Genomic DNA, 114330 nt, shown 5'->3' on the forward strand with positions numbered 1-114330 from the left:
GAGTTGCCTACGTGTCACACCCAGCGTCCTACCAGGTCCGGCCCCCGCACGGGACCAGAACCCGAGATTGATCACGACCGCACACAGGCCCTAGTGGGTCCGTGAGCGGAAGGTGCGGCGGTAGGTGTCCGGGGGGACGCCGAGGGTGCGGTTGAAGTGACGGCGCAGTGTCGTGGCGGTACCCATGCCGGTGGCCGCTGCGATGGTGTCGATGCTGTCGTCAGTTTTCTCCAGCAGTTCCTGTGCGTGACGGATCCGCTGGCCCAGCAGCCATTGCAGGGGAGTGGTGCCGGTTGCCGCGCGGAAGTGGCGGCCCAGGTGGCGTGAGCTCATCCGGGCCTGGCGGGCCAGGTCCTCCACGGTCAGGGGTTGGTCGAGCCGCTCGATGATCCAGGGGAACAGGGCGGTGAGCGGGTGGTCGTCCTGGGCGGGCACGGGGGCGGTGACGAACTGGGCCTGGCCGCCGGACCGGTGCGGTGGGACGACCAGGCGGCGGGCGACGGCGTTGGCGATCGACGAGCCGTGGTCGAGGCGGACCAGGTGCAGGCACAGGTCCAACGCGGCGGCCTTGCCGGCGGAGGTGAGCACGCTCCCGTTGTCCACGTACAGCACGTCCGGGTCAACCTCCGCCTCGGGGTAGCGGGCGGCCAGGACGTCGGTGTGCGCCCAGTGGGTGGTGGCGCGCTTCCCGTCCAGCAGGCCGGCTTCGGCCAGGACGAACGCGCCGGTGCACAGGGAGGCCACACGGGCGCCCGCGTCGTGGGCCGCGCGCACCGCGTCGACCAGTTCGGCGGGCGGGTTCACGTCGACGTCGGCCCAGCCGGGGACGATCACGGTGTCGGCGCTCTGGAGGTGGTCGAGGCCGTGGTCGGGCTCCAGATGGAACCGGCCGAGGGGCACGATGTCCGGCCCGCAGACCGTGAGGTCGTACCAGGGGACGGTGACCGCGGCCGGTGCGGAGCCGAAGACCTCGTGGGCCACGGACAGTTCGAAGTGCAGCATTCCGTCGGTGACAGCCAACGCGACAGCGCTCATGTCCGAAACTGTACGGCACATGTCGTTCCGGACACTCATGATTGACAGTTCAATCGCGACAGGATGGTCGCAGTTGATCAGTTCGGAGCACAGGGGAGAAGTCATGGCAGCGGGGCAGACGGTGACGGTGTATGGCGCATACGGGCACACGGGCCGGTTCGTCGTGACACACCTCCAGGAGCGCGGCTTCGTCCCGGTCCTGGCCGGGCGCGATGTCCACAAATTGAAGGCGTTGGCGGACGAGTACCCCGGACTCGGCGTCCGTGCTGCGTCGGTCGACGACTCGGTCTCGCTCGACCGCGCGCTGGACGGCGTGGCAGCCGTCATCAACTGTGCGGGGCCCTTCGCCACGACGGCGGCCCCCGTGGTCGAAGCAGCTCTGCGCGCCGGAATCCCGTACGTCGATGTGGCGGCCGAGATCGAGGCCAATGCCGACACCTTCGCGCACTTTGCGGACCGCGCCCACGACACGGGCACGGTGATCGTTCCCGCGATGGCCTTCTACGGAGGCCTCGGCGACCTGCTGGCCACTGCCGCGATGGGCGACTGGACCGAGGCCGACGAGGCGCACATCGCGTACGGCCTGAACAGCTGGGAGCCCACGGAGGGGACGCGCGCCGCGGGCAAGGTCTCCGTCGAGCGGCGTGGTGGCCGCCGCGTCCGCTTCACGAACGGGCAGTTGGAGTACCACAACGACGAACTGCCCACCCTGAAGTGGTCCTTCCCCGACCCGATGGGCCCCCGGGCTGTCATCGGCGAGTTCACGATGGCCGACGTCGTCACCATCCCCAGCCACCTGTCCATCCCCGAGGTGCGCACCTACATGACGACCGAAGCAGCCGGCGGTGTCGTGGCCCCGGACGCGCCGACCCCCACCGCGGTCGACGAACACGGGCGTTCCGCACAGACCTTCCTCGTCGACGTCGTCGTGCGCTCCGGCGACTCGGAACGGCGCGCCGTAGCCCGGGGCCAGGACATCTACGCCGTCACCGCACCGCTCGCGGTGGAAGCGGTCGCCCGCATCCTCACCGGCCGGACCAAGGCGGTCGGCGTGGCCTCCGCCGGAGAGATCTTCGACGCGCCCGACTTCCTGAGCGCACTGTCCCCGCACATCATCGTGGAACTGCGCCCGTAACGAGCGGCCCGCCCGCACGGTGCGCCTTACGTACCGATGACCGGGCCGATCCCCCGGATTCGGATCACCGCCGCGGAGAGGATCTTGTTACGCATCGTTGTCGCGTCTCCTCTTGGTGCTCAAGGCAGTTGGTGTGACCGGGGGTGGTCAGCGGGCGAAGACATCCGCGAACTTGCGGCCCTTGACCACCGGATAGCGGAAGTCCGTCGCGTTGAAGGCGTTTGCGTACGACGTCGTCAGGCCCGAGGTCGCGCCGCGCAGCACCCACGCCGCCCCGTCGTCGTACCCCCCGGACACCACGTCCTCGCCGAGCGCGCCGATCGCCAGGTCCGCCCTGCCGTTGCCGTCGATGTCGCGCAGCCGCAGCGAGGAGCCGAAGTGGTCGCCGGCCTCGGCGGCGCCCGGTACGCCCGGCGTGGCCTGGTGGAAGGACTGGGCCCCGCTTGTGGTCAGTCCGGCCGAACTGCCCTTGAGCAAAACAACGTTGCCGACGCTTCGGCGGCCGTCCACCTCCTCGTACGAGGCGCCGACCGCGATGTCCGCGTAGCCGTCGCCGGTCGCGTCGCCCACCGCGACGGCGGCGCCGAAGTTGTCGTAGCTCTCGTCGGTTCCCGGCACACCGGGGCTGGCCTGGGTGTACGTCTTACCCGTGACGGGCAGTCCGGCCGTCTTGCCGTACCGCACGGTGAACGAACCGCCGTTGGCGACAGCTGTGTTGCCGGTGACCAGGTCGTCGTATCCGTCGCCGTTGATGTCGCCCGCCGCGACGGCCCGATCCCAGGCGGCGCCGCCCGCGGCACTGCCCTCGGCCAGCACCGCATAGGAGGAGCCGATGTCGCCGGGACCGCCGCGGAGCAGACCCACGTAATTGCCGGTGATGGTGCCGGTGCTGTCCATGCGCCGTCCGTGCAGGACGAAGTCGCTGCCGTCTGTGCTGGAGAAGTGGCCGGCGACGACACCGTCGAGGCGTACGCTCTCGGGCAGGAACCGCACCTCCGGCGCCAGTGCGCCGTCCTGGGTGGGCTTCCCGTCGGCGTACCACCAAAAGGTGTTGGCACCGACGACGACCAGGTTGTCGGTGCCGTCGCCGTCGAGGTCGGCGAAGGCGGTGCCCGTCCCGAACCCGAAGGCCTCGGCGTTCGGGGCGGTGAGCAAGGTGCCGCCGGACGTGAACGGGTTCGCTCCGCCCCAGACGATGGTCACCGAGCCGCTCGGCTTGCCCGTGATCTGCTCGTAGGGTGCGCCGACGATCAGGTCGGCGTAGCCGTCGCCGTCGACGTCGCCGCTGGTGACGTTCTTGCCGAACTGGTCCGCGGACTCCGAGGTCCCGGGGACGCCCGGGGTGTTCTGGGTGATGTTCACCGACCGGGCGGGGCTGACGCCGGAAGACGAGCCGAAGAGGACGGTGACCGTGCCACCGCTCGCCTTGGGCGTGCCGATGGCCAGATCGCGATATCCGTCACCGTTGAAGTCGTCCCACAGCCCGGAGGGCGCCGCACCGGCACCGGGAGCACTCAGTCCTGCAACGGCAAGGGCAGCAGTCGCCACAACGGCGAGGGTACGTATGCGCAAGGTCATGCTCCTGTCAGCGAACCGAGGCTTCAGCGAGATACGACACGCGTGATGAACAGAGGGTTGTACACGACAAAGCACAAGGTGAACGCACGCCGCCGCCACTGCTATCGCTGTGGGCGGCGTTCCTCCCACAGCTACTGCTGGGAAGTGCGTCCATGCGATGGGGGCACTTGCCAGCGCTGGGCATCCCGGCGTGGAGAGCCGGGCATCTCGCTGTCAGTGCCGTCGAGTAGGTTCTGTCCGTTCGGCCCGAGAGGCGGGCTGCCGAACTCGAGGGCTCGTCGCTGTGAGCATCCACATGCACATGCGTGCCGTTGCGGAATCCGAGATCCGGGACGACCACACCTGGCTCGCGGCGTTCATGGGGGAGGCTTGGGAGAATCAACCCGCCGAGTACGCAGCGGGCGTCGCCGTGTCGATCGACAAGGTCTGGGATTCCGTCAATGACCTCTACGCCGCTGCCGAAGTCCTCGATGCGGATGCCGACGAGCTCTGGACGTTGCCGATTTACGGCGGGCGCCCCGTGGCACACAGCGTCGATGCCGACCCCTCCAACCCACCCCTGGGGATTCTGGAGCCGCCTGGGGTGTCACAGGCCGCAGGCTTCCTCGCGAGTGTCTCTTTCGACGAGCTGTGGAATGCCGCCAGTGCCAAGCTTGTCTGGCCCGGCTGGGACGACGCGCAGGTCAGGCAGGAATTCCTCGACTATCACACGCTCCTCGAAGGGTTCTACGGGCGGGCGGCTACAGCAGGCCATGCCGTGGTCAGGGCGGTGTGGGCTTGAGACGTGGTCGCATGCCGGTCACAGCCGTTCGTTGATGGCGGCGACCAGCAACGTCGCCTCGTAGCGGACAGCAAGTCTGTCGTATCGCGTGGCGACGGCCCGGTGCCGCTTCAGCCGGTCGATGCCGCATTCGCCGGCGTGCCGGGCCTTGTAGTCCTCCGGGTCCGTATCGCCGGCCGGCCCGGCTTCTTGCCCTTCGGCAACAGCGGCGCCAGCACCGTCCACTGCGCATCCGTCAGATCTCCTCGCCCCACGAATCGAGATCGTCACATACTCAAGATCCACTATTGATTCACGCCCTGGCTGGAGTTGAGCGTTTCCCGTTCGGTTGGTCTGACCACCTGTTAGCGTGCGCGGATGGAAGATCTGGGATCCGTGGCTTGGCCGCCTGAGCCGATCAGGACCGAGAGGCTCGTGCTCCGGGCGCCCGAGACCCGCGACCGTGCTGCGTTCATCGAGCTGCTCGCCTCGCCAGAGGTGCACACATACCTCGGCGGTCCCCGGCCGCGTGACGAGCTTGAGCGCGAGATGTCCGGGGTGCCCGAGCGGTGGCCCGGGAGCTTCGTCGTTGATCTCGACGGGTCGATGATCGGCCAGATCCTGCTCAGGAGAGCAACGGGGCACCGTCGCCCGGCTGCCACGGGGAAGGCCGATCTTGGCTACCTCTTCCTTCCGCGGGCGTGGGGACGCGGGTACGCCGCCGAGGCGTGCGCGGCGGCACTTGGGTGGCTCGCCGACGCGCTTCCCGGCGAGCCGGTGGTGCTCACCACCCAGACCGCAAACGTCGGCTCGATGCGTCTCGCGGCGAAGCTGGGGTTCACTGAGGTAGAGCGGTTCGAGGCCTGGGGCGCCGAGCAGTGGCTCGGCATGTGGTCCCCGGTCACGCCGTCCAGTTGAGTTTGCGACGGAACCACCAGGGAGTGCCCGCCCATCCACGCGCGAGTGGCCTGCAAGCGCGACTTGCCCGCGCGCATGCCGGCCGTCTGAAAAGGGGGGCTCCGCTCCCGCAACAGCCGCCGGTGCTGCGGGTGATCCGGCGGCGGCCTGTGCGCCTGCGTCCCGTGCACACGCGCCGCAGGGTCAGGAGCGGGCCGTACCTCACCGACGCCGCAGGGCCAGGACGCATGCCGGCCGGCTCGGCCGGTCAAGAGGCGGGCTGAGCAGCAAGATCCGTACCGCAGTCGACGCTGCCGGGCTACCCCTGTCGTTCGTGCTCGCCCCCGGACAAACCGCGGACTCGGTGTGCACTGCTCCTCTTCGCGGTCCGGGCCTGTCCATACGGCTGGCTCGCCTCCGCCATGCGTGTGTGGCGCACGCCCGCCGCGCGGTCAATGCCGCTCTCGTTAGGGTTGGTCAGTACATATGACCAAGCTCGTCGAGGAGATCAACGGGTGTCCGATCTGGACTTCTACGCTCACTTCGCCACGCATTGCGACGTCCTCGGGGCCGGAATCGGATCCGGCCTCGCCGCATGGGAAGCCACGGTGGGGCCGGACTATCTCGACGATGCCGGCAAGGGGCTGCTGCGCCGGGACTACGGGCTGGTGGAGCTCTCCTTCTCGGATGCCGACGGGCCCCTGTCCTGCTTCGGGGTCAGCGTGCAGGTCCACCGGTTGGTCCACGGGCCTTGCGTACCGCCAACCCTGGAACGGGAGTACGGGGAGTTCGCGTCCCGTGCCCGGTTCGAGGAGTTGCGGTCCGTGATCCTGTCCCTGGGATGCACGGTCGAGCCCGATGACCTTTCAGGGGACATCCACCGCTATCGCGTGCCGGAGTCCGGCGCGCGCATTTTCGTCATCGCCGATCCCGACCCGCATGGGGACGGCAATCACGATGTCAACGACCCGGAGATTCACCAAGCAGGCGACGTATGGGCGTTGAGCATTTCTCCGGCCTGGTGGGGGCCGCGCTAGGAGGCGTCTGGCGGGTCAGAGGCGGAGTCACAGGCGAATGGCTGTTGCGGTCACGGTGCCGCGAGAGGGCGGTATGTGAGGTGACGTCGTATCTGTCGTCACGGATACGTGTGGGATCGCTGCATCTCCGCTGCCCGGGAGGCATGGGGGTGCTGGAGTATCACCTGTGGGCGACCGCCAGTCCTGCAAAGGCCAAACAGGCATCACCTCAGGTGCCGCCCTCTGGGGCGCTCTGTCGCGCCGATGAGCGGACACGTCGTTCTGGCGCCCGCCGAGAAAACCCGTTGCGAGTGACCCGCATCGGATGTCTGATTGATCGGCCATCGATCAGGGGAGGGAAAATGAGGGCGTCGCTGCCCGCCCCCGCGTTGCACACCGCTCGCCTTCGACTGCGTGCCTTCGAAGACGCGGATGCGAACGACCTCTTCGCACTGCACAGCAGCGCCTACGTGCTGCGCTACTGGGACGCGCCACCGTGGAGCGAACGCGTGCGCGCCGAGAAGTTCATCACGGCTTGCCGGCAGATGGCACAGGAGGGCACCGGGGCGCGGCTGGCGGTAGATCGTGTCTCCGGCGGGGCGTTCATCGGCTGGTGCAGCCTGAACAGGTGGAATCCGGACTACCGCAGCGCGTCGCTCGGCTACTGCTTCGACGATGCAGCGTGGGGCCACGGCTACGCGACCGAGGCCGCGCGCGCTCTGCTGCGGTGGGCATTCGACACGCTGGACCTAAATCGCGTCCAAGCTGAGACCGATACACGCAACGTGGCTTCTGCCCGCGTGCTGGAGAAGCTCGGCTTCGTGCGTGAAGGGATGTTGCGGGAAGACTGCGTCGTCAACGGCGAGGTCTCCGACTCGTGGGTCTACGGGCTGATCAGGCGGGAGTGGCAGCCGTCGTCCGAGCCGGTTCCCGCCCACTGAGTTCCGTCGCTCGGCCCCCTTTCGAGGACCTGGCCGCCCTTCCTCGCAACCATTCGGGGGGGGGGCACACGGCAAAGCCCCGCCCATCCGCCACGGGGGAAGCGGACGAGCGGGGCCGTCAGGAGGACCGGTCAGGCAGACCAGGCCCGCACGAGCAGCGTGCCCAGAGACCCGGGGGCGCGGAGGAGCTGCGCGTCGAAGTCGATGAAGCCCTGCTGCGTGACTCTCTATTGCGGGGGTGCCCCTATGTCCTTCGCGAAGCGATCGTGATGATGGCCGGCATGACGGATGACGTTCAGGGCTTGGGCCGTGGGAGCCGCCAGGGATGGACGCCGCTGCATTTCGCGGCTGATGAGCAGGATGCCGTGGCTGCCGGCTCTCCACTGGCGGCCGGTGCGTGGGTGGATGCCCCGGATGCGCAGGGCAATACGCCCTTGTGGCAGGCGGTGTTCACGTATCGAGGTGATGGTGCGGTGTTGTCGTTGCTGGTGAATGCCGGTGCCGATCCGGACAGGGGCAACCTTCATGGTGTGAGCCCGCGGCGTCTTGCCGACTGGCGTGTTGGTTCAGATGTTGTGGTGCATCTCGGGGAACGTCATGCCTCGTAGTCCCGTTTCCGCAGGTCAGGTCCCTTTGGCGGGCTGCGGCTCATGGAACGTCCCGTCGCGGAGCATGACGAAGAGGACGTCGGCTCGGCGTCGGGCGAGATTGAACAGGGCACCGGCGTAGGCGGCGAGATGGCCGGCGGTCGGGAAGGGGCTGGTTGCGCCTTCAGCAGTTCCTCGATCCGCCCGGCCAGCAGTTGACGCTGGTCAAGCACGACCGTCAGCGACGCGGCGAGGCTCGGGTGATCAGAGTGGCCGCCTCGGTCCCTGGGACTGTCACGGTCTGCTCGTCCCACGCGGCGAAGATCTCATCAGCTAACCGCTCGGCCATCCTCAGCGCCTTAGGGCGCAGCAGCGTGACCGGCCCGAACATGACGTGACCTCAATGACGTACGGTGCCGACCACCGCCTGGTCGCCGGAGCAGCTGACAAAGCTTCTACGATCCGGTTGATCACCGAAAGCGGGAGGGACATGGCCGAGGGCCGGGAAATGGACGCGGTCGCCGAGAGACCGGTGGAGCTGGCCTACCGGCCGACCGTAGGCGATTTGGCGTCCGCGCTGCGGGCACGCGCGAGGAGCACCGGCGCGGGACGCTTTCAGCGCGGGGTGCTGGTCTGGACGGTGGCGGTCACGACCGTCGGCGCCCTGCTGTCGGCGGCTGGCTCCGGCCACCGGGCGAGATGCATTGACTCCTTTGGCAAGCCGTCGGTCTGCGCGTAGAGCGCGGTCGCGAGGGAGTCCAAGTCGGTCGTCACCACCGGATCTTGGGATCCTCGCACTCTGCGGGGAACACCGGGACGAGCCGAGCGTTGTCAGTGGCGACCTATAGCGTGCGCGGACCAATGGTGCGACGCGATGGGGGATGTACAGATGGAGTTCCGGATCGAACGAAGCGCTCTCGCTGAGGCCGTGGCCTGGGCGGCCAGGTCGTTGCCCGCACGTTCGCCTGCGCCCGTGCTGGGCGGCTTGATGCTGCACGCGGCGGAAGGGCGGCTGCGTATCTCGGGCTTCGACTACGAGGCGTCCGCGAGCATCGAGGTCCCGGCGGACACGCTGACAGCCGGTCGGGTGCTCGTGCTGGGGCGCAGACTGCTGGATATCTGCCGGGTGTTGCCCGACGCGATGGTGGTGTGCGCGCTGGAAGGCGCGCGTTTCACGCTGGAAGGGGGCGGTACGCTCTTTGGGCTGTCGACCTTGCCCACACAGGAGTATCCGGCCCTTCCCGAGCTTCCCCCCGTTCACGGAAAGGTGGATGCGGCAGAGTTCGCGGCGGCGGTCGCGCAGGTCGTGATAGCTGCCGACCGTGACGACTCCCTCCCGGTGCTTACGGGGATCCAGCTCCTGCTGGATGGCGAGTCGATGACAGTGGCCGCTACGGACCGGTACCGGTATGCCGTGCGCACGGTGCCGTGGAAGCCGGAGTTGGCAGGTTCTGAAGCGGTGCAGGTGGTGGTTCCAGGCCGCCGACTGACCGAGATCTCCCGTTCGCTGGCGAAGTCGGGACTGATCACCATCGGGCTGACCGGTTCAGGCGGCTCGGGTGGTGGCTTGATCGCCTTCGAGGGCACCGGGATGCGTACGACACTGCGGTTGCTGGAAGGGCGGCTGCCGCGCTACGACAAGTTGTTCACGCTGGACAGCCCGGCAGTCGCGGTCACGGAGCGGGAGGCGCTCGCCGACGCGGTCCGCCGTGTCGCGGTCGTCGCGGCGCCGAACAGCCCGATCCGGCTCGATTTTTCCGCCCAGGGAACCGTCCTCCTGCAAGCGGGGTACGAAGACGACATTGCTTCGCAGGAGCTCGCGGCCGCGTTGGCCGGCTCCGATGATCTGGCAGTTGCTTTCAATCACACGTACTTGCTGGAAGCCCTCAACTCCTTCAACGCCTCGCGCGTGCGCTTTGAAATTCTGGCTCCTGGCCAGCGGGCACTGCTCAGTGGCGTACCGGACGAGGACGACGCGACGTACGAGGACCACCGCCATCTACTCATGTCACTACGGCAACTGAGCTGACGAACATCAAGAGCAACCCCTTGCCATAGATCATCTAGGGCTCTGGGGAGGGTTCAGCTTGTCCTGCGGTAGTTGCGGACTCGGTGGATTGTTGCCTGTGCTGCCGGGGTGGTTGCGGAAAGGTCCCCCAGGTGGCGCAGGCCTGATCGATGCGTCCTAGGCGGAGCTGGATCTCGGCGAGAGGGGGCGAGGGTCATGGCGCGAGAGCGGCGTTTTCCCTCGTGGCGGTTGCGCAGGCTCGCGGTGTAACCCCGGCCGCCGGCTAGGAGGTCGCCGTGGACGCGAGGATCTGGCCGCGTTGGAGTCCGAGGGCGGCGCGGTGGTGGGTGCCGAACTCGACGGGCCCGGACAGGGAGCGTGCCAGCTGCCGTTCGGTCTCGGTGACCTGGCTGAGAGCGAGGTGTCGGTCGGCTCTCCGGCAGCCGCAGCGGCGATCTGGCCGAGGAAGAAGGCGCGGGTGCGGGGCTGGGCCTGGGCGCGTCCGGCGTCGTGGGCGGTCTCGGCGAAGGCGAGGGCGTTGTGGTGGTGGCCGAGGTGGAGGGCCTGGATGCTCAGGCCGCGCAGTGCGTGGCAGTACGTGAGCGGGTCGTCCGCGCGGGCGGCCCTGGGGGAGTGCTCGGGGGCGGACCAAGCGGAGGCTGACGGGACCTTGGAGCAGCAGGTAGTGGACCTGACTGACCGGATCGAAGAGCTGGACCAAGACCTCATCGCCGCTCGGGCAGCCGACCGCGAACTGATGGGGTGCCGAGTCACCGGCTGACGCGGCTGGGATCGGTTGGATAGTCGGGCAGGGCCACCGTGCTGCTGACTTTCTCCCCGAGCCTCAGCATCCCGTTCAGGAACAAGGGGCGGGAGAGCAGGGCGTTGCGGAACCGTATGCCGGCGGCGGTGCCGGGCGCGAAAAACTTTCCGGTGCGGTCACCGCCTGCCTGACAGCCCTTCGCGTACTTGCGGAGCCTGCTCTCGTACCGGGTGAAGGCCACTCGGTGGTCGCCCTGGGCTCGCGCGAGTTCACCGGCCAGCACATAGGCGGCGACCACTGCAGTTCCCGTGCCCATGCCGCCGATCGTGGCTCCACAGGCGGCGTCCCCGACGAGGCACACTCGCCCTGTGGACCAAGTATCCACGTCGGCCCGGCTTATCGAGTCGAAATACGGGTCCGGAGCCTGGTTCAGCGTGCCGAGAAGGTGGGGCACCTCCCAGCCGAGGCCGGAGAACGCGTTGCCGAGCAGACGCTTCTGCTGTTCAGGGTCGTGGCGGTCGTACGACAGCTCAGGCGAGGCGAATACGAAGAACGCCCTTGCCTGGGCCGGGTCCCGGTGGTCGGTGGCGGCGGAGGCGAACCGACCCGGGACGTTGTAGCCGATCGAACCCTTTCCCAGGCCCAGGTCGTTGGCCAACTGCCAGGTGGCGGCGTAATAGCCGAGGTGGCTCACATAATCCTTCTCTGGGCCGAAGGCGAGACGACGGACGTTGGAATGCAAACCGTCCGCCCCGATGACCAGGTCGAAGTCGCGCGAGGCTCCGCGTTGGAAGTCGACCCGCACGCAGGAGGACGTCTCGGCGAGGCTGGTGATCGAGTCGCCGAAGATGTACTCGGTGTAGGGGAGGCTGTGTTCGTACAGCACTCGGGCCAGGTCTCCGCGGAGTACCTCTATCTCGCCGCCGGCGAACTCGGCCGGCAGATGCAGCAGAGTGCGGCCGAGTTCGTCGACGAATCGCATTGGGGTGCCGCCGGTCTGGATACGTCGTAGTTCGGGGATCAGGCCCATGCGCTCCAGCACGGTCAGATGTGCTTCACCACGGAAGTCGACGGCCTGGCCGCCCTGGCGCAGGTGCGGGGCGAGTTCGACGACGGTGGGTCTGAAGCCATGGCGACCCAGCCAGTAAGCCAGCGCTGGGCCGGCGGTACTCGCACCGGAGATGAGCACTTTCCTGTTCACAGGTTCCTCCGCTCCAGAAACTGTGTCCCGCGGACACTTATGATTACTGTGTACCCTAGACACAGTTGGTAGGCCGGGGCAGGAGAGGCGGCAGACATGGGTGGCGAGCACGCCGAGGTGGTGCGGCTGCTGTGGGGTCCGCATCCCAAGCCCGCACGGGGTCCCCGACCGAAACTCGACCTCGACCGCATCGCGCAGGCCGGGACCGAGATCGCCGACTCGGAGGGGTTGGCCGAGGTGTCCATGCAGCGCGTCGCCATGCAACTCGGCGTGACCAAGATGGCGCTGTACCGGTACGTGCCGGGCAAGGCAGAACTGGTCGCTCTGATGGTGGACGCCGCGATCGGCCCGTACCCGGGAGCAGAGGCGCGGCGCGGTGGCTGGCGAGAGCAATTGGAGGAATGGGCCAGTCGGCTGATCACCGTATTTGGCCAGCACCCCTGGGCGCTGGACGCCACCGTCGGGCCGCGGATCCCGGGACCTGGAGAGCTGTCCTGGCTGGAGCACGCCATCTCGGCCCTGGACGGTACGGGGCTGAGCGGTGCCGAGCGGATGGACGCGGCTGTTCTGCTGGTGAGTCACGTACGCGGCATCACCCAACAGATCCGTGCAGCGGGACCGGCAGGCAACCCCGAGGCCCAACTGGGCGCCACACTTGCCGATCTGATGCAGGCGCACGGCGAGCAATTTCCCGCGCTCGCTGAGGCCCTCACGTCAGCAGCCCATTCCGACGGGCAGGATCAGGCATGGGAGTTCGGCCTGCAGCGCATTCTGGACGGCTTGGCCGCGCTCATCGACCAGCGCGCACGTTGACCGCGGCTCGGATGACCGTGCTCTGTCCCTTCTCTGCTGGGTGGAGTCCGAGATCGCGGAACGGATCGCTGCGCGAGGGCGTCACATCACGTCAACTTCTCAACGCTCAACGCCAGGACCCATACCGCCGTAGTAGTAGGTCGGCGAGGTGAACCACGACTCGGCGTAGTACTTCGTACCGTCGCAGGGCTGATTCACCGGCGGGCCCTGAACGAACCCGGACGGCCCCCAAACCGTGCTGCATTTCTTCCAGCCGCCACCTGGTGGGGGTTGGTCTGGCCCGTGTACCAGTTGATGCAGGTGTGCACGTAGAGGCCGTCGGCATACACGTCCGGGTTGCGGCACGCGTAGTCGGTAGTGGCTGCGTGGGCTCCGGCAACTGTCCCGATGAGGCCTGCGGCGGCCAGAGTCAGGGTGGCTGCGGTGGTTGCGGTCATTCGCCTGAGGCCGCGCAAGGTGTCACCTCCTTATGCTGGCGACTGGCGTCGGAACACCGAGGCCACGCACAGGAACCGTTCAGTGACGGACCAGGCAGAACGGATGACCTGCGGGGTCGCTGTATATCCGCCAACTCCGTCCGTCCGCACCGTCGTCCAGCACTCTGGCGCCCTGGGCCAACACCTGTTCTTGAGCGTGGTCCAGGTCGGCGACACCGAAATCCAGGTGGAACTGCTGCGGCCGGCTCGGGTCCGGCCACAGCGGCGGCTGGTACTCCGCTACCCGCTGGAAGGCCAGGACGAGGCCGGACGCCGTGTGCAACGTGGCCCAGTCCTCGCTGAGCGCCCATCGCCGATCCGGCTGGTTGACAGTGCCGCCAAGGAGCGACTGGTAGAACTCGGCGAGTTCACCGGGGTCGGAGCAGTCCAGTACCACGCACTGCAGATCAGCAATCACGGGGGTAGATCCTAGGAGGCTACCCGACGGCTCGACCACTCATAATGGAGATCGCCGAGACAGGCCCTAGTTGAGCTGTAGCGTGCCGAAGCAGGTGTGCAGGCCATCGCACCCGCGTGAACCAGCACCGACAACAGCGTCCGCCTTCACCGACTGCGAATCGATGATTCCCGCCGTCGACTGTGGTCGCCTGCCCTCTGTCTCCCGGACCCGCTCGCGCAGCCGGTCGTTGAACTCCCTGATCAATTCGTTGTCAGGCCAGCGCCGGAGGAAGGGCAGACCCGGTCCCAGGGCGGGAAGTCCGCAGGCGTGACCCGTCACTTGAACCCGTTGTCGACCAGGTAGCGCAAAGCATCGGCTTTCTGCCGGTGGCTGTAACTCTCCGGCTGCCCGCCAGTCACACCCGGGGGTTAACGGCCTGGACTGCACCGCTACGACCGCGTACGACTGCGACAGAGTGGCTCTTCCTTTGTCCTCCGGCTTCGACAACCGCGAGCTACTCGGGAGCAAGAGAACAGCTTCTCAGCTCGAACGAGCAACGACCTGTTCGACGACTGAGAGGCGCCTTTCGCACTGTGGGCAGGTTGCCTCGCCGAAGGCATAGGTCAGGGCGTGTGCCACATCCCCGTGGCCGTCTGCCAGGGCTAGTTCGTAGAGGCGGCGGCCAAGGCCGTAGAGGGTTCCAGGGGTGGCCGGATGGAGGGGGAGGGTTTCGACATCGTCGGAGAGGGCGTAGTCCTCCGACGTACTGAAGAAGCCCCGCTCACCAATGATCACCCATAGCGCCGCGCACCCGTCTGGATCGGGGCACTCAAGCTCGTACTCCTCACTGACGATGCCCCAGATCAGGTCCTCGGCCCAGTGAACATCACCTTCCAGGTTCAGAACCGTCTCAAGCAGGTGGCAGTAGTCGTTCCGGGCAGCAGTGGCCTGCCGCCACCGATTCGCGGCGGCCAGCAGGCGTGCAACTGCGGGCGCCTGCTGGTCTCGTAGTTTCCGGGTCTCGTATCGCTGATCGGCCTGAACAAGGAGGGCACCAGCCAGATGGAGGGCCGCAGCCGCCGTGTCGGCGTCGTCGCCCTCAGCCATGCTCATCAGCGCAGGCAGCACCAGTGGATGAGACGCTTCGAGGGAACCATTGTGATAGAGCTCCGTCCAGAGATCGCTCCAGACCTGACTGTCCCGACCGGTGGCGGCACGGTTCAGCAAGGTGGTCAGGCGGCAGGAATCGGCGTCGTCTGCACGGGGAGCCGGGGAACTCTCGTCCATGCCCGACATCCAAGCAGGCTCCAGAGGGTGTCGCTTCATGCCAGTCATGGCGGAAGCCCAACCGGCTCCCCCTACTCGTACCACTGTTCACCATGATCGATGGCGCAATGGCTTCCAAGGCCCGTTTGGCGTCAGCCCGGAGCGTAGTGACCTGCGGACGCCGGCAAAGGGCCCGCCGCGTACCGGATAACTCCCCGAAGATCGGTGGCGTTTAGTGTCGCGTCTCATCCAGTTGTTCAGTAGGTACCTGCTCTGAGCTGCCAACTGAACAATCGATGGATCAGAGCTGATCGCACGGGTGTCTCATGCAAAACTTCAGCTCGTGCGGCAGTCCGGTCGAACGACTGCGTCGACCGTGTCAGCCGCCCGTTGGAGGGCAGGGTCCTCAGCGCGTCAATTGATTGACGAGGGCCTCGTACCGAGTCGCGTCGAACCGCAGGACAGGGACATCGGCGAACTCGTCGTCCGCTTGGAGATCCGACGAGTCGTCGCTCTCCCAAGCGAAGTCGCTCCACGTCACCACGCGGTCGCCGGAAGGGGCGACCTCCCGCCCGACACGGACTGCGACGGTGCCACACCCCAGGTCAGCACATTGCGAGCACGCGTACAGCGGGACACGTCCCGAAGGGAGCTGACTCCCCGAGCGCCCGAGCAAGGCGAGCAGATCATCCGAGTTCTGCGTGCGCACCGAACCGTTCGCGCTCACCCTTGGCCCGGAAGGCGTCCACCGTGACATCCAGGCGCCCAGCGCTCGCCCATCGATGGTCCAATCCCCGAGGTGTCGTACACCGTCGAACTCCTCGACGACATCGAGCAAATTCACCATGCCTGTCCCCCCGACCACCCACACCATCCGGTGCCGCCCACAGCTGTTCCTCGGCGGCATCCACCGCAGCCAACAATCGGCTACCGTGACGAACTCACAGCGCAGGCTAGCACCCTGAAGATCGGAAGGTGTGAACGGCTGCCCTGGACCGGAGTCGTAGATCAACGCGCCCGCCACGTCGCCATTGGTCGGGGCGAAAGAGACAACCGCCGCCAGGCCGGGCCTTCAGGAGACAGGTCCCGAAGGTCCGCGCCAGCGGGCGGCTCTGCCTTCATTCCTGGCTCACACACATGGCGTCGGATCATGCCACCCGTCACCGACTGACCTACATCGGCGATGCGGCGCCCATCACACCCGGATGCCGAGTTACTGAACTACCTAATCGAATTTTTGGCGAGACGCTGAAGCACTGAATGAGAGCGGACATCTGGAGTGGAAATCAGGAAGGCTCGCGCGCGTGGTCTCGGTATTGCAGAACGCGGCGATTGACCGTGCGGATGCCTACGAGCTGGCCCGGTTCTGGAGCAGGGTGTCCGGCCGTCCGCTGCGTCCGGAGGGCAAACCGGGTGATCCGGAGGCTCAGGTGCTGCTGGCGGAGGGCCCAGTGCAACCAGGTGCCTTCTTTTCACCCCCGCTGGCGGCAGTGACGTAGGCGTCGTGGTCTTGGCAGGGTCCAGCGGGCGCATCGAACGCGAGCGAGCGCGCATCCTCGCTCAGCAAGGCTTCACAGCCTTGGCGATCCGCTGGTTCGGCGGGCCTGGGCAGTCCCCAGGAATCTGCGAGGTTCCCTTGGAGACCTTCACAGCCGCCGTCGCTTCCCTTTGCCGAGCAGCTGGCTCAGCGTCGGCGCTCGGCCAGGGCGAGCGTGCGTCTGTTCGTTCGCGACGACGCCGGCCACCGACCACGCCTTCCCGGCGAGAGCCCGGCATCGGCGTCCCCGCACTTCAAGTACGGGGGCACACCTGAAGCCGACGTGCTCCTGGGCAAGGCTGCGTGGCCCCACATCCTCGACGTGCTCGGCGGCGAAGGCTCCCAGGCCATGGCGGGCTGATCGCGAACCAGGCTGAATGACAGATTCGTTTCGGTGATCAAGAGGTCTCCTCTCGCTTCCTGATCTCCGGGATTCCGAGATCGGCGATCCGGGTGGTGCTCTGGTTCCGGATGCGGTCGTGGCAGTGAGCTGGGAGCGCCACGTGCCACCGTCTACAGGCTCTCGGTGTTCACCATCTGGGCTGGGGAGGGGGTGCGGCCGATCAGGTCGAGTGCGGCTTGCAGGCCGTGGTTGCGGCGGGTGGCGGCGACCCCGTCCAGGTCCCAGCCCGTTTCGCCGACGACGGTGTTGCGACTGGGTACGTCCGGGCTCTGGGAGATCAGGGCCCTGCGGCGTTGCGGCCCGCTTCGCGAACAGGCTGGCGGAACGTGGCGCGGTAGTCCCGCGGTCGCTGGCCCGTGTGCCGGGCGAAGATGGCGCTGAAGGTGCTCGTGTCCGCGTACCCGAGGTCGGCGGCGATGCGGAGGATGGTCCTGTCGGTCGTCTCCAGCAGATGACGAGCCCGGCGGACCCGTGCGGATTGCAGGTACGTCAGCGGGGTCTGGCCGGCCTCCTGACCGAAGCGGCGGAGCATGGTTCGCGTGCTCACGTGAAACGCTTCGGCGAGGGCCGACAGGTCGTAGCGAGTCCCGAGATTCTGGTCGAGCCACCGCTTCACACCGAGTGAGAAGTCGCGGCCGACGGCGGGCATCAGCTCCAGGTCGACGTAGGGAGCCTGGGTGGAGCGTGCGTCGTCGACGAGGGCGATGCGTGCGGTGCTGCGGGCGACGCGGGGGCCGTCGTGCTCACGGATCAACTGGAGTGCGAAGTCGTACATGGCGCTGAAGGCGGCCGTCGTCGTCACACCCCGGTCGGTGAGCACCAGGTGCTCGGGGCGCACCGTCACGTCGGCGTATCGGCGAGCGAACTGATCCGCGAACAGCCAGGACGTCGTCGCCTCGCGTCCGTCGAGCAGGCCGGCCTCGGCAACGAGGAAGGCGCCGACACAGATCGACACGACGACGGTTCCGGAGGCGGCCTGCGACCGAATCGACGCCACTTCGGGCCTCAGGTTCGCGAGCGTCGCGTCGAGGTCGAGCCTGGGCGAGAGCTCGAAACCCGGCACGATCAAGACATCGACGGGCCGCAACGCCGAGACCTCGATGGCCGAGCCGCCGGACGCCACCACCCGTCGCCGGGGCGAGACGACGGACACCTCGTACGGCGGTCGGTCCGATCCTTGCGCCGCGGCGACGTGATCGGCCATTGCCAGCAGGTCGGGGATCCCGAACACCTCCGAAGCGAAGCAGCCGGGATACGCCAGCACACCCAGGCGCAGCGGTTTCATGATTCCTCCGGCTCCCCACAGGCTGGCGATATCGCCGCACCATGTGGCGATATCGCCGGTTCCCGTGGGGCGAGTGTCTCACCACACTCTCGATCATGACAACGATGAGAACGCGGCGCGACGACCCCTTGGACGACTTCTCCCGGAGAGTCGTCACCGTCGATGACGTCGGCAAGACCGTGTACGTCGCCGGGTCAGGACCCGGCGTCATCCTGATGCCCGAGATGCCGGGCATCAGCCCCGACGTCGCGCGGTTGGCACGCTGGGTACGCGATGTCGGCTTCCGCGTGTACCTGCCCTCTCTCTTCGGCGTCGACGGCGCCTACCCAACCACCGAGGCAGGCGGCGCCGTTGCCCGGCGCGCATGCGTCAGCGCCGAGTTCCGTGCGTTCGCCGGGGGCGGCACCAGCCCCGTCGTGGCGTGGCTGCGCGGCCTCGCGCGGATCGCGCATACGGAGTGCGGTGGTCCGGGCGTCGGCACGGTCGGGCTGTGCTTCACCGGCAATTTCGCGCTGGCCATGGCACTCGAACCGGCCGTCATCGCCCCGGTCGTCAATCATCCCTCGCTGCCGCTCGACGACCCCGGGGGTCTGGAGATCGCAGACGAAGACGCTGTTGCCCTGGCCGAACGCATCGAACGAGACGGATTGACGGTACTCGCCTACCGCTTCGACAACGACAGGTGGTGCACGGGCCGGCGGTTCGCGGCCTACCAAGCACTCCTGGGCGAAGCGTTCGACGGCCGCGTGCTTCCGGCCGATGTGGCGAACACGAACCCTCCGCCCTTCTTCCGCGACGTCGTCGGGTGCGCCCACAGTGTCGTCACGGCACATCTCGTGGACGAGCAGGGCCACCCGACGGTGCGTGCCCGTGATGAGATCATCGCCTTCCTCACGGAGCGGCTCGGAGGGTGACGCGCGACCGCCTTCGACCAGGTCGGGCTACTGACCGGCAAGTATGGACCGACCGCATTCTGTACGAGGCACAGCAGGCCACCGACCCGGTCCACGTCGATCAAGTCATCCTTGCCAGACGGCATGCGCAGTCGCGTGGCCGGCGCCTACAGCACGGTCAACTACGGCATCCGCCCCATCGGCGCCCTCGTCGGAGGCATGCTCGCCACCGTCTTCGGGCTACGGACAACCCTGATCACGGCCGCCGTCGGAGGAGCGCTGTCGCTGCTCTGGCTACTCCCGTCACCGATCCCACGCATTCGCTCTCTGGCCCACATCGATCCACTCCCCGCCGACGACGGCACCGAGACGGACACTCAACCGGCGCCTCGATGACACGTAGCCCTAGATCGATGCCGGTCGCTCAGCAGATCCGCCCGGCCATGCGTACCGACACAGGGGACAAGGAACCCTGGCGTATGCGGGCAGTTGGCCGCCGCACGGGCGTGACAGCATGCGGCCATGCCCTTCCCGCACCCCAACGGCGATTACGCGATCACCACGATGTACTCCGTCCCCGATGACGCCTGGTACTTGGAGCTGGACCTCGTTGCCGAGCAGCGAAATCTTGTGACCGCGATCGTTCCCGATGAGGACCCGGAACGGGAGCCGACGGTGTGCTTCAACCCTCATGGGCGACACCTGGACGTGCCGTACGAGGTCATGCGCTGGTTCATGGACCAGGTCGAGCAGGAGATCCGCACGTCCCGCGCCTGGATGCGGCTGCGGCCCGAGCTTGTCGAGGTCATTTACCAACTGCGCCAGGAGCACCTGGGTGTCATCGACGATGACGACTTTCGTGATGTCCTGGCGGAGGTGAGCGCCGCAGTCCCCCAGGCAGACCTCCCCGCCGTACTTGAAGCCGCCTTCGGGCGGAAACCCGACGGCACCACCATTGACCAAGGACAAGCGCTCCGGCTGCCGGATGACCAAGGAGACAGAGCCTAGGCGGCAACCATGTCGGACACCAACAACGGCACTCCTCACTCAGGAGAGGGTCTGTGGCAACGCCGTGGCTGACGCATCCTGACGTCGTGACCCCGAGGGCCTGGTCTTCCCACGACCAGGCCCTCTGCCGTGGCGCGTACGGGCTCGTCACTGACAGCGTGTCGAACGTTCGCGCTCAACAGCCCTGTCCCGGTGGGGGACTGGCGTCCTCGTGGCCGCCACGGGACCGAGCAGGGCCACTCTGATGATCAAGGGTTGCCGGAGCGGAACCCACGTGAACAAGCCTCCGGGTGCGCGACAACGCCACCGAGCCGCACGGACCATCCATGAGCTCTCTGGCCCCCGGTGGGCGGGCGGATCAGCGCAGTCCGGCGAAGAGGTCGTTCTCGGGCACGGCCGCTCCGGTGGTGTCCTGGACACGTACGAAGGTCTCGACCCCCATCAACTCGGTGAACCTCTCCTGGCCCATCCTGAGAAAGAAGATGTTCTCGCCCTGGCTGGCGTGTGCGGCCAGTGCATCGAACTTCTGGCCGCCGAACGCGGTGGTGTCCACCCAGGTGGTGATCTCCTCGTCGGGGAGTCCGATCTCGGCCATCGCGGCGGCCTCAGCGGGATCCGGCTCCTGCACGTCCGCACCGAACTCGCGCATGACCTCCCCGAACCGCTGCATCATCGAGCGGGGCGCCGTCGTCCAGTACACCTTCGGTGTGAATGAGGTCATCGCCAGCGCCGCCATGGTGATGCGGTTGGCCTGGATGTGGTCGGGGTGGCCATAGAAGCCGTTCTCGTCGTAGGTGACGACCACATCGGGCTGGTAGCGTCGCAAGAGTTCCGCGAGCCGGGCAGCGCCCTCCTCCACGGGTGTCTGCCAGAAGGAGCCGGGCGCGTCATTGGTCGGCCAGCCCATCATCCCGGAGTCGGCGTAGTCCAGCATTTCCAGATGACTGACCTTCAGGATTTCGCAGCTTGCCTCGAGTTCTTGACGCCGCATCAAGGCGACGGCCGCGGGATCGTGCCCGGGATCGCCCGGCTTGACGCCCCCCGGTCCGTCACCGCAGCCGCCGTCGGTACACGTGACGAGGACCGTGCGAATGCCCTCCGCCGCATACCGCGCGAGGACACCTCCTGTACCAGTGGCCTCATCATCGGGGTGGGCGTGTACAGCCATGAGCGTCAAGGGCCGGTCATTCATGAAACAGTCCTCCTGTGTGAAAAGGCATTGGTCCGAGTCTGCGGCGGACGTATGAGCGGCCGCCCCTCGATATCGGATGTCGGATGACCGGGCGTACCGCGGACCCGAGGGCCCCGGATGACGTCGGGACGGCATGTTGGTTTCTGTGTTCCCCCGCCCGCGTGGTGCCGGTCTCTTGGTCGGTGCAACAGTGTTGGCCAGCCCGGGTGTTCCCGCCGCACGCCGGAACACCCGTGGGCCTTGGCCTTCGCGAGAGCGCCGGCTCGCTGCACCGGCCCGGGCGCGGCAGGCGGCGCCTGCTGCAGGACATCGCCGCGGAGCTGGGAGTCGGCCGGTGGACCATCTCCAGTCGGCTCCGTGATGTCGGGGTTCGCCGTTCGGACAGCATGCCGTAATCATGGGTGGCCGTACGTGGATGACCACCTGCCCCGGGGGCTCGCACGATCTGGCGCTCGTGCGAGCTCGGGTGTTCCTGCTGACGCTCCGATGACAGACCGCCGGGCCCGGACGTGGGGAACTGCTGTGCCGGGATGCAGTGGCGGGCGAGGCCGGCATCCCGGTCGTGGCTGCATCGGTGGGCTTCGGGGGAGCGAGCCTTCTGCCTGCTGTGACTATCGCGCCGCCGAAGGGCGACGGCCTTGAACGCAGAGGAATCCTGGTAGGGGCTGGTCACCGGGCCTCATTTGCGAGGCATCGTCCATGGAGTGCATCCACTGGTTCGGGCTCATGTCAATTTCCGACGCGGATCATCCAGTCTTGTGGCCCCACTGCGGGCCGACGAGTTCCCATTCCCTGTCCCACTGCTCGATGCGTTGCCGTTCGAGTGTCCACCGAGCGAGGCCTCCAACGCCGAGGACGAGGCCGCTGAAGGCCAATACGGCCCCAGCGGCCAGGAGATCGGCTTCTGCGGCCGCCTCTGAGGGACTCGGGGGCTGGGCGACGACCTGACCCCTGTCGTCCGTCCAGACCAGGATCCTGGATCCGGCCTTGATACCGGTGTTCACCAAGGCCTCGTCGGTGTGGACGGATCCGTTGGGCGCCGTCCACCGTACCCGCGTGGAGATCCTGTCGTGCGTGGTCCAGGTCCCCGACAACTTTCGAGGTACGTCGGTGAGGAGCACGGCGCGCACGGGATGGCGCTCCAGTCGCTGCCGGGTGAACACCTCACTGGCCGAGTGGGCTGTCAGCAGGCCGATGACGGTGCCTCCCACTGCGACAACCACCCATACGGCCAGTACCACCCAGGCCTCGACGACGTCGCCATGCCGCCGTAGGGGATTGCTCCGCCATCGCCAAAGCACCTTCTTGGTACGCCGGTTGCCGTTCATGAGCCTCCCTCTCCCCCTCATCGCACTGCCCATGAAGGTGACAGCCGGAAGCAAGCCGCGGCATGGGCCGATCAGGCAGTCGTGGAGGGGCTTTCGGACCTGCTCGCAGCTGCGCCTGGGTCCGTTCGTCCCAGCCCCCGCAAGTAGGGAGCCGGCGGCGCTCCCGGTTGCCTCGCACACCAGAGGCCGACCGCGTTCGGATCCCGTGGTAGGACAGCCGCCCCGGGTCGGCCGCTCTCGTCGGCCCCTCAGCGGGCGGGGGGAGACGGGTCGCTCTCCGGCACGGTCGGGACCCATGGGCCCTGATGCCCGGGCGTCATCCGGCTCAACGTGAAAGAAGCGAAGCACCGCTGAACCCTGTGGCTTAAGGACAGACTGATCGATGTTCCCCGATGACGGCTTCCGCGAGCTTGCGCGGCACGAGTGCCTGCGGCTGATGGCCAAGGCACCCGTCGGTCGCATCGTCTACACGCGCCAGGCCCTCCCCGCCGTGTCGCCGGTCAACTTCAGCCTCGAAGCCGATGGTGCTGTCGTACTGCGCGCTCCCGCAGCTTTGGACCTGGCCCGCGCTGTCGACGGGGCAGTGGTCGCCTTCGAGGCCGATGACGTCGACACGGCCAGGCAGTCAGGATGGAGCGTGGTCATCACAGGCTCGGCCACGGTGGTGACCGACCCCGCCGAGCACGACGGCCTGACCCGTACCGGCCCCGTCTCCTGGGCGCCGGCGTCGGAGGAGGTCTTCATCCGCATCGAGCCGGAACTGGTCACCGGCCGGGAGCTTCTTGGCGGACGGGCCGGGTACGGAGTGGATCACGGCCCCCGATGGTTTCCTGGGCCTCCCGGGAGCTGTGCCGCCTGCTGACCGACGCAGTCGACGTACCGCGAGAACGCGAGGACCGCCATGGCCCGACCGGGCATTCAGGGGCGAGCAGGGCGAAGCAGGTTTGCAGGGCTGCTGTGTCGACGCCACAGCGCCTGGTACAGACCGGGTGCTGTGGTCGTGCGGGCCGTTTCGGTGAGCCGGAGGGCATACAGGGCACGGGCACGGCAGCCGTGATCAGCTGCCGCACCATCAGGGCTTCAAGCGTCGCAGTGTGCATGAGAACCACAGCCGCGCGGGTGCGGAGGGCTGCTCGGCTGCGCCGGACGACGGCACGGATGGTGTCGTCCGCCGCTGAGCCCTGCCCGTAGCAGGAGCAGGCTGTCTTCCAGTAGGGCCGTTCGGGCATGCTGTCTCCCATGGTCAGGGAAGACGACGAGGGCACCGGCAGGGACGAGCGGTTTGGAACCGAGCGTTCCGGCGTGGTACCGCCGTTGCGGATGGATGCGCTCCTGAGCGAGCTGCAGGAGCATGTAGAGCGGGTCCGTGGTGGTCGGGACCGCATGCAGACCTTGCTGGATGCCGTGATGGCGATCGGCAGCGACCTCGATCTGGAGGATCTGCTGCGACGGATCGTGCAGTCCGCCGTCGATCTGGTGGACGCCACCTACGGCGCGCTGGGCGTGCTGGGCGAAGAGGGCACGATCCGGCAGTTCATCACGGTCGGCATGGACGAGGAGGCGATCGCGAAGATCGGTCACTACCCCGAGGGACGCGGCATTCTGGGCCTGCTGATCCGGGAACCCCAGCCCCTGCGACTGGACGATCTGGGAGAGCACCCGGCGTCGATGGGTTTCCCGCCGGGACATCCGCCCATGCGTACGTTCCTGGGCGCCCCCGTGCAGGTGCGCGGGAAGGTCTTCGGCAACCTCTATCTGACGGACAAGCGTGGCGGTCTGTCCTTCGACGCCGACGACGAGGTGGTGCTGCAGAGCCTGGCCGCCGCGGCGGGCGTGGCGATCGACAACGCCCGCCTGTACGAAGGCAGTCGCCACCGCGAGCGTCGCCTGTCCGCCAGCGCGGACATGACCCGTGCGCTGTTGTCGGGGACGCCGCCCGAGGACATCCTGCGGTCCCTGGCCGACACGGTTCGGCAGATGACCGAGAGCGACCTGGTCACCCTGGCCCGGCCCGTGGGGGACGGCCAGGATCTGATCGTGGAGGCCGCGGCCGGTGAGAGGGCCGACGAGGTGCTCGGTCTGGCTCTGCCGGCGACCACTCTGGCGGCGAAGGTGTTCACTACAGGAGAGCCGATCACGAGTGAGACCCTCACCGACGACCCCCGTGGGTCGGGTGGCAGCGCCTCCGTGGTGCGCCTGGGCCCTGCCTTCTTCGTACCCGTAGGGGACAGCGAGGGGGTACGTGGTGTGTTGCAGGTGGCCAACGCGCCCGGCAGACCCTCTTTCAGCGACGCGGCCTTCGACATGGTCCTCACCTTTGCCGATCAGGCGGCCCTGGTGCTGAAGATTGCCGAGCACCGTCGGGAGTCCGAACAGCTCACGCTGCTCGGTGACCGCGACCGAATCGCCCGCGACTTGCACGACCAGGTCATCCAGCGTCTCTTCGCGGACGGACTGACGCTCCAAACCGTGCTCGGCCACGTGCACGACCGGCCCACCGCTTCCGAGCGCATCCAGCGCGTCGTGGACGACCTGGACGACACGATCAAGATCATCCGCTCGACCATCTTCGGCCTGCAGCACCGCGATCGGCAGGGGCGATCCGGTGGACTGCGCGCCCAGTTGCTCACCCTGACGGACGAAGCCACTCGGGTCCTCGGCTTCGCCCCGGCCCTGCGCATGACCGGTCTTCTGGACACCGACGTGCCCACCACCCACGCGGGCCACCTCCTCGCCGTCCTGCGCGAAGCCCTGACCAACACGGCCCGGCATGCCGAGGCCACGACGGTGGAGGTCACCGCCGAAGCCTCCGACCGGACGCTGCGGCTGACTGTCGCCGACAACGGACGCGGCGTCGACCCGGCCGTCACTCGCCGCAGCGGGCTGGCGAACCTGCGTAGCCGTGCCGAGGAACTCGGCGGTACCTTCGACGTCGCTTGCCGTGACCCTTCCGGCACGCTTCTGGAGTGGACCGTACCCTTGCCGGCCGACAGCGAGCCTGCTCAGGCGGGCGGCTGATCTGGCCCAGAAGGCACTTCCTGACCCCGGTCACGAGCGTCGCCACCTGTGTGCCGGCGGCGGTTCGCCTCGCTGCCGTCACTCAGGGCTGCGGCGACCCCCTCCGGGCAGAGGAAAGCCGGATCCAGGTTTCGGTCGGAAGGGCCGTTCGCCCCCCGGTGATCGGCATGCTCCGTGGGCCACTCTCCGGTCGGGGCGGGACGGGTGGCACTCACCCACGGTGGCGGCCGGGCTCAGCATGGACGGAACCCGTGCACCGGTCGAGGGAGGCTGGCTCATGCACCCCAACGACGGATTCCGCGAACTCGGTCGCGCCGAGTGCCTGCGCCTGCTGGCGACAGCACCCGTGGGCCGGCTCGTCTATACGCGGCAGGCCCTGCCCGCGGTGGTGCCGGTCAACTTCGGCCTGGACACGGACGGAGCGGTACTGCTGCGCACGTCGGCGGCGTCCGAGCCGGCCCGCGCGGTCGACGGCGCGGTCGTCGCGTTCGAGGCGGACGCGGTCGACACGGCACGACAGGCCGGCTGGAGTGTCGTCGTCACCGGGAGGGCCGAGATCGTGACCGACGGGCCGGAACTGCGACGCCTTGAGCGGATGTCCCCGTGCTCCTGGGCGCCGTCGCCCGACGAGGTCTTCGTCCGTATCGACCCCGAACTGGTCACCGGGCGTGAACTCGTCGGCGGCCGGACCATGTACGGCGTGCCCCTGTCGGGCTGACGCCCACGCATCGCCTCTCACCACCGGGACCGAACGTCCCTACGACGGTGGGGCCGGACAGCACGGCGACGGGCTCCCGCAGGCCCTGCCTTCCGCGGTGACGGGCGAGGAGCATCGTCTGCGGAGCCGCCCACGGGACCTTCCCTGAGCGGTGTCGCGAACGATGCGGAGGCAGAGATGACCGTGGCACCCCACCCAGACGTGGCCGCACCCACGGAGGCCTGGCGGGGCTTCGCCGGACCGCGGTGGCGCGAGAACGTCGACGTGCGTGACTTCATCCAGGCCAACTACACGCCGTACGAGGGCGGTCCCGAGTTCCTGGCCGGCCCGACCGAGCGCACGCGCTCCGTATGGCACAAGGTCAGCGCCCTGTTCCCCGAGGAGCGCAGCAAGGGCATCCTCGACGTGGACGCCGCCACCCCTTCCACGATCACCGCGCACGCGCCCGGCTACATCGACCGGGAACGTGAGCTGATCGTCGGGCTGCAGACCGACGCCCCGCTGAAGCGGGCGATCATGCCGAACGGCGGCCTGCGGATGGTCGAGAACGGGCTGAAGGCGTACGGCTACGAACCCGACCCGTTCGTCACCAAGGTATTCGGCACCTACCGCAAGACCCACAACGACGGCGTCTTCGATGCCTACACCCCGCAGATGCGCGCCGCCCGCAAGGCCGGCATCATCACCGGGCTGCCCGACGCCTACGGCCGGGGCCGGATCATCGGCGACTACCGGCGCGTCGCGCTCTACGGCACCGACCGGCTGATCGCGGCCAAGCGGGCAGAGCGGGCCCTGCTGGACGCCCAGCCCTCCGCCCCGGACGTCATCCGCGACCGCGAGGAACTGGCCGAGCAGGTGCGCGCATTGGGTGAGCTGACGCGGATGGCGGCGTCGTACGGCTGTGACGTGTCCCGGCCGGCCGCCACCGCGCACGAGGCCGTGCAGTGGCTCTACCTCGGCTTCCTGGCCGCCGTGAAGGAGCAGAACGGCGCCGCGATGTCGCTGGGCCGCACCTCGACCTTCCTGGACGTCTACCTCCAGCGGGACCTGGACGAGGGCCGCATCGACGAGGTCCGGGCCCAGGAGCTGATCGACGACTTCGTGATCAAGCTGCGGATCGTCAGGTTCCTGCGTACCCCCGAGTACGACGCCCTCTTCTCCGGTGACCCCACCTGGGTGACGGAGTCCATCGGTGGCATCGGCGCCGACGGCCGACCGCTGGTCACCCGCACCTCCTTCCGCTTCCTGCAGACCCTCTACAACCTCGGGCCCGCACCGGAGCCGAACCTGACCGTGCTGTGGTCGCCGCGACTGCCGGAGGGGTTCAAGCGGTTCTGCGCCCAGGTCTCGATCGACACCAGCTCCATCCAGTACGAGTCCGACGACCTGATGCGCCCCCGCACCGGCGACGACACAGCCATCGCCTGCTGTGTGTCCGCCATGGCGGTGGGCAGGCAGATGCAGTTCTTCGGCGCCCGGGTCAACCTCGCCAAGGCCCTGCTGTACGCGATCAACGGCGGCCGGGACGAGATGACCGGCGAGCAGATCGCACCCGAGATGCCCCCGCTCACCGGCGAGTACCTGGACTACGACGAGCTGTCGGCGGCGTACGACCGGATGCTGGACTGGCTGGCCGAGACCTACGTCGACGTACTCAACGTCATCCACTACATGCACGACAAGTACGCCTACGAGCGCATCGAGATGGCGCTCCACGACCACCCGGTCCACCGCTTCATGGCCTGCGGCATCGCCGGCCTGTCGGTCGCCGTGGACAGCCTGTCCGCCGTCAAGTACGGCCGGGTGAAGGTCGTCCGGGACGAGACCGGGCTCGCCGTGGACTACGCGACCGAGGGCGAGTTCCCCGCGTACGGCAACAACGACGACCGCGCCGACGGGCTCGCCGTCGACCTGGTCGAGTCGTTCATGGCGAAGGTGCGCAAGCACCCCACCTACCGGGGCGCCGAGCACACCCAGTCCGTGCTGACCATCACCTCCAACGTGGTCTACGGCAAGCACACCGGCAACACTCCCGACGGTCGGCGCGCCGGACAGCCCTTCGCGCCCGGCGCCAACCCGATGAACGGCCGGGACCGTCACGGCGTCGTCGCCTCGGCGCTGTCGGTGGCGAAGCTGCCGTACGAGGAGGCCCGCGACGGGATCTCCCTGACCACGACGATCACGCCCGAGGGGCTCGGCCACGACCCCGCGGAACGCGCGGGCAATCTGGCCGGCGTCCTCGACGGCTACATGGCCGCGGGCGGCTTCCACATGAACGTCAACGTGCTGAACCGGTCCACCCTGGAAGACGCCATGGAACACCCCGAGAAGTACCCGGACCTGACCATCCGGGTCTCCGGATACGCCGTCAACTTCGTCCGCCTGAACCGTGAGCAGCAGCTCGACGTGATCAGCCGCACCTTCCACGGGTCGCTGTGAAGGGTACGACGGCGCCGGCGGTGACCGGCCGGATCCACTCCTGGGACCTGTCCACCGGCGTGGACGGTCCCGGGACCCGGTTCGTACTGTTCGTCAGCGGCTGCCCGTTGCGCTGCCTGTACTGCGCCAACCCCGACACCTGGCACATGCGGGACGGCCGGGAGACGTCGGTCGACGAGGTCACGGCCGAGATCGAGAAGTACCGGAGTTTCGTGACCACCGCCGGGGGAGGGGTGACGATCACCGGCGGGGAGCCGCTGCTCCAGCCCGCGTTCACCGGCTCCGTCCTGCACCGCTGCAAGGAGGCCGGACTGCACACCGCGCTGGACACCTCCGGCTTTCTCGGCGAGCGGGCCCCCGACCGACTGCTCGCCGACACGGACCTGGTGCTGCTGGACATCAAGTCGTTCGACGTCCCCACCTACCGCAGGCTCACCGGTGGCCGACTGGCCCCCACGCTCACCTTCGCCACCCGCTTGGACCGGCTCGGCGTCCCCGTGTACATCCGCTACGTCCTCGTCCCCGGCTGGACCGACGACCCGTCCGCGGTGGACGGCCTCGGTGCCTTCCTGGCCGGGCTCGGCAACGTGGACCGAGTGGACGTCCTGCCGTTCCACAAACTCGGCGCCCACAAGTACGACGCCCTCGGCATCGACTTCCCGCTGCGCGACACGCCTGTGCCCGACCTGAGGTTGGTGGAACGGGTGCGGGAGCAGTTCAGGGAGCACGGCCTGCGGGCGCTGTGAGCCGAGCGGTGGGTGACACCGGCGCCGTTCACCTGGTGATCCCCGGGCACAGATGCGTCCACCTCCGATGTCCGGGCCGCCCGGCCCCCACACCGGGACCAGTGGCCTCTGCGACCTCAACTCACTCGCGGCAAAACTGAGTTCACACCCGAGAAGGAGGTCAGCATGCCCCGCACCATCACCGTCGGCGTGGACGGTTCGCCCGGCGCCCTCGTCGCCGTCGACTGGGCAGCCCGGGAGGCCCGGCGCCGCGACGTTCCGCTGCGTCTGATCCATGCCGTACGGCAGTCTGCCGAGGTGGACCGGCCGCTGAGGGAAGCCGAGGCGAGGATCGCGCGCCGCCATCCGGACCTGCGGATCGACAGTGACGGCGTTGCTGCCGAGCCGGTCTCCGCGCTGCTCACGGCGGCTGAGGGTGCCGAGCTGGTGGTACTCGGCTCGCCCGGTCCGGCAGGCGGGGTCGCAGGCCTTCTGACCGGGTCCGTCGCCCTCGCCGTCGTGGCGCGCAGCCGACGGCCCGTCGTCCTGGTGCCGGGCGGACGCCACCAGGACGAGCACCGGACCGGCGCCCGCGGCACCGTGTCGCGGGCCACCGCCGTCCCCGACGTGGTCCTGGGCCTCGATCTGTCGGATCCGCACGACGCGGTGCTGGAGTTCGCGTTCGACGCGGCTTCACGCCGCGCGGCGAGGCTGCGCGTCGTCCACGGCTGGAGCGCGGAGCCGTACGCTCACGACGAGATCGGTGCTGCCGAGGCCGGACAGTCCGGGGCGACAGGCGGGCGCACCTTGTCCGAAGTGCTGGAAGCCTGGCGGGAGAAGTACCCCGGCGTCGAGGTGGCCGAGCAGGCCGTGATCGGCACGGCCGGACCACACCTGGCCGAGGCATCCGGCGACGCGTCCCTGGTCGTGGTCGGCCGCGCCGAGCGCCGGATGCCTGTCGGTACCGCGATCGGGCCGGTCACCCTGGCTGTGCTGCAGCGCGGGTCGGCACCGGTGGCGGTGGTCGCGCACGCCTGATCCCGTCCGTGAACCGCCCGTCGGCCGGTGAGCCGGCGGGCGGTTCCACGCATGGCCGACGCTGCCTGTGACAGGTGAACTGCGCTCAGGAGTCGCCGGCGGGACCGTCCGCCGCGGCCAGGCGCTCATCGGCCGTCAGGAGGACACCTGTGACCAGTTCGGGGCGGATGCGTACCGCGTAGTCCATGGTCTGCTGCACCCAGGGCACCAGCAGACCCCGGTAGCGCGCCAGTTCATCCGGGTCGGTCACCAGATGCGCGTAGCCGGTGACCACCACACTCCAGCCGACGTGGGTGTCCGGGTCGATGGTGTCGGCCTCATAGGCGACGACGACGCCGGTCCCGTCGGCCTCCTGGGCACGTGAGGTGAGGGCCGCGGTTTCGTGGGTGCGGATGACGATGCAGCCGTCGTCCAGGACGTGGTTCACCGGGCGCACGGTCGGCAGTGCGTGCCAAGTGAAGACGATCCGGCCGAAGGAGACGCTGCCCAGCAGCCGTAGCGCCTCGTCGCGGTCCAGCTCGATGCTCTGGCGCGGCCCGGCGGGAACGGCCTGCGTGCGGTCGACGGTCATGGCGGGCTTCCGTGCGGTCTCGTTGCTCACTGCCGTGTGTCTCTGCTCGACGTGCTGGGAGGTGAACGGACGCGCGTCCGCGGCGGAACGCCGAAGCGCACGCCGCGGACAGACGCATCAGATCAGTGGAACCGCGCCGGGACTCGTCACACCAGGGCCGTTCGGCCCTGGTGTGCGTCCGCTCGGCCCTTTACGCCGCCCAGTAGTAGGCGGTGCGCATGATCTTCTGCATGTCGTCGAGCATGGGCATCCGCGGATTGGCGGGTGCGCACTGGTCCTCGTAGGCGTTCAGCGCCTGCTGGGGCAGTGCGTCGAGGAAGGGCCGCTCGTCGACGCCCAGTTCCTGGAACGACCGCTCGATGCCGACGGTGTCGCGCAGTTGCTCGACCGCACGGGCGAAGGACTCCACGCCCTCGTCCGGAGTGGCGGCCGGCAGGCCGAGGGCGCGGGCTATCTCCTGGAAGCGTTCCGGGGCCCGGTAGTTCTCGTACTTCGGCCAGCCGGTCAGCTTCGTCGGCACGGTTCCGTTGTAGCGGATGACGTGCGGCAGCAGGACCGCGTTGGTACGGCCATGTGCGATGTGGAAGGTGGCACCGAGAGTGTGGGACATGGCGTGCACGATGCCGAGGAAGGCGTTGCCGAAGGCCATGCCGGCGATGGTGGCCGCATTGTGCATCTTCTCCCGCGCGTCCGGGCGGTCGGTGCGGTCGTTGACCGCCGCTTCGATGTTGTCGAAGATCAGCCGGATGGCGTGCAGGGCGAGGCCGTCGGTGAAGTCGTTGGCGTACACGGACACATACGCCTCGATGGCATGGGTGAGCGCGTCGAAGCCGCTGTCGGCGGCAAGCGCCGGGGGCAGGTCGGCGGTGAGCAGCGGGTCGACGATGGCCACGCTGGGGGTGAGCGCGTAGTCGGCGAGCGGGTACTTCTTGCCGGTCTCCGGGTCGGAGATGACGGCGAAGGGGGTGACCTCGGCTCCGGTGCCGGAGGTGGTGGGAATACAGACCAGGCGTGCGCGGGCACCGAGCGGCGGGAAGCGGAAGGCGCGCTTGCGGATGTCGGAGAACTTCTGCCGCATGTCGGCGAAGTCGATGTCCGGGTGCTCGTAGAGCAGCCACATCACCTTGGCCGCGTCCATCGGGGAGCCGCCGCCGAGCGCGATGATGGTGTCCGGGCGGAAGTCCCGCATGAGCTGGGCGCCGCGCTGGACGGAGTCGATGCTGGGCTCCGGTTCCACGTTGTCGATGATCTGCACGGTCACGGGCTCGTGGCGTCGCTGCAGGACGCGGCTGACGCGGTCGACGAAGCCGAGACGGGTCATGGTCGCGTCGGTGACGACCGTGACCCGGTGGACGTCCGGCATGGCGGTCAGATAGCGGATGGACTGCGGCTCGAAGTAGATCTTCGGCGGTACCTTGAACCACTGCAGGTTGTTGCGGCGGTTGGAGACCCGCTTGATGTTCAGCAGCTGAGCGGCGGAGACGTTGTTGGACACCGAGGTGCTGCCCCAGGAGCCGCAGCCGAGGGTCAGGGACGGCAGCAGACTGTTGTAGATGCCGCCGATCGCCCCTTGCGAGGAAGGGGAGTTGACGATGATCCGGACGGTCTTCATGCGCCTCCCGTACGCCTCCGCCAGCGCCGGGTCATCGGTATGGACGACGGCAGTGTGTCCCTGGCCGTGGAAGGCGACCATGTCGGCGGCCAGGTCGAAGCCCTGCTGCTCGGAGCCGGCCCGCAGTACGGCGAGCACCGGGCAGAGCTTCTCCCGAGTCAACGGCTCGTCCGGGCCGACCCGTTCGACCTCGACGAGGATCAACGAGGTGCCGTCGGGAACGGTGAAGCCGGCCTGCTCGGCGATCCAGACCGGGCTCTGGCCGACGGCCGCGGCGTTCACCTTGGGCTCGCAGCCCGAGTTCGCGCCGCCGTCCGGGAACAGGAACGCCTCCAGCTTCGCCTTCTCCTCGGCGGTCGCCAGATGGGCGTGCAGCGTGAGAAACTCGGCGAGAGCCGCGTCGTAGATCGCGGCGTCCAGAATGACGGCCTGTTCGGAGGCGCAGATCATGCCGTTGTCGAAGGACTTGGACAGCACGAGGTCGTTGACGGCGCGGCGCAGCCTGGCGCTCTTGTGCACGTACGCCGGCACGTTGCCCGCACCGACCCCGAGGGCGGGCTTGCCCGCCGAGTAGGCGGCCCTGACCATGGCGTTGCCGCCGGTGGCGAGGATCAGCGAGATGCCCGGGTGGCGCATCAGGAGGCCGGTCGCCTCGACGGACGGTGTCTCGATCCACTGCACGCAGTGCTCCGGCGCGCCGGCGGCGACGGCCGCGTCCCGGACGATCCGGGCCGCCTCCGCGCTGCACCGCTGTGCGGAGGGATGGAAGGCGAACACGACGGGATTGCGCGTCTTCAGCGCCATCAGGGCCTTGAAGACGGTGGTGGAGGTCGGGTTGGTGACGGGCGTGACGGCGCAGACGACACCGACCGGTTCGGCGACCTCGACCATGTCCTCGATGTCGTCCCGGGCGATGACGCCGACGGTCTTCATCGGGCCCATGCTGTGCGTGACGTGCTCACACGCGAACATGTTCTTGGCCGCCTTGTCCTCGAAGACCCCGCGCCCTGTTTCCTCGACTGCCAGCCGGGCCAGCGCGGTGTGGTGATCCAGGGCGGCGACCGAGGCCTTCTTGACGATGTGGTCGACCTGCTCCTGGGTGAGGGCGTCGTAGTCGGCGAGCGCCTTGAGTCCGTTGGTGACCAGTTGGTCCACCGCGACGGCGATGTCGGAGGGTGCGCCGGCACTGGTGGCTGCCTCGGTCCCGGCGTCGTGACGGGTCATGGGGGTGGGCCTCCCTTTGACGGGGCCGCCGTGCGTGGTCGGCGGCGGGCGGGTGTGACCGGCCCCTCGGGGATGCCGCTCACACCTCGACTCTCGTGCGGTGCGCCCTTCGTTCCCAGGTACCGATGGTCCCTGCCGGCGGGCCTGACCGGCACGGCTGCGAGTGGGACGTGCGGCGGTACGGAGTTGGGCGGCGGCCGGCCGGTAGACGTCCTCGGCCGGCCGCCGGCGGCCCTAACCGCGTCGGTCGACGGCCTGGCCGCTGCGCCACGGAGGCGGAGTGGCCGACCTGCGGGCCGCCTCCCGGCGGTGCAGCACCCTGGTCAGCTGACCGCGCAGCCGGTCCTGCAGCCGGTCCGTCAACTCGTGCGCCGTCGCCTCCTGGGCATGCACGACCACGCGTACGTCCCCGACGATCAACTCGGCCCCGGCCGACCAGGGTTGCTCGGTGTGGCGGGCAGCCGCCCTGGCGATCCTCACCTCGCCGCTGACGGCAGGCATCCCCGGCCGGCCGAGGACCGCGTCGATCTTCGTCCTGACGTATACCAGTGCCTCCTCGTCCACGTCCCCTTCCGTCCGCACATGTACCGCGACGGCGGAATCGGCGTGTGTCACGGTGTCCTTGGCAGTCATGCGATCTGCTCCTTCTTGATCGTCGGTGGCGGCTCCAGACTTCTGCGCGGTCCGTCCCGTGCCCAGGGCTGTCAGGTCCCCGCGAGCGGACCGAAGGTCCCTCCGCCCGGACGGCTCTTCCGCCGGCGCCGGGTGACAGCCGCGACCCTCCGGGTACGGGAGACTGGGCGGCAACACAGGGCCATCCGGCCCTGGTCCTTCCGCCGGGTTGGGAGCAAGATCTCGACGTGGACCGACACCGTCCATGAACGGACCTCGGTGAAGTACACCGGAACAGGGAGCGATTGATGGCAGACGGCGAGCAGTACAGCCCCGACAACCCGATCCGGGTCTTCCTGATGGACGACCACGAGGTGGTACGGCGTGGCGTGCGCGACCTGCTGAACGACGAGCCGGACATCGAGGTGATCGGCGAGGCCGGTTCGGCGGAGCAGGCCCTGGTACGCGTCCCCGCGCTGCGCCCGCAGGTTGCGGTGCTGGACGTCCGCCTGCCCGACGGCGACGGAGTGAGCGTCTGCCGGGAGCTGCGCTCGCGCCTGCCGGAGCTGTCCTGCCTGATGCTGACCTCCTTCGACGACGAGGAAGCACTGCTGGACGCGATCATGGCGGGCGCCTCCGGGTACGTCCTGAAGCAGATCCAGGGCTCCGATCTGGTCTCGGCCGTGCGAACGGTGGCCGCCGGGCAGTCGCTCCTCGACGCGAGCGCCACCACCAAACTGATGGCCCGGCTGCGCGGCGGTCAGCAGCAGGAGGAGGAGCCGGACGCGCTGCCCGGCTTGACCGACCGGGAGCGGGAGATCCTGGCTCTGATCGGCGAGGGCCTTACCAACCGGCAGATCGGTCAGCGCCTGTATCTGGCCGAGAAGACGGTGAAGAACCACATCTCCCGTCTGCTCGCCAAGCTCGGGGTGGAGCGCCGCGTCCAGGCGGCTGTGATCGCCGCGCAGGTGGGGGACCGGCAGAAGCAGGACGGCCACTGACCGTAGAGACGTATTCGGCATCATCTCCCCGCTGCGCTCCACACGCTCAGCCTTGATGCAGGAAAAGTGTGCCCGGCCGGTGGCATCGGCCGGGCACACTCGCGTCGCGCCGTAGGTCATGCCGACGGCAGGGCTCCCTCGCCCTTCGCGGGAGCGGCGGCGGGACCCTTCGCGGGGTCGGCTGCGGTCAGTTCGACATCCGGGCCGGGCGGGCCCCGGGGGCGGGACCATCGGGCCGGGAGCGGGGGCCTTGCGGCCACTGACCTTGTGCGGCGGGGCGCAGAAAGATCGTCAGCAGATCGACTCACCCTGACGAACTGCGCAAGGAGTACGCCATGTCCGGACCCAGACGAGACGGAAAGGGGACGGCGCCGACGGCCACGCTCGGGCTTCCCGCCGCATCCGCGCTCGTGATCGGCAGCATCATCGGCACCGGAGTCTTCGCACTGCCCTCCGCCCTCGCCCCCTACGGACCGATCTCCCTCGTCGCGTTCGTCGTCGTCACCCTCGGCGCGCTCGCACTGGCGCTGACCTTCGGTGCGCTGTCCAAGCGGGTTCCGGCCAGCGGCGGCCCGTACGTCTACGCCCGTGCGGCGTTCGGGGAGTTCGCCGGGTTCCTCAACGCCTGGTCGTACTGGATCACCGCGTGGGCCGGCAACGCCGCGATCGTCGTGGCCTGGGTCGGGTACGTGGAGGTCTTCGTCAACACCGGTCACAGCAAGTGGGTTTCGGTGCTCCTCGCGCTCGTCGGACTGTGGATCCCCGCCGCGATCAACCTCACCGGTGTGCGCAACATGGGCGCCTTCCAGGTCATCACGACCGTGCTGAAGTTCGTCCCGCTCGTCTTCATGGCCACCGTCGGACTGCTCTTCGTCGACTCCCACAACTTCGGCCCGTTCAACGCCAGCGGGCAGTCGGCCATCGGCGCCGTCTCGGCAGCGGGCGCCATCGCCCTGTTCAGCTACCTCGGTCTGGAGGCGGCCTCGGTGGTCGCCGGGCGGGTCCGGGAGCCGGGACGCAACGTTCCGCGCGCCACGGTCTACGGCACTCTTCTCTGCGCAGTCATCTACATCCTGGGCACCCTCGCCGTCTTCGGTACCGTCGCCCACGGCAAGCTCGGTGGTTCGACCGCGCCGTTCACGGATGCCGCGAACAACATCTTCGGCGGCACCTGGGCCGGTGACATCGTCGCCGTCGCCGCGATCATCTCCGGTATCGGCGCCCTCAACGGCTGGACCATGCTGTGCGCCGAGATGCCGTACGCCGCAGCCCGGGACGGTCTGTTCCCACGTGCCTTCGCCCGGCTGCGCGGCGAGAACGACGTGCCGGCCTTCGGCATCGTCGCCTCCACCGTGCTGGCCTCGCTCATCACGGTGTTCAGCTACACGCGCTTCGACGACGTCTTCACCAAGATCGTCCTGCTGAGCGTGCTGACCGCGGTGATCCCCTACCTGTTCTCCGCCGCCGCCCAGCTGTACTGGCTGCTCGTGCGCGATGGAGAGAAGCCGAGCCCCCGGCGGTTCGCCCGTGACGTCACGGTGGCCGTTCTCGCCCTCGCCTTCTCGTACTGGTCGATCCAGGGCAGCGGCTACCAGACCGTCTACTACGGCCTGTTCGTGCTGCTGCTGGGTGTGCCGGTGTACGTCTGGCTCAAGCGCGGTCAGGCCGCCGACGACCGAGCGGTCGGCGCTCAGGACGCGGCGATCCCGTCCCAGCAGGAGCGGGCGCCCGAGACGCCCGCGCCGGCCCGACGGCTCTCCCAAGGTCTGCGCACCGGCCGCATCGGCGGGCTCCGCAGGCGGGGCGACCTCCACCACCACGACTGACCACCCACACGCTCGAAGGAACTGCCGCGATGAACACCTTCCACGTCGACTCCGAGGTCGGCCGCCTGCGCCAGGTGATCCTGCACCGCCCCGGCCTCGAACTCTCCCGCCTCACCCCACGCAACGTCGACGCCCTGCTCTTCGACGACATCCTGTGGGCCAAGCGCGCCCGCGAGGAGCACGACGCCTTCGCCCAGGTCCTGCGCGACCACGGCGCCCGCGTCCACTACTTCGCCGAGCTGCTCGCCCGGACCCTCGACGTCCCCGAGGCCCGCGACTGGCTCCTCGACCGGGTCGTCACCCCGGCCGTCGTCGGGCCGGCCCTCATCGACCCGGTGCGCACTCTGTGCGCCGAGCTGGACGGCGAGACGCTCGCCGGCTACCTCATCGGCGGGCTGCTCAAGAGCGACCTGCCGCTGGCCGACCCGCACAGCCTGGTGTGGAGGGCGCTCGACGCCGACGACTTCGCACTCACCCCGCTGCCCAACCACCTGTTCCCGCGCGACAACTCGTGCTGGATGTACGACCGGTTGTCGGTGAACCCGATGGCCAAGCCGGCCCGGCGCCGTGAGAGCCTCCACGCGGAGGCGATCTACCGCTTCCACCCGATGTTCACGGGCGTCGCGCCCGAGCCGCTGCTGGACGGTGCCGTGGGCACGCTGGAGGGCGGCGACGTACACGTCCTCGGCAACGGCGCCGTCATGGTCGGCATGGGCGAGCGCACCACGGCCCAGGCCGTGGAGAACCTGGCCGCCCGGCTGTTCGCGGGCGGCACGGCGAGCCGGCTGATCGCGGTCCAACTGCCCGCCACCCGCGCCTACATGCACCTCGACACGGTACTGACCATGCTCGACCGCGACGCCTTCGCCGTCTACCCGGGCCTGGCCGACTCCCTGCGCTCCTGGACCCTGCGCCCCAGCGCCGCCCGCGAGACGGGCTTCGACGTCACTCCGAACTCCGATCTGGCCACCGCGCTCGCCGAGGCACTGGACCTGGACAAGGTCCGCATGCTCTCCGCGCCGCAGGACGTCCGGGGCGCCGAGCGCGAACAGTGGGACGACGGAAGCAACTTCCTCGCCGTCGCCCCCGGCGTCGTCGTCGGCTACGAGCGCAATGTCACCACCAACACCTACCTGCGCAAGCAGGGCATCGAGGTCGTCACCATCGCCGGCGCCGAACTCGGCCGCGGCCGAGGCGGTCCGCGCTGCATGAGCTGCCCCATCGAACGCGACCCGGCCGCCTGACCCGTAAGGACACCACCATGACCGTCGACCTGCGAGGCCGCTCCTACCTGAGCGAACTCGACTTCACCGCCAGGGAGATCCAGCACCTCCTCGACCTCGCCGCCGACCTGAAGGCGGCCCGTCGCGCCGGCACCGAACATCCCCGGCTCACCGGCAAGCACATCGCCCTGATCTTCGAGAAGACCTCCACCCGCACCCGCTGCGCCTTCGAGGTCGCCGCCGCCGACCAGGGCGCCGCCACCACCTACCTCGGCCCCGGCGACACCCACGTCGGCCACAAGGAGTCCGTCGCCGACACCGCACGCGTCCTCGGCCGGATGTTCGACGGTATCGAGTACCGGGGCTCCGCCCAGTCGATCGTCACCGAACTCGCCGCCCACTCCGGCGTCCCCGTCTACAACGGGCTGACCGACACGGCCCACCCCACGCAGAGCCTGTGCGACATGCTCACCATGCGCGAGCACAGCACCAAGCCGCTCACCGACATCAGCTACTGCTACCTCGGCGACGCCCGCAACAACATGGGCAACTCCCTGCTCTCCATGGGGGCGCTGCTGGGCATGGACGTGCGCATCGCCGCTCCTCGCGCGCTGTGGCCGGACAGCGGCCTGGTCGCCACCTGCCAGGCGCTCGCCGGGCGAAGCGGAGCCCGCATCACGCTCACCGAGGACGTCGAGACCGCCGTGCGCGGCGCCGACTTCCTGCACACCGACGTCTGGGTCTCCATGGGGGAGCCCGCCGACACCTGGCGCGAGCGGATCGATCTGCTCCTGCCGTACCAGGTCAACGGCAAGACGCTCGCGGCGACCGAGAACCCCGACGTCAAGTTCATGCACTGCCTGCCGTCCCTGCACGACGAGGGCACCCGGCTCGGCCGGGAACTGTTCGCCACCTACGGCCTGTCCGGGCTGGAAGTCACCGACGAGGTCTTCTCCTCGCCGGCCTCCCTCGTCTTCGAGCAGGCCGAGAACCGCCTGCACACCATCAAGGCCGTCCTCGTCGCCACCCTGGAGGACTGAACCATGCGCATCGTCGTCGCCCTCGGCGGCAACGCCCTGCTGCACCGCGGCGAACGCCCCGACGCGGCCGTCCAGCAGGCCAACATCGATGCCGTCGCCAGTGCCCTGGCCGCCCTCGCCCAGGAGCACGAGCTGGTCATCACGCACGGCAACGGTCCGCAGATCGGGCTGCTCGCCCTGGAGAGCGCGGCCGACCCCGCGCTCAGTGCCCCGTACCCGCTCGACCTGCTCGGCGCGCAGACCCAGGGCATGATCGGCTCCCTGCTGGTCCGCACCCTGCACGACACCCTGCCCGGGCACCGGATCGCCGCCCTCGTCACGCACACCCTCGTACAGGCCGACGATCCCGCGTTCGACCGGCCCACGAAGTTCGTCGGCCAGGTCTACTCCCGTGCCACGGCCGAGAAGCTGGCCCGCACGCGCGGCTGGCACATCGCCCGGGACACCACCGGCTGGCGCCGGGTCGTCCCCTCCCCGTCGCCCGAACGGATCCTGGAGACCGACACCATCCACGACCTGCTCGGTCTCGGCACCCTGGTGATCTGCGCCGGCGGGGGAGGCGTCCCCGTCACCGCCGACCGTGACTCCGGCGCCCTGACCGGCGTGGAGGCCGTCATCGACAAGGACCTCACCGCCGCCCTGCTCGCCGAGGACCTGAAGGCCGACTTCCTCCTCATCCTCACCGACGTGCCCTGCGTCTACGAGCAGTACGGCACACCGGACCAGCGGCCCGTCCCCGACGCCACACCCACCGACCTGCGCCACGGCGGCTTCCCGGACGGCTCCATGGGTCCCAAGACCGAGGCCGCCGCCCGTTTCGTGGAACGCACCGGAGGACTGGCCGCGATCGGCGCGCTGCACGCCGCGTACGAGATCGTCCACGGCCGTTCCGGCACCCTGGTCCGCCCGGATCTCACGGTCGGCTGAACGGCAGCGTCCCGGCCTCCTACGCCCCCTCCGCTCACCGCGAACCGGCCCGGAAGGCAGGGACGTTGGGCCCCACCGCCGGAGCCCTTCGGCATCCGGCGCCGGGCGACGCACGCCACGAGAGTAAGGGGCGTCAAGGAAAGACCTGAACATGCTGGAAGGGACCACCGTCATGGCCGCACACGAGCACTCCCACCGCAGCCCGGGCTTCCGTCTGTCGTTCCGCAGCAACCGGACCGGCTCCGCGCTCGCCGTGTCGGCAGGCATCGACGCGCACACCGCCCAGGCCCGCGCCCTCGCATCCCTGCGCATCCTGACCGGGTTCGTCTTCCTGTGGGCGTTCCTGGACAAGACCTTCGGCCTCGGCTACGCCACGGCGTCCGGCAAGGGCTGGACCGACGGCGGGTCCCCGACGAAGGGCTTCCTCAGCTCCGTCGCCGCCGGGCCCATGCGGTCCACGTTCCACGCGTGGGCCGGTGACACCTGGGCCGACTGGCTGTTCATGCTCGGCCTGCTGGGCATCGGAGTGGCCGTCATGGCCGGTGTGGCGCTGCGGCCGGCAGCGGTCGCGGGCACCGCGATGATGGCGCTGATGTGGATGGCCGAGTGGCCGCCGGCCAGGCACCTGGCCAACGGCTCGCCGAGCAGGTCGACGAACCCGTTCGCCGACTACCACCTGATCTACGCGATGGCGCTGATCGCCGTCGCGGCCGTCGGCGCAGGCACCACGTGGGGACTGGGCCGGTGGTGGGCGGGACTGCCCGTCGTCCGCGACCACGCCTGGCTGCGCTGACCCCCACGCCGGGACGGGTCCTCCGGGCCGCCCCGGCGAGCGGTGATCAGAACCCATCGGTCCACCCGGAGGACCGGCGGCACCTGCCGCGAAGACCCCCAACACGACGCTGGAATCGGGATTCCCCGATTCAGGAGGTGGAGATCATGCCCCGCACCATCACCGTCGGCCTCGACGGTTCCGCCGAGAGCCGGGCCGCCGCCGAGTGGGCGGCCCGCGAGGCGGACTCACGCGGACTGCCCGTCCGGCTCGTCCACGTCTGGGAACCGGTACCGGAACCCATGGCACAGGCCCCGCTCCTCGGCGCCGAGACGCACCAGCACTGGACCGAGCGCGTTCCGCGGGAGTCCGCCGAGGACCTGCGGCTGCGCCACCCCGGCATCGAGGTGACCACCGAACAGCTCACCGGACGGCCCGCCGAGGCCCTCGTCCGCGCCGCCCAGGACGCCGAACTGCTCGTCCTCGGCTCGCGCGGCCTCAGCGGGATCGGCGGCTTCCTGGTCGGCTCGGTCGGCCTCGCGGTCGTCGCGTCCACAGAACGTCCCGTCGTGCTGGTCCGTGCCGGACAACAGGCCGCCGACGAGCAGGAGAAGGACCGCGCAGCCAGGCCTACCACGGCCGCACCGTCAGGCCCCGTCGTGCTCGGACTGGACACCCGCAACCCGGACGCGGCACCGATCGAGTTCGCGTTCGAGACCGCCGCGCGCCAGGGCGTGCCACTGCGGGTGCTGCACGGCTGGAACGAGCCCTACTACTACCCCTACGGCATGGCCCCCGACCCCCAGGTCATCCAGATGGTGGCGCAGAGCGACGCCGCCGCCCTGACCGAGGTGCTCCAGCCCTGGCGACAGAAGTACCCCCACGTGGACGTCGTCACGCAGTCCCGTTCAGGCAGCCCCTCGGTCCTGCTGATCGACGCCTCCCACGAGGCCTCCCTGGTCGTCGTCGGCCGGCGCGTCCGCCGCTCCGCCCTCGGGGCCCACATCGGCCCGGTCGCCCACGCCGTCCTCCACCACGCCACCGCACCCGTCGCCGTCGTCGCCCACGACTGAACGCACCGACACCCGAGGAGAGAACACGTCATGAAGGCAGCGGTCGTACGAGTCCTCGGCGAGCCCCTGGTCATCGAGGAGCGCCCGGACCCCGAGCCCAGCCCCGGCCAGATCCGCATCCGCCTGGAAGCTACAGGGCTCTGTCACACCGACATCCACGCAGCGCACGGCGACTGGCCGGTCAGGCCGAACCCGCCGTTCGTCCCCGGCCACGAGGGCGTCGGCCTGGTCGAGAAGCTGGGCGAGGGCGTCACCCGTCCGGCCGTCGGACAGCGGGTGGCCGTGCCGTGGCTGGGCAAGGCGTGCGGGCGGTGCGAGCACTGCCTGTCCGGCTGGGAGACGCTGTGCGAGCAGCAGGTCAACACCGGCTACGGCTGCGACGGCGGGTACGCCGAAAAGATGCTGGCCTGGGCCGACTTCGCCCAGCCGGTGCCCGAGGGGGTCTCCGCTTTCGAGGCCGCCCCGCTGACCTGCGCGGGCGTCACCACGTACAAGGCTCTCAAGGTGGCAGACGTCCGGCCGGCTCAACTGGTGGCGGTCTCCGGGGTCGGCGGCCTCGGCCACCTCGCCGTGCAGTACGCGAAGATCGCCGGTGCGACGGTGGCCGCGATCGACGTCACCGACGACAAGCTCGCACTCGCCGCCGAACTCGGCGCCGACATCCTCATCGACGCCCGCAAGCAGGACGTCGGGGCGGAGCTGAAGAAGCACGGCGGCGCCCATGCGGCGATCGCCCTGGCGGTGAACCCGGCCGCCTTCGAGGCTGTCAACTCGGGCCTGCGGCGCGGCGGAAAGCTCGTCATGGTGGCGCTGCCCGCCCACGGCGCCATCCAGGTCCCGATCTTCGACACCGTCCTCAACGGCACTTCGGTGATCGGCTCCATCGTCGGCACGCGGCAGGACCTGGCCGAAGTGTTCCAGCTGCACGCCGCCGGCCGCACGAAGGTCAGCTACGAGACGCGTCCGCTCAGCACGGTCAACGAGTCCATCGACGACGTGCTGCGCGGTGACGTGAAGGCCCGGATCGTCTTCGACCTGGGCTCGGGACGGTGAGGACGATGGAACTGCCCCTGGTCGTAGGCGTCGACGGTTCGGAGCCGAGCCTGCGCGCCGTCGACTGGGCGGCCGACGAGGCCGCCCTGCGCGGGGTGACGCTGCGCGTCGTGTACGCATCCCTGTGGGAGCGCTACGAGGGCATCGCGCCCTCGCAGGCCCTGAGCAAGCCGTCCGACCAGGTGATGGCCGAGGACATCGCCGCCGGCGCGGCCCGGCGCGCACAGGACCGTCACGCCGACCTGAAGGTCGTCACGGACGTGCTGCCGGAGGAGCCGGAGTACGCCCTCGTCCGGGAGAGCCGCACCGCCTGCGCCCTGGTCGTGGGCACCCGGGGCCGCAGCGGCATCGTCGACAGGCTGCTCGGCTCGGTCAGCCTGACCGTGGCGGCCCACGCCGACTGCCCGGTGATCGTGCTGCGCGGCAGCCCCGACGACCAGGCCGTCCCGGGCACCCACGGTCGCATCGTCGTCGGGGTCGGCGAGCACCCGGAGCACTCCGCAGCCGTGCGCTTCGCCCTGGAGGAGGCACGACGGCGCCGCGTTCCGCTGGAGGCCGTACGCGCCTGGCGACGCCCTGCTCCGGCGACCACCGATCAGCCTTCGCCGGCCGCCGAGTCGGCCCGGCTGCCCGAGCGGCAGGCTGCCAAGGCACTGGACGAGGCGCTCGGCGACGCTCCCACCGACGTCGAGATTCACCCGCGTACGGCCGAGGGCCACGCCCGCAAGGTGCTCCTGGACGCCTCCCACGGCGCGGACCTGCTGGTCGTCGGCGCCCAGCGCCGCGGGGACCGCTTCGGCCTCCAGCTCGGCCGGGTGGCTCACACGGTCCTGCACCACTCCGCCTGCCCCGTGGCGGTCGTCCCCCAGCGGTGGTGAGTGACGCGACCGGACGGCTGCCGAGAGGCCCAACCGCTGAAGCGCTTCAACGAGAAGGAGTTCACCACCATGACCGTACGTGTCGGCATCAACGGCTTCGGCCGCATCGGCCGCACCTGTCTCCGCGCGGCCCTCGACCGCGCGGAGGCGGGCACCCAGGACGTCCACGTCGTCGCGATCAACGACATCGCGCCGCCCGCCACCCTCGCCCATCTCCTGGAGTACGACTCGACGTTCGGGCACATCGGACGCGAGGTCGCGCACGACGACAGCTCCCTCACCGTCGACGGCCGGCGCATCGCCGTCACCGCCGAACGGGACCCGTCGGCCCTGCACTGGTCCGACTACGGAGCCGATATCGTCATCGAGTCCACCGGCCGCTTCCGCGACCGCGACTCGGCCGCGCTGCACCTGAAGGCCGGCGCGCACACCGTGCTGCTGTCGGCACCGGGCAAGGGCGTCGACGCCACCATCGTGATGGGCGTCAACGACGACACCTACGACAGGCACCGCGACCGCATCATCTCGGCCGCCTCCTGCACCACCAACTGCCTCGCGCCGATGGTCAAGGTGCTCGACGACGCCTTCGGCATCGACCGCGGTCTGCTGACCACGGTCCACGGGTACACCAACGACCAGTCGCTGCTCGACGGCCCGCACAAGGACCTGCGGCGCGCCCGCTCGGCGGCACTGAGCATCATCCCGACCAGCACCGGTGCCGCCCGGGCGGTGGGCCTGGTGGTGCCCGAACTGGCCGGAGCCCTGGACGGTGTCGCCGTCCGGGTCCCCGTGGAGGACGGCTCGCTCACCGATCTGACGGTGCTGCTGAAGCACGAGGTCGGCCCCGACGAGATCAACTCCGCTTTCGCGGAGGCCGCCGACGGCCCGCTGAACGGCATCCTGCGCGTCTCGACGGCACCCATCGTCTCCCGCGACGTCATCGGCGACCCCGCGTCCTGCGTCTTCGACGCCGCCCTGACCCAGACCAACGGCACCTTGGCCAAGGTCTTCGGCTGGTACGACAACGAGTGGGGCTACACCAACCGGCTGCTGGACCTCACCGCACTGGTCGCCGACGACTGACGATCGCCCATAGAGAGGCCTGAAGGAGCTTTGTGATGTCGGACGACGTGCTCAACCGCCCTCCGGTCCACGCCCTGCTGACGGACGGCGCCACCGTGTGCATCCGTCCCGTGACCCCGGCCGACCACGACCAACTGCAAGGACTCTACGAGGAGATGTCCTCGGAGAATCTGCGTCTCCGTTTCTTCTCCCTGAGCCCGTTGTCCGCCGGACGGGCCGCCGACCGGGCTTGTGCCCCGGCGCACCCGGGCCACCGGGCCCTGCTGGCGGAGCGTCACGCGCAGGTGATCGGTCTCGCCGAGTACGACACCGGGGGCACCGGCGACGTGGCCGAGATGTCCATCGCCGTCTGCGACGGCCTGCACCACCGCGGGGTCGGCACCCTGCTCGTCGAGCACCTGGTCTCCGCGGCCCGGGCCGAGGGCATCACCGCCTTCACCGCCGACGCACTCGGCGAGAACCACGAGGTTCTGCGGCTCTTCGCCGATCTCGGCCTGCGTATCGCCCGTCGGTTCGAGGGCCCGGAAGTGCGCTGCACGATCCGGCTGGACGAGGACGACACCTACCTGTCAGCCGTGGAAGCCCGGGGCTGTGCCGCCGATGTGGCCAGCCTGGAGCCGCTGCTCCGTCCGCAGACCGTTGCCGTCGTCGGCGCCGGACGCAAGCCCGGGTCCGTGGGCCGGGCGATCCTGCACCACCTCAAGACGGGCGGCTACAGCCACCGTCTGTTCGCCGTGAACCCGGGCGCCGACCACATCCTCGGCATACCCGCCTACCCGTCCGTCAGCGCCCTGCCCAGGACACCCGACCTGGTGGTCGTGGCGGTGCCCGCCGCAGCGGTCCCGGCGACCGCCGAGGAATGCGGCAAAGCGGGAGCCCGGGCGCTGCTCGTCGTCACTGCCGGCCTCGACCCCGATCAGGCGCACGCCCTGCTGGCCACGTGCCGCACCCACGGCATGCGCCTCGTCGGGCCCAACTGCCTCGGCATCTCCAACACCGAACCCGGCGTGAGCCTGGACGCCACGTTCGCCGCCGATCACCCGCGACCCGGCACCGCGGGCGTCGCCGTACAGTCCGGTGGGGTCGGCATAGCCCTGCTCGACGGCCTGTCCCGGCTCGGCATCGGTGTCTCGTCCTTCGCGTCCCTCGGCGACAAGTACGACGTCAGCGGCAACGACATGCTCCAGTGGTGGGAGAGCGACGGCCGCACCGAACTGGCGCTGCTGCACCTGGAGTCCTTCGGCAGCCCCCGGGCTTTCTCCCGCACGGCCCGCCGCGTCACCCGCCGGATGCCGATCCTCACCGTGGACGCGGGCCGCACCGACGCCGGCCGGCGCGCCGCCGCCTCCCACACCGCGGCCGCCGCCACCCGCACCATGACCCGGCAGGCCCTGTTCACCCAGGCGGGCATCACCGCGACCCGCTCGATCGGCGAACTCCTCGAAACCGCCGCTCTGATGCACTCACAGCCGCTCCCGGCCGACGACCGCGTCGCGATCGTCACGAACGCGGGCGGTGTCGGGGTCCTGGCGGCCGACGCCTGCACGGAGGCCGGACTCACCCTGCCGCCGCTCACCCCGCAGCTGATCGACGACCTGCTCGCCGTGCTGCCCGAAGGCGCCGCGGCCGGCAACCCCGTCGACGCCACCGCCGCCGTCACCGAGGCACAGCTCGCGGACGTCGTGGACCGCCTGCTGCGCCACCCCGGCGTCGATGCCGTCCTGGTGGCCCTGGTTCCCACCGCGGTCGCCGCCGCGACCGGCGACGACCTCGTCCGGGCGGTGACCCAGGCACCCGCGCACCGGGGCAAGCCCGTCGCCGTCGTACGACTCGAACAGGAACTGCCGGTCAAGCTGCTGCCGGCCGCCGAGGGCGGCACGATCCCGTCGTACGCCGAACCGCACGCGGCGGCCCGTGCGCTGGCCCACGCCGCCCGCCGCGCGGCCTGGCTCGCCCGGCCCGCCGGCACGGTCCCGGACCTCGAAGGCATCGACACGGCCCGCGCCCATGACCTCACCGAGACCTTCCTGGCCGCGCACGAGGACGGCGGCTGGCTCGACCCGCGCACCTGCGCCGACCTGCTGGCCTGCTACGACATCCCGCAGCTGCCGTGGGCCTGGGCGGATACCGAGGACGATGCGGTCAGCGCGGCCCGGCGGCTGCGCGGTCCGGACGGCCGGGTGGTGATGAAGGCGCACTGGCCTGGACTGCTGCACAAGAGCCAACAGCACGCCGTCCACCTGGACTTGGAGGGCGACTCCCAAGTACGGGCGGCCTTCAGGGACTTCGAGACCCGCTTCGCCGGACTGCTGACGGGCGTGGTGATCCAGCCGCTCGCCGCGCGCGGCACCGAACTGTTCGCCGGGGTCGTCCAGGACGAGGTCTTCGGCCTCCTGGTGCTGTTCGGACTCGGCGGCACCGCGACCGAAGTGCTCGGCGACCACGCCGCCCGGCTGGCCCCGCTCACCGACCACGACGTCCACGACCTGATCACGGCCCCGCGCTGCGCTCCGCTGCTGTTCGGCGCCGACGGCGCCGGGCCGGTCGACCTCGCCGACCTCGAACAACTGCTGCTGCGGCTCTCCCGGATGGCAGGCGACCTGCCACAGCTCGCGGAGGTCGACTTCAACCCAGTACTGGCGGCGCCGGGCGGCATCACCCTGCTCGACGCGCGCGTGCGCCTGCTGCCCCGCAGGCCCCAGGACCCGTATCTGCGCCGACTGCGCTGAGGGAGGGAAACACGATGCGACACGACAAGGTCGGCTCCGTGATGACCACGGAGGTCGTCCGAGCCGGATACGGCACCCCGTTCAAGGAAGTGGCACGACTGCTCGCCGTGCACCGGATCAGCGGACTGCCGGTCGTCGACGAGGACGAGAAGGTCATCGGCGTCCTGTCCGAGACGGACCTGATCACCCGTCAGGCGCAGGCCCCCGACCCCTACCGGACGCGGCGCCGCATCCCCGCCGTGGCACTGACGAAGGCCGCCAGGCGACGCGCCGCGAAGGCCCGGGCCCGCACCGCCGGCCAGCTCATGACCGAGCCGCCCCTCACCGTGCACGCCGAGGACACCGTCGCCGAGGCCGCCCGAACCATGGCCGAACGGGGTGTGGAACGGCTGCCCGTCGTGGACGAGGAGGACCGGCTCGTCGGCATCGTCACCCGCCGCGACCTGCTCCAGGTCTTCCTGCGGCCCGACCCGGAGATCCGCGACGAGGTGCTCGAAGAGGTGCTGGAACGCACACTGTGGCTGGCGCCCCGGAGCATCGACGTATCCGTGGTGCAGGGCGTCGTGACCCTCACCGGTCAGCTCGAGCGCAAGAGCGACACGGAGATCGCCGTCTCGATGACCCGTCAGATCGACGGCGTGGTAGCCGTCGTCGACCAACTCACCCACCGGCTGGACGATTCCCACCTGCAGCCCGCGCGACAAGGGCCGCACGGCGTCACCGAGGACTGGCTGCGCAGCCTGTGAAAGGAGGCGGACGGCAATGCCCACCAGGGTGCTGGTCGCCTACGGCACGACGAACGGCTCGACCGCACAGATCGCCGAGACCGTGACCGAGGCACTGCTCAAGGAAGGGGTGACGGCGGAGGCACGGCCCGCCCGGTCCGTCACGAGCGTCGCCCCGTACCACGCGGTGATCGTCGGCGGCGCCCTGTACGCCGGGCGCTGGCACCGCGACGCACGCCGCTTCCTGCGCCGTCACCGCCGGGACCTGGCCGAGCGCCCGCTCTGGCTCTTCAGCAGCGGGCCGCTCGACGCCTCCGCCTCCGAGCGGGACATCCCGCCCGTGCCCGGCGTACGGCGCGCCATGCACCGTCTGACGGTCATGGAACACGCCACCTTCGGCGGCCGCCTGGAAGAGGGGGCGAAGGGCAGGATCGCACGCATGCTCCTGCGCAGCGGCAAGGGCGGTGACTTCCGCGACGTCCCCGCGATCGAGGAGTGGGCGAGGCACATTGCAGCCGGCCTGCCTCCCGGCTGAGCGGATGGCCCGGTGCGGCGGCACGGCGCAGCCCCCCGCCGCACCGCCGTGCGCACCGGCCTCGGAACGCAGGGCCGAACGGGCCCGGAGGAGACCGTGCGGCCCCTGCCCGCCAGGGCTGCGGCCGCACGATCCTGGCACCAACCAGCAGACCCCACACAGGAGGTGGGCACCATGCCCGCACCCGTCATCGCCGGAGTCGACGGATCACCCGAAAGCCTCACCGCCGCCGAATGGGCCGCCCGCGAGGCGGAGCGCCGCGACCGGCCACTGCGACTCATCCACGCCTGGGACTGGCACCCGCGCCCGCATGACGGCGAGCCTGCGAACGCCGCACAGCGGTATCTGGCGTTGCGGGCCCTGCGCCAGGCGGAGGACCGGATCCGCGGCGCGGTTCCCGACGTGCGCCTCACCGACGAGCAGGTCGAGGGCCCGGCGACCGCCGCTTTGCTGAAGGCCGCCGAACAGGCGGACCTGCTCGTCCTGGGCTCGCGCGGCCTGACCGGTCTCGCCGGGTTCCTGGTGGGCTCCGTCGCCCTGGGCGTGGTCGCACACGCCACCGGTCCCGTCGTCCTGGTCAGGGCGGAGGAGACGGCCGAGGACGAGCACCTCCCGGCCGACGACGGCAGCGCCTCCGCGCGAACCGGCTACCGGGACGTGGTGCTCGGTCTCGACGTCGACGACCCGTGCGACGAGGTGATCGAGTTCGCCTTCGAGGCGGCCACGCTGCGGCGGGCCCGGCTGCGCGTGGTGCACGCCTGGCAGCCGCCGTCCGCCTTCGGCCTGGGCCCCGGTGACATCGCCCTGGTGGACGACCCCTACCGGGCGGAGGAATGGCGGGGCTTCGTGTCCGCCGTGCTCCAGGTCTGGCGGGACAAGTACCCCGGCGTCGAGGTCCTGGAGACGGTCGTACGCGAGAAGGCCACGACCGCACTGGTGCGGGCCGCCTCCGGCGCGAGCCTGCTCGTCGTGGGTCGGCACCTCACCGACCGGCCGGCGCTCGCGCGCACCGGCCCGGTCACCCACGCCGTGCTCCATCACGTCGACTGCCCCGTGGCCGTCGTCCCCCACCACTGAGAGGAGTCGGCGCAGATGGGCACGCCGACGAAGTACGTGTACGCGTTCGCCGAGGGCTGCCGGGAGATGGCCGACGTGCTCGGCGGCAAGGGAGCCGGGCTGGCCGAGATGACCCGGCTGGGGCTCCCCGTGCCGCCGGGCTTCACCGTCACGACCGAGGCATGCAGGATCTTCCTGACCACAGGTCAGGAACCACCCGGACTCGGCGGGGAGGAAGCCCGCGCCCTGGCCGCCCTGGAGCAGGCCATGGGTCGCACGCTCGGCGCGCCGGACGACCCGCTACTGGTGTCCGTCCGGTCGGGGGCCCGGTTCTCGATGCCCGGCATGATGGAGACCATCCTCGACATCGGCCTGAACGACCAGTCGGTCAGCGGCCTGGCCAAGGCGTCCGGGCAGGAGCGGTTCGCGTGGGACTCCTACCGGCGGCTTGTGCAGATGTTCGGCCGCACGGTGATGGGCGTGGACGGCGGCCTGTTCGAACAGGCCATCGCCGCGCACAAGGCGCAGCGCGGGACACGCGACGACCACGACCTCGATGTCGGCGAACTCGCCCTCCTCACCGAGGAGTTCAAGGCAATCATCCGCCGGGAGACGGGCGAGGAATTCCCCCAGGACCCCGCCGAGCAGCTGCGTCGTGCCGTCCGCGCGGTCTTCGACTCCTGGAACGGCGAACGCGCCCGCGTCTACCGGCGCCGCGAGCACATCCCCGACGACCTCGGCACCGCCGTCAACGTGCAGGCGATGGTCTTCGGCAACCTCCGTCCCGACTCCGGGACCGGAGTCGCCTTCACCCGCGACCCGGCCACCGGCGCCCGTGGCGTGTACGGCGACTATCTGCCCGACGCCCAGGGCGAGGACGTCGTCTCCGGGGTCCGCGACGCCGTACCCCTGGACGAGCTGAAGATCCTCGACCCGCGCGCCTACGTCGAACTCGGCGACCACCTGCGCACCCTGGAGAGCCACTACCGGGACCTGTGCGACGTCGAGTTCACCATCGAGCGCGGCCGGCTGTGGATCCTGCAGACCCGGGTCGGCAAGCGCACCGCCGAGGCCGCCTTCCGTATCGCCCACGACCTGCGCGAGGAGGAGACGATCACGCCGGACGAGGCACTGGCCCGCGTGGACGGCGCCGAGCTGACCCGGCTGATGTTCCCCCGCTTCGACACCACCCCCTCCGACGTGCCCCTGGCCCGCGGTGTGCCCGCCTCGCCCGGCGCGGCGGTCGGCGTGGTCGTCTTCGACTCCGCCGAGGCGCGCCGCCGGACCGCCGACGGTCAGCACACCATCCTCGTCCGCCGGGAAACGACCCCCGACGACCTGCCAGGGATGATCGCCGCGCAGGCCGTCCTCACCAGCCGCGGCGGCAAGACCAGCCATGCCGCCGTCGTCGCGCGCGGCATGGGCAAGGTGTGCGTGTGCGGTGCCGAGTCGCTCACCGTCGACCCGGCCGCCCGCCGGTTCACCACGGACACGGGCGTCGTCGTACGCGAGGGCGACACCGTCTCCGTGGACGGATCTGCGGGCACTGTGCACCTCGGTGCGCTGCCGCTCACCGCGTCCGACGTCGGCCGCGCGCTGGAAACCGGCGAGAGCACCGGCCCGCTGACCGAGGCTGTTCTGACCACCCTCGCCCACGCGGACTCCGTGCGCCGGCTCGAGGTGCGGGCCAACGCCGATACTCCCGAGGACGCCGCACGCGCCCGTGCGCTCGGCGCCCAGGGCATCGGCCTGTGCCGCACCGAGCACATGTTCCTCGGCGAGCGCAGGCAACTGGTCGAGGCGATGATCCTGGCCCGTGACGACACCGCTCGGGAGCAATCCCTGGCCGCGTTGCTGCCGCTCCAGCGAGCGGACTTCACCGGCATCCTCAAGGCGATGGACGGGCTGCCGGTGACCATTCGGCTCATCGACCCGCCGCTGCACGAGTTCCTGCCCGACCGCACCGGGCTGGCCGTCCGGCTCGCGGGTACAGCCGACCCAGATGTCCACGACCGCGAGCTGCTCGACGCAGTCGAGCGCCTGCACGAGCAGAACCCGATGCTGGGCCTGCGCGGCGTCCGGCTCGGCCTGGCGGTCCCCGGGCTCATGGCCATGCAGGTCCGGGCGATCGCCGAGGCCGTCACCGACCGCCTGGACGCGGGCGGCCGGCCCAGGGCCGAGATCATGATTCCGCTCGTCGCCACCGCCGAGGAACTGCGGCAGGCCAGGGCGGAGGCGGAGCGCGTGCTCGCCCAGGTAGCGGCCGAGACGGGCCGGCCCTTGGATCTCCCCATCGGCACGATGATCGAACTGCCCCGCGCGGCCCTGACCGCCGGACGCATCGCCGAGGCCGCAGACTTCTTCTCCTTCGGCACCAACGACCTGACCCAGACCACCTGGGGCCTGTCCCGCGACGACGCCGAGGCGTCCTTCTTCCCGCTCTACCTGGAGAAGGGGATCTTCAGCGTCTCGCCCTTCGAGACGATCGACCCGGAGGGCGTCGGCCGGCTCGTGGAGCTGGCCGTCGAGGCGGGCCGCGCGGTCAGGCCGTCCCTGCAGACAGGGGTGTGCGGTGAGCACGGCGGCGACCCGGAATCCATTCACTTCTTCCACCGGGCCGGCCTCGACTACGTCTCCTGCTCGCCCTTCCGTATCCCGGCGGCCCGCCTGGAAGCCGGGCGAGCGGCTCTCTCCGGCGCCGAGACCAGCGACAGCAGGTGAGGGACGGAGCACAGGGCAGCCGCCGTACACGGCGCCGCCCTCTGCCCGGTTCACGACCCCGCGCCGAGGTCCGCCCCGGCCATCGGGACGATGGGGCACCTCCCGAGCCTCATCCCGGCCGATGGAAGCACCTGACGCCGTCCTGCGCTCGCAGGGGCAGGACTTCGACCGTCCAGGGCAGAGCCGCCGTCCCCGACCACCTGGCGGAGCCCGCCACCGAACCATGGCCGCGTGACGTAATCCGTCGCGCGGCCGACCCGCGCAAACGTGCTGGGGCCCGACACGGTCGTCCCGGGCTGTGGGCGCACCGTTCACGAAGGGTGGCCCGGCACAGGGCCCGTCGGCACCCGCCCAGGGACATCCGGCCCTGCCCGCACCGGCCTCCCCACGAGTTGACTGACGACTACAGGCGCCTGGTCCGGAGACCACCGGCGCCGTGCCGTGCGCACACCCGGCCGCAGAACGGCCGATGCCCCGCCGCACGGAACCTGATCACTGTCGGCAGCCCTGAAGGGCGGCCGGAACGGAGAGACGTCATGACCGATGCTCCGCAGCAGTCCCGTGCCTACCTCGTCGGCGGCGGCATCGCCTCGTTGGCAGCCGCCGTCTTCTTGATCCGCGACGGAGGCTTCGCCGGAGAGGACATTCACGTCCTGGAGGAGCTGCCGCTCGCCGGTGGCTCCATGGACGGCCGCGGCGAGCCTGCCGGATACGTCTCGCGCGGCGGACGCATGCTGGAGGACGAGGCCTACACCTGCCTGTGGAACCTCCTGGAAACCATCCCCACCCTCACCGACGACACGGTGTCGGTGCGTGAGGAGATCCGCGCCTTCAGCGCTCAGTGGCCCACGCACGCCAAAGCCCGGCTGATCGGCAAGGGCGCGGAGATCCTGGATGCGTCCGACTACGGCCTCGGCGCCCAGGACCGCCTGGAGCTGACCCGGCTGCTCGTGCTCCCGGAGCCGGTCATCGGGGCCCGCCGGATCGAGGACTTCTTCTCCCCGCACTTCTTCGCGACCAACTTCTGGGCGATGTGGCGCACCACGTTCGCCTTTCAGAACTGGCACAGCGCCATCGAACTCAGACGCTACTTCCTGCGCTTCATGCAGGAGTTTCCGCGCATGCACACCCTGGCGGGCGTGCGCCGCACCCGGCTCAACCAGTACGACTCGATCATCCGCCCCGTGCGGGCCTGGCTCGAAGAGCGCGGCGTACGTTTCGAGCACGGAGTGCGGGTCACCGACGTCGACTTCACCACCGAGGACGACGGCACCCGCCGGGTACGGCGCCTGCACCTCGACCGCGCCGGACGGCAGGACGCCTACGACCTCACCGACACCGACTACGCCTTCCTCACCCTCGGCTCGATGACCGCCGACGCCGCCTACGGCAGTGACGGCCGCGCACCCGAGCTGATCCGCGACAAGCGGGACGGCGCCTGGAGGCTGTGGGAGACCATCGCGGCCAAGGCCGACGACTTCGGCCGGCCGGCCGCCTTTTACGGGAACGTCGACGAGGCCAAGTGGGAGTCCTTCACGCTCACCATGCGCAGCCCACTGCTGCTGCACCGCATCGAGGAACTGTCCGGCAACCTCCCCGGCACCGGCGCCCTCATGACCTTCAAGGACTCCAACTGGCTGATGTCCGTCGTGGTTCCCCACGCCCCGCACTTCGAGGGCCAGCCGAAGGACGTCTACACCCTGTGGGGCTACGGCCTCTTCGTCGACAACGAGGGGGACTTCACAGGCAAGCCGATGGCCGAGGCCACCGGCCGGGAGATCCTCACCGAACTCCTCGGCCACCTGGGCCTGTCGGACATCGAGGAACGGATTGCGGCCACCACGACCGTCATCCCGGTGATGATGCCGTACATCACCAGCCAGTTCGCCCCTCGAACCACCCATGACCGGCCCCTCGTCATCCCCCGCGGCTCGGTGAACTTCGCCTTCCTCGGTCAGTTCACGGAGATCCCCGAGGACGTGGTCTTCACCGTCGAGTACTCCGTCCGCGGCGCCATGCGCGCCGTCTACGGCCTCCTCGGCCTCGAGCGCGAGATCCCCGGCATCTATCACGCCCTGGCCGACCCGAAGACGGCGTTCGGCGCACTCAAGGCCGCTCTGGCCTGATCGTTCCGACTGGAATCATCTGGTGTGCCCTGTGACATGGCCGAGGGGCTCCCGGCGGCAGCGTGCGAATGACATGGAATTCACCGTCCGGCCCGGCCAACTGGAACCCGATCGGACCGCGGCCCGGCCGCAGTCGGTCGGTGACCTCCCCTGACTGTCGGTGATGCTTCAGTGGTTGTCTGCCCCGACAAGGAGGACAAGCGCGGTGAGGGCGGCGGCGAGAGTCATCGCCGCCGCGGCCGGGACTGCGAGCACTCGCCGGTCCGCGGGGCGCTGCCGATGGGCGAGTACGAGCGCCACCCAGGCCGCCTGTGCGAGTACGCCGCCGATGAGGGCGAGCAGCAGTGGCATGAGGCCGCCCGGGATGGGCACGGCGCTCGTCACGAAGGCTCCCGCGACCGGACTCAGGCAGGCCAGCCCGATCCATGGAGCCACGCGCCGCTTCGGGTGGACTCCCAGCAGGGCGGCCAGCGCCAGCCCCTCGCCGGCCGCGTGAACCAGGAGCGCCACCATCACGGCGACTGACGGGGCCAGTGCCAGGGTCGCCCCCTCCAGAAAGCGATGCAGAGCGAGCCCCGATGCTGAGCCGATACCGCCCGCACGACCCCGCTCGCACGGGCAGCCGATACGGGCCACGGCGCCCGTCACCCCGTACGAGGCGAGCGCGGCGAGCGGCACTGCCCACTGCGGCACGCCGACCTCCTTCGCTTCATCCCACGCGTCGGGCAGAAGGTGGAGGACCGCGATGATCAGCAGAATGCCTGACGCCGCGGCAAGCAGGAGCTCAGACCGGCCGGATCCGCGCCGTGCCGACCAGGCACCGGCCGTGGTGGCCACAGCCACCAGGACCACGGCCACCAGCGTTTCGGCGGAGGGCAGCTACCGTCCCTTCGTCGGTCTGCGCGCCTGCCGCGCAGAGCACGGAGAGCAGCATGTCATCGGCGGTAGCAGTACGAATCCGAGGAGGCGTCGCCGCCTTGCAGGTGCGTCTGGTGCACGCGCAACCCGGAGAACTCCGTGCCGTGCGGGAAGAAGCCGCTGTCGACCACGAGCCCGCCGTGCGCGGTGTCGGCGTCGAGTTTGACCATCCACGGATCGATGCCCGCGGGATAGAACTGCTCGTCCCAGGCGGCATACAAGGAGTTCGTCAGGTACACCCGCCGCCCGTCCCGGCTGAGCTCGACCATCTGTGCTCCGCCGGTCAGTGGGACGTCCGGCTCGGCGGGGTGCGGCTGTCGGGTGACGATGCCGCCGAGACGCACGGCCGCGGTCTGCCTGGGACGGAACGGGTCGCTCACGTCGTACTGCAGCAGGTCACCGGTTCCCCAGGCGGATACGTACAGCCACTGGTCGTCCACCGACAGGTCGATGTCCGTGATCAATGGCGGCACGGCGCCGAACGGCTGCAGCGCCGGGGGCAGGTCCTCCGTCTGCGCGGGCTCGGCCGGGACGGTGATCTCCTTGTGGATCACGAAGTCCTCGCCCTCCCGGTTCCACAACCAGACCGATGCCGACAGGTCCCCCACATTGACCACGGTGTTGGTGAACCCCCACGTAGCCTCGGGGTCGTGCGCCGGGCGCAGTTCCAGGACCATCTGGTTCTCGTCCCCGAGGTCGAGGCTCTGCAGATGCCGGCCGGAGTCCAGCTCCCAGAAGTGCAGTGTGTGGCCGTACTGGCGACCCAGCAGCAGTTCGGGGACAACGCCGTTCTCGATCATCGAGGGGGACCCCCACTCGCTGGTCACGGCGATGTTCCGGCGCAGATGCCACCAGACGTCGTAGGCGAGCCGCTGCGGTCCGCGGTCGCTCTCCCAGGCGCGCAGCACTTCGAAGCTTTCGTGGTCCAGCAGCGCGACGCCGCCAGGCCCGTCCGCACCGTCCGCGCCGCCCAGGCAGGACAGGAACATTCCGTCGGGGCCGCAGTGGAGCGTGTGCGGGCGGGAGTATCCGGCCTTGGCGGCCAGTTCCTCGGGCTGGACCACCTTCACCAGGTGGGGGCGATCGGGATCGGGGCTGGTGTCGAAGACGTGCAGCCGGGACGAGCGCAGTCCCGGGACGATGAGGTAACGCCGTTCCGCGTTCTGGTGACCGGCGTGGGCCAGCGCGCTCGAGCAGGCGTTCCAGCCGAAGTGGTGCAGTTCGTTGCCCGGGTCGGGCAGCTCGGCGTGGGAGGTCACGCGGCCGTATGCGGAGGATTCGGGGTCGGTCGGTACCCACAGTGAACAATGCGTCGGCGCGCTGTGCGGTCGGGTCGAAACCGACTACATAGGCGAGTTTCTCAGGGGGTGCGGCGACGGCGTCCGCCGGAGAGCGGTACAAGGTGGGGTCGCTGTGATCGTCGCTGTGGTGAGCGTGCTCGGTCGTCGTCATGGCTGTTCCTCACTCCCCGAACGGGAGCCTGGACCCAGGTGGACTCCCGACAGAGCAGCCGGTCTCACTCGTTCGAGATCGACGTGCAGGCGGGGGATGGATATGTCCTGGATCAAGCGTTTCACACCCCTGGAGCCCTGCCAAGGCGACAGCGGACCACTCCCGTGCCCCTCCGTGGAGCCGAGGTCTCGGTGAGGGAGCCAGCTCTCGATGGGCTGACCAGGGCCTGTTGTGAAAGTAGATCAAGGCTGTAGATGATCACGGTCCGTGAGGCGTGCTGGTCCGTGGGACCGGGCGTACGACCTGTGCCGGCGCTGGCAGCGCACCGGCACCTGGAAACGGATCGCGGCCGTCAATGGCAAGCCTGTCGTCTGAGCGTCGACGCATCCGCGATGCATTCGCCCAGGAGCAGTGCAGCGACCGACTCCGGGGCCTCGTGCATTGCGTCGTGGCCGGTCGGGAGGTCGTGGACCCGCCATTCGGGATCGGCTTGGAGTCGGGTGCGGAGTTCAGCGAACGGCGTCCGGTCCTCCCATCCCGAGCAGTAGATGAACTCACGACGGGGGACCTGGGCGAGCGTGCCTGTGAGCCGGATCGTCTGCAGGAACGAGGCGAGGGGATGGGGACGGCGGCGGGGATCGCCGCCGCCCGGCGGTCGGACGGCATAGCCGGTGGCCGCAGCGCCGGCAGCGAACGCTTCCCGGTAGCGCTCGGTCGTTGACGACCAGCACGACTCGCCATCGCGTGGTACGTAGGCGTCGAGATGCACCAGTCGCGAGATCCGGCCGTCAGCGCGATCGGCGGCGGCGGCGATCACCATCCCGCCGTAGCTGTGGCCGACCAGCGTCGCGCTGGTGGTGTGGGTGCGATCGAGGAGCTGCAAGACGTCGTCGGCGTGCGTGTCGAGGTTGGCGGTCGCGACCGTCGCGTTGTCGTCGTCCGGCCGCAGACCGGTCAGGGTCAGGGCGTGAACGGCATGACCGGCACGCTCCAACAGCGGAACCACCGCCTCGAACGACCAGGAGCCGTGCCAACCGCCGGGCACGAGGACGAACGTCGCCATGCGTTTCTCCTCCTTCTCGAGCCGCGGCATCGAGGCACGCTGCCTCGATGCCATGTGGTTCGGTCGGGCGCTTTGCGCGACTGAAGACCACTCCGCATGGAGGCAGTGTCACGAGATCGAGGTGTGGCCGGCTAGCGATAGGATGCCAACTGATGCCTGTTCGCCGCCAACCTCCCCGGATCGCCGGTGTGACGTCACATGTGTGGCCGTCTGGCGGGCGCCACCTCTGGCCATCCGGCGAAGCAAGCGCAGTGCAGTCGCACGCACGAGGACACCTGGTCTACGCAGCCAGCGGCGTCTTGACCGTTCACACCGAGCGCGGCACGTCGATCGTTCCCGCCAACCGGGTCGCCTGGACCCCTGCCGAGTTCACGCACCATCACCGCGCCCACGGCGACACCGACATGCGCATCGTCTTTCTCACGCCATCCCTCGCCCGGCTCATACCGGACCATCCCGCCGTGTTCCTCGCCTCCGGCCTCGCCCGCGAGGTCCTGCTCGCCCTGACCGGCCCCCGCAACTACGACGACGCCGCCGCGCCTGACTACAGCCGCTCCGCGCGCCATCGCCTCCTTCGAGTCCTCGTCGATGAACTCCGCGAAGCACACGAACAGCCACTGCACCTGCCGGAGCCACGGGACGACCGACTGCAAGCCATTGCCCGGATGCTGTACGAGACGCCGGCAGACAACGCCACGCTGGCCGAACTCGGGAAGACGATCGGAGCCAGCACCCGCACCCTCAGCCGACTGCTCCGCAACGAACTCGGCATGACCTTCTATGAGTGGCGCACACAGCTACGCGTCTACCACGCGCTCGTACTCCTCGCCGACGGCCACGACACCACCCAAACCGCCTACGCCTGCGGATGGGCCAACCCCAGCAGCTTCATCTCAGCGTTCACCAACATCATCGGAACGACCCCGGGCCGCTACCGAACCAGTCGCCAGACCACCGCCCACGCATCCCAACTCCCGACGGTGGCCAAGTCCTCGGGGTGATTCGTACGCGTCACGCCGGCCGGTGCGCGCACGGTGGCTCGGTAGTTGCCGGTCTGGCGCAGTACTGCAGCAGGCTGGAGGTCAGAGCAGCGTGTGGAAGCACAGCCCCGGCTGGAACGAGCTGGATACACTGGTGACCCTGAATCAGGACGGGGGCGGAATGGGCGCAGGCATCAGCGTGGACCTCTTGGTGACCGGAGAGTCGGGAGTCGACGCCGAAGAACTCGACGCACTCGGAAGGCAGTTACGGCGACAGCTGCTCGAACTCGACGTGGATGACGTCCGGGCGGCCCGCTCCGGCACGGACATCCCGTTCGGCGCCAAGCCTGGGGAGCTGATCGCCGCAGGCGCCCTCGTCGTCTCCCTCGCGCCTGTTGTCCTGCCCGCGGTCCTCCAACTCCTCGACACCTGGATGCAGAACCGGCCGGTGCACAGCATCAAGGTGGAACGGGACGGCCGCAGCATCGAACTCGGCGACGCCACACCCGAGGAGCGGCAACGGCTGATCGATGACTTCCTGAACGGTTCGGGAACCCACTCCGACGGAGAGTGACACCAGTGAGCGGCGCCGAGGGAAGCAGAGACGCGCTGCTGATCGCCACCGGCCTCTACGACGACCCTTCGCTCCGGACCCTTCGTTCACCGGGCCAGGACTGCGCGGGCCTCGCCGAAGTGCTGAGCGACCCCCTCATCGGCGGGTTCCGCACCGAGCAAATGGTCGACATGCCCGCGCACCAAGTGACCCGCGCACTGGAGAGGTTCTTCCGTGACCGGAGCCGCAACGACCTGTTGCTGCTTCACTTGTCCTGTCACGGTCTCAAGGACGACGACGGTCACCTGCACTTCGCCGCCCGGGACACGGACAAGAGTCTGCCGGCCTCGACCGCCATCCCCGCCGCGTTCCTGCATGACCGGATGGCACGCTGCCGAGCCCGAACCATCGTGGTCCTGCTGGATTGCTGCTACAGCGGGGCGTTCCTACCGGGTGCCAAAGGCGACGACCAGGTCCACCTGCGCGATGAGCTGTCCGGGCACGGCCGCGCGATCCTGACGGCGACCAACCGCACCGAGTACGCCTGGGAGGGTGACCGGCTGGAGACGATGGCTCCGCAGCCCTCACGGTTCACGGGCGCCCTGATCAAAGGGCTGCGCAGCGGCGCGGCGGACCTGAACGGCGACGGGCGGATCACTGTCACGGAGCTGTACGACTACGTTTACGAGGAGTTGCACCGCAGCGCGGCCAGGCAGTCACCCAGAATGTGGGCCGAGCTCGAGTACCAGGTCACCATCGCCCGGGTGGCGCCGGCTAGTCCGGAGACCGGCGTTCCCACAGGTACGGCGGCGAACGCTCGCGCTGTCGGGCCCGAGGTGCACCCGATGGAGATCGCAGGCGCCCTGCAGCGCGAGTGCGACATGAACGCGACAGTCCGGGACGGTGAGCGTACGGTCGCCCCGAACGACTTTGTCGTGGAGATGAGTGCCCGCGACCACGAGCACCTCAGCCCGCGCTCGGGTCAGCTGGGAGACGAGCTCTGCGCTCTGGTACGTGATTACGCCCAGCAGCAGCGGTACACGTTCATGGGCCCGATCAGGGTCCACCTGGAGAAGGCCGTCGACCTCGACGCCGGTATGTTCCGGGTCCGCACTCGCACGCTGGCATCGAGCACTTCGCAGGGCGTCCCCGGCGTTCAGGACGGTCCGCTGACCGCAGAGCGCCCCCAGGGCGGACATGGTTACCCTCCGGCTGCGGCCCCGCCCATGCCCGATGCCGCCGACCGGCCGCCAGTGGCGCCGCCCGATCAACAGCCCGAGCCTGTCGCCGCTCCGGCCAGTGGCCGCGCACCCGAGACGGGTGGGAAAGCCCGGGCCGAGGCTCCGGCTACCGACTCCGCCACCGGATCCTTCAGCGACATCATGGACGCGTTCTTCGGAAGCAAACCGTCCCAGCCGCCGCCCCAGGTTCCGCGGACGCGATCGCCTCGGGGCCAGGACGCCCTGATCAGCCTGGACGTCACGCTCGAGGAGGCGGCCTTGGGCGCCCTGAAGGAGATCCAGGTCGACACGGCGGTCGTCTGTTCCGCCTGCACGGGTCTCGGAGCGGCTCCCGGTTCGGTGCCCGTCGTCTGCACCACGTGCTCGGGGACCGGCCAGAGCACGGCCAAGCGATCACTTCTGGGCAAGGCGGTGAAGGGGCAGGACTGCTCGCGGTGCAACGGTTTCGGCACCCTCCTGCCCAGGCTCTGCCGCGACTGCAGGGGCGACGGGCGGCTGAGAAGCCGACGTACGCTCACCGTCCAGGTCCCGGCGGGCGTCGACAGCGGCATCCGTATCCAGCTCGCGGGCGAAGGCGAGGCGGGCCCGCGCGGAGGTGCGGCGGGCGATCTGTATGCAGAGATCAGGATGCTGCCGGACGCGCGATTTCAGCGCCGCGGCGACGATCTGCACACCACCGTCAGGATCCCGCGCGAACTGGCCCAGTCCGGCGGCACGACGCAGGTCGACACCCTGAACGGTCGAAAGACCATCAAGGTGCCCCCGGGAACCCCGACAGGCCGGACCCTGAAGCTGCACAACTTCGGTATGACCCAGCTCGGGGGCGGTGGGCGCGGGGACCTTCTCGTACGGCTGGAGGTGATCTAGCCTCGCGCTTTCACCAGACGGGTGGTCCGCCCCTTGATCAGAAACGCGAGAAGCGCTTCTGACCTGCAGCGATAGGACTTGTCGAGGGTCCTTTTGGCTGCGAGGAGGCGTCTCCCCGGCACCGGCGGGCAACTCCTCCTCGGGCACCCCCATGCCCGCCCAATGCTCCCGCAACGTGGAGTGCCCGCCTTGCGACGGCTCTGGAACGTACCCCAGAGCCCCGGCCCAGCAGCGGCCCTCGTCCTGATCACCGCCGCAGAACGTGAGTGTGGTTCTCGTAACGGGGCGTGGGGCCGTCCAGGCGCTTAGGGTATTAGTGCTGATCTCATGATTTATCCATAAAGGCACGTATTCGGTGGCGAAAGAGCAGCAGGCGCCCGAGTTGCCTGGCGCGCCTGGAGTGGTGCAGGCCGCGGACCTGCCGTACCAGCAGTCCGCCTTGGCCGCTGCTCGGGCTGTGGCTCAGGGTGCTGCCCTGGTGGCCGCAGTGCTGGGCGCGGTGGGTCTGTCCGGCTGGATCCTCGGCATCGACGTCCTGAGGCGGGTGCCCGGCACCGACGCCGTCATGAGCGCGAACACCGCCATGGCGCTACTGGCACTCGGCGTCTCCCTGTTCCTGGTGGCTCACGGATGGGTCACCCCCTGGGCGATCGCCGTGGCCCGGGCGGCCGCAGCTCTGGCCGCCTTGATCGGCGGGCTCACCCTCGTGGAGTACGCGACCGGGACGGGCCTGGGCATCGACCAACTGCTCTTCAAGGACGACACGGCGCGGCTGGCGGCGGAGGTGCCCGGACGGATGGCACCGAATACGGCTGCGGCACTGGTAGTTGGGGGCGTGGCGGCACTGTGCGCGAGCACGTCCCGACTTCCCGCCTGGACGAGTCAGGTCCCGGGGCTGGCCGTCCTCGTGCTGGGGATGCTGCGCCTGTACGGGTTCGCGTACGCCGTGCCTGAACTGGAACGGTTCGGCGCTTACAAGGGCATGGCCCTGTACACCGGGCTGGCCCTGGTGCTGCTGGGCATCGCCGCCTTCCTGGCCCGGCCGGACCTGGGTCCTGCGGCGCTGCTGATGAACGCGGGCGCCACAGGGGTGCTGGGGCGCCGGCTGTTCGTCACCGTCCTGGTGGTACCACCGCTGCTGGGCTGGCTCGTCCTGGCCGGTGAGGACGCGGGACTGTTCGGAACGCGTCTGGGCATCGCGCTGCTGGTGGGCGGGCACGTGACCGTGTTCACCGCTGTCGTCTTCGCGACCTTGGCCGTGGGCCGCCGTATCGAGGTGGCCCACGCCCGTGCCGAGTGGCAGGTACGGCAGAACGAACTGCTGCAGGCGTTCATGGACCACACGCCCGCGGTGATGTTCATCAAGGACCTGGAGGGTCGCTTCCTCGCGGTCAACACGACGTTCGAGGAGAGCCTGGGCGTGTCCCGCGAACGGATACTGGGCCGCCGGGACCGGGATGTCCTGCCGCCCGACCTCACGCATCAGGCACGGGTCGCCGACCTCACCATGCTCGCCCGGGGTGCCCCCGTGCAGCGGGAGGAACTGCTCGCCCTGCCGGGAGGCTCACGGGACTTCCTCACCAGTCTGTTCCCGCTCAACACTCCGTCCGGCAAGCCCTATGCCGTCTGCGGTGTGGTCACCGACATCACCGAGCGAGTCGCGGCCGAGCGCGAGGTCGGACGGGCCAACCGGCGTTTCCTCGCGCTGCTGGAATCGGCACCCGACGCCCTGCTGATCACGGACGGCCGAGGCGTCGTCGTCATGGCCAATGCGCAGGTGCGCCGATTGTTCGGCCATGCGCCGGCCGACCTGCTGGGCACCGGGGTCGTCGATCTGGTGCCCGCCCCCCGACGTCGACGCCACAGCGCCCTCCTCCGCGCCTACCTGCGACAGGCGGCCCCGAAGCCGATCGTTCTGGACCGGGGCCTGTACGGGATGCACAGCGGCGGCGGTGAGTTCCCCGTCGAGGTGAGTGTCAGCAGCCTCCAGGCCGAAGAGGAGACACTGGTCTTCCTGACCGTACGGGACATCACCGAACGCAGGCAGGCCGAGGCCGAACGCGCCGAGCGCTACGAGGAGCACCGACGCATCGCCAACACCCTGCAGCACAGCCTCATGGGCGAGCCGCCCCGTGTGCCCCACCTGCCCAGCGCCCACCGGTACCTGGCGTCCGTCCAGGACCCCGGAGTCGGCGGCGACTGGTTCGACATCGTTCCCCTGGACCAGGACCGTACCGGCATCGTCGTCGGCGACGTGATGGGCCGGGGGCTGGAGGCGGCGGCCGTCATGGGCCAGTTGCGCGCCGCCTCCCACGCGCTGGCCCGCGCGGGCATACCGCCCAGCCGGCTCATGACCGGGCTGGACGCGTTCGTCAACGACTTGGCGGACCAGCTCGTCACCTGTGTCTACCTGGTGACAGACCGGAGCGCCCACGAGGTCACCCTGTGCTCGGCGGGCCACCTCCCGGTCATCGTCCGGCCCCCGGACGGGCCTGCCCGCCAGCTGAAGGCACCGGTCGGTGTGCCGCTGGGCGTCAACGATTCGTGCGGCGGCGGGGTGCCGTTCCGGCAGACGACCCAGCCGCTGCGCCCGGGCAGCACCCTCGCGCTCTACACCGACGGACTGGTCGAGAGGCCCGGCACCGACATCGAGGCCCAGATCGACCTTCTCGCCCAGACCCTCGACGTCGCGCTGAAGGGCGCTCCCGCGGATCCGCAGAGCCTGGACCAGGCCGCGGACCGGCTGATCAGAACTCTCATTCCGGACATCTCCGTGCATGACGACGACGTGACCCTGCTGCTGGTCGGGCTGCCCGAGTGTGAGGGGAAAGGCTCCCGGAGTGCGCGTGCCCACACCGGCGTGAACGGCGATGTCGAACGGAAATGACAGAAATCTGTAAATTTGTACAGTAGGGCTTACGGCTGTCAGGCGTGCGACGGTCGCGCGCGTGCGCATGAACCTCGCAAGCGAGGGCAAGTATGTTCGACTTGAGTGCGCCGATCGTGGCCACATTCATCGTGTATGTGGCCGTCATGATCGGAACAGGTGTCTGGGCCCACAGCCGCACTCGCACCTTCGCCGACTTCGCCCTGGGGGGCCGCAGGCTCAGCGCGTTCGTCGCCGCCCTGTCCGCAGGGGCCAGCGACATGTCCGGCTGGCTGTTCCTCGCCTTCCCCGGAGCGGTGTACGCGGCCGGCGTCGGCGCCAGTTGGATCGCGGTCGGTCTGGTGGTCGGTACCTACCTCAACTGGCTGTTCGTCGCGCCGAGGCTGCGCACCTACACCGAGCGCGCCGGGAACGCCGTGAGCCTGTCGGCCTATCTGGAGGAGCGGTTCGAGGACCGCACCCGGACGCTTCGGATGGTCTCGGCGGCGGTCACTCTTGTGTTCTTCACCGTCTATGTCGCCAGTGGGCTGGTGGCCGGCGGACTACTGTTCACACATATCTTCGATGTCAGGTTCGGGCTCGGAGTGGCCCTGACCGCCTTGGTGATCGTCGTCTATTCGTGCCTGGGCGGCTTCCTCGCCGTGAGCCTGACGCACGTGATGCAGGGCACGCTGATGTTCGTCGCCCTGCTCGTGCTCCCCGTCGTCGGCATCGGGGCGCTCGGCGGCTTCGGGGCACTGCGCGACGCCCTCAACAGCAGGACACCCGACCTCCTGGACATGGGCGCCAAGGTCGACTACGGGAACGGAGGGTGGTCGGCAGGCGGGTCGCTCGGCGCCGTCGCGATCACCTCGCTGCTCGCCTGGGGTCTCGGCTATTTCGGGCAGCCGCACATCCTGGCCCGCTTCATGGGCATCCGCAGCACCACCGCCATCCCCGCGGCCCGCCGTATCGAAACCGTGTGGGTCATCGTCGTGCTCGGCGGCGCCACACTCGTCGGCCTGGTGGGCATCGCGCGGTTCGGCACGAAGCTCCACGACCCGCAGACGGTGTACCTCGGTCTCAGCCGGACACTGCTGAATCCCTGGGGCGCCGGACTGATGCTGATCGCCGTGCTGGCCGCGATCATCTCGACCGCGGACAGCCAGCTTCTCGTGTCGTCCGTCGCCCTCACGGAGGACTTCTACCGCGCGTTCCTCAACCGGCGCGCCTCGGAGAGGGCACTGGTGTGGGTCGGCCGTGTCGCCGTTGTCGCCGTGACCCTGGTGGCCTTCGTGATCGCGCTCAGAGGCGGCGGGCTGCTGGGCATCGTCGCCTACGCCTGGGCGGGCTTCGGGGCCGCCTTCGGACCGGTCGTCCTGCTCTCGCTGTACTGGCCGCGCATGACCTGGGCCGGAGCCATGGCCGGCATCGTGTCGGGCGCGACCACGGTGCTGCTGTGGAAGCAGATCAATCCGCTGCTCGGTCCCTTCGAGTCGGGCATCTACGAGATGGTCCCGGGCGTCCTGGTCGCCACGGCCGCCGCACTGGTCTTCGGCAGGTTCGTCGGCAGACCCCCGAAACGGGCCTTCTGGCGGATGCCAGGCGGCGGGGTGAGCCGACTGATGCTCACTCCCTTCCTCACCCACGCGCCGGTCGGCATCGCCGTTCTCGACACGGATCTTCGGTACGTCTGGGTGAATGAGTCGCTGGAGCGCCAGATCCCGCTCGAGCGACGGCTGGGGCGGCGGATGGCGGAACTGCTGCCGAAGGCGCAGGCCGAGGCCTTCGAGGAGAAGATGCGCGAGGTCCTGAAGAGCGGGGCCCCGGTGATGGACTACGAATACCGCGGCTCCGGTCACCCGGACCCCGACGGCGGCCGCGCGATCTCCGCCTCCTTCTTCGCCATGAAGGACCGCCACGGCCGGAGCGTGGGTGTTTGGTACATGGTCATCGATGTCACCGAGCGCCGGCGGGCCCAGGAACGCCTGGCCCTGCTCAACGACGCCGCCGCCCGCATCGGCAGCACCCTGGACGTGAGGCAGACCGCGCAGGAACTGGCCGACGACGCCGTGCCGTCCGTCGCCGATTTCGTCGCCGTGGACCTGTTGGACTCGGTCATGAGGGGCGAGGAACCGGCACCCGGGCCCGTCGGGATGTCGCCCGTCGTCCGGCGCGCGGCGCAGCAGTCGGTGCGAGAGGGCTGCCCCGAGGCGAGTCTGGCCGTGGGGGAGACGGTTCGACGTGCCGCCTCGTCGCCCGTGACCCGCTGTCTGCTGGAGAGCAGGACCCTGGTGGAACGGATCCTGGACCGCACCGCCAGCCCGTGGGTGACCGAGGACGAGTCGCTGGGCGCCTCCTTCCTCGACTACGACTTCCACTCGGTGATGGTGATCCCGGTACAGGCGCGCGGCGTCACCCTGGGCGTGGCGACGCTCGCCCGGTCCCAGCGGCTGGGCCCCTTCGAGGAGGACGACGTACGTCTCGCGGAGGAACTCGTCTCCCGTGCGGCGGTGTGCATCGACAACGCTCGCCGTTACACCCGCGAGCGCACCGCGGCCCGTTCCATGCAGCGTTACCTGCTGCCGCAGGACCTGACGGGAGGATCCGCTCTGGAGGTGGCGTCGTGGTATCTCCCGGCGGATGTCCCCACTGGGGTGGGCGGCGACTGGTTCGACGTGATTCCCCTCTCCGGAGCACAGGTCGCGCTGGTCGTCGGGGACGTGGCCGGGCACGGCATCAACGCGGCGGCGACCATGGGGCGCCTGCGCATCGCCGTACGCACGCTCGCCAACCTCGATCTCTCCCCGGACGAACTGCTGGCCCATCTGGACGACCTGGTCATCGGCCTCATGGGGGCGCACGACAGCGATGCCTCGGCGGCGGCCGAGGCCGATGCCGCGGGCACCGCGTTCATGGGCGCCACCTGCCTGTACGCCGTCTACGACCCGGTCGACAGGCGGTGCACGCTGGCCCGGGCCGGTCACCTCCCTCCGGTGATCGTCGGTCCCGACGGCGGCGCCGACATCCTGGACCTGCCCGCCGGACCGCCACTCGGGCTCGGGTATCTCCCCTTCGAGTCCGTCGAACTCGAGCTGGCCGAGGGCAGCCTCATCGCGCTCTACACCGACGGCCTCGTCGAGTCCGTCGACCGGGACATCGACGTCGGGCTCTCCCGGCTCGGCGACGTCCTCGCGGCGCCCCGGCCGACCCTGGAGGAGACCGGCCGCCGGGTGATCGACGATCTCCTGGTCGGTCCGCCGTCCGACGATGCGGCCCTGCTCCTTGCTCGAACCCGTGTCCTGGCCCGCGACCGGGTCGTCTCCTGGGACCTGCCCAGCGATCCGGCCATCGTCGCGCACGCCCGCACACTCGCCGCCCGGCAGCTGACGGAGTGGGGTATGCCCGAACTGACGTTCACCACGGAACTCATCGTCAGTGAGCTGGTCACCAACGCCATCCGCCATGCGACCGGACCGGTCGGTCTCCGCCTGATCCGGGACCGCGGCCTGATCTGCGAGGTCTCCGACAGCAGCAGCACCTCGCCACGCCTGCGCCATGCTCGCACCACCGACGAGGGAGGACGGGGCCTGCTGATCGTGGCCCAGCTCGCCCACCGGTGGGGCACCCGCTACACGAGGACCGGCAAGATCATCTGGACCGAGCAGGCTGTTCCGGCGGCACCGGCGCCTAGTGCCCCGGCAGGCAATGTCTGCCCGTGAAGGAGCGGCGTCGGATTGACCGGACAAGCCTCGCCGGCAGCCCACAGCCCGACACGTCAACGGGCGTGCGACCCCGACGAAGCAAGCCAACGTCGGCCAGTCCTCGTGGCGGTGGTTCGGGCGGCCCTCCGCGTAAATTCTTGGGCGATGACGTGAGCAATGCCCAGCATCGGCGTCGACGAGGACCACGACTCCTCATTGTTTTCGTTCCGGTGCGTAGTTGAACGTATGCGCAGTGCTATCGACGTGGCGCGAAGTCCTCTTGAGACGGCCCGGAGGCGGCAAAAGACTGCTGCGGTAGCAAGGCTGCGCCTGCGTCCCCGGAGCCGCGGCACAGCAGTCACGATCGCAAGGTGAGGAGAACGCCGATGCCCGATGCCGGCCATCGAGACGCCGCACACTCGATCACGCTGACCGACGGCACCGCCACAGGGACCCGTGAGGCGGTCCCCGTCGACCTGGTGCCGGTCCAGGAACTGCACCGCCGCTGCTCGCTGGGCAGCCGAGCCCTGCGATACCACGCAGGCAAGTCCGGGCTCTCACCCGCCGAATGGCGTCAGTTGTCCAGCCCGGACCGCGGCACCACGCTGGTGACCACTCCGGCCGAGCGGACGGACCACATCATCGCCATGACCAACGTCATGCGCACCGATCAGCAAGGGGTGGGCGAACTCGCGATCCTGGTCGAGGACGCGTGGCAGGCCAGGGGGCTCGGCACCGCGCTGGCCGAACATGCGGCGATCGTGGCCCGCCGCGAGGGACACCACACGCTGGCCGCCGCGGTGGCGGCGAGCAACAAGCCGATGCTCCATGTCCTGGGGAAACTGGACGCGACGCCCGTCGACGCCACCGGGCCCGTGCTCGACCTCCGCATCCTGCTCTAGGTCCGGCAATGCGTCGCCATGAACTCACCGATCACCAGGGGGAGCGCAACAGTCCGCGTGTCACACCCCGTCGGACCACCCATGTCACTTGGTGCTGGCTGAAGTTGGGGGTGCCGTGACTCATCGGTGAGCGGCAATGGATCATGAAACATATGTCTCATACATCTCGACGAAGGCTCCTCGCCACCTTCGCGGCCTCTGCCGCCGCTGCCCCGCTCACCAGTCTGGCCGCCGCCCCGGCGCGTGCCGCCGCAGCGGCAGACGTGCCGGCCTTCCCGGGGTCGGCCGGCCTGTCCTCGGCCCGTTCGTGGGTGACCATGGCACCGCTGGGCGCCCCGTACTTCACCCCGGTGGCCCTCACCACCCCACTCACCACCACCGTGCTCTCCGGCACCCCGGCCCGCACCGAGGTCACCTCCGGCGGCAAGCGCGTCGCGCTGCTGACGCACGGCGCGCAAACCGTCGTACTGCCCGGCCCGCAGCGGACGTTCGCGGAGAACAAGCGGCCCTTCGTGGACGACTTCCAGCGGACACTGCCGGACGTTGCGCTGGACGTGGAGGACCGGGTGTACTGGGGAACCTCGCCGGGCGGCGGCAAGTGGGTCACGTCCGAAACCTTCAAGACCGACTTCTCGGTGGTGCCGGGCACCGGCATCATCGACCTCACGACCGCCGGGTACAGCCGGCACGCCAGCCTGCGCGACGGCGAGATCACCGACGTCGACGTGCGCTGCACGGCCAGGTTCGACAAGGTCCCGACGGGTCAGGCCTGTTCATTCGCGCTGACCTTCGGCTACGGCAGCGCCCAGAACCACTATCGGGCGCGGCTGTCCTTCCTCACCTCCGGGGCGGTCGAGATGCGGTTGGAGAAGGAGGTCACCAACGACGTGACCCCGTTGGAAACGGCGGTCACCCTGGCCACGGGTGTTCCGGCGGGGACCGACTGGACGATCCGGGTGCGGCGGGAGGGCGCCCGCATCCAGGCGAAAGTCTGGCCGTTCGCGTCGGCGGAACCGTCTTCGTGGGCCTTCGACGTCACCGACTCCACGCCCACGTTGACCAAGGGTCGGGTGGGCCTGCGCGCCTTGGCCAACGAGGGCTGCACCAACCTGCCGGTCCGACTGTCTGTGAGCCGCCTCGAGGTGGACGCCGCAAACTGGGCGGTCCTGCCGACCGTCACGCACGGCGACTGGGTGCGTCTGCTGCCCGAACCGTTCGACGGCACCTGGACGGCCGAGCTGGAAGAGACGATCCGGGGCTGGGCCGGATCCACCGTCCCGGACGTACTCGCGTACGCTGCGATGTTCCTCGGCGGCGCCCCGGCGGTCACGGCCGGCGCCGGACCGGCCCAGGGCAGGCAGGTGCTGGGCGAGGCCGGGTACGGCTATCTCGACGCGCAGGGATACCGGCTCGAGGGCGCCGACTTCCACGAGTACATGAAGGTGGGCTGGACCTTCCCGGACGGCACGTACAAGGGGCCGTCCGGCAAGCAGGTCGGCAACCTCGACTGCTCGGGCTACACGCGCATGGTCTACGGCTACCACCTGGGCGTTCCCCTGGCAGCCGAGGAGGACACCTCGGGCACCCGGATCCCGCGCAAGTCCCGGCACATCGCCGACTACGCGCCGGGCGTGGTCGTCGACCGTGCTACCGGGACCACCCCGCCCGCCGCGGCCCTGCTCCAGCCCGGCGACCTGGTGCTGTTCAACGCCGACTCCAGTGACGACACGGTCAGCCTGACCGTCGATCACGTCGGCATCTACCTGGGTCTCGACGGCGGCGGCAAACGCCGCTTCTTCTCCAGCCGCAAGACGGTCAACGGGCCCACCATGTCCGACCTGGGCGGCGCGTCCCTGCTCGACGGCTCGGGGACGTACGCCAAGACACTGCACACCGTGCGCCGAATCTGAGGCGGGTCAGCAGCCACTCAGCCGACGTCCCCCAGGAACCGGTGGGTGCGGATCCCGAAGGTCCGGCCGCCCGGCAAAAAGGCTGTGTTGCGATGCAACCTGCCCTCGAGCCCGTGCGTATTAGAGGCGATACCGCACCTGACTCGGGGGATTACATGTACTTGGACCGTTCGGCCGGTGGGACCGTCGGCCGTTTCGGCGCTGTTGTCGTGGCCTGCGCGGCCCTGTTCTCGGCCGCCGGCTGTTCGACGGACGCGGGGTCCGGCATCAGGGTGGCCGCTGACGCGCCGGATGCCCGGGCCTCCACCGCGGCGGCCGACAAGGCCGCAGGAAGGCACAACGACGGCGCGGGCAAGGAGCCCGGTGCACGCCCGGTTCCGTCGGTGCCGGAGCCCGCCGTGCTCGCGCAGGCGCGGGTGAACATATCCGACGGCCAGACGGTCGGAGTGGGCATGCCGATATCCGTCACCTTCTCGCATCCGGTCCCAGCCGCCGACCGCAAGGGGGTGGAGAGTTGGCTGCGCGTACAGACCTCGTCCGGCACGAAGGGCGCGTGGAGCTGGGTGAAGGACCACAACCTCCTGGACGGTCAGCGCGTCGACTTCCGACCCAGCACCACCTACTGGCAGTCCGGCACCCGGATCTCCCTCCGTCTCGGCTCGCACGGCGCCCGGCACTTCACCATCGGCCGGTCGCTGGTCGCCACGGTCGACGCGAAGACGCACATGATGACCGTCCGCACCGGTGGTACGTCACAGCGCATCCCGGTCACCACCGGGGCGCCGGGGACGGACACCTGGAACGGGACGATGGTCGTCATGGACAAACAGGCCAAGGTGTACATGGACTCCCGCACCGTGGGCCTCGGCGACACCTACCATGACTACTACTACTGGGCCGTACACCTGACGACGTCGGGGACGTACGTGCACCAGAACCCGCGGGCCAACACCGAGGCCGGACACCGTAACGTCACCCACGGCTGTGTCGGCCTCGCCTCCAACGGCACTGCCCAGCGCTTCTACGACGAGGTACGGGTCGGCGACGTCGTCACGGTCACCGGGGCGGACAAGGCCCCCGTCGCCGCCGGCAACGGCTACGGCGACTGGAACCTGACCTGGAAGCAGTGGCTCGCGCACAGCGAGGCCGGCGCCACCACGACTGCATGACCCCCATCGCACCGGCCCTGCGCCGCACGCGCTCCGCGCCGCAAGAAGAGAGCACGACAAGGTGACCGAGGACGACTTCGACCTCTTCTACACGGCTGCCTGCCCGCGTCTGGTGGGTCAGCTGTACGCCCTGACGGGCGACTACGCCGAAGCTCAGGACGTGGTCCAGGAGGCGTTCGCACGCGCCTGGGAGCGGCGTTCGTCCGTCCTGAACGGAGACCAGGACCCGGAGGCGTGGATCCGCACGGTGGCACACCGTCTGGCGATGAGCCGCTGGCGGCGGGCGCGCCGCTGGTGGGAGCTGGTGCGGAGCGAGTCCGTGCCGCGGCCGGTGCCCGAACCGAACCCGGACCATGTGGCGTTGGTCGCCGCCCTGCGGCGCCTGCCGGATGCCCAGCGGACCGCGATCGTGCTGCATCACCTGTGCGATCTGAGCGTGGAGCAGATAGCCGCTGAGACCGGTGCGGCCGTCGGCACCATCAAGGCACGTCTGTCACGCGGCCGTTCGGCACTCGCCGCTCACCTGGTGAGCGAGGAAAACCATTCCACGGAGGAAGCCTGTGTCTGACCAGCCACCACCGCAACCCCTGACCGAGACGGAGTTGTCGGCGCGGCTCCGTGGCCTGGCCGCGCAGGGCGCGGCACCGGCCACAGGGGCACAGGCGAGGAATCGGGCACAAAGCCGTCGCCGCACCCAGCGCGTTGTGCTCTCCACCACCGTGCTGGCGGCGGCGGCCCTGACCGCCGTCATCTCCGGCGCCCTCGGCTCGGCCACCCAGGCGGCCGCACCCCCTGCGGCGTCCGTGTCCCACACCCCCACACCCGCCCCGTCCCCGACACCCGTCCAGCGGGTGACGATCGACCTGGACGCCCACACACTGACCATCAAGGGCAGGAGGTTCCCCATCAGCGGGGTGCAGGACAACTGCCCGATCGGCGAGAGGGCGGTCACGGTCACCGCCAAGTACCCCACCCTGACCATGCCCCCCGACCAGTACACCAAGCTGACCAAGTATGTGGACGTCAGGCAGTGGGCCGTCACCTTCACCGACGGCCGTTACCACGAGCGGCTGCTGATGTGGGCGCTGGACCCCTCCGCCGGTCTCAACAGCATCGGTCACAACGCCGGTGCCGGCTCCATCGCCCTCGCGCCCCAGGCCGGGAAGTGGGTGTACGACGCCATCAAGCCCGGCGCGCGTGTGGAGATCAAGGGCCGGCAGGCCGCGAGCGCGGATGCGGACTCCGTGTGCTACGACCGCCAGCCGGTCACCGGCGACCACTGATGCCCACACCCTGCGTCATGCGCAGCCGACGACCGGCCGGAGTCCAGGTCAATTGGCCATACAGGCAGACATGTTGATCTCCGGCTGAGTACATGTGCGATGGCTGATGCAGCGCATTTGGCTTCCTTTACCCAAGACCCCCACTCCTGAGAGCGTCGAACCCCGATGACTGAATTCGCTGCCGAGACACCCGAGAACGCCTACCTTCCGGGTGGCCGGCGCCGGCACCGCAAGCCCAGACAGAACGGCACGGGAACCGGTCGGCGCCGGGCCCTCGTCCTCGCCATGGCCGTGCCCGTGGCGTCCGCCGCCCTGGCGGGTCCGTCCGCCTTCGCCGCCCCAATGGGTGTCGGTACGACGGCCAAGACCCACGACGTGGACACGGGCGACCAGCAGATGGCCAAGAACCTGAAGACCCGGGTACTCGATCAGCGACTGGGCTCCAACGTGAGCGGCGTGGTCCTCAACGCGGATTCGAACACCACCGTCTGGGGCCACCACGCCTCCACCGCGCTGATGCCGGCGTCCAACGCCAAGCTCGCCACGTCGACCGCCGCCCTGACCGTGCTCGGCCCGCAGCACCGGTTCACCACGAAGGTCGTCTACGGCCACGGCACCCTGACCCTCGTCGGGGGCGGCGACCGCACGCTGACCACCGCCGACATCGCAGAGTTGGCGAAGACCGCGATCGCCGGACTCAAGGCCGCGGGCCGGACCACCGTGAAGGTCACCGTCGATGACAGCCTGTTCCCTGCGCCGACCCTGGCCCAGGGCTGGAACGACGGCTACTACCCCGACACCGTCGCCCCGGTCCGCGCGCTGGTCGTCGACGGGCACGGCGTCCAGGACACCTCCATCGACGCCGGGCAGGTCTTCGCCAAGCAGCTCGCCGCGCACGGCATCACGGTCACCGGCGACATCACCCGCGCCACCGCACGCCCGACGGACGTTCCGGTGGCCCAGCACAAGTCGGCCCCGCTGTCGAACATCGTCCACATGATGCTCAAGCACAGCGACAACAACATCGCCGAGACCCTGCTGCGGATGACGGCCGTGGGCGCCGGCCGCCCGGCCACCTTCGAGGGCGGTACCGAGGTCGTGCGCCAGGTGCTGAGCCGGGTGTACGGCGTTTCGCTCGCCAACTTCGAGCTCTACGACGGCAGCGGCCTGTCCCGGGCCGACCGCATCCCGGCCGCGACTCTCGCGCAGATCCTCGAACTGCTGACGCAGCCCCGCTACGCGCACACCCTCGGCGCCGTCCTCGACGGCCTGCCCGTCTCCGGCGAGGCCGGCAGCACGCTCGGCCCGGAGTACGGCCGCTTCGACGACGCCAACTCCAAGTGCGCGGTGGGCAAGGTGCACGCGAAGACCGGCACCCTCACCGGCGCCATCGCGCTGAGCGGTCTGACTCAGGGCAAGGACGGCAAATGGAAGGTGTTCTCCTTCGTCGAAAACGGTGCCACGGCCGACCCGAACGCCATCAAGGACGCCATGGACGGCCTCGCGGCGACCGTCAACGGCTGCTACGCGTAAGGGATTCAGCCTCAGTACTGTGGGGTCTGACATCCGCTCTGCTGCCACTTTCCTCCACCGGCTGAGCGGGAGGAACAGGGGCGGGGCGGGTGTGCGCGACGGCCTCGCGGCGCAGGTGTCGGCTCGATGATCTCGACGCGTCGACGTGGCAAGCACCGGAACCTGTTCACCGGCAAGCAGGCGATCAACGTCGCCCACGCGAAGATGGGCGGCGCGGGCGAGCAGGCCATGGCCAGGCTCAAGGGCTGGCGCGCCTACTGCGCAAGCTGCGCTGCAGCACCACCCGGACCACCGGCATCGTCACGGCCGTCCTCACCCTCCACCTCGCGTCAGCGTGAGGCAGGCACGGCTCATCAATCACCGTGGGGGTGTACAGCCGACAGCGCATCCGGTCGAGTCCGGAACGGCCGCAGCACTGCCATCCCTTCCTCGAGTCCGACCTTCATGGCGAAGTCGAACCGGTCCACCTCCAAACACAACCCCACATCGGCAAGGTGAGCACCGCGGCGTCGCCCGCCGCGCAGGTCGTCCGCGGCTGAGGTGGTGCGGGCGTGGTCCAGATAGGGGCCGGGGTCGAGACGCCCCCCCCGGCCAGGAGCCGGTCCAGGTACTCGGCGCAGGCCGCATCCTGGGTGGCACGGCCGCTCCCAGTTGCTGCGCGAACGCCCGGATCTCGCAGCGACCTCGGGTACGGTGGCCACTCGCTTGCCGTTGGGCTTCGCCGCGGGCGCGAGCCGTGCGCGGTGGCCGTCGGGCGGCTTCACGGCGGCCCGGCGGGTGGCCTCGCGCAGGGCCTCGGGCCGCATGACCACACCGTTGCCGCCGGCCTGCAGGACCAGCGGCATGTCCCGGGTGCACGGGAGAGGGGTCCTGGCGCGGTAGGAGGCGTCGACGTCGACCGCGGCGCCGACCACGAGTTCTTCCAGACGCCGTTTGCCGAGCACGTTCCCGCAGCGACGCGCCACTGCGTCCCGCGCCTGGTCGAACGAGCCGCGCACCGCTTCAGCGACCGCGATCTTGCGCAGGCCCGTCGAGTGCCGGCCTGCGAGCAGGGAAGCGGGGCGTCAGCGGGGCGGAGTGGTCCTGCAGCAGCAGCCGTAACAGGTCCCGCCCTGCCGTCTCCAGGTGTTTCTCCAGCTCGGGCAATCCCTGATCTCGTCCAGGCAGGCCGTCGGCCGGGTGGTCACGCTGGCGCGATGCAGAGCTGGTGAGTACCGTGCCGAGTGGTGCGCAGGTTCCGTTGGGCCGCCGGCTGGTGAGGCGCACGTCGAGGGTGCCGGGAAGTGTGTCGTCGCCCCATAGGCCCGTGGGGAACCGGGAGGCGTTTCGCCGTGAGTTCGGAAGTCACGTGCACCGTCGGTGACCGATCAATGTCGCTGCCAAGTGATGGCACTGACGGTCCGAATACTGGTTCGTGGACGCACGGTGTGGGCGCCGTCGGTAGCCCTGTTCGGCCGTCCCGAGCAGCTGGTGGCCTGGCGGGAGAACCGCCCCTACGTCGCCGACGTCACCGCGTGAGCAAGCCGAAGGAGAGCCGCCCATGATCCCACTCCCCACCCTGCAAGCCGTGCGGACCACCCCCGAAGGCCTCCTGTGGGAGCCCAGCGAACGCTGGGTGCGCGGCCGCAAGGGCGACGTCACGGTTGTCGACAGCCGCCATCCTGTCCTGGTCTGGGAGCCGGATGTCCCCGTTCCCCTGTACGTGTTTCCCCGCGCGGAGGTGCGCGAGGACCTGCTGCGCCCCGCGAAGAACCCGCCGACCGGCACTCACACCGGCTCGCAGATCTTCTACGACCTCGACGTCGACGGCGAGCTGCTGGAGAACGCAGCCTGGACCTTCCCGGCCACAGACCTGGCCGACCACATCGCCTTCGAGTGGTTCCGGCGAGTGGGCAGAGGGCTGGACCACTGGTACGAGGAGGAGGAAGAGATCTTCATCCACCCCCGCGACCCGCACAAGCGGGTGGATGCCATCCCGAGCAGCCGCCACGTCCAGGTCTCGGTCGACGGCACGGTCGTCGCCGACACCCACCGCCCGGTCCTGCTGTTCGAGACCGGCCTGCCCACCCGCTACTACGTTCCGCGCGAGGACGTCCGCCTCGACCTGTTCGAACCCACCGACCACCGCACCGGCTGCCCCTACAAGGGCACCGCCGAGTACTGGTCGTGGCGCGGCGAGGCCGACGTGCCGTCGAACCTGGTCTGGAGCTACCCGGACCCACTGCCCGCGGCAGGACCGATCAAGGGGCTGATCGCCTTCTACAACGAGGCGGTCGACATCACCGTGGACGGCGAGCGAGTGGAGCGCCCCGTCACCCACTTCACCAAGACGCTCTCGGTGCAATCACGCACATGACGAGCAACGACCGCCACATCCGCCGCAACGGACCGCGTCGGTCCACGGTCGGGCAGACCGCGCCGGGCCTGCGACGTCATCCCTACAGCCACGCCCACCGCCACCGCGCAGCGGACCGCTGGATCGAGACGGCCCACACCCTCGAACGCGGCCGTCTCGATGCCCTTCCGGAAGGACCGGCACTTCACTGGCCGCAGCAACTCCGGCCCGCCTGTGCAGCAGCAGCCGGACGCAGACCCGGAACGTGAGCTCCTGGAATCGGGTGCGGGCGTTGGGCGATGACGATACCCGGCGCGTGCTGGAGCTCTGCCAGGACATCGCCTGGTACAACTCCCTCGCCCGGCTGGAGGAGTCGGTCGCACGCGCACATCCGGCACGCACATCCGGTGGGGGAGCGGCGGCAGCCATCGTGCCTCAGTGAAGGTCGGGCTGATCGTCGCCATGTTCTGTGCTCGCGCGACCGATGTCCTGTACCGGGGCCGGCGCTGTCACCGTCACTCGTTTGGCCGCCATCTGTCGCTGGGTCTGCTGGTGCATACGAACCGGCCAAGGGCCAAGAATGACCGTCCGCTCCGCTACGGCGACCGCCGACCGAAGAGGGCCCCACCTGCTTCTGTTCGGATTGACAGTGGGCTACCGGGGCCTCGTACTGAACACGAGGGACCCTTGATCAAAAGTTTCCCTGTGGTGGATACCACCATCCGCACTCTCCCCCCACTCAGCGAGGCGCCATGACGGTGCAGCAACAGCACGCCACGATTCCGACGGTTCTGGTGTACGAAGACGACCCCGGATTCCCTCCGCAGGTCAACATGCCCGTACCGCATCCCGTTCCCCAGCTCGACACACAACCCTTCCCGACGGCCATCGCGGAAGCCGCGCCGCAGCCGGACGGTGCCGGTCCGGGCACTGAGGCCTTCCGCTACTGGGTGGCGGCCGATGCGCTCAGCAGGGCCAGCCAGACCTGGGGTCCGCTGGTTCCGACCGGAACGCACTGGCATCCGATGGTCGGCCGGGCCCTCACCGCGCACCTCGACGCAGGAAACGACCTCAACGCCTTCTACGACCGTAAGGGCCTGTGGTTCTTCCGCAGTACGGTGGCAGGTGTCACCGTCGCCGCGTGCGAGAGCCCCGAGGTCGTCGCGCACGAGACGGGCCACGCGATCCTCGACGCTCTGCGCCCTCGGCTGTTCAACGCCGCGAGCGCAGAGACGGCCGCCCTGCACGAAGCCTTCGGGGACATCAGCGCGCTGCTGACCTCGCTCCAGCTGGAACCTCTGCGGATCGCGGTACTGGCCGAGACGCAGAGCGACCTCGAACTGTCCTCGCGGGTGTCGAGGACGGCCGAGCAACTGGGCGCTGCGATCCGCCAGGGTCACCCGAACGCGGTAGACCCGGACTGCCTGCGCAACCTCTCGAACAGCTTCTTCTACCACGACCCGGTTGAGCTGCCGCCGAACGGACCGGCGACCATGCTCTCCAGCGAGCCGCACTCGTTCTCCCGCGTGTTCAGCGGTGCGTTCCTGAAGGTGGTCGCCGGGATCTTCCGGCAGCAGGACCTGCAGGACCAGGCCGGTCTGGGCCTCGCAGCCGAGATTGCGGGACAGCTGCTGGTCGATGCCGTCGTGGCCGCGCCCGTGGTGTCCGCCTACTACGCGCAGGTCGCGGGTCACATGATCGCCGCGGACCAGCGCCGCAACGGCGGCAAGTACGGCCCCTCTCTGCGCTCGGCGTTCATCCGTCACGGCATCCTCTCCCTGGAGGCCGCCGCGTCCATCACCGAGCCGGAGGTGGCACGCAAAGGCGCCGGAATCGCCGAGGCCACGCCGGGTGGTGCTGACGACGAGGGACTCACGGCCGTAACGATCCACGGGGCGGTCTATGGACTCACCCAGCCCCTCACTCTCTCCGCCCCCGCACAGGAACGACGGTTCGGTATCGCGGGCTCCGACCCCGCCGGCGGCTCGGTGCGACCAGCCGACCCCGAGCGGGTCGCCACGTCGTACCTCGAGGACCTCTTCCGTCGAGGTCGCGTCGCCGTAGCCGAGGAGTACCGCTCCGCTACGGCGTTCGTCGACGACAGCCCCTCCCGGCTCAAGACGCACGAGGTCAGGCGAAGCACAACCGGCGAGGGCCTCGCTCTGGTGAGGCGGTGCTTCGACTGAGCAGTCGCGGCGCAGTCAGTGGAAAAAGCGCAGACGACGGACGGTGAGCCGTCCGTCGTCTCCGCGCTCGACGACGTGCGTCGTACGCGGCGTCGGCTCCTCACCCTCGAACACCGCCTCGCCCCGCGCCAGCAGGTCGCTGATGAACTTCTCGGTCGCCCGGCGCTCGGCGTCATCGCTCTGCCCGCCTTCGCCGGCGCTCTTCCGGTCCTCATCACCATGTGCACTCACGTAACGCACTCTATGTCGTGGATATCCGGATCCTGCCGAGAGCAGATCACGCGGCCGTCGGGTCCGGCGTGAGCCCAGCCGCTAGGGGCTCGGCGAGGGGCGTCCGCAAGCGTTTCGGCTGCCGAGACCGGCTTGTCGTCCCTGATCGGGAAGGCCGCCGTGTCATCCACCGTGAAACCGGCGCGCGCGAGCGTTTCGGCGCCTTGCGTGGTCACCATGACGAGCGCGAGTCGCTCGGAGACGACCTGCAGGACAACGGCCTCGGTGTCGTCCACGGCCGCGGTCAACTCCGGCAGTCCCAGGCCGTCCGCCAGCTCCGTCCGCGCCCGGAACACGGGACGGTTCCCCATCACGGCGAGAGCGAACACCGGGTGGGCCGCCGTACGCATCCGCACCTGCACCGTCGCGGGGTTCCGGGTTGGAGGTGATGCCCGAGCTCCCCCCCTCCCGCGGGGAGGATGGTCGGCTGATCCCTCGCTCTCTGGGTCGCTGATCACTTGTATATGAAGGCTGCGGCGCAGGAGTGGCTGTCTGTTGTCGAGTGGTCGCCGTACCGAGCCCGGCGTTGCCGTGCCCTGGCCGCGCCTCTGACGCGGCGCATAGTACGTCGGCCATGGGGTCGGCCAGCACGAGACACTCTGACCCAGTACAGCGGCTGGTGCGGGGATCATCTGTCACGGAACGTGGGACTAACTCCTGTCGTCAGCGCGGCCGCAGCCCCTCGAAGACCACTTCGAAGATCCGCTCCTGGGCAGCTGGGTTCGCTCCAAGCTGCTCCATCGCCTTGCTGGTTCCGGCCAGCAGGGCGAGCAGCTCCGATAGGCCCAGCTCCGGGCGGACCGCCCCGGCCCGTTGCGCCCCGGCCAGCAGTTCGCCCAGCTGGGCCCGGATTTCGGTACTCGACTGCCGCAGGGTCGAGTGCACGTCGACCCCGACTGCGGCCAGTGCCTGGGCGAAATCGTTCTTGCCTGCGGACTGGTCGATCAGCAGGCGGAAGCAGTCGAAGAAGGCATCGGCGGGCTCGGACTCGGCAATCAACTGTGCGGTCTGGGCTGCCATCGACTCCACCCTGCGCACCATCACCGCCTCCAGCAGAGCCTCCTTGGTCGGGAAGTGCCGGAAGAGCGTGCCGACCCCGACCCCGGCGGCCCGGGCGATCTCCTCGGTCGACACGCCGACGCCGCGGGTGGTGAACACTTCCGTGGCAACGTCCAGCAGCCGAGCCCGGTTGCGGGCCGCGTCCGCGCGTAGCGGGCGCTTCTGGGCGTCGCTCATCCCTCTCACCTTTCCCGCCGACGGCAGAGCCGTACTGGACAACCGGAGTTGGCAGTCCGTATCGTCGAAACCGGAGTTACTAGTCCGATTCTAACGACGGTTTCTTTCCGGAGGTTGGTCGTGTCCGAAACGCGGTCACCGCGCGAAGTGTTCCAAAAACTACTCGAAGGCATCACCGCCGGGCGGTTCTCGGAGCTTGCCGGGCTCTACGCCGAGGACGCAGTGGTGGAGACGGTCTTCGAGCCGGTCGGGCCACGCCGGTTCGAGGGGCGAGCCGTGCTGAGGCAGCGGTTCGCGGAGGTCGCAGCGCACTCACCCATAGAGCTGACCTCGACGAACGTGGTAATCCGGGAAACCGACGACCCGGAGGTGATCATCGCCGAGTGGGACTACCAGGTGCACCACCGGGTGACCGGGCGATCCTTCAAGGCCGCCAACATCCAGGTGTTGCGGGTCCGCGACGGTCTGATCGTCAGCAGCCGGGACTTCCACGACCACTTGGCCCTCATCGTGGGCGGCGGGAACCTGCCGCAGCTGATGGTGGCACTGGAAGGCAAGTAGCGCGAGCACGGGGAGCGACCCCACGAGCCGGCAGTCCGTCACCGCGACACACTTTCTCGCGGACTCGCGGCGGTTCTAAGGGTGTTGCACAACGACGAGGCTGATGCCGACCTTGGCTTCCGCCTGTTCCTTGGCGTGGCCGAGCATTTGGGGTACCCGCTGGCCGTCGTGCACGACGGCCAGCTCATCAGCTGGCCGCCGGTCGACACCCGACGGCGGGACGCGAAGGGCGACTTCGGTATGTCCGGGCCGGCCGCGAGGCTTGCCGGTCCGTGGTATCCGTGCACGACCCGCGAGACCGTCGACAGGCACATCGCCTCGGACGGGTACCAGCGCATTCCGGGATCCGAGGCGGCCTTGCTGCCGGTACCGGGCACCGCCGTCCTGGCGGCACTCGAACAGGTCATCGCCGGGATCGACTGCGACCTGGGGTTCCGGCTGCTTCTGCGGACCCTGGAGACAATGGACGTTCCCCTCGCCAAGGAGCAGTACGCCGAGTGCGAAGCCCTCGCCCGACGGCTCGGATACAGCGAATTCCACCTCCTCGGGATCGAGCAACGGATCCGGAGGGACTGACCGCAGGTACTGCGGGCGTGACAGGACCGCCGCACCCATGTGGTGCGGCGGTCCCGCGCGTTCCAGCACGCCGTGTACCCGATGCGGCTGTGGCCGGGCTGCCGGCTGTACGGCCGCCGCCGTCGCGCGCGTGGACGTCGCGATCCTCACCGACCCTCGAACTGTTCCCGCAGCCGCTCGGGGTACGGGCCGAACCCGCCGATCGACAGGGTGGTCTCAGTCAACTTCCATCGCTGGTCTGCGAGTTGCCTGCGCGTCACGCCAATCGACCTACCGGATCCAGCTTCCGTACCGGAACAGAACCCGAAGAGTGATCTCAGCAGCACCCAGGCCTAGAACCGGTCCATCAGCCAGGTGCACAGCTCCTCGGTCGGGAGGGTGTGCGGGGTCGTCGTGGACGAGCAGTGGAACTCGTCCAAGCCGCTCTGGGAGGGGTCCAGTCCGTCGACCCTCGCGTACAGGTCCTCCTGCCGCGCGAAGTCCCGGATGTCGACCGCGCTGACCGAGGGGACGAAGCACACGTGCGGATGCCGCAGGTCGGCCTCGCCGCCGGCCTCGATCATCGAGTTGGCGAGGATCTCGTACGTCGCGAGTGTGCCGCCCGGTGCGCCGTCCAGCTCCGGGAAGCCGCTGGTCGTGATGGTCCGCTCGGTCGGCGGGAACTTCCGGTTCAGGTAGGCGACCGTTACGTCGTCGCCCTGCGCCTGGGCGTAGAAGGTGGTGCCGGGGTAGCGGACGTCGAGCCGCAGTGTGACCTCGCCGGGCTCGACGTCGGGCAGCCCGATGCCGTCGCCACGGCCGTTGGCGACGGCCAGCTTGCGCGGGATCCGCGGCCACTGGCCGACCCGGTCCAGCTCGTTGAGCAACGCGGTGCGTTCGGGAGCCACCCCGATCTTCTGCGTGGTCTTGTCATAGTGCTGCCACAGCATCTGCCGCGCGGCCGGGCTGTTCATCTGCTGCTCGAAGGGATGGGGCTTGAGGTTCAGGCCGTACGGAAGCAGGTACGCGAACGCCTGGACGCCGACGGGGATGGAGGCACCGCGGTGCGGGGTGTCGAACGAGAAGTACACGCCTGTCTGGTGCTCGTCCTCGTGGAAGTCGGCCTCCATCCTGGCCAGGGTGTAGCGCGCGATGAGGCCGCCCATGCTGAAGCCGCCGACGATCAGCCGCTCGTTGCCCGTACGGCGAGCGATGGCCTCACGGATGGTTCCCTCGACCGCCTTCGAGTTGGTCAGGATGGAGTCGGTGCGGTTGTCGAAGCCGAGCAGGATCACGTCCTTGCCGCGCCGGCGGAGTTCGCTGATGAAGGGGTAGTCCTCGCCCTCGAGGAACTCGTAGAGCTCCTTGAGCTTGCTCTTGCCGTGGTTGAAACCGTCGGCGATGATCACCGGCCGGGTGAGGGTGTCGTTGTCCTTGCCGTAGAAGACCCAGGTGAATCCCTTGTCGACGGTCCACTCCTCGTCGAAGTCCGGTACCTCGACCGGGTGAGAGGGGGAGTCGAGCGGGTCGCCGATGGTGAACGGCGTGACGGGGGCCTCGGTCGTTTCGGACATGGTCGTACTCCTCGTGGGAGGGGGAGAGGGGGACGACAACATCATGTGGCATATTTCGGGCAAATTGCCTGTCGGAAACTTTCTGGAAGCCGTGGAACCCTGCCCGGCCCTCGCGCGCCGTACATGGCGTCAGGGCCTTTGGAGGGGGATCTGGGGGGATCGCCGGGGTTAGAACAGTCGGAGGGGGTAAACCGAGGGGCCCGGTCGAGGGACCGGGCCCCTCGAAGCATTTCGCAGCATTTCCGCAGCTCAGCGGTTCAGAAGAAGAGCCCACACCGCAGCAGCACATTCGCGTACGGCCGCGCCACGCCCGTCCGCACCACCAGCCGAGCGCCCGCCGACAGCTCCTTCAGTTCCTCGTGCGAGACATACGCCAGTCGGGTGAAGCCTCCAGTTCACCAGAAGAAGCGGCCGATGAGAGGTTGCCTACGGGGTTGTTCACGGAGGCACTCACTGCGAGGGCCATCACGGCGTCCTGGGTGGCCTGGTCGGCCGCCAGTTCGCCGGCGATCCGGCCCTGCGCCATCATCCGCCCCCGGTCGCTGATGCCGAGCATCTCCGGCAGATCGCTGGAGACCGTCAGGACCGCAGCACTCAGACCGACCGCGAGGAGAAGATGCGGATGGTGCAGGTGATGCCCTGGGTGATCTGACCAGAGGCGCGCAGCTAGGTGCCGAGGTGGTCCGCCAGGGCGAGCAGCGCCCGCCGGTGCTGGGCCGGGTCGAGCTCGTCACGATCGAGGTGGTGCGCGGTGCTGATGCTGGCCGACGTTCGACCGGGGTCGACGATGATGGTGTCGTGGCCGTGAGCCCGCTCGTGCAGGGTGATTCCGGCGCGGGCGCCGAGCAGCCGCTGCAGGGTGAGCCGGGGGACGTCGGCGACGGTGTGCAGCCTGCACTCGGCCAGTACGGCAGCCGCCTTCCCGCCTACGCCGGGCAGTTCCCGGACCGGGCGCGCCCGCAGCTCCGGGGCCGCCGCCGACCACGGAGCCGATGCCAGGCCAACAGCTCCAGCAGTCGACCTGCCTGCCTTTCCGCAGTGCCGGGGGGATTCCGAGGATGGTTCGGGTCCTCGCCTGCCAGCAGGAACAGCCAGACAATTGCCCACCCTCGCGGTCGCAGCTCCCACGGGGACGGCGTATGTGAGCGGTGCTGGTCTCAGTCCCCGGCATGGTGGGGTCGTGCGGCATCGCGAACAGCCGGAGAAGGCTACCCGTGATGCCTTCTGGTGCGGGCGTGCTGCAGTTTGCGGGTGAAGCGGTGCATGTGGGGGTCGAGCAGTTCGGTCGGCTCCTCGAGTACCTGCTCGTCGGTCAGCCACCGGATTGCGGTGAACTCGTTTTGGTCGTAAGAGGTGATGGTGTGGGCGTCGGCATCGAGGAGGTACCAGAGCGATACGTCGGAGTGCGGGCTCTGCCCCCGCGTTCGGGTGACGGTGAGGAAGAGGGGACGCTCGCCGGTGATCGACGATGCCACGGCCTCGATGCCCAGCTCCTCATGGCATTCGCGGACCACCGCGGCCCACGGGTCCTCACCCGGCTCGACGTGTCCTCCGGCCGGCAGCCACAGGCCCGCCTTGCGGTGCGCGACGAGCAGCAGTTGCTCGCGCCTGTTGTCGAGGACGACGAAGTAGCTCACCAAGTGCATCGCCGGGACATCCGGCTTGCGCACCCGGTAGAGCGGGGCTCCGCCGGCGATCCACTGCGTGGCAGTCTCCAGATGGGTGCGCTCCAGGTCGTCCCACGGTTCGATGGCACCGACCAGCTCGAGAAGGCGGGCACGCGGCTGCTCGTCGGGGGTGATGAGCAGGGGGTCTGGTGAGGTCATCTGCGCATGCTGGCAGGAGCCACTGACAACAGTGATCGACGGACACCATCCACCGCACAGGGCGGCGCGGGTCTTGTCGCTGTCGTAGCCGCAGTCCAGGTTCACGTTGACCTGCTCGGGTAGCTCGCCGGCCTGCTCCTTTGCGGCTTGGAGGGTGGGCACGAGCAGCGCGGAGTCGTGGCGTTTGGCTCCGGCGGTCACGATGCCGAGCGGGACTCCGCGCGCCTCGGTGGCCACCGAGCGGCTCAGGCCCTGCTTGCCTCGGTTCACCCGCGAGCGGCCGGTAGCCTCTCCGTCGCAGGGGCTTTGGTGATGCAGCCGTCCACGGACAGCTCACCCAGCTCCAGGCCGATCATGCGGTCGTACGCTTCCAGGGCGAGCGCGTGGATCTTCTCGGCAACGCCCAGCTGAGACCAGTAGTTGACCCGGCGTCGGATGGTGGCAGCCCAGCGGCTGGGTGTCGACGTGCTCGGGCAGCAGCGCTGTGAACTGGTCCCACAGGGGTTCAAGCAGGCTGGACGGCAGGACGGGCACGCGATCTCCGGGAGAGGACGTCCACGGTCGTGTAGTGGCCCTCCTGGGCTTTCCCTGTCGACCGTCCGATGGGATCCGCTGTCGCAGCCGGTGCTGCAGGGCACGGGGTCAGCGCGGGTGAAGCTGTCCTGTGGTGGGGATGTCGAGGACGAAGATGTGGTCGAGGTCCGCGTCCGGGTAGCCGTAGTCGATGTTCTTCACCCGAAGTTGCTGCGGGGTGGCCTCGACGATCTGAACGGCGATGGGATCCGGGCGGCCGGGCAGGGACAGCAGCCAGTCCTGGGCCAGGTAGTCCAGTCCGGCGCGGTCCAGGCACTGGCGGGCGTGGTCCTCGCCACCCGGTCCGCTCAGTGGGTGGCCGAAGAGGGTGACCGGGACAAATTGGCCCAGGGTGTCTTCAACAGGGCGCAGGTAGCCGAGGAGTTCGTTGTCCTCACTGCGGTGGTGGCGGGGCCAGTGGGCGGGGATCACAGAGGGCACTCCAGGGGCGGGGCGGTGCCGCACCGTACGCGAGGCGCCGCCAGGGGATGGAAGCGGGTGGCAGGAGGGGAGCGGGGTGGAAGGCGCCAGGTTGCTGGGGTCTGCAGCCCCCAGCAACCGGTGACAGATCAGCTCAGCCGGGCGTCGGCGTAGGCGACCATGGCGTCCCGTTGGTATGCGGCCAGCCCGGCAGCGGCCTGGTCGTAGGCCGCGCGCCACTGCGCGTCGTCGACGTACTTCTGCCCCAGGGCCTTGAACGCGGCTGCGTCCGGGGTCCACATCCGGCAGATGCCCTGGTAATGGGCGTCGACCTCGGCCTGCACGGCGGGGTCGGTCACCGGCGTGGCGGCCTGCATGAACTCGGCCATACGGACCATGGCGGCGGTCGCCTCACTCTGCAGCCGTGCCATCTCCGCCTCGGTGAGCGTGGCGGCGAACTGCACTGACTGCTGTGCCTGGTGGGGCCACTGTGTGCGGGCGGGCGACTCGTATCGGGCGGTGTCGAAGCCGGTGAACAGGTTTTCCGGCCTGCTGGTCTTTCCCATGTCGGGTGTCTCCTCGTCCTCCTCCAGTGCGGCGATGGTGCGGGCGACCGTGCGGGCGAGCAGGTCGAGGCGGTCCCGCTCGGCCAGCAGCCTGCGCTGGTGCTCGCGCAGCGCGGCCACCTGGTCGACCTGGTGCTCCAGGACCGCCGCGATCTCCCGCAGCCCCAGGCCCAGTTCCCGCATCAGCAGGATCTGCTGCAGCCGCAACAGTCCGGCCTGCTCGTAGTAGCGGTGGCCGTTGCTGCCGACGTACGCGGGAGCAAGCAATCCGATCTCGTCGTAGTGACGCAGGGTCCGGGACGTCACCCCGGACATCCGGGCCACGTCCGCAATCGACCAGGCCATGGCCGCACCTTCCTCGCCGGGCCGGTCTGTCCGGCCACACGAGCGACCGTAGGAGTTGACGCAACGGAAAGCGCAAGCCGCACTGGACATGCCCTTATCCGTTACGGTCGGCAACAGGATCCGTCGGCGTACCCGCCGCTCACACATACCAGACGATCACCGGCAGGTCACCGCCACGAACCACCTACTGCCGGGCGCTCCTAGCCGGCCGTTGGCTGACCTCGGCTTCGTAGGCGCTCCGGTCTCCGGCGGCGGCTCGCTGCCAATTGACGGCGACGGCGACGGTGATGTCGATGCCGAGGGTGCGGAGGAGGACCGTGGCGGGCAGCTCGGTGGCGGCCTGGAACGGCGGTCGAGCGGGTCTGCGCGAGCCCGATGCCGAGTTTGCGGAGCCGTTCGCTCATGGCCCAGGCACTGATCGGGCGGCCAGGCCGGCCTCCGGGGAGGAGCCAGCGTCAGTCTGTCCGGCCGAGGAAGGTATGACTGCGGCGAACCTCGACCTGTTGGAGGGCCCGTCCAGCAACGAATGCGGGAAGCTCGACCGGGACGGCGCCGAGGAGGATGCGGACGGCTCCGGCCGTCTCCTCGAAATGGTCGACGGTCACTCGGGAGATCGCTGCGGGCCATTGGGCACAAGTAGCCCGCGAACCTGCATGCGCCTGCTCGCCCGAGAGCAGCAGAGGGCCTCGAGCGGCGAGCAACGTCCCGCCGAACCTCCAGTAGCCTGCACGACCGGCCTGGCGGCCCCCGGCCCCCCGCTGCAGCTGCGACGGATCAGGAGTGCGGGTTCCGGCGCAGGGCCGCCGCAGTAAGCACGACCAGCTAGCAGCAGCGGAGTACGTGGACATGCCGTCGTCACGGCGACGGTCGGTGTAGATGGTTTCACTCGACGGTGGCGACCATCCACTGAACGCCCCATCAGGCAGGTGATACGGCTAGATTGTCGTCCGGCTCCGGGGCCGGTGTCACCGCGGATCCGGGCGGATCCGGATGCGCGATGCCCCGGATGACACCGGCTGCGCGCCCGCCTCACCGGCTCCAGCACCGTCAGCGCGTACGCAGGCTACCGCTGTACACGTCCGTGCGGTTCTGAGGTGCCCCGGAGTTGGCCTCCGTCAGTACTGCCCGTACCCCGTCGCCGGCGGCGGTCAGACCCTGGTAGTCGCCGAGGAAGTAGCCCCCGGCGTTGGGCGCCTGCAGCCAGTCGAAGATCCGGGAGATGCGTCGCTCGGATCGGAAGCCCGGGTCACCGCGCGGAAGAGTGGCCAGATGGTAGGCGGTGGGCAGTGTGGTTGTGTCGCCGGGCTTGAGGAAGCGCAGGTCGTAGTAGGTGAGCGCGACCGTGCCCCGCTTGTCGACGGCGATCGACGGTGAAAAGGCCGGCACACCCTTGGGACTGATGAGTGCCGGAGTCCGGCTCCAGGTGTGCCCGCCGTTGGTGGAGCGCACCAATTGGACGGAGTTGTAGGCGCCGCCGGAGAAGTCCGAGCCCTCGTAGGCCATGTACAGCGCGCCGGTCCTCGGATCGATGGCCGGGCTGGGCAGGGTGGCCGCCGCGCGCAGCGTCTTGGCGGGGTCGTTCGGATCGACCTCCGGCACAGAGGTGTCCCGGGCCACGGTGGTCGGAGCGCTCCAGGTCTCGCCGCCGTCGGTCGAGGTCACCACGGCGTAATGGGCCTCGGTGACGGTGCTCAGGTCGTCGGAGGAGGTGATCCAGTCGAAGAAGTCGTACAGGGTGCCGGTGCGCGGGTCGACGACGATCACATGGCCGATCGTCTGCGTGTTGGGCACGGCACTGGTGTCGACGAACGGGCGTGCCTCGCTCCAGGTACGGCCCCCGTCCCGAGTGAGAGAGATGTAGCCCGGACCGTCGATCGAGCTCGGGCCCGGAGGATTGTTGTTGAGGCGGTCCCAGACCTGGTAGGCCGTGCCCCTGCGGATCGGGTCGGCGGTGATCGAGGGCTTGTCGTTGAAGAACGGCTCCTCGTCGACGTGCGTGGTGGTGAGGTTCTCCCAGGTGCGGCCGCCGTTACGGGAGGTGACGGTCAGGAGGGCGCTGCGCGTGCTCTTCGTGAAGTCGACGCCCTCCCCACTGGCATAGACGGTGCCGTCCGGCCCGGTGCTTACCCAGGGGTCGGAAGCCCGCTCGTAGTCCGCGCCACCCGGGGCGCACGCGCTGAAGGGCAGCGTGCTTTCGTGGAAGGTGCGGCCGTCCTTGGTCCAGCCGGCCGCCAGTCCGCGCGCGGCGCCGTCAGACCAACGGTCCTGCTGGAACACGGTGACCACACGTTTCGGATCATGCGGATCGACGGAGAGGTAGGGCTCGACCTCGGTGCCGGGGTATACGACGCTGTCGGCGGACCTCGCGCCGATGGTGCAGTTGGCGTACGGGTCACCGAAGGTCACCCTGTCCAGCAGTCCGCCGCCGCGAGCGTTGTCGGCCGCGGCAGGAGTCGCGCCGGTGATCGCAGTGAGCACGAGCGCGGCGGTAGCGGCAGCGATGGTGGTCAGGGGCAGGCGTACAGGCATGCAGGGCCTCCTGTGGGCCTCGGCCGCCGAGTGACGGCACCGCAGGCATCGGGGCTGCGTGAGCGCAGAGTCATGCCGGAACGCCCGGAAGGTGACTCCGCTCCGTCTCTTTCGGCGTCATGATCGGTGATCTTGATGGGCCGGATGGCGGAGTCCTGGGTGGGGCGCCGTCGTCGGATGGCTGTGGCGCCACGCATGTCGGGTCGGCGTCCGTTCAGGACACGAGGGTCTGTTCTTCCGGATCGGTCAGCCTTACGGTGCACGGGCCACCGGGCTCCGGAACGGGATCCCGTTGATGACCTTCCGGTGTACGGTCCAGAGCCCGCGCCGGTGACCGGACTTCGGCAGATGCGGTGCCAGCCATGCCCCGGCTCTCGCGGGGCTGGACGGGGCTGGAGGCAGCGGCCCCATCAAAATGGGTCGCTGCAAGCGCCGCTTCGCTGAAATGATGCGCGGGTCTGGTCCTCGCCATTGTGGCCTCCTGTGCCTGGGCGGAGAACCGTGCATCTACCACGAGGAAATATTGAACAGCGAACAATGGGCCGCGATGGCCGCCGAACTCCGTGCCCAACGGGAAGCGGCACGGGAAGTGGCACGCAGTCAGGGTCTGCCGTATGCGAGCGTGCTGGACCTCGGGATCCGCTGGAGCGCAGGCGCTCCGATGCCGCACCTCTTCAACTCCAGTAACCAAACCATGGTCTTGTTCTATCGCCATGTGCCCAGACCCGACTGGGACGGATCCTGGGCCACGATGGTCGACTCTCGTGATCCGGCTCCGGCAGCCCTGGGCTTGATCGAGTTCATCCGACCCTACTCGGTCAGGTTCGGGGGGCCCAATGACGAAGCCCTCCACGGTCACCCGTTGTCCGACCACGGTCTGGAAGCCTACGAGGCCCACGAAGTCCACAACTCCCAATGGATCGCCGAGGCGGAGCGCATCAACTCGGTGCACCCCGCGCACCTGGGCGGCTGGCACGACAGGATGCGTCACTACATCCTGACCTTCCATGACGACACACTCGAATGCCTCGCCCGTGATGTGCGCGTCGAACATTTCGAGTGCCCGTTCCCCGAGGCGGTCGCGCTGGTGGCTCAGCGGCTGCTGGAGTAACTGGTCGTGCCTCAGGCAACGTTCGTCCTGTCCACCAGGCCGCGGATGGTGAACTGGGCCTCGATCCGGTTGAGGCAGGAGTTGTTGGTGGGTGCGTAGGCGCAGGTAACGACAGAACTGCAAGCACTTGGAGCGGTTCTTGGTCTTCTTGATGTGCCCGTAGAGCTGGTCCTTGCCCGAACTGGCCCCTGGGGGGCGGTTGTTGTCGCGACCGGGCCTCGGCATGATGAGTGCCCTATGCCGTGACTGGACGCTGACCATTGCCTCTTGGCGATGGGCTCAGCCGGATCCATGTCGCGATATAGCGTTAGGCTTCTGCTCGCGCCGCTGCCTGCGTCGCGCGGAGACGTTCGACAGGACCAGGACGGAAGCATGTCGGGAGAGATTTCGCCCACCGGGAAGCGCTCCGGCCTCGGCTCGTCGCCTGAGCTGCGAGCCTCTCATGCGGACCGGGACCGGGTGGTGGATGTGCTGCGTATCGCGGCGGGGGACGGCCTGCTGACCGCAGACGAGTTGGACGAGCGCCTGGAAGCTGCCCTGTCGGCGCGGACTCTGAATGAACTGGCCGCGCTCACCGCTGATCTGCCGCCCGTCGGTGTGACTGGAGCAGAGGTCAAGGACGTGGTCCGGATCGAACAGGTCCACAGCGGCCCGGTCGAGCGCGTCGGGCGCTGGGTGGTGCCGCGGGGGCTGGAGCTCGCCGTCACGTACTGCGAGGTGAAGCTCGACTTCACTGACGCCGTGATCACGCACGACACCTTGCGGATCGACGTGGGCATGACGGGGAAGAGTCTGACGCTGGTCACGAGGCCGGGCGTCGTGGTCGATACTGACGGTCTGCAGCTGGTACACAGCAGGGTCAAGCACCTCAAGACTCCGACGAATCCTGATACGCCGGTCACTTTGCGAGTGGAGCTGGTCGGTCAGAAGGCTCACGGCCGCGTGGTGGTGCGACCCCCGCGTCGGACGTTCGGGCAGTGGCTGCTGCGCAGGCCCACGTCCCACTCTGCAGGTGAATGACACCATCGTTGTGAACTGCCGACGGGGCGTTCGCTGAGGTTTCCCAACCTGGGCGACGCCCGGGTATTGCAGGTGCGGCCGCTGCCGCAGGGGCCTGGTCAGCTCAACTGGTTGGTTCGGTTGGCTGCTGCGGGCGAGCCCCTAGAACTCGGTGAAGGTGCGGCTCCAGCCTGTGAAAGCCTCGTTGGATGCGACCGTGATGCTGTTCTTTTCCTGACGCTCAGTGAGGTCCAGCACGAGATGTTCGGCGCCACGGCCGGTCGGGCGGGGACGCTGGGCGATTTCCTGGCGCCCGTCACGGACATCGAGTTCGCCGCAGGTGGCTGACGCGGTCTAGTGTTTGCGCAGCGAGTGACTCACGAGGAGCGAAGACATGGTCGGTCGTCCGAGCGCGCGTTGACGTCTGAGGCCGTGAGCGGCCTGTCATCGCGTGCTGCCCTTGATGCGCGGCAGAGCGAGCCTTCATTTCCCGCTGCCTGAAATGGTCGGGCACCTGTCGTGCGCCGGTTGGCGGGTCTCGTCTTCCGTCATTCGAGGGGTCCCTGTGTCGTCCTCTTCCTCCGCTGTATCCGATTCCGGCCGACCTGTTCCGTCAAGCCTGTGGCGGGACGGCGACTTCCGCATGCTCTGGGTGGGCCAGACGGCCTCCCAACTGGGCGAACATTCAAGTCTGGTGGTTCTGCCGCTCTTCGCCGTCCTGACGCTCAATGCCGGTGCCGGCCAGTTGGGCGCCCTGCGCGCGGTGGGGCAGGCGCCGATCCTGCTGCTGTCGCTCTTCGTCGGCGCGTGGGTGGACAGATGGCGGGTCCGCACGCTGATGGTGCTGGCGGACGCCGGTCGGGCCCTGGCACTGGGCGCCGCCGCGCTGGTCGGCCTCCTCGGTGGGCTCGGCCTGCCGGCGCTGTTCGTGGTTGCCTTCGCCGTCGGGGCTCTGTCCGTGTTCTTCGACGTGGCCTACCAGGCGTCTTTGGTACGGCTGGTGAAACGCGATCAGTTGGTGCGGGGCAACAGCGCGCTCGAGGGCAGTCGGTCCGCTGCGCAGATCGGCGGTCCCGCCCTCGGCGGTGCGTTGGTGTCTGTGCTGTCGGCGCCGGTCGCTGCCGCCTCCAGCGCAGTGTTTTTCGCGCTGTCGTTCCTGTCGATCCGAGGGATCGGTCGCCGCGAATCCATCCCGGAACGCTCGGAACGTCCTCCTCGGGTCTGGCGGAGGATCCATGAGGGCCTCCGCTTCGTCGCCGACGACACCTCGCTGCGGACGGTGTGCCTCGCGTCAGCCGCCTTCCAGTTCTTCTTCGCGGCTGTGATGACCGTCTATCTGCTGTTCCTGCCACGGGACCTGCACCTGTCGGGCACCGCTGTTGGGCTTGTACTCGCGGCGACGGGGCCGGGCGCGCTCCTGGGCTCGCTACTGGCCGCCCGCCTGCCGAGCCGTTTCGGACATGGCGCTGTGCTCGTGTCCGCGGCAGCACTCGGCGACGGCGTGTTCCTGTTCGTGCCTGTACTGCACGGCTCCGCTGTGGTGACGGTTCCCGCGCTCCTGACGGTCAACTTCGTCTTCGGGACCTCCAGCCAACTGGTGAATGTCACGGTCATGGCCGTTCGGCAGACCGTTACTCCGGACGGGATGCAAGGCCGCGCGGCCGCGACGACCAACTTCGTCGGCATGGGGCTGACCCCGCTCGGCTCGCTGCTAGGCGGCTTTCTCGCGGAAGTGTGGGGGACGCGCACCAGCCTCCTGGTGACAGGCGCGGGCATGCTGTTGTCGCCGGCACTGATGACCCTGTCCCCACTCGCCCGCCTGGGACGGACGCTTCCCGCCCCGCCGGAGACTCCGGTCCCGTCTGCGTGAGGGCAACGGTTGGCCGCTGGGGGTGAAGGCGGCGTGGTCGGCCCGACCATGGCAGCTACACGGCTGCGTTGGCCGGATCGGTCGGCCCCGGCCCGCGCCGCGCTGGTGACAGTGCGGCGCGGGCGGATGAGGCAGACGGGCTGCGCGCTGTTCAGGACAGTTCACGGACACCGAGTTGCTGCACGAACAGCAGGCTGTCGGCGTTGGCCCAGTACTCGGCGAGCATGCCGTCCTTGATCAGCAGGGTGTCGGTGCCGGTGAAGCGGACGCGGTTGCCCACGGCGTCGTCGGACGCGCCCGGGAAACCTCCGGCGTAGGTGCCTTCGGCTGCCCAGCGGACCACCAGGAAGTCGTCCGTGGCGATCGGGCCGACCGTGATGTCGAAGCTGAGGTCGCGCAGGATGGTGTGGATGCCGGTCACCCAGCCGTTGAGGCCCTCGCGGCCGTGCACAGTGTCGTCGCCGGACCCGGTGATGGGGGCGGCGTGCGCGACGAAGTCAGGGGCGATGATCTTGTCGGTCTGGGACAGGTCGTTGTTCCACAGGTCCTTCCACGGCTCGGCGAGCAGGGCGTTGGCGGAAGCGGACATGGCAGTTCTCCTTCGTGCTGATGGGGGGTTCTTGCAGGACATGCGGCGCGCGGTCTTTGCCGTTCGCCACAGGCTGTGGGGTGCCGCGACTGGCTGCGGCTTCAGTTGCGCCCATCGGCGCAACGGGTGAGGACCGTGTCGATCCAGCCGAAGGCGGGCTGGTGGAACGCGAGCATCGCGCCCCCGTGGCAGTGTGCGCCGGCGCCCTCGGCGTCGGTGAGCAGGATGTGCCGGTAGGGGCAGGCCAGGGCTTCAGTGAGGCGGTGCTGTGCGCCTCGTCGCGGAAGGTCGCGTCGTTCTGTGCCTAGAGCACCAGGACGGGGCAGCTGATCTGCTGCGCTGTGGTAGCGGGTCTTGCGCAGCAGTTCGCGGTGGGTGTCGGCACCGAACGCCCCATCCCGTTGCCCACGAACCAGCGCATCCCGGTGGCCGCCGCCATGAGACCGGCGAGCGCCTGGTCCACGATGTCGTCCTCGCCGCGCAGGGCTGCGTCGACCACGCCGACTCCTGCGCGTCGAAGATGGCGGCGTGCAGGACGAGACGGCAGCCAGCCGGTGTTCGAAGGCTGCGGCGCGCGCGGCAAGGACTCCACCGAAGCTGGTGCCTATCAGAACCAGGCGTTCGCTGCCCACCTCAGGGCGCTTGACTGCGAAGTCGACCACTGCCGAGACGACTGTCTCCCGCTCCGGCCGGAATGTCAGACCCTGATCAGGCAGCACCGACCCCTGCCCAGGCCCGTCGAATGCCAGACAGCCGTAGCCGCGCCGCACCGCGGCGGTCGCCGTCGCGAAACAGCCCTCTTCCAGCACCGAGTCGTACCCGCCGTGGTAGATCAGCGTCGGGCGCGGCTCACCGCAGTCGTCCGGCCCGAACAGGTAGCCGGGCAGCCTGGTCCCCTCGAAGGGGATGGACAGCGGTTCGGCCGGGTGGTCCAGCAGAGGAGCGGCCGCCGCGAGGGTCTCGCGGACCCGCAGGCTCAGGAACGCCGCTTCCACGTCGTGGACGGGGTTCTCGCGCATCTCGCCGAGATCGGCGCCGCCGTATGCGGCGTAGCAGGCGGTGCGCAGCGCCTCGGAGGAGAACGTCTCGTTCTCGAACAGGGACTTCATGCGGGCTCCGAGCTTGCTGTTGATGGACTGCGCGGTGCCGCCGTCGAGGGCGATACCGGCGCCGTCTTCGGGTCTCCTGACGGAGTTGCTGCTGACACGGCTGCTGCGGTGGGGTTGGAGCCCGGGCCGTTGCTGTGGGGGATCAGCCGCGGCCCGGGCGGCTTGGGTGGGTCAGGCAGGCAGTTCGGAATCGGGGATCCAGTGGCCGTGGATGCCGGCGGGCACCCTGCGGGGGAGTTCGACGGCGGCCACGGTGCTCAGGTCGCTCGCGTCCAGGACGAGCAGCTCCGAGGCGTCGGCCTCGAGGTCGCTGACGATGGTGAGCAGGTAGCCGTCGTCCTCGGCGGTCCCGCCCTCGGCGGGCGCGAAGACGGCCTCGCCGGGCATCCGGCCCTCGCCGTGCGCGAGCAGTTTCTCCTGGCCGGACTGGGTGTCGAACTTGACGGTGTGGTAGCCCGACAGGCCGGCGCCGGGGAAGGCGATGGCGTAGCTGTAGCGGTAGGCCGAACCGGTGTGGGCGTCGTTGATCGACGGGAACTCGGTGGCCAGGTCGTTGAGGGACCCGGTGGTGACCTTTCCCGTGGCCGGGTCCATGATCCACCGGTGGAAGGTCGAGCCGGCGTCCGGGCTGGTGCCGTAACCGGGAGCACCGACCCACCACTTCCACGAGCTCTCCCAGGCGGAACGGTCGAAGCACGGTGCTTCGAGGACGATCCGGCCCTGCGCGTCGGTGTAGGCGTTGGTCACGTGCAACAGCGCTGCCTGGTCGGCCACTTCGAACCAGGTGGTCCTGCCCCCGGCGCGCGGCATCACGCCGATGCACAGCGGGACGTCGTCGTGCCAGCGGTAGGGGATGCCGGACTGCTCGGCGTGGTCGAAGACCACCGGCGAGTTGATGAAGACGACGTGCTCACGGGTGATGGCGAAGTCGTGCATGAGCGAGGGGCCGGAGCCGTCGATGACCTCCGACCTGACGATGTCGCCGGAGGCGTCGGCCACGTAGTAGGTCAGGTACGGCGGGAAGGGGCTGTAGCTGAAGAAGTGCAGCTCGCCGGTCTCCGGGTCCTCCTTGGGGTGGGCGGTCATCGCGCTGGAGAGCTTGCCGCCGAAGTCGTGGACGCCGATCGTGTCGAGGTCGGCGCTGACCTCCCAGGGCAGGTTGGCCTCCTGTAGGGCCAGGTAGCGCCCCCCGTGAAAGATGATGTTGGTGGCGGCGGCGCTGACTTCGAGTTCGGTTCCGGTGAAGGGCACGCCGTCCAGGTAGGGGGTGCGCACCCAGCGGTTGCGGTACCACTCGGCCCGGCCGCCGGTGAGGCGGATGCCGTGGATCATGCCCTCGCCGCGGAACCAGTGGGTGGGGGTGATGCCCGGCTTGGGATTGTGGCCGTTGCGGAAGTAGCGGCCGTTCAGCTCGGGCGGGAGGGTGCCGCGCACTTTCAGCTCGCGGCCGGTGATCTCGTCGGTGACGGGGGAGAAGTGACCGCTGATGTACGGCTTGTCCAGCGTCATGGTCATGCCTTTCGCGTTGCGAGAGCCGAGATGATCAAGGTCAGGGCGGCGCAGGCCAGGAAGGCCGCGCCGGAGGAGGGGAGCAGGGTCAGGAAGGACAGGCCGATGGCTCCGCCGATCTGCCGGGTGGCGTTGACCAGCCCGCCGGCCAGGCCGTTGTCGGCAGCCGGGACGCCCGTGGAGGACATCGCGGTGAGCCGGACGAAAGCCACCCCCAGCCCGACGCCGATGAGGAGCGTCGGGCCGAGCAGGTCCACAGAGAAGGTGCCGTCGGCCGGAGTTCGGGACAGCCAGGCCAGTCCGGCCGCGAGGACCAGCAGGCCCACGGGGAGTACATGGCGGCCGGACGCCTTGCCGGTGGCCCACGACGAGAGGGTGATCGTGAGGGCGAGGGGAAGCTGGGTCAGCCCAGCCTCCAGGGGCGAGTAACCAAGGGTGCGTTGCTGGTAGAGAGGCAGGAAGTAGAACAGGCCGAGCCAGACCGCGCCCAGCAGGGCCATCAGCACGTTGGGCACCGCCACCACGCTCATGCGTGTCGGCAGCAGCGGGGCGGCGGCACGGCGCTGGAGCACCGCGAACAGGCCGAGCAGTGCCAGACCGATCACGGCGAGCGGCCAAGGGCCCGACAGGCCGTAGGTGAGCGCGACCAGCCCCGCCGTCACCGTCACTGCGCCCGGTGCGTCCAGGCTTCCGCCGCGCGGCCGGTCGGCCCCGACCAGCAGCCGGGTGGCCACCAGGACGGCCAAGGCGAAGGGCACCATCACGACGAACACCGCACGCCAGCCGTACAGGCTGGTGAGCAGCCCGCTCAGCAGCACGCCCGCCGCCCCGCCGGCACCGGAGACCGCGCCCCACACTCCGAGCGCGGTGCCACGCCGCTCCCTGTCGGGATAGATCGTCAGCACGAGGGCCAGCGCCGTGGGCGCCAGCAGCGCGGCGCCGATTCCCTGCACCGCCCTGCAGGCGATCAGCACGATCGCCGTGGGCGCCAGTGCCGCGCCCAGGGAGGAGAGTGCGAACAGGCCGATGCCGAGCAGAAACACGCGGCGCAGGCCGTATACGTCGCCTGCGCGCCCGCCCGGCAGCAACAGCGCGCCGAAGACCAGTACGTAGGCGTTGACCGTCCACGCCTGGCCCGTGTCCGACAGGTCGAGCCCGGCCCGGATCTGGGGCAGGGCGACGTTCACGATCGAAGTGCTCAGCACGACCAGGAACTGGGCCGTGGCCAGAACAGCCAGCGATGTCCAGTCGGTGGCGGTCGGTTGCTCTGCGGTGCGGGTCATGGCTCGACACTCGCAGCGGACGCCCGCCGCTCGCGTCGGTAGTTATCGCCTATACGACTCCTGGCGGGAGGGCTTCTGGGCCACCGGGATCTGTTCTGGATTCCCCTGCGGCACCCAACCGAATAGGTTTTCGGACATGCCCGAGACACACACGGATGAGCTGATCGGTCGTCAAGACGAGATACGGCAGCTCGACGCCCTGCTCCAAGCGGCACGGGAGAGCCGGGGCGGCGCCCTGGTCCTGCGCGGTGAGCCGGGCATCGGCAAGAGCGCGCTGCTGCGTCACCTGGACGAGGCCGCGACCGGATTCCTCGTCATGCAGGCGTCCGGTGCGGAGTTCGAGACGGAGCTGCCGTTCGCCGCGCTGCACCAGTTGCTCGCGCCCGTCGCCGACCGGCTTATGGCACTTCCTGCGCCGCACCGCAAGGCGCTGGAGATCGCTTTCGGCCTCGACACCGGCAGACCCGATCCGTTCCTGGTCGGCGTCGCGTCGCTTGGCCTCCTGGTGGAGACAGTGCGGGAACGCCCGCTCCTGTGCGTCGTCGACGATGCACAGTGGCTGGACCAAGCGTCGGCCAAGGCGCTGGCCTTCGTGGCCCGCCGGGTCTCGGCCGAGCCGATCGCCCTCGTGTTCGCGGCACGCGAGCCGAGTCGCCTGCCCGAGCTGGACGAGCTGCCCGGCCATTGGCTTCAGGGGCTTGGCGAATCGGATGCCCGCGCGCTGTTGGCCGCGGCGGTTCGCGCCCCGTTGGACGAGCGGGTGCGCGACCGCATCCTGGCCGAGGCGCGTGGCAACCCCCTAGCGCTGGTGGAGCTTCCCAGGACCGCCGGACTCAGCGGGATGGCGGGCGGATTCGCCCAACCCGACTCCGTACCCGGCGTGATCGAGCAGAGCTTCCGGTCCCGGCTGGAACTCCTGCCGCCGGCGGCCCGGCTGCTGGTGACCGTCGCCGCCGCCGACCCGATCGGCGACCCCGGCCTGCTCTGGCGTGCGGCCGAACTCCTGGGCATCGACGCGGCTGCCGCAGCGGAATCTGCCCCGCTGGTCGAATTCGGCACCCGAATTCGATTCAGCCACCCCCTCGCCCGCTCGGCCGCCTACCACGCCGCGACGCCGGAGGAGCGGCGCAGGGCACACGAGGCGCTGGCCGCCGCGACCGACCCGGTAGCCGACCCCGACCGGCGGGCCTGGCACCGCGCCCAGGCCAGCGTCGGACCGGACGAGCAGGTCGCCGCCGAACTCGAAGCCTCCGCCACCCGCGCCCGGGAACGTGGCGGAGTCGCGGCGGCGGCGGCCTTTCTGGAACGCTCGGCCGCGCTCACGATCAGCCCGGTCCAACGCGCCGAACGGGTCCTCGCCGCGGTCCATCACAAGCTCTCGGTGGGCGACTTCGACACGGCGGTCGAACTGCTCACCACCGTCCGGACCGACGATCCGAGCCAGGCCGCCAGGGCCGACCTGCTTCGCGGCAGGCTGTCGTTCGTCCGCCGCCGTGGAGACGAAGGCCCTACGGCATACCTCCTGCGCGCCGCCGCCCGGCTGGCCGCCACCGACCCCGCCTGGTCACGGGAGTGCTATCTGGACGCCATCGAGATGGGCGTCCTGCTCGGCGGCCTCGACGACGTGGTGGACGCCGTCAGGAAGGCCCCGCCGTCGGGCGAGCCGGTGCCAGGCGCTGCGGCGGTCCTGACCGGCCTCACCAGCCTCGTCGGCGACGGGCATCGGGCGGCGGGGGAGATCCTGAGGCCGGTCGTCGGCGACGCCGGCCACGAGGTGTGGGCCAGGCGGCCGTCACTGGGCTTCATGGTGGCCGCCGAGCTGTGGAACCGCGACGCCATGTACGGCATCGCCACCCGTGCCGTCGCGGCCGGCCGAGAGTCGGGCTCCTTCCACGAGCTGCCCATCGGACTGGCCATGCAGGCCACCGCGATCGTGCACACCGGCGACTTCGGTGCCGCGACGGAGCTGATCTCCGAGGAGGAGGCGATCGCCGACGCCACAGGCGCGGCACCGCTGGTCTACCCGCGCCTCCACATGGCCGCGCTGCGTGGACGGCGCAAGGAAGCCGTCGAACTGTTCGCGTCGGTGGACCACCGGATGAGCCTCAGCGTGCAGTGGGCGACGGCCGTATTCAGCAATGGCCTCGCCGACTACCCGGCCGCGCTGAAAGCGGCCAAGCAAGCGGTCGACTACGGCGCCCTCGGCACGTCGAGCCTTGCCCTGCCCGAGCTGGTCGAGGCGGCCGTACGATGCGGCGAGACCGAGGTCGCCGCCGCGGCCCTCGCGTCCCTCCAAGAACGCACACAGGCGGGCCGACAGGCGTGGGGCCTTGGCGTCGAGGCCTATGCGCGGGCCCTGGTGACCGAGGACGAGTCCGCGTACCAGGAGGCGATCGGTCTGCTCGACGACGGCGCACTGGTCGTCTACCGCGCGCGGGCGCAGCTGCTGTACGGGGAGTGGCTGCGCCGCCAGGGCCGACGGCGTGACGCCCGGTCCGCGCTGCGGCCGGCCCACGAATCGCTGTCCGACCTCGGTGTGGAGGCGTTCGCCGAGCGCGCCGCCGGCGAGTTGCGCGCCACGGGCGAGCAGGCCCGCAGCCGCACATCGAAGGCATCGGACCAGCTGACGATGCAGGAGGTGCACATCGCACGCCTGGTCGCCGACGGCGCCACCTCCAAGGAGGTGGCGGCGAAGCTGTTCCTCAGTCCGCGGACGGTCGACGCGCACCTGCGCAACATCTTCCGCAAGCTGGGGCTCACCTCACGCAGACAACTGCGAGCCCTGCCCGACATTCGTTAGCCGCAGCGTGGTGGCCGCGGCCTCGGGCCCGTTCATCGACTCCACGGGGCCGGGCCAGCTCAAGCCGTACTTGGCCCGGTAGGCACCGGAGATGCGCTGGACGAGCTCGGGGTCATCCACCGGTCGGAGGGTGACGGGCAGCCTGGCCCCGGCCACCTCCACCTCCGTCTCCGCATGCCGCAGGACCTGGCGGTACCAGGCACTGCGCCGGCCGAAAGCCGAGCGGACATACGCCTCCCCGTCGAGCACCACCACCCAGACCGTCCTGGGCGACCACCGGCCGTCCGCATGCCGTACCCACAAGGTGATCTCCGTGCGATCCACATAAGCGTTCATGGACGAACTTTCACCGTGGCGGCACTGCGTACGCGTCGGTGGTCGTCACCTAGATGGGCGGGCATCACCGACGCGAGAGCGGTGCTCTCGCGACGAAGCTGAGTGTCATGACGAACATCGACATGACGAAGCCCGAAACCGCAATCGACACCGACACGCACATCTTTGAGGCGGCCACGGGCGTCGGGGCGCTTCGCCACAAGGGCACCAAGAAGAGCAAGGGCAGGAAGAACAAGGCCAAGCGCCGTGCCGCCAAGGCACTGGCGTACTTCGCCCTGATCTTCTCCGGGCTCCTGGTTCTGGCCGAGCCGTGGCTGCTGATCCCGGTCGTCGCCCTGGTCCTGGCGATCTCCTTCTGGGACTGAACTTGGCGCCGCCGGAATGCGGGCTCGGTGTCACCATCGTGCCCGCCGCGGCATCCGAGTCACGCCCCGCCGTCCGCTTCAGACCACTCCGTCACGCGACGGCGACCATCGACCTCACTGCAATGACAAGATCCAACCCCGGCACCCTGGCCGAACGCCTCACAGCCATTCCGACGCAACTGACCACGGCGCAGACGCCCCCGCCGAACGACTGACTCCGGACGCGCGCCGGGCAGACTCCTTCCTGCCGGTGACTTGAAGCATGGCCGACCAGGCGTCCACTACCGCGCGCCCTTCGGCGCACAGCGGATGGCAGTTCACGCACGACCTCGCCGAGACAAAGGGCCTGCGGGCAAAGGGCGGACGTGTTCCGGTACCGGAGGTCGTCGACCCGGAGGAGGAAGACCTCAGCCAAGGCTCCGTCGGCATCGACGTGGAGATGCGGTTCTGGATGCAGGCTGGTTACGGCAACTGTATTGGTTGGCCAACCTGGCCAGGCACCCCTGCGCTGTCGAGGAGCCGGTGCATGTCCTCGACGGGCAGGCTGGGGTTGCCGGCGACGGCACTGGTCGTGTCGGGATCAGCCAGTAGTTCGCGGATCCGGGGGAGGGGAAGTCGTGGATCCCGGGCGGCTGCCCAACGAAAGCTCGGGTCACGGGTGAACTCGTCCAGGAGTTGCGGGGGCAGAGCAGGATCACGTAGCGCCAGGCGACGATGCTCCGGATCCGGGGAGTTCGCGAAACGGGCGGCCAGTCCTGCGGACGGGAACCGGGGGTTGGCGATGAGCATCTTCACAGCGCGGTGACTGCCATGGAGATAGAGGTCGAGCAGCAGCTGTGGCGGTGGTTCGGGATGGAACTCGCACAGCAGGAGGCGCACGGCGAAGTCCTCGTCCCGCGCGAGCAGTTCGACCAGGTCGGGCGGCAGGGCCGGACAAACGGCGGCGCTGCGCCGCAGCCATGGATGTGCGGAGGTCGCGCACTGCTGCAGGACATCGGCATCCTGTCGGGCGTTCCACACCCAGTCCAGAGTGTCCAGACGTGCGTCGGGCTCCACGGTGTAGTCGATGGCCGCGCGTTCTGACTCGGTCAGTTCCGGTCGGGCGGAGACGACGAGCCGCACGTGCGGATCGGGGTGGATGGCGAGTTGCCTGACGAGATCCGGAGGGAGGGAGGGGTTCGCGGCGACCGCCGCTGGGCGTGTGCCGACCACCTGCTGCTCGGCGAGCTCATGGCTCAGCCGCCCCATCTGGAGTACTTCGGACTGCCGCCAGGAGTCTTTGAGGCTCTCGACCAGCCACGCCGTCCGTTCTGCGTCCTCGTGACAGACGTGCAGTGCCGCAACCCGTCGCACCTCCAGGTCATCATCCTGGAGCAATGCCTCTCGCGTGGCTTCGGACAGTCGGTCCCAGGCCCGGCAGGACGCTCGGCGAAAGACGGCGTCCGTATGGTCGGCCAAGTCGGCCAGGATGTGGGCCGGCACCACCGGCGAGAGGACGGCTTCGTGGCGGACGCGCTCAAGCGGATGCTCAAGCAGCCGCGCGTACGCCCAGTCAGGCAGCGGTTCCACCCGACCCCGGTACGGCATCGGGCTCATGGCGAGGACAAGAGCGACCTTCGAGGACGGATCATCATTGAGCCGGGCACGCTGAGCGGGGTCGGCGTTCGCGCTCTCGGCGAAATCCATTCGCAGGGCCGGGTCCGGGTCGGCCAGGATTGCGTCGACCACCTCCAGCGGCAGGTCACTGCGCTGGGTGACGAATCTTCTGACGTCCCGGTCGTCGTGTTTGAGAAGCCGCAGCAGCACACTGCCCGGTGCAGCTGCGTTCCATGACAACGATCTGAGCGCAGCATCAAGATGATCGGCCATCCTGCCCCCGTCCAGCGATCAAAGATCGCGCAGACTATCAATTTCCACCCGCCGGGTGCCATGCCGAACGCTCACCCGACTGCGTAGCGTGCCGCCTCCACTAGAGATGATCCAGAGCCACGACTCGTGAACAAAGCCATGGCGCTCCTGTCCGCTGGTTCGGTGGGGGTCTTGGACGAAGCGGGGCCGGCGGTGCAGCCGGCTCACGGTTCCTCATCGACTTCGTCGCGCGGGAGCCAGTGACTGCCCCGCACGGAGGTTGTGGTCTGGCACTCCGGATGCAGCGCGGGATCGGGGGAGTAGCCCTGCTCCGTGCTCCGGGTCGGCAGGGTGAACGATGACGAAGAACCGTTCCTCACGGAGCCGGGGCAGATCTGGCACAGGTGCTGGAGGAAAGCGAGGCGGGGACGGTCGGCGTCGAGGCGTCCAAATACGGCGTGCCCGTGGTGGGTCACGGAAACCCATGACACGACCAGCCCACCGGCCGACGGCCGGCCGGGGCGTCGGTGCGGAATGACGGGCGGCTCACCCGACCACGTTGAACACGAGCACGACCAAGCCCGTATGCACAACGGACACCCCGACACTGAGCCTGCAGCTCACCCTCCACACACGGAAAGACGCCTATGACCAGTCCGGAGCAGCACTCCGCGCGACCGCCGGTGCGGCGGTGGCGGGCGCTGCTCGTACTCGGACTGCTGGCAGGCCTGTTCGGCATGCACGCCCTGGCCCCCCTCGGGCTCACCACGGCGCACACTCACACCCGGCCGATGTCGGCCCCCATGGCCATGCAGGACGACTGCGCCGACGACCACTGCGGCGGACACCATGTCCAGCACGCAGACACGACCTGCGCGTCGGGCGCCGTGAGCGGAGGGCCGGAACTGCCCACCCTCGCGCCCGATCCCGTAACAGCGCCTGCGCACGACGACTCCACGTGCCCAGAAGGGCCCGCGGCGCCGGACGGTGCCCGCGCGCCTCCGTCTTTGGCCGAACTCCAACTCCTGCGGATCTAGAGGAACCTCGGCACCGCGCCATCACCTGACGCGGCGCTCACGCCCGCCCGGATCCCCTCTTTCGCACAGCAGGAGTTCACGCATGTCCACCCCTCGTACGTTCACGCGCCGTGCCGCTCTCATCGCGGCCACCGCCACCGCCGCACTCGTTCTCGCCGCCTGTGGTGGCGGCAGCGAGAGCGGCGGACACTCGGGCGACGACTCGGCCTCGTCGTCCTCCAACGCCACCACCGCAGCGGGTGCCCACAACACGCAGGACGTCTCCTTCGCCCAGGGCATGATCCAGCACCACCAGCAGGCCCTCGAGATGGCGCAGCTCGCTGCCGGCCGCGCCTCCTCCGCCGAGGTCAAGGATCTCGCTTCGCGCATCGAGAAGGCGCAGGGCCCGGAGATCCAGACCATGAGCGGCTGGTTGAAGTCCTGGGGTGAGGACGTCCCGACGTCGCACGGCTCGATGGGGTCGATGCCCGGCATGGATCACTCCAGCCACTCCGGCATGCCCGGAATGATGGACGCCAAGGACATGGACGAGCTGAGGAAGATGTCCGGCAAGGACTTCGACGCCATGTTCCTGACCATGATGATCGAGCATCACAAGGGCGCGGTCGAGATGGCCACCGCCGAGAAGAACAAGGGCAAGTACGGTGCCGCCACTTCCATGGCCGACGACATCGTCACCACGCAGAACGCCGAGATCACCGAGATGAACAAGCTGCTCGGCAAGGGCTGAGGCTCCCGGGGGGCCGGTGCCCGCGCCGGCCCCTCTGTTCCTTCTGGCGCGGAGCGGACCGTCAGGAGGTGGGGCGCAGGCCGTCCACCGTGACGCGAACGAGTCTGCGCACCGCGGCCTGGGACGGCAGACCGCCCGCCGCACCGAGGGCGTGCAGGCAGTACGCGGCGAGCTCGTCCGGCGACACGTCGTCGCGTACCTCGCCGGCTTCCGCGCCCTCGGCCAGCAGCTCACCGATGAACCGGAGCAGATGTTGTTCGGCGTGGGCGACGTGTTCCCCTCGGTGCAGGACGGCACCGATCTCCGCGTCATGGCCGCGACGCCGCAGCTGGATCGAGGCGTAGGCGTCGAGGACCGCGGTCAATCGCTCGCCCGCACTGCCGGGTCGGTCGCGGAGCGCCGTGAGCTCCTGCAGATGGCCGGTGATCTGCCGCTCGTGCCAGGCCGTCATGATCGATTCGACGTCCGGGAAGTACTTGTAGAGCGTGGCCCGGCCGATCCCGGTCCCCTCGGCGATGCGGGACATCGTCACGCCCCGCAGCCCGTGCTCGGCCACGAGAGCCGCGGTCACTTCCAACAGCGCGTCACGTACCGCGCGGCGGTGCTCCTCGATCGTCTCGTTCCACAGCTTGGGCACCCCCGTAGTGTACGTGGCGCCCACCTGGATACAGCATGACTTGACGTAGACACAGTGTCTCGATAAATCTGGAGCCGTCACCCGGATCCGTATCCCGGAACGAGGATCCGGCCACCCTCAAAGGGAGGGCCCATGTCCGTCTCACCGCATCAGCCGGGCGCAATGGCTCCGCGGGAGCCCGACGACCTGTACGCCACCCCGCCCCCGTGGGACATCGGCCGCCCCCAGCCGGCCCTTCTGTCCCTCACCCGGTCCGGTGGCATCCGGGGCCGGATGCTGGATGCCGGCTGCGGCACCGGGGAGCACGCGCTGATGGCGGCCGCTCTCGGTCTCGACGCCACCGGTATCGACCTCGCCGCCCGAGCCCTGGGCGCAGCCGAGGAGAAGGCACGCACCCGTGGCCAGGAGGTGCGATTCCTGCGTCATGACGCCCGCGACCTCGCCGGTCTCGGCGAGCAGTTCGACACCGTGCTCGACTGTGGTCTCTTCCACGTCTTCGCAGGCGAGGACCGCACCGCGTACACGAGCGGCCTGCGGTTCGTCCTGCGGCCGGGTGGGCGCTGCTTCGTGCTCTGCATCAGCGACCGGGAGCGCGGCGTCTGGGGCCCTGTGCACAGGGTGACACGTGACGATGTCGAAGCGGCCTTCGCCGACGGCTGGCAGATCGACTCCGTCGAACCGTCCGTCATCGAACTCGGCGTCGCCCCGGGCCACGTCGACGCCTGGTTCGTCGCTGTGACCAGGATCTGAACCCCCTCACCCACCACCGCCCCGAGGATTGCCATGCCGAGTGCCGAAGCCCGCATACCCACTGACCGGCCGAGCCGGTATCTCGTCCAGCTGTGCAAGCACTTCAGCAACAAGGGCCGCCACCTCGGCCACCGCGCGCGGCCACATCATGGCGCTGACGTCACACAGCCGCCCGGAACGCACATGCCGCCCGAGCTCAGGCCGGATCAGATCCAGGTCGAGTGGACCGACACCCAGGGTGTCCTGACACTTCCCTGGGGTCGGTGCACCATGGACGCCGCATCGGACGCGCTGGTGCTGCGCGCCGAGGCCGACGACGAACAAGGGCTGCGTCGGCTCCAAGACCTCCTGGCCGCGCACCTCAGCAGGTTCGGGAGACGCGAAGAGCTGCGAGTGGAATGGCGGGAACCGGCACCTGCCGCCCGGTGCGCGGAGGACGCCGGCAGCCCGGCCACCACCGCGGCATCGACCTCAGCGCGGCGCAGGCACCTCACCTGGGCAGGTGTCACAGTCCTCGGCATCCTGGCCGTGGCTGTCCACCTGGGTCTGGCTGGTGCGGTGTTGTCTACGCCGAACTGGACGGGCTGGGCTGCCGGCACCGTTGTGCTCGCCGTGCTCCTGAAGATCGTGGCCGTGACGTTCCTGGGCCGCCGTGTGCACCGCCGCAGCCGACGGCAGGCTGGTTAGCTCACGCCGCTCTGCGTGGCTGCAGACGTGGAACGACCGGCAGGCGCACGGCCTCGCCTGCCCTCCGGCAGCGCCTGTCTTGGCCACGGCTTTCAACCGTGCGGCGACGACTCCCGCGTCACCGCGTGCGCAAGGACTGTTACACCGGGGCCCGACGGCTGTGTCGGCCGTCGGGCCCCGGGCGACCTGCTGCGGTCGACCGCTTACTGGTCAGCAGCCCGGAAGCGGCGCAATCGCAGGCTGTTGCCGACGACGAAGACCGAGGAGAAGGCCATGGCCGCGCCCGCGATCATCGGGTTGAGCAGACCAGCCGCGGCGAGCGGCAGGGCGGCGACGTTGTAGGCGAAGGCCCAGAAGAGGTTGGAGCGGATGGTGCCGAGGGTCTTGCGGGCGAGGCGGATGGCGTCGGCCGCGACCCGCAGGTCACCGCGGACCAGGGTCAGGTCGCCTGCCTCGATCGCGGCGTCCGTGCCGGTGCCCATGGCCAGCCCCAGGTCGGCCTGGGCCAGTGCCGCAGCGTCGTTGACTCCGTCACCCACCATGGCGACCGAACGACCCTCGTCCTGCAGGCGCTTGACGACGTCCACCTTGTTTTGCGGCAGGACTTCGGCAATCACGTGCTCAGGTGCGATGCCCACCTCAGCGGCCACTGACTCGGCAACAGCCCGGTTGTCGCCGGTGAGAAGGACGGGGGTCAGGCCGAGGGCACGCAGGCGACGGATGGCTTCGGGGCTGGTCTCCTTGACGGCGTCGGCGACTTCGAGGACCGCGCGGGCCTCGCCGTCCCAGGCGACCGTGATGGCCGTACGACCGACCGCCTCTGCTTCGGCCCTGGCGCGCTGGAGCTCCGCCGGCAGGGTGATCGCCCACTCCGCCAGCAACTGCTCCCGGCCGACCAGGACGGCGTGTCCGTCGACGATGCCCTGGACGCCGAGGCCGGGGATGTTGGCGAAGTCCTCCGGGTTGGGCAGCATGCCGACCCGGGCGGCGGCTCCGGCGGCGACGGCCTGCGCGATCGGGTGCTCGGAGGCGTGCTCCAGGGCGCCGGCCAGACGCAGGACGTCCGTCTCGGTGGTGCCTTCGGTCGTCTCAGCGGCCGTGTGCACGGCCAGCAGGGTCATCCGGCCGGTGGTGACGGTGCCGGTCTTGTCCAGGACGATGGTGTCGACGCGGCGCGTGGACTCCAGGACTTCGGGGCCCTTGATGAGGATGCCGAGCTGGGCGCCGCGTCCGGTGCCGACCATCAGCGCGGTCGGTGTGGCCAGGCCCAGGGCGCAGGGGCAGGCGATGATCAGGACGGCGACGGCGGCGGTGAACGCCGCGACCGTGTCGCCGGTGACGCCCAGCCAGACGCCGAACGTGCCGAGCGCGAGGAGGATGACCACCGGGACGAAGACCGCGGAGATCCGGTCCGCGAGCCGCTGGGCCGCCGCCTTGCCGTTCTGGGCGTCCTCCACCAGCTTGGCCATCCGGGCGAGTTGGGTGTCCGCGCCGACCCGGGTGGCCCGCACGACCAGTCGTCCGCCGGCGTTCAGAGTGCCACCGGTGACGGAGTCTCCTACACTCACCTCGACCGGGACGGACTCGCCGGTGAGCATGGCGGCGTCCACGGCGGAGGAGCCCTCGACGACCGTACCGTCGGTGGCGATCTTCTCGCCGGGGCGGACGAGGAAGCGGTCGCCGACCGTCAACTCCGCTACGGGTATGCGTTCCTCCCGGTCCCCGCGCAGCACGGTGACCTCCTTGGCGCCCAGCTCCAGCAGGGCCTTGAGCGCCGCGCCCGCCGTGCGCTTGGAGCGGGCCTCGAAGTACCGTCCGGCCAGGATGAACGCGGTCACACCGGCCGCGGCCTCCAGGTAGATGTTCCCGGCGCCGTCACTGCGGGCGATGGTCAGCTCGAAGGGGTGCCTCATGCCGGGCATGCCGGCCGTTCCGAAGAACAGGGCTCACAACGACCACAGGAACGCGGCCGACGTACCGACCGAGATCAGCGTGTCCATGGTCGCGGCGCCGTGCCGGGCGTTGGTCCAGGCGGCCTTGTGGAAGGGCCAGGCGCCGTACGTCACCACGGGCGCCGCCAGGGTCAGCGACAGCCACTGCCAGTACTCGAATTGCAGCGCCGGCACCATCGCCATCGCGATCACCGGCACCGCGAGCACCACCGCGGTGGTCAGCCGCTGCCGCAGCGACCGCAGTTCGTCGACCTCCTCGTCCGCGGGACCGCCGCCGGACTCCGGCTCGGTGCGGGCGGGCTCGGGCTCGCGCGCGGTGTAGCCGGTGGCCTCGACGGTGGCGATGAGGTCGGCTACGGCCATGTCCGCACGGAAGGTGACCTTGGCCTTCTCGGTGGCGTAGTTGACGGTGGCCTCGACACCGTCCATGCGGTTGAGCTTCTTCTCGATGCGGGCGGCGCAGGAGGCGCAGGTCATGCCGCCGATGGCGAGTTCGACCTCGGCGGCACCGGGCGTGGTGGTGGTCATGTCTGCTCCTCGCAGCTCACGAACGCGGCGGGTGTGGATGGCGGGAGGGCGGGGGCCGGGGCCAGGGCGACCCCCGCCCGATGGCGGGTGGTCAGGCGTCGACGCGGCCGGCGAAGTCGTAGCCGGCCTCGTCCACGGTCTCGGCGAGAGTTGCGTTGAACGCCTCGTCCGGTACGGCGGCGGTTGTCACGGTGACGAGCCCCGTGCCGATCTCGACGTCCACGGCGATGACGTCGTCCAACGCCCCGACGGCTTGGGTGACGACTCCCTGGCAGTGCGCACTGCCGACGCCGTCGACCTTGTAGACGGTCCTGGTCTGGGCGACGGTGTGGCAGGTTCCCTCGGGCCCCCCTGGGGGTATCTGGCAGCTCCATGTATACCCCCCACCCGTATGTAGTGCAAGAGTGTCCGCCGTGCGGGTAATACCCAGTAGGGGTATGATGAAGTGCATTGAGTCGCCTCAGGGCAGACAAGAGCCAAGGAGCGCGGATCACCAAGAGCTTCGCCGACTTCACACCACGCGGCGGCGAAGGGCTCACCCTCGGAGCCGCTCTACCGCCGCCCTGTCCTCCCCGTCGAGGTCACCGCCATCCTCGCGACCGCGACACCCGCCACCTCCGAAGCCACGCATGATCGGCAGCGGCATCCTTCGCTGCACGACCTCGGCCCCGGTGAGGAAATCTCCTGCTACGCCGCGCCTCCCCTCCAGCGCTGATGCAGTCCGCCGTCCGCGCGTTGTCGACAGCGCCTCCCGGGGCCTTGGCCCGCCGGGCCTTCACGCCTGCTCCATGGGGCGGCAGGGGCCGAGTCCCGGAGAAGGTGCCGCAGGACCCGGCAGAGGAGCAGGCCACTGATCGTGAGCAGGAGCAGGCCGGCGGCTACGGTGATGTCGGCGGCCGTGGATGCCGGGGCGGCGAGGGCCTGAGCGGTGCCGCCCGCGGCCAGGACGGCGGCGGTGGTCAGGGTCCACAGGCTCACCTGGGCACGGGACATGGCGTCATCCCCCCATCAGGTGCTGGGCCGCAGGGGTGACGGCCTCCAGGATCGTCAGCACGACCATGAAGGCGACGACGGCCGCGCCGAGGATCATCGCGACCGGGCGGCGGCGCCAGTGACGTTCCGGGCCGCGGTCGACGAACGGGAGAATGATCAGCAGGGCGAACAGGACTCCGGCGCCCCACAGGATGCCGGACAGGCCGATCCAGTTCTCCAGGGTGAACAGCCACCAGTACATCCACGGCGGCTTGGTGACCTCGATGCCCTCCACGGGGGTCGAGCCGATACCGGGCGGGAAGACGATGGCGAGGACGCTGAGGACGGACAGCAGCACCAGGCCCAGAGCGCCGATGCGGCGCAGATGGTGGGTGAACGGCTCGAACGACTCCCCGGACTCGGTCGGGTTGTCCGGACGCGGCGAGACGCCGTGCCGTTTCACCAGCAGGGCGTGCAGCACCAGCAGCGCGAGGATCAGCATCGGGATCAGCGACACGTGCGCCATGTAGAGGCGCACCAGGAGCGGGACCTGGCCGGAGAAGTCGGAACGGAACCAGAAGCCGAGACCGCCCAGCAGTTTGCCGATCTCCAGGTTGTGGCTGAGGGCCTCGTAGCCCTCCTGGTCCCACTTCAGGACCGTTCCCGTGAACATGGCGCCGATGATCAGCGCGAACATACCCACGCCGATGAGGTAGTTGCCCTCGCGCGGGCGCTTGTACGAGCCGGTGAGGTAGATGCGCAGCAGGTGCAGGATCGCCAGGACGTACATGGCTTCGGCGGCCCAGTAGTGCAAGCCGCGCAGGTACTTGCCGAGGTACACGCCGCGTACGAGATGGCGTACGGACTCGTTCGCGAAAGCCGGGTCCGGGTTGTAGAACTGGGCCATCACGATGCCCGTGGCGATGAGGATCAGCAGGCTGACTGCGGTCAGGCCACCGAGGCTGTAACCGATGGTGTTGGCGTGCGAGGGCACCGGGTACTGAATGGCCCTGATGCCCAGACGCTCGTCGACGGCTTCCATAAACCGCCGTGTCCTGCTTGCCTGTTGGGGTTGCTCGGACTTGCTTGGCGGCTCGGTCGGCGACGGCGCCGGTTCCATGCGGGTCATGACGTGCCTCCCCCACGGGTGTTGTGCGGGCGGACCCGGATCGCGAGGACGACGCCTGCGGCCCCTGCGGCGGCACTGGCGCCCAGCAGCCCCCAGTCCCCGGCGTGCAGCGGACCGCGGCCGGGCAGCGGGTCGGCGACGACGAGCGTGCCGGTCTCGGCACCGGTGATCGGCAGCGGGCTGTTGATCGGCACCGGGTCGGCGGGGGTGGTGGCCAGGCGGGCGCCGATGGACCGCTCCAGCAGGACGCGGGTGGCGGTGAGGTCGCCGGACTTGAACGCCTGCTGGGCCTTGCGGACGTAGGCGAGGTCGACGTGGGAGGTGTCCTTGGCCTCCAGCGAGTCGTTGATCTTGTCCTCGATGTCCATCGAGTCGTGCGGCCTCGTCACCAGGTAGGCGATGCCCTGGCGTACGAGGTCGAAGGCCCGGTCGCTCCCCTCGCCGTCGTGCGCGAAGGCCGCCGGGCCGGACAGGGTGAGCAGGCCGGCCGCCAGCAGACTGGCGGTGGCGGTGCGGGCGAGCGCCGCGGGGCGCCGGTTCGGTGCAGGAGTGTTGTGCGGCCGGGTGGAGGGCGGGGCCTTGCGGCGGCGGGGAGCGAAGCGCGGGGTATCTCCCGCGTAGGCGTCCCACTCCGGCCCGAACTGGCGCACCACTTCCCGCACTTCGCTGCCGGCGAGGCGGGCGTAGACGTACACCAGGACCGGGAACATGATCAGGACGGGGATCGTGGGCCACTGCAGCAGGAACCCGATCATGACGAGCACGAAGCCGTCGTACTGCGGTTGCCGGACGTGGGCGTAGTGGCCGGTGGTGGCGAGCCGGTCGTGCTGGGCGGCCTCGTGCAGCACCTTCCAGACGGCGGCGATCAGCCAGAAACCGGCGCCGATGGCGACGTAGCTCGCCAGGTGGAAGGGGCTGAGGTGGGGGTCGTACTTCCAGCCGATCAGGTCGTTCAGGAAGAAGCTCGTGGCGAAGGCGATGAACAGCAACGTGTTCAGAACGACCAGCGGCCACGGGCCGTAGGCAGGGTCAGCCATGACGGCCTCCTCCCCGCATGCTCGCGTGCCGGGTGGTGCCTGGGGGCCGCTCGCCGTGGGCGAGCCGGCTCATGCGGGCCTGGTGCTCGGCCGCCGTGATGCGGCCGTGCAGCAGCAGGGCGGTGCTTTGCCGCTCGACGGCCTCCAGTGCGGCACGGCGGCCGCGCAATCGGGCGAGCGGCGGGCAGCGGGACACGCACGGGGTGACCAGGCGGACGGTGTCGTAGACGAACCAGGTCAGCATCGCCGCCCCGAACAGCAGGGTGATCACCGCGGACATGGCCCGGCCCCTTGTTTTCTGACCCGGCCGGTCAGGTCCGGCCGGTGCCGTACGGCGGACGGTCGTGCTTGGTCAGCGGGTGGTCCTGCGGGCGGTCATCCAGGTGGT

98 protein-coding genes and 13 pseudogenes (1 of these 111 only partly in view) are annotated in these 114330 nt (G+C 69.5%); 65 read left to right on the top strand and 46 right to left on the bottom strand.

The window, feature by feature from the left end; genetic code table 11:
- Window positions 1-90 precede the first annotated feature (90 nt).
- Entirely contained in the window at window positions 91-1035 is a 945-nt protein-coding gene (locus ACIRVH_RS39415) for a helix-turn-helix domain-containing protein (protein ID WP_403964214.1), read from the bottom strand.
- A gap of 103 nt (window positions 1036-1138) precedes the next feature.
- On the opposite strand from ACIRVH_RS39415, the gene ACIRVH_RS39420 reads away from it, so the two are divergent.
- Complete coding sequence (locus ACIRVH_RS39420; protein WP_403964216.1) at window positions 1139-2170, top strand: saccharopine dehydrogenase family protein; 1032 nt, start codon at window positions 1139-1141, stop codon at window positions 2168-2170.
- A 147-nt stretch (window positions 2171-2317) separates the two neighbouring features.
- On the opposite strand, the gene ACIRVH_RS39425 is transcribed toward ACIRVH_RS39420, so the two are convergent.
- A complete protein-coding gene (locus ACIRVH_RS39425; RefSeq protein ID WP_403964218.1) occupies window positions 2318-3742 on the bottom strand; it encodes an FG-GAP-like repeat-containing protein in 1425 nt (474 codons plus the stop codon).
- 289 nt (window positions 3743-4031) lie between these two features.
- On the opposite strand from ACIRVH_RS39425, the gene ACIRVH_RS39430 reads away from it, so the two are divergent.
- On the top strand, window positions 4032-4529 hold the full coding sequence (locus ACIRVH_RS39430; protein ID WP_403964220.1) for a DUF1877 family protein: 498 nt from the start codon (window positions 4032-4034) through the stop codon (window positions 4527-4529).
- 18 nt (window positions 4530-4547) lie between these two features.
- Here the strand turns inward: ACIRVH_RS39430 and ACIRVH_RS39435 are convergent, their stop codons facing one another.
- A complete protein-coding gene (locus tag ACIRVH_RS39435) occupies window positions 4548-4754 on the bottom strand; it encodes a hypothetical protein (RefSeq protein ID WP_403964221.1) in 207 nt (68 codons plus the stop codon).
- 132 nt (window positions 4755-4886) lie between these two features.
- Between ACIRVH_RS39435 and ACIRVH_RS39440 the strand changes: the two genes are divergently transcribed.
- The 5 genes and pseudogenes from ACIRVH_RS39440 (at window position 4887) to ACIRVH_RS39460 (ending at window position 7970) form a co-directional block, all read left to right on the top strand.
- Window positions 4887-5426 carry a GNAT family N-acetyltransferase gene (locus ACIRVH_RS39440; RefSeq protein ID WP_403964223.1) on the top strand — a complete coding sequence of 180 codons (540 nt, stop codon included), beginning with the start codon at window positions 4887-4889 and terminating at the stop codon, window positions 5424-5426.
- Between the two features lie 238 nt (window positions 5427-5664).
- Window positions 5665-5787, top strand: a pseudogene (locus tag ACIRVH_RS39445) (IS5/IS1182 family transposase); the annotation flags it as partial.
- Window positions 5788-5920: 133 nt separating this feature from the next.
- A complete protein-coding gene (locus ACIRVH_RS39450; RefSeq protein WP_403964225.1) occupies window positions 5921-6442 on the top strand; it encodes a hypothetical protein in 522 nt (173 codons plus the stop codon).
- 341 nt (window positions 6443-6783) lie between these two features.
- Window positions 6784-7362: a GNAT family N-acetyltransferase gene (locus ACIRVH_RS39455; RefSeq protein WP_403964227.1), complete on the top strand. Its 579-nt coding sequence runs from the start codon at window positions 6784-6786 to the stop codon at window positions 7360-7362.
- A 281-nt stretch (window positions 7363-7643) separates the two neighbouring features.
- Window positions 7644-7970, top strand: coding sequence for an ankyrin repeat domain-containing protein (locus tag ACIRVH_RS39460; RefSeq protein ID WP_403964229.1), 327 nt, complete (start codon window positions 7644-7646; stop codon window positions 7968-7970).
- A 15-nt stretch (window positions 7971-7985) separates the two neighbouring features.
- On the opposite strand, the pseudogene ACIRVH_RS39465 reads toward ACIRVH_RS39460, so the two are convergent.
- Window positions 7986-8328 (bottom strand): annotated as a pseudogene (locus tag ACIRVH_RS39465) (IS110 family transposase); the annotation flags it as partial.
- A 236-nt stretch (window positions 8329-8564) separates the two neighbouring features.
- Entirely contained in the window at window positions 8565-8723 is a 159-nt protein-coding gene (locus ACIRVH_RS39470) for a hypothetical protein (protein WP_403964231.1), read from the bottom strand.
- 115 nt (window positions 8724-8838) lie between these two features.
- Between ACIRVH_RS39470 and dnaN the strand changes: the two genes are divergently transcribed.
- Window positions 8839-9978 carry a DNA polymerase III subunit beta gene (gene dnaN / locus ACIRVH_RS39475; protein ID WP_403964233.1) on the top strand — a complete coding sequence of 380 codons (1140 nt, stop codon included), beginning with the start codon at window positions 8839-8841 and terminating at the stop codon, window positions 9976-9978.
- A gap of 749 nt (window positions 9979-10727) precedes the next feature.
- Here the strand turns inward: dnaN and ACIRVH_RS39480 are convergent.
- Window positions 10728-11921 carry an FAD-dependent monooxygenase gene (locus tag ACIRVH_RS39480; protein ID WP_403964235.1) on the bottom strand — a complete coding sequence of 398 codons (1194 nt, stop codon included), beginning with the start codon at window positions 11919-11921 and terminating at the stop codon, window positions 10728-10730.
- Between the two features lie 96 nt (window positions 11922-12017).
- Between ACIRVH_RS39480 and ACIRVH_RS39485 the strand changes: the two genes are divergently transcribed.
- Window positions 12018-12734 (top strand): TetR/AcrR family transcriptional regulator, encoded by a 717-nt coding sequence (locus tag ACIRVH_RS39485; protein ID WP_403964237.1) that lies wholly within the window; start codon window positions 12018-12020, stop codon window positions 12732-12734.
- Between the two features lie 516 nt (window positions 12735-13250).
- Here ACIRVH_RS39485 and ACIRVH_RS39490 read toward each other — a convergent pair.
- The 3 genes from ACIRVH_RS39490 to ACIRVH_RS39500 form a co-directional block, all read right to left on the bottom strand.
- The gene (locus ACIRVH_RS39490; protein WP_403964238.1) at window positions 13251-13628 is read right to left on the bottom strand and encodes a VOC family protein; all 378 of its coding nucleotides are present in this window, start codon (window positions 13626-13628) and stop codon (window positions 13251-13253) included.
- A 522-nt stretch (window positions 13629-14150) separates the two neighbouring features.
- Window positions 14151-14897 (bottom strand): hypothetical protein, encoded by a 747-nt coding sequence (locus ACIRVH_RS39495; RefSeq protein WP_403964240.1) that lies wholly within the window; start codon window positions 14895-14897, stop codon window positions 14151-14153.
- A 385-nt stretch (window positions 14898-15282) separates the two neighbouring features.
- Entirely contained in the window at window positions 15283-15723 is a 441-nt protein-coding gene (locus ACIRVH_RS39500) for a hypothetical protein (protein ID WP_403964242.1), read from the bottom strand.
- A 457-nt stretch (window positions 15724-16180) separates the two neighbouring features.
- Here ACIRVH_RS39500 and ACIRVH_RS39505 point away from each other — a divergent pair.
- Window positions 16181-16330, top strand: a pseudogene (locus tag ACIRVH_RS39505) (VOC family protein); the annotation flags it as partial.
- A gap of 258 nt (window positions 16331-16588) precedes the next feature.
- Complete coding sequence (locus tag ACIRVH_RS39510; RefSeq protein WP_403964244.1) at window positions 16589-16774, top strand: hypothetical protein; 186 nt, start codon at window positions 16589-16591, stop codon at window positions 16772-16774.
- 319 nt (window positions 16775-17093) lie between these two features.
- Here the strand turns inward: ACIRVH_RS39510 and ACIRVH_RS39515 are convergent, their stop codons facing one another.
- Window positions 17094-18101, bottom strand: a complete 1008-nt coding sequence (locus ACIRVH_RS39515; RefSeq protein ID WP_403964246.1) for a GlxA family transcriptional regulator — start codon at window positions 18099-18101, stop codon at window positions 17094-17096.
- Between the two features lie 128 nt (window positions 18102-18229).
- On the opposite strand from ACIRVH_RS39515, the gene ACIRVH_RS39520 reads away from it, so the two are divergent.
- The 3 genes from ACIRVH_RS39520 to ACIRVH_RS39530 all read left to right on the top strand — a co-directional run bounded on the left by ACIRVH_RS39520 (window position 18230) and on the right by ACIRVH_RS39530 (window position 20002).
- A complete protein-coding gene (locus tag ACIRVH_RS39520) occupies window positions 18230-19015 on the top strand; it encodes a dienelactone hydrolase family protein (protein ID WP_403964248.1) in 786 nt (261 codons plus the stop codon).
- A gap of 123 nt (window positions 19016-19138) precedes the next feature.
- Window positions 19139-19390 carry a hypothetical protein gene (locus ACIRVH_RS39525; RefSeq protein ID WP_403964250.1) on the top strand — a complete coding sequence of 84 codons (252 nt, stop codon included), beginning with the start codon at window positions 19139-19141 and terminating at the stop codon, window positions 19388-19390.
- A 126-nt stretch (window positions 19391-19516) separates the two neighbouring features.
- Window positions 19517-20002 carry a hypothetical protein gene (locus ACIRVH_RS39530; protein ID WP_403964252.1) on the top strand — a complete coding sequence of 162 codons (486 nt, stop codon included), beginning with the start codon at window positions 19517-19519 and terminating at the stop codon, window positions 20000-20002.
- A gap of 358 nt (window positions 20003-20360) precedes the next feature.
- Here the strand turns inward: ACIRVH_RS39530 and ACIRVH_RS39535 are convergent, their stop codons facing one another.
- Entirely contained in the window at window positions 20361-21194 is an 834-nt protein-coding gene (locus ACIRVH_RS39535) for a PIG-L family deacetylase (RefSeq protein WP_403964254.1), read from the bottom strand.
- A 746-nt stretch (window positions 21195-21940) separates the two neighbouring features.
- Entirely contained in the window at window positions 21941-22522 is a 582-nt protein-coding gene (locus tag ACIRVH_RS39540; RefSeq protein ID WP_403964255.1) for a hypothetical protein, read from the bottom strand.
- Between the two features lie 382 nt (window positions 22523-22904).
- Here ACIRVH_RS39540 and ACIRVH_RS39545 point away from each other — a divergent pair, with 382 nt between their 5' ends.
- The 6 genes from ACIRVH_RS39545 to ACIRVH_RS39570 all read left to right on the top strand — a co-directional run bounded on the left by ACIRVH_RS39545 (window position 22905) and on the right by ACIRVH_RS39570 (window position 30460).
- Window positions 22905-23384 carry a pyridoxamine 5'-phosphate oxidase family protein gene (locus ACIRVH_RS39545; RefSeq protein WP_403964257.1) on the top strand — a complete coding sequence of 160 codons (480 nt, stop codon included), beginning with the start codon at window positions 22905-22907 and terminating at the stop codon, window positions 23382-23384.
- Window positions 23385-23761: 377 nt separating this feature from the next.
- Window positions 23762-25540 (top strand): GAF domain-containing protein, encoded by a 1779-nt coding sequence (locus ACIRVH_RS39550; protein WP_403964260.1) that lies wholly within the window; start codon window positions 23762-23764, stop codon window positions 25538-25540.
- Between the two features lie 277 nt (window positions 25541-25817).
- The gene (locus tag ACIRVH_RS39555; protein ID WP_403964262.1) at window positions 25818-26258 is read left to right on the top strand and encodes a pyridoxamine 5'-phosphate oxidase family protein; all 441 of its coding nucleotides are present in this window, start codon (window positions 25818-25820) and stop codon (window positions 26256-26258) included.
- Between the two features lie 177 nt (window positions 26259-26435).
- Window positions 26436-28697, top strand: coding sequence for a formate C-acetyltransferase (pflB, locus tag ACIRVH_RS39560; protein ID WP_403964264.1), 2262 nt, complete (start codon window positions 26436-26438; stop codon window positions 28695-28697).
- Window positions 28694-29443 (top strand): pyruvate formate-lyase-activating protein, encoded by a 750-nt coding sequence (pflA, locus tag ACIRVH_RS39565; protein ID WP_403964265.1) that lies wholly within the window; start codon window positions 28694-28696, stop codon window positions 29441-29443. The genes pflB and pflA overlap by 4 nt, the downstream gene beginning before the upstream one ends.
- A 165-nt stretch (window positions 29444-29608) precedes the next feature.
- Entirely contained in the window at window positions 29609-30460 is an 852-nt protein-coding gene (locus ACIRVH_RS39570) for a universal stress protein (protein WP_403964267.1), read from the top strand.
- An 85-nt stretch (window positions 30461-30545) separates the two neighbouring features.
- Here the strand turns inward: ACIRVH_RS39570 and ACIRVH_RS39575 are convergent, their stop codons facing one another.
- The 3 genes from ACIRVH_RS39575 to ACIRVH_RS39585 all read right to left on the bottom strand — a co-directional run bounded on the left by ACIRVH_RS39575 (window position 30546) and on the right by ACIRVH_RS39585 (window position 34500).
- Window positions 30546-31031, bottom strand: a complete 486-nt coding sequence (locus tag ACIRVH_RS39575; protein WP_403964465.1) for a pyridoxamine 5'-phosphate oxidase family protein — start codon at window positions 31029-31031, stop codon at window positions 30546-30548.
- A 190-nt stretch (window positions 31032-31221) separates the two neighbouring features.
- The gene (gene adhE / locus ACIRVH_RS39580) at window positions 31222-33867 is read right to left on the bottom strand and encodes a bifunctional acetaldehyde-CoA/alcohol dehydrogenase (RefSeq protein WP_403964269.1); all 2646 of its coding nucleotides are present in this window, start codon (window positions 33865-33867) and stop codon (window positions 31222-31224) included.
- A gap of 234 nt (window positions 33868-34101) precedes the next feature.
- Window positions 34102-34500: a hypothetical protein gene (locus ACIRVH_RS39585; RefSeq protein ID WP_403964271.1), complete on the bottom strand. Its 399-nt coding sequence runs from the start codon at window positions 34498-34500 to the stop codon at window positions 34102-34104.
- 287 nt (window positions 34501-34787) lie between these two features.
- Here ACIRVH_RS39585 and ACIRVH_RS39590 point away from each other — a divergent pair, with 287 nt between their 5' ends.
- The 16 genes from ACIRVH_RS39590 (at window position 34788) to ACIRVH_RS39665 (ending at window position 55247) form a co-directional block, all read left to right on the top strand.
- Window positions 34788-35480 carry a response regulator gene (locus tag ACIRVH_RS39590; protein WP_403964273.1) on the top strand — a complete coding sequence of 231 codons (693 nt, stop codon included), beginning with the start codon at window positions 34788-34790 and terminating at the stop codon, window positions 35478-35480.
- Between the two features lie 410 nt (window positions 35481-35890).
- A complete protein-coding gene (locus ACIRVH_RS39595) occupies window positions 35891-37306 on the top strand; it encodes an APC family permease (protein ID WP_403964467.1) in 1416 nt (471 codons plus the stop codon).
- Window positions 37307-37335: 29 nt separating this feature from the next.
- The gene (locus ACIRVH_RS39600) at window positions 37336-38550 is read left to right on the top strand and encodes an arginine deiminase (protein ID WP_403964275.1); all 1215 of its coding nucleotides are present in this window, start codon (window positions 37336-37338) and stop codon (window positions 38548-38550) included.
- Window positions 38551-38567: 17 nt separating this feature from the next.
- A complete protein-coding gene (gene argF, locus ACIRVH_RS39605) occupies window positions 38568-39569 on the top strand; it encodes an ornithine carbamoyltransferase (RefSeq protein ID WP_403964277.1) in 1002 nt (333 codons plus the stop codon).
- A gap of 3 nt (window positions 39570-39572) precedes the next feature.
- A complete protein-coding gene (locus ACIRVH_RS39610) occupies window positions 39573-40496 on the top strand; it encodes a carbamate kinase (protein WP_403964279.1) in 924 nt (307 codons plus the stop codon).
- A gap of 172 nt (window positions 40497-40668) precedes the next feature.
- Entirely contained in the window at window positions 40669-41289 is a 621-nt protein-coding gene (locus ACIRVH_RS39615; RefSeq protein ID WP_403964469.1) for a hypothetical protein, read from the top strand.
- A gap of 146 nt (window positions 41290-41435) precedes the next feature.
- Entirely contained in the window at window positions 41436-42341 is a 906-nt protein-coding gene (locus ACIRVH_RS39620) for a universal stress protein (RefSeq protein WP_403964281.1), read from the top strand.
- Window positions 42342-42371: 30 nt separating this feature from the next.
- A complete protein-coding gene (locus ACIRVH_RS39625; protein ID WP_403964283.1) occupies window positions 42372-43394 on the top strand; it encodes a zinc-dependent alcohol dehydrogenase in 1023 nt (340 codons plus the stop codon).
- 5 nt (window positions 43395-43399) lie between these two features.
- Entirely contained in the window at window positions 43400-44272 is an 873-nt protein-coding gene (locus ACIRVH_RS39630) for a universal stress protein (RefSeq protein WP_403964285.1), read from the top strand.
- A gap of 69 nt (window positions 44273-44341) precedes the next feature.
- The gene (gap, locus tag ACIRVH_RS39635) at window positions 44342-45355 is read left to right on the top strand and encodes a type I glyceraldehyde-3-phosphate dehydrogenase (protein WP_403964287.1); all 1014 of its coding nucleotides are present in this window, start codon (window positions 44342-44344) and stop codon (window positions 45353-45355) included.
- A 35-nt stretch (window positions 45356-45390) separates the two neighbouring features.
- On the top strand, window positions 45391-48084 hold the full coding sequence (locus ACIRVH_RS39640; protein ID WP_403964289.1) for a GNAT family N-acetyltransferase: 2694 nt from the start codon (window positions 45391-45393) through the stop codon (window positions 48082-48084).
- Window positions 48085-48098: 14 nt separating this feature from the next.
- A complete protein-coding gene (locus ACIRVH_RS39645) occupies window positions 48099-48830 on the top strand; it encodes a CBS domain-containing protein (protein WP_403964291.1) in 732 nt (243 codons plus the stop codon).
- A gap of 16 nt (window positions 48831-48846) precedes the next feature.
- The gene (locus ACIRVH_RS39650; protein WP_403964293.1) at window positions 48847-49344 is read left to right on the top strand and encodes a flavodoxin domain-containing protein; all 498 of its coding nucleotides are present in this window, start codon (window positions 48847-48849) and stop codon (window positions 49342-49344) included.
- A 174-nt stretch (window positions 49345-49518) separates the two neighbouring features.
- Window positions 49519-50421 carry a universal stress protein gene (locus ACIRVH_RS39655; protein ID WP_403964295.1) on the top strand — a complete coding sequence of 301 codons (903 nt, stop codon included), beginning with the start codon at window positions 49519-49521 and terminating at the stop codon, window positions 50419-50421.
- Between the two features lie 15 nt (window positions 50422-50436).
- Window positions 50437-53121 carry a pyruvate, phosphate dikinase gene (gene ppdK / locus ACIRVH_RS39660; protein ID WP_403964297.1) on the top strand — a complete coding sequence of 895 codons (2685 nt, stop codon included), beginning with the start codon at window positions 50437-50439 and terminating at the stop codon, window positions 53119-53121.
- Between the two features lie 536 nt (window positions 53122-53657).
- Window positions 53658-55247: an oleate hydratase gene (locus tag ACIRVH_RS39665; RefSeq protein ID WP_403964299.1), complete on the top strand. Its 1590-nt coding sequence runs from the start codon at window positions 53658-53660 to the stop codon at window positions 55245-55247.
- A 168-nt stretch (window positions 55248-55415) separates the two neighbouring features.
- On the opposite strand, the gene ACIRVH_RS39670 is transcribed toward ACIRVH_RS39665, so the two are convergent.
- The 3 genes from ACIRVH_RS39670 to ACIRVH_RS39680 form a co-directional block, all read right to left on the bottom strand.
- Window positions 55416-55940, bottom strand: a complete 525-nt coding sequence (locus ACIRVH_RS39670; protein WP_403964301.1) for a hypothetical protein — start codon at window positions 55938-55940, stop codon at window positions 55416-55418.
- A 242-nt stretch (window positions 55941-56182) separates the two neighbouring features.
- Window positions 56183-57424 carry a selenium-binding protein SBP56-related protein gene (locus ACIRVH_RS39675; RefSeq protein WP_403964303.1) on the bottom strand — a complete coding sequence of 414 codons (1242 nt, stop codon included), beginning with the start codon at window positions 57422-57424 and terminating at the stop codon, window positions 56183-56185.
- Window positions 57425-57969: 545 nt separating this feature from the next.
- Window positions 57970-58680: an alpha/beta fold hydrolase gene (locus tag ACIRVH_RS39680; protein WP_403964305.1), complete on the bottom strand. Its 711-nt coding sequence runs from the start codon at window positions 58678-58680 to the stop codon at window positions 57970-57972.
- Window positions 58681-58931: 251 nt separating this feature from the next.
- On the opposite strand from ACIRVH_RS39680, the gene ACIRVH_RS39685 reads away from it, so the two are divergent.
- From ACIRVH_RS39685 to ACIRVH_RS39750, 14 genes and pseudogenes are all read left to right on the top strand, one after another.
- Entirely contained in the window at window positions 58932-59681 is a 750-nt protein-coding gene (locus ACIRVH_RS39685; protein WP_403964307.1) for a helix-turn-helix domain-containing protein, read from the top strand.
- A 133-nt stretch (window positions 59682-59814) separates the two neighbouring features.
- On the top strand, window positions 59815-60234 hold the full coding sequence (locus tag ACIRVH_RS39690; RefSeq protein WP_403964309.1) for a hypothetical protein: 420 nt from the start codon (window positions 59815-59817) through the stop codon (window positions 60232-60234).
- A gap of 5 nt (window positions 60235-60239) precedes the next feature.
- Window positions 60240-60935, top strand: a pseudogene (locus tag ACIRVH_RS39695) (caspase domain-containing protein); the annotation flags it as partial.
- Between the two features lie 33 nt (window positions 60936-60968).
- Window positions 60969-61520, top strand: a pseudogene (locus ACIRVH_RS39700) (DUF3662 domain-containing protein); the annotation flags it as partial.
- 174 nt (window positions 61521-61694) lie between these two features.
- Window positions 61695-62321: pseudogene (locus tag ACIRVH_RS39705) on the top strand (DnaJ C-terminal domain-containing protein); the annotation flags it as partial.
- 478 nt (window positions 62322-62799) lie between these two features.
- Complete coding sequence (locus tag ACIRVH_RS39710; RefSeq protein WP_403964310.1) at window positions 62800-65208, top strand: SpoIIE family protein phosphatase; 2409 nt, start codon at window positions 62800-62802, stop codon at window positions 65206-65208.
- Window positions 65209-65300: 92 nt separating this feature from the next.
- On the top strand, window positions 65301-68909 hold the full coding sequence (putP, locus tag ACIRVH_RS39715) for a sodium/proline symporter PutP (protein ID WP_403964311.1): 3609 nt from the start codon (window positions 65301-65303) through the stop codon (window positions 68907-68909).
- Window positions 68910-69277: 368 nt separating this feature from the next.
- Window positions 69278-69793 carry a GNAT family N-acetyltransferase gene (locus tag ACIRVH_RS39720; RefSeq protein WP_403964313.1) on the top strand — a complete coding sequence of 172 codons (516 nt, stop codon included), beginning with the start codon at window positions 69278-69280 and terminating at the stop codon, window positions 69791-69793.
- 152 nt (window positions 69794-69945) lie between these two features.
- Window positions 69946-71703 carry an NlpC/P60 family protein gene (locus ACIRVH_RS39725; RefSeq protein WP_403964315.1) on the top strand — a complete coding sequence of 586 codons (1758 nt, stop codon included), beginning with the start codon at window positions 69946-69948 and terminating at the stop codon, window positions 71701-71703.
- Between the two features lie 155 nt (window positions 71704-71858).
- A complete protein-coding gene (locus ACIRVH_RS39730) occupies window positions 71859-72872 on the top strand; it encodes a L,D-transpeptidase (protein WP_403964317.1) in 1014 nt (337 codons plus the stop codon).
- A gap of 61 nt (window positions 72873-72933) precedes the next feature.
- The gene (locus tag ACIRVH_RS39735; RefSeq protein ID WP_403964319.1) at window positions 72934-73440 is read left to right on the top strand and encodes a SigE family RNA polymerase sigma factor; all 507 of its coding nucleotides are present in this window, start codon (window positions 72934-72936) and stop codon (window positions 73438-73440) included.
- Between the two features lie 136 nt (window positions 73441-73576).
- Window positions 73577-74155: a hypothetical protein gene (locus ACIRVH_RS39740; protein ID WP_403964322.1), complete on the top strand. Its 579-nt coding sequence runs from the start codon at window positions 73577-73579 to the stop codon at window positions 74153-74155.
- 165 nt (window positions 74156-74320) lie between these two features.
- The gene (gene dacB / locus ACIRVH_RS39745; protein ID WP_403964324.1) at window positions 74321-75688 is read left to right on the top strand and encodes a D-alanyl-D-alanine carboxypeptidase/D-alanyl-D-alanine-endopeptidase; all 1368 of its coding nucleotides are present in this window, start codon (window positions 74321-74323) and stop codon (window positions 75686-75688) included.
- A gap of 168 nt (window positions 75689-75856) precedes the next feature.
- Window positions 75857-76026: pseudogene (locus ACIRVH_RS39750) on the top strand (IS5/IS1182 family transposase); the annotation flags it as partial.
- Window positions 76027-76278: 252 nt separating this feature from the next.
- Here the strand turns inward: ACIRVH_RS39750 and ACIRVH_RS39755 are convergent.
- Window positions 76279-76743 (bottom strand): annotated as a pseudogene (locus ACIRVH_RS39755) (ISKra4 family transposase); the annotation flags it as partial.
- Between the two features lie 331 nt (window positions 76744-77074).
- Between ACIRVH_RS39755 and ACIRVH_RS39760 the strand changes: the two are divergent.
- From ACIRVH_RS39760 to ACIRVH_RS39775, 4 genes are all read left to right on the top strand, one after another.
- The gene (locus ACIRVH_RS39760) at window positions 77075-77206 is read left to right on the top strand and encodes a hypothetical protein (protein ID WP_403964326.1); all 132 of its coding nucleotides are present in this window, start codon (window positions 77075-77077) and stop codon (window positions 77204-77206) included.
- A gap of 22 nt (window positions 77207-77228) precedes the next feature.
- On the top strand, window positions 77229-78044 hold the full coding sequence (locus ACIRVH_RS39765) for a DUF427 domain-containing protein (RefSeq protein ID WP_403964328.1): 816 nt from the start codon (window positions 77229-77231) through the stop codon (window positions 78042-78044).
- A gap of 271 nt (window positions 78045-78315) precedes the next feature.
- Complete coding sequence (locus ACIRVH_RS39770) at window positions 78316-78465, top strand: hypothetical protein (RefSeq protein WP_403964330.1); 150 nt, start codon at window positions 78316-78318, stop codon at window positions 78463-78465.
- 310 nt (window positions 78466-78775) lie between these two features.
- Complete coding sequence (locus ACIRVH_RS39775; protein WP_403964332.1) at window positions 78776-80209, top strand: hypothetical protein; 1434 nt, start codon at window positions 78776-78778, stop codon at window positions 80207-80209.
- 15 nt (window positions 80210-80224) lie between these two features.
- On the opposite strand, the gene ACIRVH_RS39780 is transcribed toward ACIRVH_RS39775, so the two are convergent.
- From ACIRVH_RS39780 to ACIRVH_RS39790, 3 genes are all read right to left on the bottom strand, one after another.
- Window positions 80225-80440 carry a hypothetical protein gene (locus ACIRVH_RS39780; RefSeq protein WP_403964334.1) on the bottom strand — a complete coding sequence of 72 codons (216 nt, stop codon included), beginning with the start codon at window positions 80438-80440 and terminating at the stop codon, window positions 80225-80227.
- The gene (locus ACIRVH_RS39785) at window positions 80437-80829 is read right to left on the bottom strand and encodes a hypothetical protein (RefSeq protein WP_403964336.1); all 393 of its coding nucleotides are present in this window, start codon (window positions 80827-80829) and stop codon (window positions 80437-80439) included. The genes ACIRVH_RS39780 and ACIRVH_RS39785 overlap by 4 nt, the downstream gene beginning before the upstream one ends.
- Before the next feature lie 313 nt (window positions 80830-81142).
- The gene (locus ACIRVH_RS39790; RefSeq protein WP_403964338.1) at window positions 81143-81715 is read right to left on the bottom strand and encodes a TetR/AcrR family transcriptional regulator; all 573 of its coding nucleotides are present in this window, start codon (window positions 81713-81715) and stop codon (window positions 81143-81145) included.
- Window positions 81716-81835: 120 nt separating this feature from the next.
- Between ACIRVH_RS39790 and ACIRVH_RS39795 the strand changes: the two genes are divergently transcribed.
- Together ACIRVH_RS39795 and ACIRVH_RS39800 are read left to right on the top strand one after the other, a co-directional pair.
- The gene (locus tag ACIRVH_RS39795; protein WP_403964340.1) at window positions 81836-82276 is read left to right on the top strand and encodes a nuclear transport factor 2 family protein; all 441 of its coding nucleotides are present in this window, start codon (window positions 81836-81838) and stop codon (window positions 82274-82276) included.
- 135 nt (window positions 82277-82411) lie between these two features.
- Window positions 82412-82852, top strand: a complete 441-nt coding sequence (locus tag ACIRVH_RS39800) for a hypothetical protein (RefSeq protein ID WP_403964342.1) — start codon at window positions 82412-82414, stop codon at window positions 82850-82852.
- A gap of 332 nt (window positions 82853-83184) precedes the next feature.
- Here ACIRVH_RS39800 and ACIRVH_RS39805 read toward each other — a convergent pair whose 3' ends face one another.
- From ACIRVH_RS39805 to ACIRVH_RS39845, 9 genes and pseudogenes are all read right to left on the bottom strand, one after another.
- Entirely contained in the window at window positions 83185-84405 is a 1221-nt protein-coding gene (locus ACIRVH_RS39805) for an esterase/lipase family protein (protein ID WP_403964344.1), read from the bottom strand.
- A gap of 257 nt (window positions 84406-84662) precedes the next feature.
- Window positions 84663-84782 (bottom strand): annotated as a pseudogene (locus ACIRVH_RS39810) (RbsD/FucU domain-containing protein); the annotation flags it as partial.
- A pseudogene (locus ACIRVH_RS39815) lies at window positions 84755-84997 on the bottom strand (hypothetical protein); the annotation flags it as partial. The pseudogenes ACIRVH_RS39810 and ACIRVH_RS39815, both read right to left, overlap by 28 nt.
- Before the next feature lie 74 nt (window positions 84998-85071).
- Entirely contained in the window at window positions 85072-85512 is a 441-nt protein-coding gene (locus ACIRVH_RS39820) for a DNA polymerase thumb domain-containing protein (protein ID WP_403964346.1), read from the bottom strand.
- 101 nt (window positions 85513-85613) lie between these two features.
- Window positions 85614-86231 carry an NUDIX domain-containing protein gene (locus ACIRVH_RS39825; protein ID WP_403964471.1) on the bottom strand — a complete coding sequence of 206 codons (618 nt, stop codon included), beginning with the start codon at window positions 86229-86231 and terminating at the stop codon, window positions 85614-85616.
- A 57-nt stretch (window positions 86232-86288) separates the two neighbouring features.
- Window positions 86289-86765, bottom strand: a pseudogene (locus ACIRVH_RS39830) (IS5/IS1182 family transposase); the annotation flags it as partial.
- Window positions 86766-86873: 108 nt separating this feature from the next.
- Window positions 86874-87236, bottom strand: a complete 363-nt coding sequence (locus ACIRVH_RS39835) for a hypothetical protein (protein ID WP_403964348.1) — start codon at window positions 87234-87236, stop codon at window positions 86874-86876.
- Between the two features lie 137 nt (window positions 87237-87373).
- Window positions 87374-88135 carry a MerR family transcriptional regulator gene (locus tag ACIRVH_RS39840; protein ID WP_403964350.1) on the bottom strand — a complete coding sequence of 254 codons (762 nt, stop codon included), beginning with the start codon at window positions 88133-88135 and terminating at the stop codon, window positions 87374-87376.
- 1047 nt (window positions 88136-89182) lie between these two features.
- Window positions 89183-90664 (bottom strand): sialidase family protein, encoded by a 1482-nt coding sequence (locus ACIRVH_RS39845; RefSeq protein ID WP_403964352.1) that lies wholly within the window; start codon window positions 90662-90664, stop codon window positions 89183-89185.
- A 547-nt stretch (window positions 90665-91211) separates the two neighbouring features.
- Between ACIRVH_RS39845 and ACIRVH_RS39850 the strand changes: the two genes are divergently transcribed.
- Window positions 91212-91775, top strand: a complete 564-nt coding sequence (locus ACIRVH_RS39850) for a hypothetical protein (protein WP_403964481.1) — start codon at window positions 91212-91214, stop codon at window positions 91773-91775.
- A gap of 99 nt (window positions 91776-91874) precedes the next feature.
- Here ACIRVH_RS39850 and ACIRVH_RS39855 read toward each other — a convergent pair.
- A pseudogene (locus ACIRVH_RS39855) lies at window positions 91875-91949 on the bottom strand (transposase); the annotation flags it as partial.
- 198 nt (window positions 91950-92147) lie between these two features.
- Between ACIRVH_RS39855 and ACIRVH_RS39860 the strand changes: the two are divergent.
- Both ACIRVH_RS39860 and ACIRVH_RS39865 read left to right on the top strand, forming a co-directional pair.
- Window positions 92148-92795: a DUF1707 domain-containing protein gene (locus ACIRVH_RS39860; protein ID WP_403964354.1), complete on the top strand. Its 648-nt coding sequence runs from the start codon at window positions 92148-92150 to the stop codon at window positions 92793-92795.
- Window positions 92796-93393: 598 nt separating this feature from the next.
- The gene (locus ACIRVH_RS39865; RefSeq protein WP_403964473.1) at window positions 93394-94644 is read left to right on the top strand and encodes an MFS transporter; all 1251 of its coding nucleotides are present in this window, start codon (window positions 93394-93396) and stop codon (window positions 94642-94644) included.
- A 151-nt stretch (window positions 94645-94795) separates the two neighbouring features.
- On the opposite strand, the gene ACIRVH_RS39870 is transcribed toward ACIRVH_RS39865, so the two are convergent.
- From ACIRVH_RS39870 to ACIRVH_RS39885, 4 genes are all read right to left on the bottom strand, one after another.
- Entirely contained in the window at window positions 94796-95233 is a 438-nt protein-coding gene (locus tag ACIRVH_RS39870; RefSeq protein ID WP_403964356.1) for an ester cyclase, read from the bottom strand.
- Window positions 95234-95334: 101 nt separating this feature from the next.
- Complete coding sequence (locus tag ACIRVH_RS39875; RefSeq protein WP_403964358.1) at window positions 95335-96342, bottom strand: alpha/beta hydrolase family protein; 1008 nt, start codon at window positions 96340-96342, stop codon at window positions 95335-95337.
- Window positions 96343-96513: 171 nt separating this feature from the next.
- Window positions 96514-97857, bottom strand: coding sequence for a carotenoid oxygenase family protein (locus ACIRVH_RS39880; RefSeq protein ID WP_403964360.1), 1344 nt, complete (start codon window positions 97855-97857; stop codon window positions 96514-96516).
- The gene (locus tag ACIRVH_RS39885; protein WP_403964362.1) at window positions 97854-99134 is read right to left on the bottom strand and encodes an MFS transporter; all 1281 of its coding nucleotides are present in this window, start codon (window positions 99132-99134) and stop codon (window positions 97854-97856) included. Before ACIRVH_RS39885 ends, ACIRVH_RS39880 begins: the two co-directional genes overlap by 4 nt.
- Before the next feature lie 136 nt (window positions 99135-99270).
- On the opposite strand from ACIRVH_RS39885, the gene ACIRVH_RS39890 reads away from it, so the two are divergent.
- Window positions 99271-101934 carry an ATP-binding protein gene (locus ACIRVH_RS39890; protein ID WP_403964364.1) on the top strand — a complete coding sequence of 888 codons (2664 nt, stop codon included), beginning with the start codon at window positions 99271-99273 and terminating at the stop codon, window positions 101932-101934.
- On the opposite strand, the gene ACIRVH_RS39895 is transcribed toward ACIRVH_RS39890, so the two are convergent.
- Window positions 101896-102270 carry a DUF2255 family protein gene (locus tag ACIRVH_RS39895; protein ID WP_403964366.1) on the bottom strand — a complete coding sequence of 125 codons (375 nt, stop codon included), beginning with the start codon at window positions 102268-102270 and terminating at the stop codon, window positions 101896-101898. The genes ACIRVH_RS39890 and ACIRVH_RS39895 overlap by 39 nt on opposite strands.
- 107 nt (window positions 102271-102377) lie before the next feature.
- Between ACIRVH_RS39895 and ACIRVH_RS39900 the strand changes: the two genes are divergently transcribed.
- Complete coding sequence (locus ACIRVH_RS39900; RefSeq protein ID WP_403964369.1) at window positions 102378-102635, top strand: hypothetical protein; 258 nt, start codon at window positions 102378-102380, stop codon at window positions 102633-102635.
- 462 nt (window positions 102636-103097) lie between these two features.
- Here ACIRVH_RS39900 and ACIRVH_RS39905 read toward each other — a convergent pair whose 3' ends face one another.
- Window positions 103098-104504, bottom strand: coding sequence for a hypothetical protein (locus ACIRVH_RS39905; protein ID WP_403964371.1), 1407 nt, complete (start codon window positions 104502-104504; stop codon window positions 103098-103100).
- A 626-nt stretch (window positions 104505-105130) separates the two neighbouring features.
- On the opposite strand from ACIRVH_RS39905, the gene ACIRVH_RS39910 reads away from it, so the two are divergent.
- Together ACIRVH_RS39910 and ACIRVH_RS39915 are read left to right on the top strand one after the other, a co-directional pair.
- Window positions 105131-105520: a DUF6153 family protein gene (locus ACIRVH_RS39910; protein ID WP_403964373.1), complete on the top strand. Its 390-nt coding sequence runs from the start codon at window positions 105131-105133 to the stop codon at window positions 105518-105520.
- Window positions 105521-105602: 82 nt separating this feature from the next.
- Window positions 105603-106250, top strand: coding sequence for a DUF305 domain-containing protein (locus ACIRVH_RS39915; RefSeq protein WP_403964375.1), 648 nt, complete (start codon window positions 105603-105605; stop codon window positions 106248-106250).
- Window positions 106251-106311: 61 nt separating this feature from the next.
- Here ACIRVH_RS39915 and ACIRVH_RS39920 read toward each other — a convergent pair whose 3' ends face one another.
- Window positions 106312-106887, bottom strand: coding sequence for a TetR/AcrR family transcriptional regulator (locus tag ACIRVH_RS39920; protein ID WP_403964377.1), 576 nt, complete (start codon window positions 106885-106887; stop codon window positions 106312-106314).
- Window positions 106888-107019: 132 nt separating this feature from the next.
- Between ACIRVH_RS39920 and ACIRVH_RS39925 the strand changes: the two genes are divergently transcribed.
- On the top strand, window positions 107020-107637 hold the full coding sequence (locus ACIRVH_RS39925; protein ID WP_403964379.1) for a class I SAM-dependent methyltransferase: 618 nt from the start codon (window positions 107020-107022) through the stop codon (window positions 107635-107637).
- 33 nt (window positions 107638-107670) lie between these two features.
- Window positions 107671-108324 (top strand): DUF2218 domain-containing protein, encoded by a 654-nt coding sequence (locus tag ACIRVH_RS39930; RefSeq protein ID WP_403964381.1) that lies wholly within the window; start codon window positions 107671-107673, stop codon window positions 108322-108324.
- A gap of 203 nt (window positions 108325-108527) precedes the next feature.
- On the opposite strand, the pseudogene ACIRVH_RS39935 reads toward ACIRVH_RS39930, so the two are convergent.
- From ACIRVH_RS39935 to ACIRVH_RS39965, 7 genes and pseudogenes are all read right to left on the bottom strand, one after another.
- Window positions 108528-110804, bottom strand: a pseudogene (locus ACIRVH_RS39935) (heavy metal translocating P-type ATPase).
- Between the two features lie 91 nt (window positions 110805-110895).
- Complete coding sequence (locus tag ACIRVH_RS39940) at window positions 110896-111255, bottom strand: heavy-metal-associated domain-containing protein (protein ID WP_403964383.1); 360 nt, start codon at window positions 111253-111255, stop codon at window positions 110896-110898.
- A 236-nt stretch (window positions 111256-111491) separates the two neighbouring features.
- Complete coding sequence (locus ACIRVH_RS39945) at window positions 111492-111797, bottom strand: hypothetical protein (protein ID WP_403964385.1); 306 nt, start codon at window positions 111795-111797, stop codon at window positions 111492-111494.
- Window positions 111798-111801: 4 nt separating this feature from the next.
- The gene (locus ACIRVH_RS39950) at window positions 111802-112818 is read right to left on the bottom strand and encodes a cytochrome b N-terminal domain-containing protein (protein WP_403964387.1); all 1017 of its coding nucleotides are present in this window, start codon (window positions 112816-112818) and stop codon (window positions 111802-111804) included.
- Between the two features lie 83 nt (window positions 112819-112901).
- Window positions 112902-113942: a methyltransferase family protein gene (locus tag ACIRVH_RS39955; RefSeq protein WP_403964389.1), complete on the bottom strand. Its 1041-nt coding sequence runs from the start codon at window positions 113940-113942 to the stop codon at window positions 112902-112904.
- Window positions 113935-114222 carry a hypothetical protein gene (locus ACIRVH_RS39960; RefSeq protein WP_403964391.1) on the bottom strand — a complete coding sequence of 96 codons (288 nt, stop codon included), beginning with the start codon at window positions 114220-114222 and terminating at the stop codon, window positions 113935-113937. Before ACIRVH_RS39960 ends, ACIRVH_RS39955 begins: the two co-directional genes overlap by 8 nt.
- A gap of 31 nt (window positions 114223-114253) precedes the next feature.
- Window positions 114254-114330: the final stretch of a hypothetical protein gene (locus ACIRVH_RS39965; protein WP_403964393.1), read on the bottom strand. It continues 199 nt past the right edge of the window; only the last 77 of its 276 coding nucleotides appear in the window; its start codon lies off the right edge, out of view — the gene reads right to left on this strand; its stop codon occupies window positions 114254-114256.

Source organism: Streptomyces sp. NPDC101165 (assembly GCF_044768135.1).
Lineage (GTDB): Bacteria > Actinomycetota > Actinomycetes > Streptomycetales > Streptomycetaceae > Streptomyces.

Coding starts and splice junctions, on each gene's coding strand:
- ACIRVH_RS39765 (WP_403964328.1), top strand. CDS start 77,229: ATGATCCCACTCCCCACCCTGCAAGCCGTGCGGACCACCCCCGAAGGC.
- ACIRVH_RS39535 (WP_403964254.1), bottom strand. CDS start 21,194: ATGAATGACCGGCCCTTGACGCTCATGGCTGTACACGCCCACCCCGAT.
- ACIRVH_RS39760 (WP_403964326.1), top strand. CDS start 77,075: ATGGCACTGACGGTCCGAATACTGGTTCGTGGACGCACGGTGTGGGCG.
- ACIRVH_RS39840 (WP_403964350.1), bottom strand. CDS start 88,135: ATGGCCTGGTCGATTGCGGACGTGGCCCGGATGTCCGGGGTGACGTCC.
- ACIRVH_RS39940 (WP_403964383.1), bottom strand. CDS start 111,255: ATGCACTTCATCATACCCCTACTGGGTATTACCCGCACGGCGGACACT.
- ACIRVH_RS39550 (WP_403964260.1), top strand. CDS start 23,762: ATGGTCAGGGAAGACGACGAGGGCACCGGCAGGGACGAGCGGTTTGGA.
- ACIRVH_RS39620 (WP_403964281.1), top strand. CDS start 41,436: ATGCCCCGCACCATCACCGTCGGCCTCGACGGTTCCGCCGAGAGCCGG.
- ACIRVH_RS39885 (WP_403964362.1), bottom strand. CDS start 99,134: ATGACCCGCACCGCAGAGCAACCGACCGCCACCGACTGGACATCGCTG.
- ACIRVH_RS39495 (WP_403964240.1), bottom strand. CDS start 14,897: ATGGACGAGAGTTCCCCGGCTCCCCGTGCAGACGACGCCGATTCCTGC.
- putP (WP_403964311.1), top strand. CDS start 65,301: ATGTTCGACTTGAGTGCGCCGATCGTGGCCACATTCATCGTGTATGTG.
- ACIRVH_RS39500 (WP_403964242.1), bottom strand. CDS start 15,723: ATGGTGAATTTGCTCGATGTCGTCGAGGAGTTCGACGGTGTACGACAC.
- ACIRVH_RS39650 (WP_403964293.1), top strand. CDS start 48,847: ATGCCCACCAGGGTGCTGGTCGCCTACGGCACGACGAACGGCTCGACC.
- ACIRVH_RS39590 (WP_403964273.1), top strand. CDS start 34,788: ATGGCAGACGGCGAGCAGTACAGCCCCGACAACCCGATCCGGGTCTTC.
- dnaN (WP_403964233.1), top strand. CDS start 8,839: ATGGAGTTCCGGATCGAACGAAGCGCTCTCGCTGAGGCCGTGGCCTGG.
- ACIRVH_RS39850 (WP_403964481.1), top strand. CDS start 91,212: ATGGCCGCCGAACTCCGTGCCCAACGGGAAGCGGCACGGGAAGTGGCA.
- ACIRVH_RS39555 (WP_403964262.1), top strand. CDS start 25,818: ATGCACCCCAACGACGGATTCCGCGAACTCGGTCGCGCCGAGTGCCTG.
- ACIRVH_RS39870 (WP_403964356.1), bottom strand. CDS start 95,233: ATGTCCGCTTCCGCCAACGCCCTGCTCGCCGAGCCGTGGAAGGACCTG.
- ACIRVH_RS39460 (WP_403964229.1), top strand. CDS start 7,644: ATGACGGATGACGTTCAGGGCTTGGGCCGTGGGAGCCGCCAGGGATGG.
- gap (WP_403964287.1), top strand. CDS start 44,342: ATGACCGTACGTGTCGGCATCAACGGCTTCGGCCGCATCGGCCGCACC.
- ACIRVH_RS39905 (WP_403964371.1), bottom strand. CDS start 104,504: ATGGCCGATCATCTTGATGCTGCGCTCAGATCGTTGTCATGGAACGCA.
- ACIRVH_RS39455 (WP_403964227.1), top strand. CDS start 6,784: ATGAGGGCGTCGCTGCCCGCCCCCGCGTTGCACACCGCTCGCCTTCGA.
- ACIRVH_RS39515 (WP_403964246.1), bottom strand. CDS start 18,101: ATGAAACCGCTGCGCCTGGGTGTGCTGGCGTATCCCGGCTGCTTCGCT.
- ACIRVH_RS39825 (WP_403964471.1), bottom strand. CDS start 86,231: ATGACCTCACCAGACCCCCTGCTCATCACCCCCGACGAGCAGCCGCGT.
- ACIRVH_RS39915 (WP_403964375.1), top strand. CDS start 105,603: ATGTCCACCCCTCGTACGTTCACGCGCCGTGCCGCTCTCATCGCGGCC.
- ACIRVH_RS39640 (WP_403964289.1), top strand. CDS start 45,391: ATGTCGGACGACGTGCTCAACCGCCCTCCGGTCCACGCCCTGCTGACG.
- ppdK (WP_403964297.1), top strand. CDS start 50,437: ATGGGCACGCCGACGAAGTACGTGTACGCGTTCGCCGAGGGCTGCCGG.
- ACIRVH_RS39875 (WP_403964358.1), bottom strand. CDS start 96,342: ATGAAGTCCCTGTTCGAGAACGAGACGTTCTCCTCCGAGGCGCTGCGC.
- ACIRVH_RS39525 (WP_403964250.1), top strand. CDS start 19,139: ATGCGCAGTCGCGTGGCCGGCGCCTACAGCACGGTCAACTACGGCATC.
- ACIRVH_RS39725 (WP_403964315.1), top strand. CDS start 69,946: ATGTCTCATACATCTCGACGAAGGCTCCTCGCCACCTTCGCGGCCTCT.
- ACIRVH_RS39540 (WP_403964255.1), bottom strand. CDS start 22,522: ATGAACGGCAACCGGCGTACCAAGAAGGTGCTTTGGCGATGGCGGAGC.
- ACIRVH_RS39950 (WP_403964387.1), bottom strand. CDS start 112,818: ATGGAAGCCGTCGACGAGCGTCTGGGCATCAGGGCCATTCAGTACCCG.
- ACIRVH_RS39925 (WP_403964379.1), top strand. CDS start 107,020: ATGTCCGTCTCACCGCATCAGCCGGGCGCAATGGCTCCGCGGGAGCCC.
- ACIRVH_RS39895 (WP_403964366.1), bottom strand. CDS start 102,270: ATGAACGCTTATGTGGATCGCACGGAGATCACCTTGTGGGTACGGCAT.
- ACIRVH_RS39600 (WP_403964275.1), top strand. CDS start 37,336: ATGAACACCTTCCACGTCGACTCCGAGGTCGGCCGCCTGCGCCAGGTG.
- ACIRVH_RS39625 (WP_403964283.1), top strand. CDS start 42,372: ATGAAGGCAGCGGTCGTACGAGTCCTCGGCGAGCCCCTGGTCATCGAG.
- ACIRVH_RS39945 (WP_403964385.1), bottom strand. CDS start 111,797: ATGTCCCGTGCCCAGGTGAGCCTGTGGACCCTGACCACCGCCGCCGTC.
- adhE (WP_403964269.1), bottom strand. CDS start 33,867: ATGACCCGTCACGACGCCGGGACCGAGGCAGCCACCAGTGCCGGCGCA.
- ACIRVH_RS39575 (WP_403964465.1), bottom strand. CDS start 31,031: ATGACCGTCGACCGCACGCAGGCCGTTCCCGCCGGGCCGCGCCAGAGC.
- ACIRVH_RS39730 (WP_403964317.1), top strand. CDS start 71,859: ATGTACTTGGACCGTTCGGCCGGTGGGACCGTCGGCCGTTTCGGCGCT.
- ACIRVH_RS39655 (WP_403964295.1), top strand. CDS start 49,519: ATGCCCGCACCCGTCATCGCCGGAGTCGACGGATCACCCGAAAGCCTC.
- ACIRVH_RS39790 (WP_403964338.1), bottom strand. CDS start 81,715: ATGAGCGACGCCCAGAAGCGCCCGCTACGCGCGGACGCGGCCCGCAAC.
- ACIRVH_RS39900 (WP_403964369.1), top strand. CDS start 102,378: ATGACGAACATCGACATGACGAAGCCCGAAACCGCAATCGACACCGAC.
- argF (WP_403964277.1), top strand. CDS start 38,568: ATGACCGTCGACCTGCGAGGCCGCTCCTACCTGAGCGAACTCGACTTC.
- ACIRVH_RS39440 (WP_403964223.1), top strand. CDS start 4,887: ATGGAAGATCTGGGATCCGTGGCTTGGCCGCCTGAGCCGATCAGGACC.
- ACIRVH_RS39930 (WP_403964381.1), top strand. CDS start 107,671: ATGCCGAGTGCCGAAGCCCGCATACCCACTGACCGGCCGAGCCGGTAT.
- dacB (WP_403964324.1), top strand. CDS start 74,321: ATGACTGAATTCGCTGCCGAGACACCCGAGAACGCCTACCTTCCGGGT.
- ACIRVH_RS39955 (WP_403964389.1), bottom strand. CDS start 113,942: ATGGCTGACCCTGCCTACGGCCCGTGGCCGCTGGTCGTTCTGAACACG.
- ACIRVH_RS39845 (WP_403964352.1), bottom strand. CDS start 90,664: ATGCCTGTACGCCTGCCCCTGACCACCATCGCTGCCGCTACCGCCGCG.
- ACIRVH_RS39805 (WP_403964344.1), bottom strand. CDS start 84,405: ATGTCCGAAACGACCGAGGCCCCCGTCACGCCGTTCACCATCGGCGAC.
- ACIRVH_RS39585 (WP_403964271.1), bottom strand. CDS start 34,500: ATGACTGCCAAGGACACCGTGACACACGCCGATTCCGCCGTCGCGGTA.
- ACIRVH_RS39610 (WP_403964279.1), top strand. CDS start 39,573: ATGCGCATCGTCGTCGCCCTCGGCGGCAACGCCCTGCTGCACCGCGGC.
- ACIRVH_RS39720 (WP_403964313.1), top strand. CDS start 69,278: ATGCCCGATGCCGGCCATCGAGACGCCGCACACTCGATCACGCTGACC.
- ACIRVH_RS39570 (WP_403964267.1), top strand. CDS start 29,609: ATGCCCCGCACCATCACCGTCGGCGTGGACGGTTCGCCCGGCGCCCTC.
- ACIRVH_RS39545 (WP_403964257.1), top strand. CDS start 22,905: ATGTTCCCCGATGACGGCTTCCGCGAGCTTGCGCGGCACGAGTGCCTG.
- ACIRVH_RS39785 (WP_403964336.1), bottom strand. CDS start 80,829: ATGCGTACGGCGGCCCACCCGGTGTTCGCTCTCGCCGTGATGGGGAAC.
- ACIRVH_RS39775 (WP_403964332.1), top strand. CDS start 78,776: ATGACGGTGCAGCAACAGCACGCCACGATTCCGACGGTTCTGGTGTAC.
- ACIRVH_RS39415 (WP_403964214.1), bottom strand. CDS start 1,035: ATGAGCGCTGTCGCGTTGGCTGTCACCGACGGAATGCTGCACTTCGAA.
- ACIRVH_RS39665 (WP_403964299.1), top strand. CDS start 53,658: ATGACCGATGCTCCGCAGCAGTCCCGTGCCTACCTCGTCGGCGGCGGC.
- ACIRVH_RS39630 (WP_403964285.1), top strand. CDS start 43,400: ATGGAACTGCCCCTGGTCGTAGGCGTCGACGGTTCGGAGCCGAGCCTG.
- ACIRVH_RS39615 (WP_403964469.1), top strand. CDS start 40,669: ATGGCCGCACACGAGCACTCCCACCGCAGCCCGGGCTTCCGTCTGTCG.
- ACIRVH_RS39890 (WP_403964364.1), top strand. CDS start 99,271: ATGCCCGAGACACACACGGATGAGCTGATCGGTCGTCAAGACGAGATA.
- pflB (WP_403964264.1), top strand. CDS start 26,436: ATGACCGTGGCACCCCACCCAGACGTGGCCGCACCCACGGAGGCCTGG.
- ACIRVH_RS39530 (WP_403964252.1), top strand. CDS start 19,517: ATGCCCTTCCCGCACCCCAACGGCGATTACGCGATCACCACGATGTAC.
- ACIRVH_RS39680 (WP_403964305.1), bottom strand. CDS start 58,680: ATGGCGACGTTCGTCCTCGTGCCCGGCGGTTGGCACGGCTCCTGGTCG.
- ACIRVH_RS39645 (WP_403964291.1), top strand. CDS start 48,099: ATGCGACACGACAAGGTCGGCTCCGTGATGACCACGGAGGTCGTCCGA.
- ACIRVH_RS39420 (WP_403964216.1), top strand. CDS start 1,139: ATGGCAGCGGGGCAGACGGTGACGGTGTATGGCGCATACGGGCACACG.
- ACIRVH_RS39910 (WP_403964373.1), top strand. CDS start 105,131: ATGACCAGTCCGGAGCAGCACTCCGCGCGACCGCCGGTGCGGCGGTGG.
- ACIRVH_RS39860 (WP_403964354.1), top strand. CDS start 92,148: ATGTCGGGAGAGATTTCGCCCACCGGGAAGCGCTCCGGCCTCGGCTCG.
- ACIRVH_RS39960 (WP_403964391.1), bottom strand. CDS start 114,222: ATGTCCGCGGTGATCACCCTGCTGTTCGGGGCGGCGATGCTGACCTGG.
- ACIRVH_RS39485 (WP_403964237.1), top strand. CDS start 12,018: ATGGGTGGCGAGCACGCCGAGGTGGTGCGGCTGCTGTGGGGTCCGCAT.
- ACIRVH_RS39880 (WP_403964360.1), bottom strand. CDS start 97,857: ATGACCATGACGCTGGACAAGCCGTACATCAGCGGTCACTTCTCCCCC.